This window comes from Ruegeria sp. HKCCD7296 (assembly GCF_013110775.1).
In the GTDB taxonomy this organism is placed as follows: domain Bacteria; phylum Pseudomonadota; class Alphaproteobacteria; order Rhodobacterales; family Rhodobacteraceae; genus Ruegeria.
The window spans coordinates 169,087-279,291 of the sequence record NZ_WVRF01000001.1 but is presented as its reverse complement, the minus strand read 5'-3'; the positions used below and the strand labels follow the sequence as shown (position 1 = coordinate 279,291).

Annotated in this window: 121 protein-coding genes (2 of these 121 cut by a window edge); 71 read left to right on the top strand and 50 right to left on the bottom strand. The window is 57.8% G+C overall.

Annotated features, from left to right (window positions below; translation table 11 throughout):
- The 6 genes from GS632_RS01435 to GS632_RS01410 form a co-directional block, all read left to right on the top strand.
- Positions 1 to 368 carry the final stretch of an ABC transporter substrate-binding protein gene (locus tag GS632_RS01435; RefSeq protein WP_171721657.1) on the top strand. It extends 1,120 nt beyond the left edge of the window, so 368 of the gene's 1,488 nt are visible here — the last part of the coding sequence; its start codon lies beyond the left edge, outside the window; its stop codon occupies positions 366 to 368.
- A gap of 62 nt (positions 369 to 430) precedes the next feature.
- Positions 431 to 1,501, top strand: coding sequence for a hypothetical protein (locus tag GS632_RS01430; protein WP_171721658.1), 1,071 nt, complete (start codon positions 431 to 433; stop codon positions 1,499 to 1,501).
- Between the two features lie 40 nt (positions 1,502 to 1,541).
- Positions 1,542 to 2,489, top strand: coding sequence for an ABC transporter permease (locus tag GS632_RS01425; protein ID WP_171721659.1), 948 nt, complete (start codon positions 1,542 to 1,544; stop codon positions 2,487 to 2,489).
- Entirely contained in the window at positions 2,486 to 3,301 is an 816-nt protein-coding gene (locus GS632_RS01420) for an ABC transporter permease (protein ID WP_171620243.1), read from the top strand. Before GS632_RS01425 ends, GS632_RS01420 begins: the two co-directional genes overlap by 4 nt.
- Positions 3,298 to 4,896 carry an ABC transporter ATP-binding protein gene (locus GS632_RS01415; RefSeq protein ID WP_171721660.1) on the top strand — a complete coding sequence of 533 codons (1,599 nt, stop codon included), beginning with the start codon at positions 3,298 to 3,300 and terminating at the stop codon, positions 4,894 to 4,896. Before GS632_RS01420 ends, GS632_RS01415 begins: the two co-directional genes overlap by 4 nt.
- A 34-nt stretch (positions 4,897 to 4,930) precedes the next feature.
- Positions 4,931 to 6,382 carry an aldehyde dehydrogenase family protein gene (locus GS632_RS01410; RefSeq protein ID WP_253284409.1) on the top strand — a complete coding sequence of 484 codons (1,452 nt, stop codon included), beginning with the start codon at positions 4,931 to 4,933 and terminating at the stop codon, positions 6,380 to 6,382.
- Here the strand turns inward: GS632_RS01410 and pncB are convergent.
- Complete coding sequence (gene pncB / locus GS632_RS01405; RefSeq protein ID WP_171178330.1) at positions 6,379 to 7,671, bottom strand: nicotinate phosphoribosyltransferase; 1,293 nt, start codon at positions 7,669 to 7,671, stop codon at positions 6,379 to 6,381. The genes GS632_RS01410 and pncB overlap by 4 nt on opposite strands.
- A gap of 164 nt (positions 7,672 to 7,835) precedes the next feature.
- On the opposite strand from pncB, the gene GS632_RS01400 reads away from it, so the two are divergent.
- Complete coding sequence (locus tag GS632_RS01400) at positions 7,836 to 8,369, top strand: hypothetical protein (RefSeq protein ID WP_171721662.1); 534 nt, start codon at positions 7,836 to 7,838, stop codon at positions 8,367 to 8,369.
- Here GS632_RS01400 and pncA read toward each other — a convergent pair.
- Positions 8,366 to 8,959, bottom strand: a complete 594-nt coding sequence (gene pncA, locus GS632_RS01395) for a bifunctional nicotinamidase/pyrazinamidase (protein ID WP_171178325.1) — start codon at positions 8,957 to 8,959, stop codon at positions 8,366 to 8,368. The genes GS632_RS01400 and pncA overlap by 4 nt on opposite strands.
- 96 nt (positions 8,960 to 9,055) lie before the next feature.
- Between pncA and GS632_RS01390 the strand changes: the two genes are divergently transcribed.
- On the top strand, positions 9,056 to 9,961 hold the full coding sequence (locus GS632_RS01390) for a rhodanese-related sulfurtransferase (protein ID WP_171721663.1): 906 nt from the start codon (positions 9,056 to 9,058) through the stop codon (positions 9,959 to 9,961).
- A gap of 65 nt (positions 9,962 to 10,026) precedes the next feature.
- Positions 10,027 to 10,539, top strand: a complete 513-nt coding sequence (locus GS632_RS01385; protein WP_171620235.1) for a potassium channel family protein — start codon at positions 10,027 to 10,029, stop codon at positions 10,537 to 10,539.
- Between the two features lie 3 nt (positions 10,540 to 10,542).
- Here the strand turns inward: GS632_RS01385 and GS632_RS01380 are convergent, their stop codons facing one another.
- Positions 10,543 to 10,872, bottom strand: a complete 330-nt coding sequence (locus tag GS632_RS01380; protein ID WP_171721664.1) for a hypothetical protein — start codon at positions 10,870 to 10,872, stop codon at positions 10,543 to 10,545.
- A gap of 186 nt (positions 10,873 to 11,058) precedes the next feature.
- On the opposite strand from GS632_RS01380, the gene betB reads away from it, so the two are divergent.
- On the top strand, positions 11,059 to 12,513 hold the full coding sequence (gene betB / locus GS632_RS01375; RefSeq protein ID WP_171721665.1) for a betaine-aldehyde dehydrogenase: 1,455 nt from the start codon (positions 11,059 to 11,061) through the stop codon (positions 12,511 to 12,513).
- Between the two features lie 225 nt (positions 12,514 to 12,738).
- On the opposite strand, the gene GS632_RS01370 is transcribed toward betB, so the two are convergent.
- The 5 genes from GS632_RS01370 to fliL are packed head-to-tail and all read right to left on the bottom strand — an operon-like array spanning position 12,739 to position 17,373.
- Complete coding sequence (locus GS632_RS01370; protein ID WP_171721666.1) at positions 12,739 to 14,877, bottom strand: hypothetical protein; 2,139 nt, start codon at positions 14,875 to 14,877, stop codon at positions 12,739 to 12,741.
- Positions 14,874 to 15,743 carry a flagellar motor stator protein MotA gene (gene motA, locus GS632_RS01365; RefSeq protein ID WP_171620229.1) on the bottom strand — a complete coding sequence of 290 codons (870 nt, stop codon included), beginning with the start codon at positions 15,741 to 15,743 and terminating at the stop codon, positions 14,874 to 14,876. Before motA ends, GS632_RS01370 begins: the two co-directional genes overlap by 4 nt.
- A gap of 44 nt (positions 15,744 to 15,787) precedes the next feature.
- Complete coding sequence (locus GS632_RS01360) at positions 15,788 to 16,372, bottom strand: MotE family protein (protein ID WP_171721667.1); 585 nt, start codon at positions 16,370 to 16,372, stop codon at positions 15,788 to 15,790.
- Positions 16,369 to 16,866: a hypothetical protein gene (locus GS632_RS01355; RefSeq protein WP_171237939.1), complete on the bottom strand. Its 498-nt coding sequence runs from the start codon at positions 16,864 to 16,866 to the stop codon at positions 16,369 to 16,371. Before GS632_RS01355 ends, GS632_RS01360 begins: the two co-directional genes overlap by 4 nt.
- Positions 16,867 to 16,875: 9 nt before the next feature.
- Entirely contained in the window at positions 16,876 to 17,373 is a 498-nt protein-coding gene (gene fliL / locus GS632_RS01350) for a flagellar basal body-associated protein FliL (protein ID WP_171178307.1), read from the bottom strand.
- A gap of 118 nt (positions 17,374 to 17,491) precedes the next feature.
- On the opposite strand from fliL, the gene fliF reads away from it, so the two are divergent.
- From fliF to fliP, 4 genes are read left to right on the top strand one after another with little or no spacing between them, the layout of a single operon-like run.
- Positions 17,492 to 19,075, top strand: coding sequence for a flagellar basal-body MS-ring/collar protein FliF (gene fliF / locus GS632_RS01345; RefSeq protein ID WP_171721668.1), 1,584 nt, complete (start codon positions 17,492 to 17,494; stop codon positions 19,073 to 19,075).
- The gene (locus GS632_RS01340; protein ID WP_171721669.1) at positions 19,075 to 19,671 is read left to right on the top strand and encodes an ABC transporter ATP-binding protein; all 597 of its coding nucleotides are present in this window, start codon (positions 19,075 to 19,077) and stop codon (positions 19,669 to 19,671) included. Before fliF ends, GS632_RS01340 begins: the two co-directional genes overlap by 1 nt.
- Positions 19,664 to 19,951 (top strand): FliM/FliN family flagellar motor C-terminal domain-containing protein, encoded by a 288-nt coding sequence (locus GS632_RS01335; RefSeq protein WP_171178301.1) that lies wholly within the window; start codon positions 19,664 to 19,666, stop codon positions 19,949 to 19,951. The genes GS632_RS01340 and GS632_RS01335 overlap by 8 nt, the downstream gene beginning before the upstream one ends.
- On the top strand, positions 19,951 to 20,679 hold the full coding sequence (gene fliP, locus GS632_RS01330; RefSeq protein ID WP_171721670.1) for a flagellar type III secretion system pore protein FliP: 729 nt from the start codon (positions 19,951 to 19,953) through the stop codon (positions 20,677 to 20,679). The genes GS632_RS01335 and fliP overlap by 1 nt, the downstream gene beginning before the upstream one ends.
- Positions 20,680 to 20,771: 92 nt before the next feature.
- On the opposite strand, the gene GS632_RS01325 is transcribed toward fliP, so the two are convergent.
- Complete coding sequence (locus tag GS632_RS01325; protein WP_171721671.1) at positions 20,772 to 21,371, bottom strand: phospholipid-binding protein MlaC; 600 nt, start codon at positions 21,369 to 21,371, stop codon at positions 20,772 to 20,774.
- Positions 21,361 to 22,131, bottom strand: coding sequence for a VacJ family lipoprotein (locus tag GS632_RS01320; protein ID WP_171093362.1), 771 nt, complete (start codon positions 22,129 to 22,131; stop codon positions 21,361 to 21,363). Before GS632_RS01320 ends, GS632_RS01325 begins: the two co-directional genes overlap by 11 nt.
- 335 nt (positions 22,132 to 22,466) lie before the next feature.
- On the opposite strand from GS632_RS01320, the gene GS632_RS01315 reads away from it, so the two are divergent.
- The 4 genes from GS632_RS01315 to GS632_RS01300 are packed head-to-tail and all read left to right on the top strand — an operon-like array spanning position 22,467 to position 25,209.
- A complete protein-coding gene (locus GS632_RS01315; protein WP_171721672.1) occupies positions 22,467 to 22,922 on the top strand; it encodes a RidA family protein in 456 nt (151 codons plus the stop codon).
- A complete protein-coding gene (locus tag GS632_RS01310) occupies positions 22,919 to 23,686 on the top strand; it encodes a glycerophosphodiester phosphodiesterase family protein (RefSeq protein ID WP_171178292.1) in 768 nt (255 codons plus the stop codon). Before GS632_RS01315 ends, GS632_RS01310 begins: the two co-directional genes overlap by 4 nt.
- Positions 23,687 to 23,731: 45 nt before the next feature.
- Complete coding sequence (locus tag GS632_RS01305; protein ID WP_171721673.1) at positions 23,732 to 24,919, top strand: GNAT family N-acetyltransferase; 1,188 nt, start codon at positions 23,732 to 23,734, stop codon at positions 24,917 to 24,919.
- Positions 24,916 to 25,209 (top strand): 4a-hydroxytetrahydrobiopterin dehydratase, encoded by a 294-nt coding sequence (locus GS632_RS01300; RefSeq protein ID WP_171178288.1) that lies wholly within the window; start codon positions 24,916 to 24,918, stop codon positions 25,207 to 25,209. The genes GS632_RS01305 and GS632_RS01300 overlap by 4 nt, the downstream gene beginning before the upstream one ends.
- Here the strand turns inward: GS632_RS01300 and GS632_RS01295 are convergent.
- From GS632_RS01295 to GS632_RS01280, 4 genes are all read right to left on the bottom strand, one after another.
- Positions 25,206 to 25,514, bottom strand: a complete 309-nt coding sequence (locus GS632_RS01295) for a hypothetical protein (RefSeq protein WP_171721674.1) — start codon at positions 25,512 to 25,514, stop codon at positions 25,206 to 25,208. The genes GS632_RS01300 and GS632_RS01295 overlap by 4 nt on opposite strands.
- A 23-nt stretch (positions 25,515 to 25,537) precedes the next feature.
- Complete coding sequence (locus tag GS632_RS01290) at positions 25,538 to 25,885, bottom strand: hypothetical protein (RefSeq protein WP_253284408.1); 348 nt, start codon at positions 25,883 to 25,885, stop codon at positions 25,538 to 25,540.
- 11 nt (positions 25,886 to 25,896) lie between these two features.
- Positions 25,897 to 26,142 carry a glycine zipper 2TM domain-containing protein gene (locus GS632_RS01285; protein WP_171178282.1) on the bottom strand — a complete coding sequence of 82 codons (246 nt, stop codon included), beginning with the start codon at positions 26,140 to 26,142 and terminating at the stop codon, positions 25,897 to 25,899.
- 101 nt (positions 26,143 to 26,243) lie between these two features.
- A complete protein-coding gene (locus tag GS632_RS01280) occupies positions 26,244 to 26,729 on the bottom strand; it encodes a peroxiredoxin (protein ID WP_171178280.1) in 486 nt (161 codons plus the stop codon).
- A 99-nt stretch (positions 26,730 to 26,828) separates the two neighbouring features.
- Between GS632_RS01280 and GS632_RS01275 the strand changes: the two genes are divergently transcribed.
- The 4 genes from GS632_RS01275 to GS632_RS01260 are packed head-to-tail and all read left to right on the top strand — an operon-like array spanning position 26,829 to position 29,427.
- Positions 26,829 to 28,040, top strand: coding sequence for an NAD(P)/FAD-dependent oxidoreductase (locus tag GS632_RS01275; protein WP_171721676.1), 1,212 nt, complete (start codon positions 26,829 to 26,831; stop codon positions 28,038 to 28,040).
- Positions 28,037 to 28,600, top strand: a complete 564-nt coding sequence (gene rsmD / locus GS632_RS01270) for a 16S rRNA (guanine(966)-N(2))-methyltransferase RsmD (RefSeq protein ID WP_171721677.1) — start codon at positions 28,037 to 28,039, stop codon at positions 28,598 to 28,600. The genes GS632_RS01275 and rsmD overlap by 4 nt, the downstream gene beginning before the upstream one ends.
- Positions 28,593 to 29,222 carry an HAD family phosphatase gene (locus GS632_RS01265; protein ID WP_171721678.1) on the top strand — a complete coding sequence of 210 codons (630 nt, stop codon included), beginning with the start codon at positions 28,593 to 28,595 and terminating at the stop codon, positions 29,220 to 29,222. The genes rsmD and GS632_RS01265 overlap by 8 nt, the downstream gene beginning before the upstream one ends.
- 25 nt (positions 29,223 to 29,247) lie before the next feature.
- Positions 29,248 to 29,427, top strand: a complete 180-nt coding sequence (locus tag GS632_RS01260; RefSeq protein WP_171620215.1) for a hypothetical protein — start codon at positions 29,248 to 29,250, stop codon at positions 29,425 to 29,427.
- On the opposite strand, the gene map is transcribed toward GS632_RS01260, so the two are convergent.
- From map to sfsA, 4 genes are all read right to left on the bottom strand, one after another.
- Entirely contained in the window at positions 29,415 to 30,227 is an 813-nt protein-coding gene (gene map / locus GS632_RS01255) for a type I methionyl aminopeptidase (RefSeq protein WP_171620213.1), read from the bottom strand. The two genes, GS632_RS01260 and map, sit on opposite strands and share 13 nt — an antisense overlap.
- A 165-nt stretch (positions 30,228 to 30,392) precedes the next feature.
- Complete coding sequence (locus GS632_RS01250) at positions 30,393 to 30,743, bottom strand: hypothetical protein (RefSeq protein ID WP_171620211.1); 351 nt, start codon at positions 30,741 to 30,743, stop codon at positions 30,393 to 30,395.
- 46 nt (positions 30,744 to 30,789) lie between these two features.
- Positions 30,790 to 31,164, bottom strand: a complete 375-nt coding sequence (locus tag GS632_RS01245; RefSeq protein WP_171178268.1) for a hypothetical protein — start codon at positions 31,162 to 31,164, stop codon at positions 30,790 to 30,792.
- Between the two features lie 167 nt (positions 31,165 to 31,331).
- Complete coding sequence (gene sfsA, locus GS632_RS01240) at positions 31,332 to 32,027, bottom strand: DNA/RNA nuclease SfsA (RefSeq protein WP_171178266.1); 696 nt, start codon at positions 32,025 to 32,027, stop codon at positions 31,332 to 31,334.
- 50 nt (positions 32,028 to 32,077) lie between these two features.
- Here sfsA and GS632_RS01235 point away from each other — a divergent pair, with 50 nt between their 5' ends.
- The 4 genes from GS632_RS01235 to GS632_RS01220 are packed head-to-tail and all read left to right on the top strand — an operon-like array spanning position 32,078 to position 34,994.
- A complete protein-coding gene (locus GS632_RS01235; protein WP_171721679.1) occupies positions 32,078 to 32,800 on the top strand; it encodes a molybdopterin-binding protein in 723 nt (240 codons plus the stop codon).
- Positions 32,797 to 33,507 carry a GNAT family N-acetyltransferase gene (locus GS632_RS01230; protein WP_171721680.1) on the top strand — a complete coding sequence of 237 codons (711 nt, stop codon included), beginning with the start codon at positions 32,797 to 32,799 and terminating at the stop codon, positions 33,505 to 33,507. The genes GS632_RS01235 and GS632_RS01230 overlap by 4 nt, the downstream gene beginning before the upstream one ends.
- A 30-nt stretch (positions 33,508 to 33,537) precedes the next feature.
- Positions 33,538 to 34,095 (top strand): peroxidase-related enzyme, encoded by a 558-nt coding sequence (locus GS632_RS01225; RefSeq protein WP_216601695.1) that lies wholly within the window; start codon positions 33,538 to 33,540, stop codon positions 34,093 to 34,095.
- Positions 34,092 to 34,994: an OmpA family protein gene (locus GS632_RS01220; RefSeq protein ID WP_171721682.1), complete on the top strand. Its 903-nt coding sequence runs from the start codon at positions 34,092 to 34,094 to the stop codon at positions 34,992 to 34,994. The genes GS632_RS01225 and GS632_RS01220 overlap by 4 nt, the downstream gene beginning before the upstream one ends.
- A gap of 77 nt (positions 34,995 to 35,071) precedes the next feature.
- Here the strand turns inward: GS632_RS01220 and GS632_RS01215 are convergent, their stop codons facing one another.
- Positions 35,072 to 35,977, bottom strand: coding sequence for a LysR family transcriptional regulator (locus tag GS632_RS01215; RefSeq protein ID WP_171178259.1), 906 nt, complete (start codon positions 35,975 to 35,977; stop codon positions 35,072 to 35,074).
- 227 nt (positions 35,978 to 36,204) lie between these two features.
- Here GS632_RS01215 and GS632_RS01210 point away from each other — a divergent pair, with 227 nt between their 5' ends.
- Positions 36,205 to 36,645, top strand: coding sequence for a DUF4399 domain-containing protein (locus tag GS632_RS01210; RefSeq protein ID WP_171178257.1), 441 nt, complete (start codon positions 36,205 to 36,207; stop codon positions 36,643 to 36,645).
- Positions 36,646 to 36,712: 67 nt separating this feature from the next.
- Positions 36,713 to 37,321: a LysE family translocator gene (locus tag GS632_RS01205; RefSeq protein WP_171721683.1), complete on the top strand. Its 609-nt coding sequence runs from the start codon at positions 36,713 to 36,715 to the stop codon at positions 37,319 to 37,321.
- Positions 37,322 to 37,327: 6 nt separating this feature from the next.
- On the opposite strand, the gene GS632_RS01200 is transcribed toward GS632_RS01205, so the two are convergent.
- The gene (locus GS632_RS01200) at positions 37,328 to 39,355 is read right to left on the bottom strand and encodes an NADPH-dependent 2,4-dienoyl-CoA reductase (protein WP_171620201.1); all 2,028 of its coding nucleotides are present in this window, start codon (positions 39,353 to 39,355) and stop codon (positions 37,328 to 37,330) included.
- Positions 39,356 to 39,492: 137 nt separating this feature from the next.
- Between GS632_RS01200 and GS632_RS01195 the strand changes: the two genes are divergently transcribed.
- Together GS632_RS01195 and GS632_RS01190 are read left to right on the top strand one after the other, a co-directional pair.
- Entirely contained in the window at positions 39,493 to 39,987 is a 495-nt protein-coding gene (locus GS632_RS01195) for an RNA pyrophosphohydrolase (RefSeq protein WP_171178252.1), read from the top strand.
- Positions 39,988 to 40,053: 66 nt separating this feature from the next.
- Positions 40,054 to 40,629, top strand: a complete 576-nt coding sequence (locus GS632_RS01190) for a hemolysin III family protein (protein WP_253284407.1) — start codon at positions 40,054 to 40,056, stop codon at positions 40,627 to 40,629.
- 128 nt (positions 40,630 to 40,757) lie between these two features.
- Here GS632_RS01190 and GS632_RS01185 read toward each other — a convergent pair whose 3' ends face one another.
- Both GS632_RS01185 and nth read right to left on the bottom strand, forming a co-directional pair.
- Positions 40,758 to 41,747, bottom strand: coding sequence for an adenosine kinase (locus GS632_RS01185; protein ID WP_171237946.1), 990 nt, complete (start codon positions 41,745 to 41,747; stop codon positions 40,758 to 40,760).
- Positions 41,744 to 42,388 carry an endonuclease III gene (gene nth / locus GS632_RS01180; RefSeq protein WP_171620197.1) on the bottom strand — a complete coding sequence of 215 codons (645 nt, stop codon included), beginning with the start codon at positions 42,386 to 42,388 and terminating at the stop codon, positions 41,744 to 41,746. Before nth ends, GS632_RS01185 begins: the two co-directional genes overlap by 4 nt.
- Before the next feature lie 116 nt (positions 42,389 to 42,504).
- On the opposite strand from nth, the gene GS632_RS01175 reads away from it, so the two are divergent.
- Positions 42,505 to 43,356: a bifunctional helix-turn-helix domain-containing protein/methylated-DNA--[protein]-cysteine S-methyltransferase gene (locus tag GS632_RS01175; protein ID WP_171721684.1), complete on the top strand. Its 852-nt coding sequence runs from the start codon at positions 42,505 to 42,507 to the stop codon at positions 43,354 to 43,356.
- A 56-nt stretch (positions 43,357 to 43,412) separates the two neighbouring features.
- Here GS632_RS01175 and GS632_RS01170 read toward each other — a convergent pair whose 3' ends face one another.
- On the bottom strand, positions 43,413 to 44,852 hold the full coding sequence (locus GS632_RS01170) for an aldehyde dehydrogenase family protein (protein ID WP_171721685.1): 1,440 nt from the start codon (positions 44,850 to 44,852) through the stop codon (positions 43,413 to 43,415).
- Between the two features lie 214 nt (positions 44,853 to 45,066).
- Here GS632_RS01170 and GS632_RS01165 point away from each other — a divergent pair, with 214 nt between their 5' ends.
- Positions 45,067 to 45,717: a peroxiredoxin gene (locus GS632_RS01165; RefSeq protein ID WP_171721686.1), complete on the top strand. Its 651-nt coding sequence runs from the start codon at positions 45,067 to 45,069 to the stop codon at positions 45,715 to 45,717.
- Positions 45,718 to 45,944: 227 nt separating this feature from the next.
- Here the strand turns inward: GS632_RS01165 and GS632_RS01160 are convergent, their stop codons facing one another.
- Positions 45,945 to 46,634 (bottom strand): outer membrane protein, encoded by a 690-nt coding sequence (locus GS632_RS01160; protein WP_171721687.1) that lies wholly within the window; start codon positions 46,632 to 46,634, stop codon positions 45,945 to 45,947.
- 255 nt (positions 46,635 to 46,889) lie between these two features.
- On the opposite strand from GS632_RS01160, the gene GS632_RS01155 reads away from it, so the two are divergent.
- Positions 46,890 to 47,525 (top strand): DUF1326 domain-containing protein, encoded by a 636-nt coding sequence (locus GS632_RS01155; protein WP_171178234.1) that lies wholly within the window; start codon positions 46,890 to 46,892, stop codon positions 47,523 to 47,525.
- Positions 47,526 to 47,531: 6 nt separating this feature from the next.
- Here GS632_RS01155 and GS632_RS01150 read toward each other — a convergent pair whose 3' ends face one another.
- Positions 47,532 to 48,536 carry a Hint domain-containing protein gene (locus GS632_RS01150; protein WP_171721688.1) on the bottom strand — a complete coding sequence of 335 codons (1,005 nt, stop codon included), beginning with the start codon at positions 48,534 to 48,536 and terminating at the stop codon, positions 47,532 to 47,534.
- 177 nt (positions 48,537 to 48,713) lie between these two features.
- Positions 48,714 to 50,861, bottom strand: a complete 2,148-nt coding sequence (pnp, locus tag GS632_RS01145) for a polyribonucleotide nucleotidyltransferase (protein WP_171178230.1) — start codon at positions 50,859 to 50,861, stop codon at positions 48,714 to 48,716.
- 479 nt (positions 50,862 to 51,340) lie between these two features.
- Here pnp and GS632_RS01140 point away from each other — a divergent pair, with 479 nt between their 5' ends.
- From GS632_RS01140 to GS632_RS01130, 3 genes are all read left to right on the top strand, one after another.
- The gene (locus GS632_RS01140) at positions 51,341 to 52,942 is read left to right on the top strand and encodes a BCCT family transporter (protein WP_171178228.1); all 1,602 of its coding nucleotides are present in this window, start codon (positions 51,341 to 51,343) and stop codon (positions 52,940 to 52,942) included.
- Between the two features lie 477 nt (positions 52,943 to 53,419).
- Positions 53,420 to 53,707, top strand: a complete 288-nt coding sequence (locus tag GS632_RS01135) for a hypothetical protein (protein ID WP_171237950.1) — start codon at positions 53,420 to 53,422, stop codon at positions 53,705 to 53,707.
- A 28-nt stretch (positions 53,708 to 53,735) separates the two neighbouring features.
- The gene (locus GS632_RS01130) at positions 53,736 to 54,317 is read left to right on the top strand and encodes a hypothetical protein (RefSeq protein ID WP_171178224.1); all 582 of its coding nucleotides are present in this window, start codon (positions 53,736 to 53,738) and stop codon (positions 54,315 to 54,317) included.
- Between the two features lie 267 nt (positions 54,318 to 54,584).
- Here the strand turns inward: GS632_RS01130 and rpsO are convergent, their stop codons facing one another.
- The 6 genes from rpsO to rbfA all read right to left on the bottom strand — a co-directional run bounded on the left by rpsO (position 54,585) and on the right by rbfA (position 58,724).
- Positions 54,585 to 54,854: a 30S ribosomal protein S15 gene (rpsO, locus tag GS632_RS01125; protein WP_170329634.1), complete on the bottom strand. Its 270-nt coding sequence runs from the start codon at positions 54,852 to 54,854 to the stop codon at positions 54,585 to 54,587.
- A gap of 143 nt (positions 54,855 to 54,997) precedes the next feature.
- Entirely contained in the window at positions 54,998 to 56,011 is a 1,014-nt protein-coding gene (locus tag GS632_RS01120) for a calcium-binding protein (RefSeq protein WP_171721689.1), read from the bottom strand.
- Positions 56,012 to 56,103: 92 nt separating this feature from the next.
- Positions 56,104 to 56,607 carry a DUF1643 domain-containing protein gene (locus GS632_RS01115; protein ID WP_171721690.1) on the bottom strand — a complete coding sequence of 168 codons (504 nt, stop codon included), beginning with the start codon at positions 56,605 to 56,607 and terminating at the stop codon, positions 56,104 to 56,106.
- A gap of 21 nt (positions 56,608 to 56,628) precedes the next feature.
- Entirely contained in the window at positions 56,629 to 57,534 is a 906-nt protein-coding gene (gene truB, locus GS632_RS01110) for a tRNA pseudouridine(55) synthase TruB (protein ID WP_171721691.1), read from the bottom strand.
- Between the two features lie 54 nt (positions 57,535 to 57,588).
- Positions 57,589 to 58,332: a phosphodiester glycosidase family protein gene (locus GS632_RS01105; protein WP_171721692.1), complete on the bottom strand. Its 744-nt coding sequence runs from the start codon at positions 58,330 to 58,332 to the stop codon at positions 57,589 to 57,591.
- Complete coding sequence (gene rbfA / locus GS632_RS01100) at positions 58,329 to 58,724, bottom strand: 30S ribosome-binding factor RbfA (protein WP_171093264.1); 396 nt, start codon at positions 58,722 to 58,724, stop codon at positions 58,329 to 58,331. Before rbfA ends, GS632_RS01105 begins: the two co-directional genes overlap by 4 nt.
- A gap of 91 nt (positions 58,725 to 58,815) precedes the next feature.
- Here rbfA and dapB point away from each other — a divergent pair, with 91 nt between their 5' ends.
- Positions 58,816 to 59,625, top strand: a complete 810-nt coding sequence (dapB, locus tag GS632_RS01095; protein ID WP_171721693.1) for a 4-hydroxy-tetrahydrodipicolinate reductase — start codon at positions 58,816 to 58,818, stop codon at positions 59,623 to 59,625.
- Positions 59,626 to 59,664: 39 nt separating this feature from the next.
- Complete coding sequence (locus tag GS632_RS01090) at positions 59,665 to 60,348, top strand: DUF2306 domain-containing protein (RefSeq protein ID WP_171178210.1); 684 nt, start codon at positions 59,665 to 59,667, stop codon at positions 60,346 to 60,348.
- On the opposite strand, the gene GS632_RS22325 is transcribed toward GS632_RS01090, so the two are convergent.
- The 3 genes from GS632_RS22325 to GS632_RS01075 are packed head-to-tail and all read right to left on the bottom strand — an operon-like array spanning position 60,335 to position 62,723.
- On the bottom strand, positions 60,335 to 61,003 hold the full coding sequence (locus GS632_RS22325) for an ureidoglycolate lyase (protein ID WP_171721694.1): 669 nt from the start codon (positions 61,001 to 61,003) through the stop codon (positions 60,335 to 60,337). The two genes, GS632_RS01090 and GS632_RS22325, sit on opposite strands and share 14 nt — an antisense overlap.
- Positions 61,000 to 61,590, bottom strand: coding sequence for an HD domain-containing protein (locus GS632_RS01080; protein ID WP_171721695.1), 591 nt, complete (start codon positions 61,588 to 61,590; stop codon positions 61,000 to 61,002). Before GS632_RS01080 ends, GS632_RS22325 begins: the two co-directional genes overlap by 4 nt.
- On the bottom strand, positions 61,587 to 62,723 hold the full coding sequence (locus GS632_RS01075; RefSeq protein ID WP_171178204.1) for a TauD/TfdA family dioxygenase: 1,137 nt from the start codon (positions 62,721 to 62,723) through the stop codon (positions 61,587 to 61,589). Before GS632_RS01075 ends, GS632_RS01080 begins: the two co-directional genes overlap by 4 nt.
- A 99-nt stretch (positions 62,724 to 62,822) precedes the next feature.
- On the opposite strand from GS632_RS01075, the gene GS632_RS01070 reads away from it, so the two are divergent.
- A complete protein-coding gene (locus tag GS632_RS01070) occupies positions 62,823 to 63,677 on the top strand; it encodes a LysR family transcriptional regulator (protein WP_171620183.1) in 855 nt (284 codons plus the stop codon).
- Positions 63,678 to 63,681: 4 nt separating this feature from the next.
- Here the strand turns inward: GS632_RS01070 and GS632_RS01065 are convergent, their stop codons facing one another.
- Positions 63,682 to 63,864: a DUF1674 domain-containing protein gene (locus GS632_RS01065; protein WP_171178192.1), complete on the bottom strand. Its 183-nt coding sequence runs from the start codon at positions 63,862 to 63,864 to the stop codon at positions 63,682 to 63,684.
- An 88-nt stretch (positions 63,865 to 63,952) separates the two neighbouring features.
- Here GS632_RS01065 and GS632_RS01060 point away from each other — a divergent pair, with 88 nt between their 5' ends.
- From GS632_RS01060 to GS632_RS01030, 7 genes are all read left to right on the top strand, one after another.
- On the top strand, positions 63,953 to 65,212 hold the full coding sequence (locus GS632_RS01060; protein WP_171721696.1) for an RsmB/NOP family class I SAM-dependent RNA methyltransferase: 1,260 nt from the start codon (positions 63,953 to 63,955) through the stop codon (positions 65,210 to 65,212).
- Positions 65,213 to 65,302: 90 nt separating this feature from the next.
- Positions 65,303 to 67,042 (top strand): heparinase II/III family protein, encoded by a 1,740-nt coding sequence (locus GS632_RS01055; RefSeq protein ID WP_171721697.1) that lies wholly within the window; start codon positions 65,303 to 65,305, stop codon positions 67,040 to 67,042.
- 22 nt (positions 67,043 to 67,064) lie between these two features.
- Complete coding sequence (gene purH / locus GS632_RS01050; protein ID WP_171620179.1) at positions 67,065 to 68,654, top strand: bifunctional phosphoribosylaminoimidazolecarboxamide formyltransferase/IMP cyclohydrolase; 1,590 nt, start codon at positions 67,065 to 67,067, stop codon at positions 68,652 to 68,654.
- Positions 68,654 to 69,130 (top strand): signal peptidase II, encoded by a 477-nt coding sequence (lspA, locus tag GS632_RS01045; RefSeq protein ID WP_171178183.1) that lies wholly within the window; start codon positions 68,654 to 68,656, stop codon positions 69,128 to 69,130. Before purH ends, lspA begins: the two co-directional genes overlap by 1 nt.
- Before the next feature lie 50 nt (positions 69,131 to 69,180).
- Positions 69,181 to 69,696 (top strand): DUF3035 domain-containing protein, encoded by a 516-nt coding sequence (locus tag GS632_RS01040; RefSeq protein WP_171178181.1) that lies wholly within the window; start codon positions 69,181 to 69,183, stop codon positions 69,694 to 69,696.
- Positions 69,697 to 69,777: 81 nt separating this feature from the next.
- Positions 69,778 to 71,118 carry a pitrilysin family protein gene (locus GS632_RS01035; protein ID WP_171620177.1) on the top strand — a complete coding sequence of 447 codons (1,341 nt, stop codon included), beginning with the start codon at positions 69,778 to 69,780 and terminating at the stop codon, positions 71,116 to 71,118.
- Positions 71,115 to 72,425: a pitrilysin family protein gene (locus tag GS632_RS01030; RefSeq protein WP_171178177.1), complete on the top strand. Its 1,311-nt coding sequence runs from the start codon at positions 71,115 to 71,117 to the stop codon at positions 72,423 to 72,425. The genes GS632_RS01035 and GS632_RS01030 overlap by 4 nt, the downstream gene beginning before the upstream one ends.
- Before the next feature lie 21 nt (positions 72,426 to 72,446).
- Here the strand turns inward: GS632_RS01030 and GS632_RS01025 are convergent, their stop codons facing one another.
- From GS632_RS01025 to deoC, 3 genes are read right to left on the bottom strand one after another with little or no spacing between them, the layout of a single operon-like run.
- Positions 72,447 to 73,256, bottom strand: coding sequence for an SDR family oxidoreductase (locus tag GS632_RS01025; RefSeq protein ID WP_171721698.1), 810 nt, complete (start codon positions 73,254 to 73,256; stop codon positions 72,447 to 72,449).
- Between the two features lie 27 nt (positions 73,257 to 73,283).
- Positions 73,284 to 75,617: an aldehyde dehydrogenase family protein gene (locus tag GS632_RS01020; protein ID WP_171721699.1), complete on the bottom strand. Its 2,334-nt coding sequence runs from the start codon at positions 75,615 to 75,617 to the stop codon at positions 73,284 to 73,286.
- A 10-nt stretch (positions 75,618 to 75,627) separates the two neighbouring features.
- On the bottom strand, positions 75,628 to 76,626 hold the full coding sequence (gene deoC / locus GS632_RS01015) for a deoxyribose-phosphate aldolase (protein WP_171721700.1): 999 nt from the start codon (positions 76,624 to 76,626) through the stop codon (positions 75,628 to 75,630).
- A 200-nt stretch (positions 76,627 to 76,826) separates the two neighbouring features.
- Here deoC and GS632_RS01010 point away from each other — a divergent pair, with 200 nt between their 5' ends.
- The 6 genes from GS632_RS01010 (at position 76,827) to GS632_RS00985 (ending at position 84,133) form a co-directional block, all read left to right on the top strand.
- Positions 76,827 to 77,780, top strand: a complete 954-nt coding sequence (locus GS632_RS01010; RefSeq protein WP_171721701.1) for a metal ABC transporter solute-binding protein, Zn/Mn family — start codon at positions 76,827 to 76,829, stop codon at positions 77,778 to 77,780.
- A 3-nt stretch (positions 77,781 to 77,783) separates the two neighbouring features.
- Positions 77,784 to 78,587: a metal ABC transporter ATP-binding protein gene (locus GS632_RS01005; protein ID WP_171234821.1), complete on the top strand. Its 804-nt coding sequence runs from the start codon at positions 77,784 to 77,786 to the stop codon at positions 78,585 to 78,587.
- A 3-nt stretch (positions 78,588 to 78,590) separates the two neighbouring features.
- Positions 78,591 to 79,796 carry a metal ABC transporter permease gene (locus tag GS632_RS01000; protein WP_171178155.1) on the top strand — a complete coding sequence of 402 codons (1,206 nt, stop codon included), beginning with the start codon at positions 78,591 to 78,593 and terminating at the stop codon, positions 79,794 to 79,796.
- A complete protein-coding gene (locus GS632_RS00995) occupies positions 79,793 to 80,722 on the top strand; it encodes a metal ABC transporter permease (protein ID WP_171721702.1) in 930 nt (309 codons plus the stop codon). The genes GS632_RS01000 and GS632_RS00995 overlap by 4 nt, the downstream gene beginning before the upstream one ends.
- Before the next feature lie 261 nt (positions 80,723 to 80,983).
- A complete protein-coding gene (gene mutL / locus GS632_RS00990; protein WP_171721703.1) occupies positions 80,984 to 82,846 on the top strand; it encodes a DNA mismatch repair endonuclease MutL in 1,863 nt (620 codons plus the stop codon).
- Positions 82,847 to 82,903: 57 nt separating this feature from the next.
- Positions 82,904 to 84,133, top strand: a complete 1,230-nt coding sequence (locus GS632_RS00985) for a DNA recombination protein RmuC (RefSeq protein ID WP_171721704.1) — start codon at positions 82,904 to 82,906, stop codon at positions 84,131 to 84,133.
- Positions 84,134 to 84,136: 3 nt separating this feature from the next.
- Here GS632_RS00985 and GS632_RS00980 read toward each other — a convergent pair whose 3' ends face one another.
- Genes GS632_RS00980 through GS632_RS00970 form a run of 3 tightly spaced genes read right to left on the bottom strand, consistent with a single transcriptional unit; the run spans position 84,137 to position 85,905 of the window.
- A complete protein-coding gene (locus GS632_RS00980; protein ID WP_171721705.1) occupies positions 84,137 to 84,541 on the bottom strand; it encodes a hypothetical protein in 405 nt (134 codons plus the stop codon).
- A gap of 46 nt (positions 84,542 to 84,587) precedes the next feature.
- Complete coding sequence (locus GS632_RS00975) at positions 84,588 to 85,238, bottom strand: ChrR family anti-sigma-E factor (RefSeq protein ID WP_171234825.1); 651 nt, start codon at positions 85,236 to 85,238, stop codon at positions 84,588 to 84,590.
- A gap of 10 nt (positions 85,239 to 85,248) precedes the next feature.
- Positions 85,249 to 85,905, bottom strand: a complete 657-nt coding sequence (locus tag GS632_RS00970) for a sigma-70 family RNA polymerase sigma factor (RefSeq protein WP_171093317.1) — start codon at positions 85,903 to 85,905, stop codon at positions 85,249 to 85,251.
- 146 nt (positions 85,906 to 86,051) lie between these two features.
- Between GS632_RS00970 and GS632_RS00965 the strand changes: the two genes are divergently transcribed.
- The 4 genes from GS632_RS00965 (at position 86,052) to GS632_RS00950 (ending at position 87,956) form a co-directional block, all read left to right on the top strand.
- On the top strand, positions 86,052 to 86,825 hold the full coding sequence (locus GS632_RS00965; RefSeq protein ID WP_171178143.1) for a DUF1365 domain-containing protein: 774 nt from the start codon (positions 86,052 to 86,054) through the stop codon (positions 86,823 to 86,825).
- Positions 86,826 to 86,910: 85 nt separating this feature from the next.
- A complete protein-coding gene (locus tag GS632_RS00960) occupies positions 86,911 to 87,228 on the top strand; it encodes a DUF3775 domain-containing protein (protein WP_171178141.1) in 318 nt (105 codons plus the stop codon).
- Positions 87,229 to 87,467: 239 nt separating this feature from the next.
- Positions 87,468 to 87,695, top strand: a complete 228-nt coding sequence (locus GS632_RS00955; protein ID WP_171721706.1) for a DUF1127 domain-containing protein — start codon at positions 87,468 to 87,470, stop codon at positions 87,693 to 87,695.
- Positions 87,696 to 87,752: 57 nt separating this feature from the next.
- The gene (locus GS632_RS00950; RefSeq protein WP_171178137.1) at positions 87,753 to 87,956 is read left to right on the top strand and encodes a DUF1127 domain-containing protein; all 204 of its coding nucleotides are present in this window, start codon (positions 87,753 to 87,755) and stop codon (positions 87,954 to 87,956) included.
- 84 nt (positions 87,957 to 88,040) lie between these two features.
- Here the strand turns inward: GS632_RS00950 and GS632_RS00945 are convergent, their stop codons facing one another.
- From GS632_RS00945 to GS632_RS00930, 4 genes are read right to left on the bottom strand one after another with little or no spacing between them, the layout of a single operon-like run.
- Entirely contained in the window at positions 88,041 to 89,183 is a 1,143-nt protein-coding gene (locus GS632_RS00945) for a saccharopine dehydrogenase family protein (protein ID WP_171721707.1), read from the bottom strand.
- Positions 89,184 to 89,186: 3 nt separating this feature from the next.
- On the bottom strand, positions 89,187 to 90,242 hold the full coding sequence (locus GS632_RS00940; RefSeq protein ID WP_171178133.1) for a saccharopine dehydrogenase: 1,056 nt from the start codon (positions 90,240 to 90,242) through the stop codon (positions 89,187 to 89,189).
- 14 nt (positions 90,243 to 90,256) lie between these two features.
- Positions 90,257 to 90,871: a glutathione S-transferase family protein gene (locus GS632_RS00935; RefSeq protein ID WP_171721708.1), complete on the bottom strand. Its 615-nt coding sequence runs from the start codon at positions 90,869 to 90,871 to the stop codon at positions 90,257 to 90,259.
- An 18-nt stretch (positions 90,872 to 90,889) separates the two neighbouring features.
- Positions 90,890 to 91,540, bottom strand: coding sequence for a histidine phosphatase family protein (locus GS632_RS00930; RefSeq protein WP_171239074.1), 651 nt, complete (start codon positions 91,538 to 91,540; stop codon positions 90,890 to 90,892).
- 134 nt (positions 91,541 to 91,674) lie between these two features.
- On the opposite strand from GS632_RS00930, the gene GS632_RS00925 reads away from it, so the two are divergent.
- From GS632_RS00925 to GS632_RS00875, 11 genes are all read left to right on the top strand, one after another.
- On the top strand, positions 91,675 to 92,865 hold the full coding sequence (locus tag GS632_RS00925) for a Zn-dependent hydrolase (RefSeq protein ID WP_171721709.1): 1,191 nt from the start codon (positions 91,675 to 91,677) through the stop codon (positions 92,863 to 92,865).
- A gap of 280 nt (positions 92,866 to 93,145) precedes the next feature.
- Positions 93,146 to 94,240, top strand: a complete 1,095-nt coding sequence (gcvT, locus tag GS632_RS00920) for a glycine cleavage system aminomethyltransferase GcvT (RefSeq protein ID WP_171728240.1) — start codon at positions 93,146 to 93,148, stop codon at positions 94,238 to 94,240.
- Between the two features lie 18 nt (positions 94,241 to 94,258).
- Positions 94,259 to 94,624 carry a glycine cleavage system protein GcvH gene (gcvH, locus tag GS632_RS00915; protein WP_171722503.1) on the top strand — a complete coding sequence of 122 codons (366 nt, stop codon included), beginning with the start codon at positions 94,259 to 94,261 and terminating at the stop codon, positions 94,622 to 94,624.
- Positions 94,625 to 94,773: 149 nt separating this feature from the next.
- Complete coding sequence (gcvP, locus tag GS632_RS00910; protein ID WP_171181986.1) at positions 94,774 to 97,629, top strand: aminomethyl-transferring glycine dehydrogenase; 2,856 nt, start codon at positions 94,774 to 94,776, stop codon at positions 97,627 to 97,629.
- Between the two features lie 198 nt (positions 97,630 to 97,827).
- The gene (locus GS632_RS00905; protein WP_171721991.1) at positions 97,828 to 98,982 is read left to right on the top strand and encodes a phosphoserine transaminase; all 1,155 of its coding nucleotides are present in this window, start codon (positions 97,828 to 97,830) and stop codon (positions 98,980 to 98,982) included.
- A 99-nt stretch (positions 98,983 to 99,081) separates the two neighbouring features.
- Positions 99,082 to 100,677, top strand: a complete 1,596-nt coding sequence (gene serA / locus GS632_RS00900) for a phosphoglycerate dehydrogenase (RefSeq protein WP_171180410.1) — start codon at positions 99,082 to 99,084, stop codon at positions 100,675 to 100,677.
- Between the two features lie 121 nt (positions 100,678 to 100,798).
- On the top strand, positions 100,799 to 101,527 hold the full coding sequence (locus GS632_RS00895) for a metallophosphoesterase family protein (RefSeq protein WP_171180408.1): 729 nt from the start codon (positions 100,799 to 100,801) through the stop codon (positions 101,525 to 101,527).
- A 35-nt stretch (positions 101,528 to 101,562) separates the two neighbouring features.
- Positions 101,563 to 102,441 carry a phosphoserine phosphatase SerB gene (gene serB / locus GS632_RS00890; RefSeq protein WP_171236134.1) on the top strand — a complete coding sequence of 293 codons (879 nt, stop codon included), beginning with the start codon at positions 101,563 to 101,565 and terminating at the stop codon, positions 102,439 to 102,441.
- A 42-nt stretch (positions 102,442 to 102,483) separates the two neighbouring features.
- Complete coding sequence (locus GS632_RS00885; protein ID WP_171236133.1) at positions 102,484 to 102,813, top strand: helix-turn-helix transcriptional regulator; 330 nt, start codon at positions 102,484 to 102,486, stop codon at positions 102,811 to 102,813.
- Positions 102,801 to 103,229, top strand: a complete 429-nt coding sequence (locus tag GS632_RS00880) for an SRPBCC domain-containing protein (protein WP_171721990.1) — start codon at positions 102,801 to 102,803, stop codon at positions 103,227 to 103,229. Before GS632_RS00885 ends, GS632_RS00880 begins: the two co-directional genes overlap by 13 nt.
- A 22-nt stretch (positions 103,230 to 103,251) precedes the next feature.
- Positions 103,252 to 103,572, top strand: coding sequence for a YciI family protein (locus tag GS632_RS00875; RefSeq protein ID WP_171180399.1), 321 nt, complete (start codon positions 103,252 to 103,254; stop codon positions 103,570 to 103,572).
- 5 nt (positions 103,573 to 103,577) lie between these two features.
- Here GS632_RS00875 and GS632_RS00870 read toward each other — a convergent pair whose 3' ends face one another.
- Positions 103,578 to 104,576 (bottom strand): asparaginase, encoded by a 999-nt coding sequence (locus GS632_RS00870; RefSeq protein WP_171721989.1) that lies wholly within the window; start codon positions 104,574 to 104,576, stop codon positions 103,578 to 103,580.
- A 178-nt stretch (positions 104,577 to 104,754) separates the two neighbouring features.
- Between GS632_RS00870 and GS632_RS00865 the strand changes: the two genes are divergently transcribed.
- From GS632_RS00865 to GS632_RS00850, 4 genes are all read left to right on the top strand, one after another.
- Positions 104,755 to 105,291 carry an invasion associated locus B family protein gene (locus GS632_RS00865; protein WP_171180396.1) on the top strand — a complete coding sequence of 179 codons (537 nt, stop codon included), beginning with the start codon at positions 104,755 to 104,757 and terminating at the stop codon, positions 105,289 to 105,291.
- 168 nt (positions 105,292 to 105,459) lie between these two features.
- Positions 105,460 to 105,627, top strand: a complete 168-nt coding sequence (locus GS632_RS00860; RefSeq protein ID WP_171180394.1) for a hypothetical protein — start codon at positions 105,460 to 105,462, stop codon at positions 105,625 to 105,627.
- Between the two features lie 175 nt (positions 105,628 to 105,802).
- Entirely contained in the window at positions 105,803 to 106,990 is a 1,188-nt protein-coding gene (rlmN, locus tag GS632_RS00855; RefSeq protein WP_171180392.1) for a 23S rRNA (adenine(2503)-C(2))-methyltransferase RlmN, read from the top strand.
- Positions 106,991 to 107,318: 328 nt separating this feature from the next.
- Entirely contained in the window at positions 107,319 to 107,900 is a 582-nt protein-coding gene (locus GS632_RS00850; RefSeq protein WP_253284406.1) for a cytochrome P460 family protein, read from the top strand.
- Positions 107,901 to 107,906: 6 nt separating this feature from the next.
- Here the strand turns inward: GS632_RS00850 and GS632_RS00845 are convergent, their stop codons facing one another.
- The 3 genes from GS632_RS00845 to GS632_RS00835 form a co-directional block, all read right to left on the bottom strand.
- Positions 107,907 to 109,565: a U32 family peptidase gene (locus GS632_RS00845; protein ID WP_171721987.1), complete on the bottom strand. Its 1,659-nt coding sequence runs from the start codon at positions 109,563 to 109,565 to the stop codon at positions 107,907 to 107,909.
- 63 nt (positions 109,566 to 109,628) lie between these two features.
- On the bottom strand, positions 109,629 to 109,967 hold the full coding sequence (locus GS632_RS00840; protein ID WP_171721986.1) for a hypothetical protein: 339 nt from the start codon (positions 109,965 to 109,967) through the stop codon (positions 109,629 to 109,631).
- Positions 109,964 to 110,205 carry the end of a DnaJ C-terminal domain-containing protein gene (locus GS632_RS00835; protein WP_171721985.1) on the bottom strand. 679 nt of this gene lie beyond the right edge of the window, so only the last 242 of its 921 coding nucleotides appear in the window; its start codon lies beyond the right edge, outside the window — the gene reads right to left on this strand; it ends in the stop codon at positions 109,964 to 109,966. The genes GS632_RS00840 and GS632_RS00835 overlap by 4 nt, the downstream gene beginning before the upstream one ends.

The window sequence follows — 110,205 nt, the reverse complement described above, 5'->3', positions numbered from 1 at the left end:
CGGCCGAGATCATCAATGTCGAATGGGCGCAATGGCTGGAATCGGTGTTCCGGGGCAAGGATTTTGGCCTGACGATTGTCAGCCACACCGAACCCATGGATATCGGAATTTATGCGCGGCCAGATTATTACTTTCAGTATGAAAGCACTGATTTTCAGGCGCTGATGGATACTTTGAACGCCACCACTGATCCCGATGAACGCACACGACTGCTGGGTGAGGCCCAGCGTCTGATCTCCACCGATTATGTAAACGGCTATCTGTTCCAATTGGCCAAGCTGGGCGTCGCAAAGGCCGGTGTGCAAGGATTGTGGGCAAACGCACCCACTGCGGCGATCGACCTGACACAGATCAGTTGGTCTGAATGATACCTATGCCGGGGCTGTCTAGCGCGGCCCCGGTGTTACGCTCTTTTCGGGTGTCTCTTGTTATGTTCGTGTTTCGTAGTTTTTACCTTCTGTTGCTAGCCATTGGCCTTGTGTCGAATGCGCCGAACATCGCTGCGGCGCAAAACGCGTTGGGTGGGCGGTTGGATGCCTTGACTGGCACACCGGAGAACCCGCTTGAGGTGGGCATAGGCATCCGCATCGACCAGATCACCAGCGTCGACCAAAAGGCGGAAAACTATGGCGCTGTCGTGGTTTTACGGGTCGAATGGACGGATCCCGCGATGGTTTTTGATCAAGCCGAGATCGGGCGCGAGATCCGAGTATTCAGCCCGCCGGATCTGGCGGATCATGCCGCCGACATCGGTACCGTTTTGCCCGCCTTCGTCATCCACAACCAGCAGTCCAACAAGTGGATACACGAATCTGCGGCATCCCTGCGGTATGACGGGCATGTGGTTTATGTCGAGAAATCCTCGCTGACATTACAGGCACCGCATTTTGATTTCCGTAAATACCCGTTCGATACGCAGGAGTTTCACTTCGAAGTCGTATCAATCTTTCCCTCTGACTACGTGAAATACCGCCCGCTCGAGGACTATTCGGGACTTGGCGATCTGTTGGGCGAAGAAGAGTGGATTTTGGACAATGCACGTCTGAAAGCAACCAAGGTCACAGGTTTGTCCGGCAGAGAAAGCGATCAGGTCGCGCTTGTCTTCGAAGGCAACCGGCACCTGACCTACTACGTCATTCGGGTATTCTTGCCGATGCTGGTTCTGATTTCGGTCGGCTGGGCGCTGTTCTTCCTTGATGAATACCGCCGCAGGATCGAGATTGCGGGCGGCAATCTGCTGGTCTTTGTTGCATTCAACTGGGCGATCTCGGCAGATTTGCCAAAGCTTGGATATCTAACCTTTCTGGATTTTGTTCTGCAATGCATGTTCCTGATGACCGGGGCCTTGATTGTGTTCAATGTGGCGTTGCGGAAACTCAAAGTGTCCGGGAAAGAAGGCGCGGCGCGGACGCTGGACAATTACGCGATCAAGTGGATCTATCCTTTGGGCTATGCCGCAATCGTGGCCTACGCGGTTTTCGCCTACCTTCTGGTGCCTTAGATGCTGGACCCGTGCCTGATGTGACCCTAACGTGGTGCCAATGCTCCGCTATGCCCTTAAACGCCTGATTTCGCTGTTGATCAGCCTGGCTGTCGCCTCGGTCGTCATCTTTGCGGTGATCGAGGTCGCGCCGGGCGATCCGGCCTCGTTCATGCTGGGCGTGAACGCGCAAGAGGATACACTTGCCGCGTTGCGGGCTGAACTGGGCCTGGACGGGTCAAAAGTGCACCGGTATCTCAACTGGGTCGGCGGAATGCTGGTGGGGGATTTTGGCACGTCCTACACGTACCGCACGCCGGTGTCCCAGATGATCGCAGACCGGCTATGGGTATCGCTGCCGCTGGCACTTTACGCGCTGACACTGTCAACTTTGATCGCGTTTCCCGCCGGAATCTACGCCGCCGCCCGCCGGGGCAAGCCGGGGGATCTGGCGGTAATGGGCGCCACTCAGTTGGGCATTGCCGTGCCCAATTTCTGGTTTGCGATGATGCTTGTGCTGATCTTCGCCATCAACCTGCGCTGGTTCAACGCGGGCGGGTTTGTCGGTTGGGGCAGCGGGCTATGGGCCGGATTGCATTCGCTGACCCTGCCCGCAATCGCACTGGCCTTGCCACAGGCGGCTATCCTCGCTCGCGTTATGCGGTCAGCCTTGCTGGATATTTTGGGTGAGGACTTTATGCGCACTGCCCGGGCCAAGGGATTGTCCCGCCGTCAGGCGCTTTGGCGGCACGGCGTGCGAAATGCGCTGATCCCGGTGCTGACCATCATCGGCCTGCAGTTCTCCTTTCTGCTGGCCGGGTCGATCATCATCGAACAGGTATTCTACCTGCCTGGCCTTGGTCGTTTGGTGTTTCAGGCCATCTCGGCCCGTGATCTCATCGTGGTTGAATCGGTGGTCATGTTGCTGGTCTTTGCCGTGATCACAGTGAATTTTCTGGTCGATCTGGCTTATGCCGCCGTCGATCCGAGGCTGAGGAGCAGGACATGAGCCGCAACCTGTTTCTGGGCACTTTTTTGTCTTCACTGGTGGTTTTAGCCGCGCTGATTTCGTTTGTCTGGACCCCCTATGATTATTCAGCACTGAGCATTCCAGAGAAGCTACAGCCCCCAAATGTGGAGCACTGGTTCGGTACGGATCACTTCGGGCGCGACATGTTTTCGATGATCATGGTCGGTGCGCGCACGTCCATTGCGGTGGCTTTGGTGGCTGTGGGGATCGGTATGGCGCTGGGCGTCCCCCTTGGCCTGACAGCCGCAGCCCGCAAAGGATCATGGTTGGATGAGGTCATCATGCGTGGTAACGATCTGGTTTTTGCCTTCCCCTCACTGGTCATCGCGATCCTCATCACCGCCGTGTTTGGTGCCGGAGCGATCAACGCCATCATTGCCATCGGCATTTTCAACATTCCCGTTTTTGCCCGTATCACCCGAGGTGCGGCCCTATCGCTGTGGGAGCGAGAGTTCATCCTTGCCGCTCGCGTTTCGGGAAAAGGGGCGGCGCGGATATCGGTCGAGCATATCCTGCCCAATGTCGCCAACTTGTTGATCGTGCAGGGCACCATCCAATTCAGCCTAGGTATTTTGGCTGAGGCCGGTCTTTCCTACGTCGGACTGGGGGCGCAGCCGCCCACGCCAAGTTGGGGCAGAATGCTGGCGGATGCGCAGACAATGGTCAGTTTTGCCCCGCATTTGGCTCTGATTCCAGGCGTGGCGATCATCGTCACCGTCTTGGGCCTGAACCTGTTGGGCGACGGGTTGCGGGATTGGCTGGATCCACGGATCAGGGTGGCGCGGGCATGAGTTTGTTGCGCATCGAAGACCTGTCACTGTCGATCCATGGGACATCGATCCTGAAACAGGTCGACCTGTCCATCGATTACGGTCAGATCGTCGCCGTCACGGGTGAGAGCGGTTCGGGTAAATCCATGACGGCCTTGGCAGTGATGCAATTGCTTCCGAACGGTGCAGAGGTAGACGGCACGGTCCAACTGGAGGCCGAAGATCTGCTGACCCGGTCCGAGGCCCAGATGTGCGCTTTGCGCGGCGCATCCATCGGGATGGTGTTTCAAGAGCCGATGACAGCGCTCAACCCCGTTAAAACCATTGGCGATCAGGTGATGGAAACGATCCTGATCCATAAGGCGATGCCGCCTTCCCAGGCTCGGGCGCGCGCTCATGAGGTTCTGACCCGCGTCGGTTTGCCTGCCGATCGATTCCCTTTGTCCCGCTATCCACATGAGCTGTCTGGTGGGCAACGACAGCGTGTAGTGATCGCCATGGCCATCGCCCTGCGCCCCAAGCTGTTGATCGCGGACGAGCCGACAACGGCGCTGGATGTCACCACGCAGGCGCAGATCCTCGATTTGCTCAAGGGGCTGGTGCGCGAATATGACATGGGTCTGTTGATAATCACCCATGATTTGGCTTTGGTTGCAGACATGGCTGACCAAATTACCGTCATGCGTCACGGGGAAGTGGTCGAAAGCGGCGCGACAAGTTACTTGCTACACAACATGCAGCATCCCTACACCCGTATGCTATTTGAGGCCTCCAGCCATCAGGTCACGCTGCCGGAACCGCCGCAGCCGCAGCCGTTACTGGAGGTGAGCCAGGTCGTGCGTGAGTATCGCCTGCCTCGGAAGGGCTTGTTTGACAGGCCGCGTCATCATCAGGCTGTGGATGGTGTAAGCTTTACCCTCAACCGAGGAGAACGTTTGGGGCTTGTGGGCGAGTCTGGCTGCGGAAAATCGACCCTAACGCGGGCAATTTTGGGGTTGGAAGAGGTGCAATCGGGCCAGGTTCGACTGGACGGACAACCTGTGTTCACAGGTCACAAACCCAACCTTGCGGTGCGCCGGAAGATGCAGGTGGTTTTCCAAGACCCCTTTGGCAGTTTCAACCCGCGCCACCGCGTGGCGCGTCTGATCACCGAACCCTTCCATCTGCTAGATACTCCGCCGACCGGATCGGACCGTCAGGATCGGATCGCTGAGATGCTGACAGCGGTCGGCCTCAGCCCGGATGACTCTGGTAAGTACATTCACGAATTCTCGGGCGGGCAGCGTCAGCGGATTGCCATCGCGCGGGCGCTGATCATCCGACCTGAATTGATCCTGTTTGACGAAGCTGTCTCGGCGTTGGACGTGTCGGTCCGAGCGCAAATCCTTGATCTGTTGGCCGAGCTTTGCGAAGCGTATGACCTGACTTATCTGTTCATCAGTCATGACCTGAGCGTTGTGCGCACCGTCACCGACCGAGTGTTGGTAATGCGGTCCGGTCAGATCGTTGAACAGGGCGAGACCGATAAGGTCTTTGAGGCACCACAACACCCCTACACACAAACTCTGATTGCAGCCGCACCCCGATTGCCAGAGATTGAGATGATATCGGCCTAATAACTGCTGATTAGAGCCTGAAATGGAGGCGAAATTGATCCAGAAGATATGGTTCGACCCCACGCTTTGTCTGATCGAGGGACGATGGAAACCTGCAGCCTCGGGTGGCACCCTGCCGCTCATCAACCCCTCGGACGGGACCGAAATCTGCCGGATCGCACGTGGTTCCGAACCAGATATCGACGCCGCAGTTCAAGCGGCTCAAACCGCCTTGCAGTGGGATTGGGGGCGTAAAACAGCGCTGGAGCGGGGGCGCATTCTAACGAGGCTGGGTCAGCTGGTGCTGGAGCGGGTCGACGATCTGGCGCAGCTTGAAGCTATGGATGTGGGTAAACCGCTGACGCAGGCGCGGGCTGACGCTGTCGCGCTGGCCAGATATTGCGAGTTCTATGGGGGTGCTGCGGACAAGGTGATGGGAGAGACCATCCCCTATCTTGATGGCTACACCGTTTATACACTGCGAGAACCGCATGGGGTGACGGGCCATATCGTGCCGTGGAACTACCCGATGCAGATCATTGGGCGTTCGGTTGGGGCGGCGCTAGCTATGGGCAATGCTTGCGTTCTGAAACCTGCAGAGGAAGCTTGTTTAACGGCACTGGCTTTTGCTCATCTGGCGCAACAGGCCGGTTTGCCAGCCGGCGCGTTAAACGTCGTGCCCGGTCTTGGATCCGAGGCAGGCGCGGCGCTGTCAGCACATCCGGGGGTGAACCATATTTCGTTCACCGGTTCGGTGGCCACTGGAGCCCTGGTGCAACAGGCAGCTGGCCGCAATGTGGTGCCTGTAACGCTGGAATTGGGCGGGAAATCCCCGCAACTGGTCTTTGACGATGCGGATCTGGATGCGGCGCTGCCGTTTTTGGTGAACGCGGGTATACAGAATGCAGGGCAAACCTGTTCGGCCTCGTCGCGCATTCTGGTGCAACGTGGGGTGTATGATCAGGTCAAGTCCCGCATGTCTGAGGCGTATGAACAACTGACCGTCGGGCCCGCAATTCAGGATATGCGTGTCGGGCCGTTGATCTCGGACCGGCAGAAACAGATCGTTAGCGGTTTTCTGGATAAAGGCGCGGATCTGACCATTGCCGCGCAGGGTCGTATCGTCCGTGAGGCACCTGAAACAGGTGCTTATGTCCGGCCCACCTTGTTTGCAGATGTATCGCCCGATCACGTGCTGGCCCGGGATGAGATTTTTGGCCCGGTTCAGGTTCTGATCCCGTTTGACACCGAAGAACAGGCTCTGACAATCGCAAACAATACGGAATACGGCCTTGTCGCCAGCATCTGGACGCGCGACGGGGCACGCCAGATGCGGTTGGCGAAGGCGCTGCATTCAGGGCAGGTTTTTATCAACAACTACGGCGCTGGGGGCGGAGTTGAGTTGCCCTTTGGCGGTGTTGGGAAATCCGGCCACGGTCGTGAGAAGGGGTTCGAGGCCCTTTATGGGTTTTCACAGCTGAAGACGGTCGCAGCCTATCATGGCTAGACCACGACTTCGATCGCTTGTTGCGCACCCACTCCGAAAACGCGTTTGTAGCGCTCGATCTGATCTTTCGGTCCCATCGCCTTTTCCGGGTTGTCTGACAGTTTTACCGTCGGGCGCCCGTTGGCGGATACCGCTTTGCAGACCAATGAGAACGGTGCCAGCGCGTCATTGGGAACAAGTCCGCGAAAATCGTTGGTCAGCAAAGTGCCCCAGCCAAAGGAAATATTGGCGCGGCCAGCGAATTGTGCGTGCAACTCCTGAATTTTTTCGACGTCCAGACCATCCGAGAAAATAATACGCTTTTGCGTCGGATCTTCACCGCGTGACTTCCACCACGCGATGGCGACTTCTGCCCCTGCCGCTGGATCCCCGCTGTCAATACGAATACCGGTCCACCCGGCCAGCCAATCGGGTGCATTGTCCAAAAAGCCTTTGGTGCCGTAAGTGTCGGGCAGAATGATGCGCAGGTTGCCGTCATGTTCGTCGTGCCAGTCGCTAAGGACGTCGTACGGCGCTTGGGCCAGTTCGGCGTCGGTGTCTGCCAACGCTGAATACACCATCGGCAATTCATGTGCGTTGGTACCGATGGCCTCAACCTCGCGCCGCATGGCGATCAGACAGTTCGATGTGCCGGTAAAAGACGCGCCCAAGCCTTCGATCATCGCTTGCACGCACCAATCCTGCCATAGAAAGGAATGGCGCCGTCGCGTTCCAAAATCTGCGATGGTTAAACCTTCGACCGAACTCAGCCGTTCGATCTTTTCCCACACGCGCGTCATCGCGCGGGCATAGAGCACCTGCAATGCGAACCGCCGCATATCGTTGAGAACGGCGCGCGATCGCAGCTCCATCAACACCGCCAGCGCAGGGATTTCCCACAGCATGACCTCGTGCCATTTGCCTTCGAAGGTTAGTTCATACTGATCGCCTTTGCGCTCCAGATGATAGGGAGGAAGGCGCATGTTCTCGAACCATTCCATGAAATCGGAACGAAACATTTGACGTTTGCCATAGAACATATTGCCCCGTAGCCAGGTGCTTTCGCCCCGGCTCAGGCTGAGTGATCGGATGTGATCCAGCTGTTCCCGCAACTCTCCTTCGTCGATCAATTTCGCCAAAGGTACGTGATTCGACCGGTTAATCAGCGAAAACACGACGTTTGTTTGGGGCTTGTTGCGAAACACTGACTGGCACATCAGCAGTTTGTAGAAATCTGTATCGATCAAAGATCGTACAATTGGGTCAATCTGCCATTTGTGATTGTATACTCGGGTCGCGATGTCGACCATGGGGAACTCCTGCGATTTCCGTAGTTAGATCAATCGACAACGGGAATGGCAAGAGTCGCTGATTTGGTGACAATGCCAGTTTGACGTCACAATGCCGGCATATTGTGCATTGTTTTAACCGGTTAGTGAGAAGAGGGGATGGAAATACGGAACTGAGTTTGTGAATGAGTCTCGAGTACGATTTTGATATTGTTAACGTAGCACCGGATGATTTTGACCCCGAAATGCCGGGGGCTCAGAAGGGTGGGGTACGTCAAGTGCATGCGGTTTTCCGCGACATCAGAACTGCGGACGCTTTGCGGGGTACGTCTCCGAAAATCCGCAAGATGTTTCTGGATGCTGGTTTCAGCCTCGAGTCGCGCAACAGCGGCATCGTGCCTGGTGTTTTCCCGGCAGAAGATCAAACGGATCGGGTGCGGGTTCTCAGGTCGCTTTTTGCCAACATTAAGACCGGTGGGCTCCGTGGGGAATATTGCGGCGAGTTCGACCTGATGGATTTCCTGAACTACGTGCGCACGGCGCAACCCATGGCTGGGATTGTTCGCGCGCGTCAGCCACGCACACCGCCGCCACAGAAACTCGCAGAGTCCAGCCCGAAGCGCCGGACTGTGCCCAGTCGCATCGGCTTGGCTTTGGGTTTGGCGGTTGTTTTGTTTGTGCTTATCAAGCTGCTGGCCGCAGCCGGGGGGGCGCCTTAGCCCAAGGTAACTCCTGCGTCGCGCATGGCGCGTTCCGCTGCCGCAAGTGAGCCATCCATATCAATTGCACGGCACGCATCCATTTGAACAGTGACATCGAACCCTAATTGTGCGGCATCCACGGCCGAATAGTGGACGCAGAAATCGGTTGCCAAACCAACCAGGGTCAAGCGGTTGACACCCCGGGTTTCCAAATACCCTTTTAAGCCCGTGGGTGTCTTGTGGTCGTTTTCAAAAAATGCCGAATAACTGTCTATAGCGCGCCGAAACCCTTTCCGCAGGATCAGATCGCCATCGACACGGAGATCAGGGTGAAATGCGGCCCCTTGCGATCCTTGAACGCAGTGATCGGGCCAAAGCACCTGAGGACCATAGGGCATGTCGATCAGATCGAACGGGTTTTTAGTATCATGTGAGCTGGCGAAAGAAGAATGCCCCGCCGGATGCCAATCTTGCGTCAGGATCACGGCGTCGAAATCGTCCATCATTGCATTGATCGGGGCGACGATTTCGTCCCCTCCGGCCACTGCCAGCGCTCCGCCGGGGCAGAAATCGTTCTGAACATCGATGACGAGCAGTGCATGGGTCATTGCGGCCTCCCTTGATTATCCTATCGGTAGGGATCACAGTACGAGGCGTCAATGCACTCCCTTGCGACTTTGGGTTTGCAAAGGTAAATCGCGCCTATGTACACAATCGCCGCTTTGTACCACTTTACCCGTTTCCCGGATCCCGCTGCGCTGCGTGATCCGCTGCTGAATCTGTGCCGAGAGCAATCTGTCACCGGCACTTTGCTGCTGGCGCAAGAAGGGATCAACGGCACCATCGCAGGTCCACGCGCCGGTATTGATGCGGTACTGGCGCATATCCGCGCTTTGCCAGGTTGCGCAGATCTCGAATGGAAAGAGGCGACCTCGGATCATCCGCCATTTGGCAAGATGAAGGTGCGACTGAAGAAAGAGATCGTGACCATGGGGCAGCCGGATGTCGACCCGCGCGCCCGCGTTGGCAACTATGTTGAGCCTCAAGAGTGGAACGACCTTATCCGCTCGGACGATGTTGTGGTGATTGATACGCGCAACGATTACGAAGTGGCGATTGGCACGTTTGAAGGCGCAATAGACCCTGAAACAGCCAGTTTTCGCGATTTTCCAGCGTGGTGGGCAGAAAACAAGGACCGCTTTCACAACAAACGCGTCGCCATGTTCTGTACCGGCGGTATCCGCTGCGAAAAGTCCACCAACTACTTGTTGGGGCAAGGGGTTGAGGATGTCTATCACCTTAAAGGGGGAATCCTGCGGTATCTGGAAGAGACGCCTGTTGAAGACAGCACCTGGCAGGGTGAGTGTTTTGTGTTCGACAATCGCGTATCCGTCGGTCACGGCCTTGTTGAAGGGCCGCACATGCTTTGCCACGGTTGCCGCCGACCGATCTTGCCCGAGGACATGAAACGCGCGGAATACGAACATGGCGTGTCCTGCCACCAATGCATCGATGAGACGTCCGAGGCTGATAAAATGCGCTTTCGCGAGCGGCAAAAGCAGATCCTGCTGGCGCGTGAACGGGGTGAGACGCATTTACGGCAGGATTGAATTCGGGTTGCAGGCCATTGCTTTAGGTCAGATGATCACCTGGAAATCAGCTTGAAGGGGCACTCATGCGCCGCAAACCCACAACACTGGAAGAGTGGAAGTCGACCTTTCTGGCGGCGTTGGGTTTGGTTCTGGCAAGCTTTCTCGCCTGGTATGGCCTTTCTCGACTGAGCGAAACGACCGCAGGTGACACGATCGGCACAATCGCTTCGGTTGGTCTGTTGATCTGGCTGGTGTCGCAGTCCTGGTACTACATGACCCAAGTGAAATCACCGCGAAGGCTTTTGTTCCTGATGGGGGTGTCTTTCATACAGGTGGTCCCGTTCCTGTTTGCTGCGGTATATGGCGCGTTTGGATACAACGATCATTGTGTCGTCGGTGCAAAAGGTCCGGGTGATATTCTGTATTTTTCGTATGTGACTTTTACGACGGTTGGATATGGCGACATGTCCCCAACCGGCCTGTGTCGCGGGCTTGCCGTGTCCGAAGCTGTGACAGGATACATCTTGCTGGGCATGTTTGTTGCAGCGGCAGTCGCGCTTTATGCGCGCAATCACAGTCATGAAGGCCCTAAGTAGGGTCTATTTACTGTGATCGATCCAGCGCGACATCATCTTCTTGTCGCGAAAACACTCAGAAGGGATCGGGCGGCGCTTGCTGCGTGAAATCCGCTCGGCGAAGGCAACTTGCTTGCCTGTTGGGTAATTGTCGAATTGCGACGTGCTGCGCGGTTTGTGCGTTGAAATCCAATCCGAAAGCAGCTTTCGGTCACGTTGTGCCTCGACCGGTATCTCCAATGCTGACTTTTCGGCAATTGCGCGGGCATAGCGCATCTGCCGGTCCGTCACCGGAAGCAAATGGTAGTCGTTGCTGGGCTCGTTCAGGGCAGGTTGACGTGCGTGCTGGGCCATCGGTTTATCCTCTGACTATGTAGAACATAAATAGAACATTAGCCAAAAATTTCAAGGTTTGGGGGTAAAGTCGGCACGTTCCCGCCGCTGGAATGAGTTTATTGACTGATCAATCAATAATCTTTAGGGCCGAATTCAACGAACCAATTGTCCCGTTCAGACGGGGGAAAAAGAAGAGGACTTGGTATGAAGTTTCAGCCCAAAGCCAGCCATTTCATTGATGGCGCGTATGTCGAAGATACAGATGGTGCCGCCATCGACGTGATCTACCCCGCCAGTGGAGAGGTGATCGCGCGGTTGCATTCAGCTACACCTGCAATTGTTCAGCAGGCTCTGAACAGCGCCAAAAGCGCGCAAGCGGCCTGGGCGGCTATGTCGGGAACCGAGCGGGGTCGGGTGTTGCGTCGTGCAGCTGACATCATGCGCGAACGCAACTATGATCTTTCCGTCCTTGAAACCCATGACACCGGGAAGCCCATTCAGGAAACCACTGTTGCAGACGCCACTTCGGGCGCGGACGCGCTGGAATACTTTGGTGGATTGGCTGGCAGTCTGACCGGCGAACACATTCCTCTGGGCGGGGGTGATTTTGTCTATACGATCCGCGAGGCTTTGGGCGTTTGTGTCGGGATCGGAGCATGGAACTACCCAACTCAGATCGCCTGCTGGAAAGGCGCCCCGGCGCTGGCCTGCGGCAACACGATGGTGTTCAAGCCTTCGGAGACCACACCCCTCTCGGCGTTGAAAGTGGCAGAAATCCTCATCGAGGCCGGTGCGCCAAAAGGCGTTTACAACGTGATTCAGGGGTACGGGGATGTAGGTGCTGCGCTGGTAACCGACCCGCGTGTGGCCAAAGTCTCGCTGACCGGCTCTGTTCCCACGGGCCGCAGGGTCTATGCCGCAGCAGCCGAAGGCATGAAACATGTCACCATGGAATTGGGTGGCAAATCTCCGATGATCGTGTTTGACGACGCGGATATCGAAAACGCGGTTTCGGGTGCGATCCTGGGCAACTTCTATTCCTCGGGTCAGGTCTGTTCCAACGGCACCCGCGTGTTTGTGCAAAAGGGTATCAAAGAAGCTTTCCTTAAACGCCTGTCCGAACGTCTGGCCAACGCCAAAATCGGCGACCCGATGGACGAGGATGTCAGCTTTGGTCCGATGGTCAGCGAAAATCAGATGAAAATCGCGCTGGGCTATATCGAAAAAGGCAAGGCCGAGGGTGCGCGTTTGGTCTATGGTGGAGCGCGGCTTGATGGCGACGGGTTCTACATGCAACCCACAGTCTTTGCCGACGTGACCGACGACATGACCATCGCGCGCGAAGAAATCTTTGGCCCGGTCATGTCGGTTCTGGACTTTGACACCGAAGCCGAGGTCATGGCCCGCGCCAACGATACTGAATTTGGTCTGGCCGCCGGTGTCTTCACCAGCGATCTGACACGCGCCCACCGCGTGGTGGCCGGGTTCGAAGCAGGCACCTGTTATATCAACACCTATAACCTTGCCCCGGTCGAAGCCCCGTTTGGCGGATCGAAGATGTCAGGCGTGGGGCGCGAAAACTCGAAACTGGCAATCAACCACTTCAGCGAGATGAAAACCGTCTATGTCTCGATGAACGATGTCGAGGCACCCTACTGAATAGTCGGCGTTACGCCTGTTGCGCCCAATCTGTCCCTGTTCCTGGCACCAAGCCCTAGGAACGGGGCATCATTTGAGAAAACGCTTTTCAATTCTTCGCGCCGACCAGATGTTGATGGCGTTTGCGTCGTAAGCCAATCCGAGAGCCGCGATCGCAATACTGACCCCAAAACGCAGTTTTCTCATGTTGGCACTGGATTGTCTGAAGTGCAGCAGGCGCACGTGTCATTTTAAATTGACAGCATTCAGCATCTCAATGATGCGTTCGCGCGCTGTTTCACTGTTCTCAAGCAGGCCCTCTGCGTCCATTAGGGGTTTTTCCAACTGTCGTGCCGGGGTGTCCAACAGGGCTTGCGCTGTCTGATTAAGGACCGCGTATTTCCCACCCTGTGGTTCAACGGTATCGTCCGGCAGCCCTGCCAGCCAGTATAAGCGGTTTGCTGCCTCGCCTTGCCCCGAATCTTGCATGATCTCAGCTGCTGCTGCAAAGTCACTAATTCTGCCCAGGGCCTGTACACGCAAGGCGCGCGCTTCTTCCGATTTGTCTTCGTCCAACTCCATCAGAGCCTTGTGCGGACGTCCCGACAGAAGGGCCGCTTTGGCCCGCACGCGCGCTCTTTCTGTCTTGTGCGTTTGATCTTCTGCTCGGTTTGTCAGGTCAATGGCTTGATCCGCAAAACCAAGCGCCGCCAGCCGATCACCAACGGCGATTGCACTGTCCGTTGACAGGGCTGGGGTCTTGCTCATCTGCATTACGTGGAACGCTTGGCGTAAAAAGGTTACGTTGTCGGACCGCTCTGACAGTAGGTGAAAATGTCGATTGAACGCGCGGGTTCTGTCCTGCCCGTTTGGCAAGTTCAGGATGATGTCGAATGCTGGCTCGAAATCCTGGCTCAGGCTCAAGGCGATCGCGTGCGTGCGTGCCATCATTGGGCCCAGGTTCGAGCGTCGGTATTCGACCGCAAAAGACGCCGCCAGTTCCAGTTCTTTCGAAGTGACTGCGCTGCGTTCGCCCCAGCGCTTTTCGACCAAACGGGCCAACGCCACCGGAGCATTTGTCGTGGCGTTGGGTGATGAAACAACCTCCGTCAACAACTCCTCTTCGCGCACGTCGTTCCCCTCTGCCGCAGCAACTATGGCCTTGGCATGTGCGGTACTTGCCGAAGTGCTTTGTTCGATACGGTCGACCGAGCGTATCACTCTGCGGGCGGCCTCCAACTGTTGTGCGTTGACGAGAATTTCGGACAGACGTTTTCCGAATTGGCGGCGCAAGTGGTTCGGCAAACTACCATAAGCTTGCTCGATCGCCTCAACATCCGCGTCAGGTGCCAGAGTGCCTTCGGACAATACTGCCCAAAGCGCGGCGTCACTGTCGCAACGCTGCAATCCACTGAAAGGATGGGGGGGCTTAATTGGTTTGTCGTCTACGAGCTGAGCGACAAACTCGATGCGGTCCAGTTCTTCAGATGGTGCTTCAGACAGCGCCAAAGCAGCCAGTGCTTCGGCCCCAAAGCCGTTGAACGCATACAGCTTTGCCAGTCTGAGAGCCTTGTTTTCATCAATACGGTCAAACTCCTTAAATAGACCCGTACGCAAAGCAGACACTTGCGCAGAAAAGGGTTCATCCCCAGACCAGTGTGCGAAGCCAAGCTCGGACGTCGTGATGCAGGCTCGTTTGTTATCTAACTTCTGAAACTCGGCATTCAGAACATTCTGCAAATCGTCCAGCACCGAAGTCAGTCGAATATTGCCGGACAAACCCGTTGGCAGGCGCGCTGCGTCGGGTGGGGCAGAGCTGCGAGGACCAACTGGGGTTAGGTTCAAACCCAGCAATCTGCGGTCGGCCCCTTGCAGAAAACGCGTGGACAATTGGTCCTTCAACCCGTGTTCAAGAAGCGGCAGGTCCAATGCTGCCAACTGCGCGTCTTTATACGATTCAGACGTGGCCTTTTTGGCCGTCCGCTTCACTGGGGGGGGGATGTCAACCAGCAGCGGGGGCAGAAATGCGCCCGGTGCAATATCAAGAACAATCATAGAATCCCGGTACAGGAAAGCCGAGGCTGCGCACGCGCACCCGAACTCCAATTCCAATGCCCCACCGGGTTCAGGTTGTGAGATTGACGCAAGGCGATTGGTCGTCAAGCGGCTGAACACTGCGCTTGTCTGAAAGGTCGCGGCATCCAATGCCAACATTAAGCGAGCACCGTTTTTACGCTGTTCCAGTGTCCATCCTGTGTTTGGTGGTACATTGAACACCAAACGCGTATAGCCATCATGCTCACCTGATCGCACCGTCACATTTTGTGCGGATGCCGAAGTGGCCATCATGATCAGGGCCGCAAACAGGATTCCGAACTTTTTCATGCTGCGGCCTGCTTGAGCTCTTTCAGAGCCTCTTCAAGCTCGGAGAAGCCGGGGCGGTTGTGAGTGGGTGTGTTCTGGCGCCCAACCTCAATACACATCGCGGCATTGTGGTTGTGCAGGTTTGCAACCAGAACCTCTTTGATCAATTGGTAGAAGTGATTGTCTTCTTCGACAACGGATTTCAGCTTGCCTGAAAAGGGTCCCACCAGACCATACGCCAGGAAAACCCCCAAGAACGTGCCCACCAGAGCGCCGCCGATCAGTTTGCCCAGAACCTCGGGTGGTTGGTCGATCGAGCCCATCGTTTTGATCACCCCCAAAACAGCCGCTACGATCCCTAGCGCAGGCAGGCCATCCGCCACTGTTTGCAACGCATGGCTTGAGTGCATTGCGTGATGAAAATTCGCCTCCATCCGCTTTTCCAGCACTTCTTCAACCTGGTGCGGATCATCATAGTTCATCGCGGCGGAACGCATAGTGTCACAGATCAGATCGACCGCCTCCTTGTCGGCTTGAATCTTGGGATAAGTGGAAAACAAGCTTGAGTTTTCAGGGTCTTCGATATGTTGCTCGACCTCAACCGGATTAGCACGGGCAATGCGGATCAGTGAAAACAGAAGGCAAAGAAGGTCACGATAGTCCTCGGGTTTCCATTTCGGTCCCTTGAAAACCTTCCCCATGTCTTTGATCGTGTGTTTTACACCGCCCATGTCATTGCTGATCAAAAAGGCACCAACGGCGGCGCCGCCGATCATCATCATTTCAAACGGAAGCGATTTCAGAATGATGGTCATCTTGCCGCCAGCAGCAAGATAGCCGCCGAAAACCATCACGAAAATGACAACAATTCCAACAATTCCAATCATTTGAGATCTCCGGCTTAGTGATGCGCGTGAAAATGTGGCACTGGTTATTCCAGTGGGGCCGAGGCATTACGGCCCGCCATGACAACACTGATCGTGTAGGCTGCCTCGGGGCTGAGACCAGCAAGTATCCCGGCCGCTGAATCAGGAGGCATACGAGAAAGAAACCCGGCGGCAAAAGTTGGATCCATGGTTTCAAACAACGCAGCAGCATCTTTGGGTTTCATGGTTTGATAGACATCTGTCAGACGGGTCAGATCATTCTCGGCCGCGTTGTCGGCGACAGCCAAAGTGGCACGCAGAGCCTCTTCCGCCTCTTGAAGCGCGACCAGCCGCGTCTCGATAGCCTGGCCCGCGATTTCCAATGCCGTTTCTTGATCCCGCAGCGCGTCTTCACGTTGTGTGACCTGTTTTTCTCGACGCAAAAGCTCGGTCAAAAGAGCTTGAACGTCGCGTGTTTCCAACGCTTTGGGCGTGTGTTCAACGGCCTTAGGTTCGGCTGGTTTCGCAAGCGCCGGCCCAGCCTCTAACCCGATGCGAATTGCGGCTGAACCAAGCATGAGTAAGGAGATGACAGCAAGTACACCGGCCCGCGGGCGAGCGTTTGGCCGAGTTGCGCGAGGGCGGTTCATGCCAGTGTTCCACCCTGCTTGTGATCATGACGGAAGAACATCAGACCCTCTGGCGCTTTGTTTTCTTTTGTTTTGGGTGCTTCAGTTTCAGAAGATTCTGCGTCGTCAGAGGGCTCTGTGACATCCTCTTGCCTTGCAAGAGTTGGTTCTTGTGGCTGAGCCTCTGCCGGAACAGCCTCTGGCTGCGTCTCCGTCTTGGAGGCGTCTTCGGGGATCACGTCATGCATTGACGCCATCATCAGCTCGAGCTGTTGCGCGACGCTCTCGGCTCTGTGTGTGAGGGTTGTAAGCTTGTCCCCGGACTGGTCAGAAGCGCTGCGCGCGTTGTCCAGAGATTTCTTCAGCTCTTCCGCTTGCCGTGAAAGAACCGCCACAGCACCACCAACGCCTTTTTCAAGGTCGGTAAACCGCTTGAGGCGGCGCGACAGAACAAAGCAGTAAAGACCCGCGCCCAACGCACCGGCAACCAGCAAAATATCCGCGATCAGCTCCAATTTCGCCTCCTAGTTCAAAACAAATTCCATCACCAGCACATCGCGAACGCGACCCTCGCCAACGACAATTTCAATGCGGCGCAGCAAATGGCCCCGGATGCGCATCAACGCCAACGAATCTTCAAGATCCTGCAATTCCACGGCACGCAGGTATCCGTTCAGAACATCCATGATTCGCGGCTGCATTTTTTCCACGTCAGCCATGTACGGGGCGTTAACTTCGAGTTGTGCGTGAAACTTCAAATGCCGAGAGCTGTCTGAATTCACCGATACGACGACGGGTGGCAGTGCGAGGAAGCCAACGTTTTCCAGCGCTTTGACAGAGTTTCCTTTTTCCATGTCCTGGCTTGTTTCCTGCGTAGCTTTGCCGCCCAGCGGAATCAGTCCGGATGAGGTTAGGAAATATCCGCCCGCGGCCCCTGCAATTGCCAGAATCAACCCAATAAGGATTCCCTTTTTCCCCCTTTTTTCCGGGGCTTCTGCCTGTTCTGCCGTCGCGTCGGTCATGACGTCCTCATTCATCCGTTCTGTCGTTTCATAACCGCTCAGGGACTAACCGATTGTTAAGGGCAATCGTCCAAACAGAGGGTGCGCCGGGCAGAATGTCGGCGAGTCGGAGGTGAGCGTGCAGCAGATCGGAACTGTTTGGGCAAGTTTGGACAGGCGTAAACAAATCATTGTCGCCAGTGCAGTTGTGCTGGTGTTTTTGGGAATTCTCGGAATGTCCCGCCTTGCAACCGCACCGTCTATGACGCTGCTGTATGCAGGCTTGGAAAGCGGCGCGGCAGGGGACATCGTGCGCGCGCTGGATCAGCGCGGTATCACCTATGAGATTCGCGGCGGGTCAATCTATGTACCCGGCGCGCAGCGGGACGAGTTGCGGATGACTCTGGCCAGTGAAGGCCTGCCCGCAAATGGTAACAGGGGGTATGAACTGCTGGATTCGCTGAGCGGGTTTGGCACCACCTCTCAGATGTTCGACGCCGCATACTGGCGTGCAAAAGAGGGTGAGTTGGCGCGCACCATAGTCGGCAGTCCGCATGTCAGCCAGGCGCGGGTGCACATCGCCAACGGGTCTGCGAACCCGTTCCAGCGCAGCGTTGCGCCGACAGCCTCTGTCTATCTGGTGCCGTCAGGTGCCGACATCACTGGTGATCAGGCCAAGGCGATCCGGTTCCTTGTTGCCTCCGCCGTAAGCGGCCTGGCACCTGAGGACGTGACTGTAATCGATTCGAACGGGGCTGTTATTGGTGGGCAAGACACCGCGGTGGCCGCTGACACGGCAGATGATAAATCGCGCCAACTGCGTGAACGTGTACTGCGCCTTGTGGAAGCGCGTGTCGGACCCGGCAATGCGGTGGTCGAGGTTAGCGTGGATACGGAAACCAAGACAGAATCAATCCGCGAGCGGCGCTTTGACCCCAAAGGCCGCGTGGCCATCAGTACGGATGTCGAGGAACGTTCGGACAGCGCCCGCAATCAGTCTTCTGATGTCACCGTTGCATCCAACCTGCCCGATGGAGATGGGGCTGGTGGTGACGAATCGAACTCCACCGCCACCGAAACGCGTGAGCGGGTGAATTATGAGGTCTCTGAAACAGAGCTTGAAGTTCACACAGCGCCCGGTTCGATTAAGCGCCTGACGGTTGCCGTTTTGGTGAACGGAACGCGTACTGTGGATGCCTCGGGAGCCGAAACATTTGCACCGCTGCCGCAGGCAGAACTGGACGCGCTGCAAGAACTGGTGGCTGCGGCCGTGGGGTTCGACGCCGCGCGCGGGGACGTGATCACACTTAAATCTCTGGATCTGCCTGTGACAGAACCGCAAGGCACTCTGGCTTCGTCTTCCATGTGGCAGAACATTCATCTGGACGCCATGTCCCTGATCCAAATGGCCGTGCTGGCGGTGGTATCGCTGGTGCTGGCGTTGTTCGTGATCCGACCGATTCTGATGAAGCCGACACTGACACCAGCGCTTTTGCCCGCTGTTGACGGGGCCGAGGTGGAACCTTCGGTTTTGACCGGTGAAATCGCGGCCGATGACGTGGCTGAGTTTGCAGCCTTGTCCCAAGACGGGTGCGTTCCAGCGCTGGGCGTCAACGCCGTCGAAGACCCGGTTGAACGGTTGCGGACTATGATCGGTGACAAGCAAGAGGAGACCGTCGAGATCCTTCGCAGCTGGCTTGAAGAAGGCGAGGAGCGGGTGTGATGTCGATCGCCCATCTGCTTGAGGATTTCACCTCTCAGACCAGCACCGGCACGGTTCTGCTTCTGGATGAGGAAACATTAGAAGAACAGAGGCTTGCCGCCTTTGAGGATGGTTATGGTGCTGGTTGGGAGGATGCCGCTCAGGCGCAGGAGCAAAGTCGCGGAAAGGTATCGGCAGAGCTCGCGCAATCGCTGGAGGACATGTCATTCACCTATCACGAGGCGATGACCCGGATGACTCTGTCTTTGGAGCCGATGTTTGAAAGCCTGGTGCAGACAGTCTTACCGCAGATGGTCGACCGGGGATTGGCCACCCTTCTTGTTGAACAGCTGTCGGAGATGGCGCGCATGCAGCTGGAGCAACCTATGCAGATCATGGTGCCGACGGGCCGTGCTGAAGATGTTGCAGCAATTTTGCCGCCAAGTGCACAGCTCGCGCCAGAGGTCATCGAAGATCCCGGGCTCGAGCCGGGGCAGGCCCGCCTGCAAGTCGGCATCAGCAGGCGCGAAGTGGATTGCAGCGCCTTGCTGACCACCGTTGCACAGATTTTTGACGCATACGTCTTTGAGGCAAGAGAGGCTTTGTCCAATGAATGACACTCAGACCCCGAACACCGAAAGACCCAACCCGTTTGAATCCGTCCCGATCGAGGTGACTGTCTCTGTCGGCCGCGCCCGCCCATTGATCCGGGATTTGCTAAATATGGGAGAGAATGCGGTGCTGACACTGGACAAAAGGATCGAAGATCCGGTTGACCTTTATGTCGGGGATCAGTTGGTGGCACGTGGGCTGCTTGAAGAGATGGATGGCGACCAGGCCGGTCAACTGGCCGTGCGCCTGACCGAGATTGCCGACCTTCAAAACGGGATCGGTTGATGCGCTTTGCGATCTGGCTGGCTCTGGCGATTGTGCTGACACCATCGCTCGCCACAGCTCAGGATGTGACTTTGTCCCTTGGCGAGGGAGGATCTATATCGGCACGGACCATCCAGTTGATCCTACTGATCACTGTATTGAGCATAGCGCCGGGCCTGGCAGTTATGATCACCTGTTTCCCGTTCCTGGTTACAGTATTGTCGATCCTGCGACAGGGGATTGGATTGCAGCAATCGCCGCCCAATATGCTGATTGTCAGTCTGGCGTTGTTTTTGACCTATTTCATCATGGACCCTGTCTTCACTGAAGCCTGGGAAAGCGGCATTCGCCCGATGATGGAGGAAACGATCGGGGTCGAGGCCGCACTGGAACGGGCGCTGGACCCGTTCCGTACTTTCATGGCAGCCCGGTTGGGCGCGGATACATTTTACGCCATGGCGGCCCTACGTCCCGGTGGGGATGAGATGGAACTGTCAGCACAAGCGCCGCTGTCCGTCCTGATGCCATCTTTCATGCTATCTGAAATCGCGCGGGCCTTTCAGATTGGCTTTCTGATTTTTCTGCCGTTTCTGATCATCGATCTTGTTGTTGCAGCGGTGTTGATGTCGATGGGCATGATGATGGTACCTCCGGCAATCGTATCCTTGCCATTCAAACTTGCGTTCTTTGTCATCGCAGACGGCTGGGCGTTGATTGCAGGCGCTTTGGTGCGTAGCTATGCGCCCTGAAATCGAAACAAAAAAGGGTCAGAAGAACCTGACCCTTTTTTGTTTACTTGCAATAACTTTGATCTGGCGCGTTACCACACCCGGCCGCAAGGTTAGCCTGTTTTGTTCAAATCTCTGATCAGTTGATCCAGATTGCCTTTCCGGGCATCCAGCATAGCGCCGATTTCGGTGCGTTCGGTCAGCAGAAGGTTCACGCCTTCAATGAACATATTATAGAACTTGTCCCGGCCCGACTTGTCGGACACCAGGAACGTCACGTCAAACGGGGCGGAGCCGCGCAGTTTGACCATCGTCCGAACTTCGTACCCGGCCTTGATTTTTCGCGCATTGCGTACGTCAACCTCGCCACCAATAAACTCTCGGAACCGGCGGCCGTATTTACGCGAGATATAGCCCTGGAACGCTTGGGTGAATTTTTTCAGCTGGGCGGGGCTTGCCGTGCGGGCATCCGCCCCCAGGGCATAGCGAGCCATGATCGGGACATCACCATATTGCACAAAGATTTTTTCGAAGTCGCGCAGCATTGCCTTTTCAGACTTGCCCGAATCGATCACCCGATTGATGTCAGCAACCACGCTGTTGACCAGCGCTTTGGCTGCAGCTTCGGTCTGCGCCAAGGCAGGCATGGGCAGCAAGGCCAGCGCGAGGCTCGAGGCGATGAAGTGACGGCGGTTCAACTCGTTATTCGGCATAGGGGTCCTCGTAGGGGTCTAAAAAGGGGTCCCTGACCGGGTCTGTCCCGGTTTCGGCATAGGGGTCAGAATATAGATCCAGATAGGCGTCTTCGTCATCTCTTGCCAGTTCAAAGCGGCGATTTTGCAAAAAGATCAGGCGTGCTTGCGCGTAACTGTCTGCACTTTCGTAAAGAATCGAGTCGACTGTATCCGAGAACCGGCCGCGATCTCCCATGCGGCGCACGATCTCGGCGTAGACGCCAATATTGTCGACCGGTCGCACCGGAGAAAAATTGATTGGGTTCGAGAACAAGTTGATCACAACCCCGATCGCATCTCGTTGGGTGGATGGGCCGTAGAAGGGAAGCTCAACATATGCGCCTTCGCCCACACCCCAGACATGCAGCGTCTCGCCGAAATCGGTATCCACTGGTGGCAAATTCAATTCATCCGCAGGTGCAGAAAGACCAAAGCCACCCACAGTCATGTTGATCACGAAGCGCAGCAACGCGTTGCCCATCTGTTTCGGATTGCCCTGTAACAGGTAATCAACGGCCTGCCCCGGCAGCGAGATGTTTTCGGCGAAGGTGCTGAAACTGGTCACCATCGGATCAGGAACGATCTTCACATAGCCTTTCGAGGCGGGGCGGAACAAAAATCGGTCCACACCAAGGTTGAACTTGTGGATTGCCCGGTTGTTGTTTTCATACGGATCAAAAACATCGCTACGCGAGGCCCCCTCGGGCGGGGTAGTAGCGCAAGCAGACAGAATGGCCATGCATGACAGGACAATAAAATGTTTCAGGCGCAATCTGCTTGTCACGGTTTGCTTCTCCCAAAATGGTCCGACACATGGTCCGCCGGACGTTCAATCAAAATCCACGTGCTGGGGTGGCACAAGTTCTGTCACTAGTCGTTTCGGGTCTTAAATGAAACACCTTGCGTGTAACCTGTCATTTGGGGGCGGGTAAAGTGACCCAGGATCAACAGCTCGTAATAAGTAAAGAAACGCTCAGATCGCAGGCAGACAGGAAATTGCCGGTTTCCGTCTTTCCCAATCCAAGCTTCCCGGTTAGCGTCCGGCAGAGTCGAATTTAGGGAAGGACCCTCTCAATGAGCATCGCCGCAAAACTGGAAACCCTGGGTGTCACGCTGGATGACGCACCTGCACCCGCTGCCAACTATGTGCCGTTCGTGCGCGTGGGCAATATCGTTTATGTCTCGGGCCAGATCTCGAAAGCTGATGAACTGATCACCGGCAAACTTGGCGACGATATGGACGTTGAGGCCGGGGCCGCTGCGGCCCGGGTTTGCGCGATCAACCTACTGGCGCAGGTCAAGGCAGCCTGCGGCGGCGATATCGAGAAACTGGTGCGTGTGATCAAGCTGACTGGTTTTGTAAACTCGACACCAGAGTTCACAGCACAGCCACAGGTGATCAACGGTGCCTCCGATTTCATGGTCGAAGCGCTGGGCGACGCGGGCCGTCATTCGCGTTCCGCTGTCAGCGCGGCGTCCCTGCCGTTGGGCGTGGCGGTTGAAATCGAAGGTATTTTCGAAGTCGAATGATACCACCTTTGCCAAACGCGTTTTTGCAGGTCCCTATTGCTCATCGGGCTCTGCATGACATATCGGACAACCGCCCGGAAAACAGCCGGGCGGCTATTCAGGCAGCGATTGACGCGGGTTACGGGATCGAGATCGATCTTCAACTGACATCGGATGACCGGGCCATGGTTTTCCATGACTATGATATGGCGCGTCTAACCGGTCAGCCCGGGCCGATCCGTCAGGTCTCGGCGGCTGCAGCTTCTGGCGCGACCCTTTTGTACGGGGATGATGGCATTCCAACGCTGGATGAGGTCCTAGAGATGGTGGCAGGTCGGGTACCGCTGCTGATCGAACTGAAAGATCAGGACGGTGAAATGGGTGCCAATGTGGGCGCGTTGGAGCGGGATACCGTCCGCGCATTGCAGGGTTACGACGGTCCTGTGGCCCTGATGTCCTTCAATCCCAACTCGGTCGCTGAACTGGCACGGCTTGCCCCGCATCTGCCGCGCGGCATCACCACTTGCGCCTATGAACCCAGCGTCGAACTTTTGCCCCAAGGCGTTTGCGACAATCTGCGTGGTATTCCGGATTTTGATCGTGTCGGAGCAAGTTTCATTAGTCACGAGGCCGCTGACCTGTCGCGCCCCCGCGTGGCTGAATTGAAGGCGCGCGGGGTGCCAATCCTGTGCTGGACTGTCCGATCGCCTGAACAAGAGGCAGAGGCTCGCAAAGTTGCCGACAATGTGACTTTCGAAGGGTATCTGGCTGCGCATTCGGCTTGAACCTCCTTCAGGCTGTCACAGATAAAGGGCAGGCGCGGAGGACATATGGATCAGGCACAGATCGAAATTCAGGTATTGGGTGCTCTGTCGCAGATTTCTGCGGCAGAGTGGGATGCCTGCGCTTGCCCCGAAGCCGTTGATGGCGGGCGGCCTCTTGATCCCTTTACAACCCATCGGTTTTTACTAGCGCTGGAAGAAAGCGGCTCGGTTGGTCGCGGCACAGGCTGGCAGCCGCAATATTTGACTGCTTATCTTGATGGTATGCTGATCGCAGCGGCCCCGATGTATGCCAAATCGCACAGTCAGGGCGAATATATCTTCGATCATAGCTGGGCCCATGCTTATGAAAGCGCAGGTGGACGTTATTACCCCAAGCTTCAGATCGCAGTGCCGTTCACCCCGGCAACCGGACGACGTTTCCTGGTGCGCCCGGGATACGAGAGGATCGGCATGTCAGCTCTGGTGCAGGGCGCTGTACAACTGGCGGCGGATAATCAGGTTTCGTCGGTTCATGCGACCTTCTGTACCGAGGACGAAGCGTTGGCCGGTGAACAGATGGGCCTGATGTTGCGCGGCTCGCAGCAGTTTCACTGGTTGAATGAGGGCTATTCAGACTTCGACGCTTTCCTGGCTGCCCTGTCATCGCGCAAACGCAAGAACATCCGCAAGGAGCGGGCGCAGGCCAATGACTTTGGCGGTGACATCCGCACCCTGACCGGCGAAGCGTTGCGCCCGGAACATTGGGATGCGTTCTGGCGATTCTATCAGGATACCGGCGCGCGTAAGTGGGGCTCGCCGTACCTGACGCTCCAATTCTTTGATATTGCACAGGAAACCATGTCGGATGACATGGCCTTGGTGCTGGCGGAACGGAACGGCTTTGCCATCGCGGGTGCGTTGAACTTCATAGGCCGCGAAACGCTTTTTGGCCGGTATTGGGGCTGCGTTGAACATCATGCCTGTCTGCATTTCGAACTGTGCTATTATAGGGCGATAGACTTTGCCATTGCCCATGGTCTGGCCCGGGTCGAGGCGGGCGCTCAGGGTGAACACAAGTTGGCGCGGGGCTATTTGCCAACGCGCACGCATAGCTTGCACTGGGTTGGCGATCCGGGTTTTGCTGATGCCGTCAAAAAATATCTGGACGCCGAAGGCCGTGCAGTGGGAGAAGAGATCGAGATCCTAACGGACTACGGTCCGTTCAGGAAATCGAACCCGGAGGAACAGCAATGACCGAACTCTTGTCGACAGAAACCCGCGGCCCGCTGCTGGATCCGCTGTTCAAGAACGGTTGGACGATGGTCGAAGGCCGAGATGCGATTACAAAAACGTTTATCTTCGACAATTTCGTTTCCGCTTTTGGCTGGATGACCCAGGTGGCGATTTGGTCCGAGAAATGGAACCACCATCCCGAATGGTTCAACGTGTACCGCACGGTCGAGGTTGTTTTGTCCACACATGACGTAGGTGGTCTGTCCTCATTGGATGCCAAACTGGCACGCAAGATGGACAGTCTGTGCTAGCGATCATTTCCCGAGCCTTGGCCTCCGGCAAGTGAGGCCGTGGTCGCCATCTGCCTGAACTCGGCCGGCGTGACATAGCCGTCGCTGACATCTATGGATGCAGGAATCCTGGTGGTCCTGTTTCCAATCTGGCGCACGCTCCGCGCTGCTGGGTTTATGTCCAGACAGCGGTTTTGATAGCAGGTCAGCCCGGAAAGGTTGATTTCAATGCGAGACTGCCCATCCGGTCCCGTCACCACAGTAGCCTGCGGAACATCACAGGCCGCGACCAGTGCCAATGCGCCCAAACCAATCCATTTGTTCATACCAAGCTCCTGTCGTGACAGGCTTAATCCAGTTGGCCATTGCCATCCTGATCCGCCGTGTTGAAGTCCTCATCCATCTGAGCATCATATTCCGCTCTTGAGATAAAGCTGTCTTTGTCGCGGTCAACATTCTGAAACTGCTTGATGTCCAGAAACGGTTTGGCCTCTTCCAGGCCCAGGGTGCCGTTTTTGTCTTCATCCATGGCCTGAAATGCATAGTCCGAGAATGCGTCGAACTCGTCTTTTGATAAGAACCCGTCATTATTCGCATCAATGGCGTTCAGTTCTTTTTCATGCAGCTCTGCAACGGTTTCGGCGGCGGCTGCCGAGGTCAGAAATGTGATCATGAGTATGATAATTCCGCGTGTCATGGTTGACCCTTTCAGCATGCAAATCTCTGGCCTTCAAAGCCACCAGCCGCGGCACCCGCAGCGGTAAGGATTGTCTTGCCCGACCCGCCACCAAATTGATTGCCGATGGCGCCACCGATCAACGCACCGCCCAAAGTTCCGCCCAGGCACGCGATCTCGTGTTGGCGCGCGGCTTGTTGCTGTGGGGTGGGTGCCGGTCCGCAGGATGCTAGAATGGCGGAGCCGGTCAGGATAAGTGAAAATGTCTTAAGTGTCATAAAGAACTCCCCAAACGCCTGGATCAAGTATTCGCGCATTGGGGAAGAGCATCAAGTTAATTTGGGTTTTGATGGCCCCGAAAAACCGGGGCCGAACTCTATCAGATGACGTCCAGCAGGCCTTCACCGGCAGAGATTTCGCATGCGCCCGGGTTTTCTTCCAGGTTCAAGGCAGTGACTTTGCCGTCCTCAACCAGCATGGCATAGCGTTTGGACCGGGCAATCAGACCGGCGGGCGGGGCGTCGAAATCCATGCCGATGGCTTTGGTGAATTCTGATGCGGCATCTGCCAGCATGGTCAGACCGGCGTCAGACGCGCCGGTGGCTTCGCCCCAAGCTTTCATGACAAAGGGGTCGTTGACCGAAATGCAGATGATTTCGTCTACGCCTTTGGCGTCGAACTGATCTTTCGTCCGCATGAAGCTGGGTACATGCGCGGAATGGCATGTCGGTGTAAACGCCCCAGGAACAGCAAAGATCACCACTTTGCGGCCCTTGGTCTTTTCTGAAATCCGAACCTCTTCCGGCCCGTCCGCGCCCATCTGGGTCAGTGTCGCTTCGGGAAGGGCGTCTCCTGTTGAAATCATTTTTCAGCTCCTGTTGTTTGGATTTGCAGAATTGGGCTTAGCCGCAATATAGGTGGTCCAAACACGGAGACCACGGGAAAACTGCAGGGTGGGCAAAACATGAGCCATATTGTCGTGATCGGTGCCGGTCAGGCGGGTGCATCTTTGGTGGCGCGTTTGCGCAAGGATGGGTTCGACGGGGACATCACCCTTGTCGGCGCTGAACCGCATTTGCCCTATCAGCGCCCGCCTTTGTCCAAAGCATACCTGCTGGGCGAGATGGAGCTGGAGCGCCTGTTCCTGCGGCCCGAGAGTTTCTATGCCGAGAACAACATCACCCTGCGTCTGGGTCAGCGCGTCACGGGCATCGATCCGCAAGCCAAGACTGTGACGTTGGGGGACGAGGTCATTTCCTACAACGAACTGGCGCTGACCACCGGGTCCGATCCGCGCCGTCTGCCCGCGGCAATTGGTGGTGACCTGGAAGGTGTGCATGTGGTGCGTGATCTGGCGCATATCGACGATATGGAGCCCAAGGTCACTGAAGGTGCTCGTGCGTTGATCGTGGGTGGTGGCTATATCGGGCTTGAGGCCGCAGCCGTCTGCGCTAAGCGAGGCGTCAAGGTGACTCTGGTCGAGATGGCAGACCGTATTCTACAACGGGTTGCAGCACCCGAGACCAGCGACTATTTCCGTGCATTGCACAGCGAGTATGGTGCGGACATTCGCGAAGGCGTCGGGTTGGATCGGTTGATTGGCGAAAACGGCAAGGTCACAGGCGCCCTTCTGACCGACGGCACCGAGCTGGAGGTTGATTTCGTTGTGGTTGGTGTCGGCATCGCGCCCGCAACCCAATTGGCTGAGATGGCGGGGCTTGAGTTGGACAATGGTATCAAGACCGATGCCCATGGCCGCACTTCGGATCCGTCAATCTGGGCGGCAGGCGATTGTGCCTCGTTTCCACACGGTGAAGGCCGGATCAGGCTAGAGAGTGTGCCTAACGCCATCGATCAGGCCGAGATCGTCGCGCAGAACATGCTGGGCGCGGCCCGGGATTATGTGGCGACCCCATGGTTCTGGTCGGACCAGTATGACGTCAAACTGCAGATCGCCGGTCTGAACACCGGATACGACCGCGTTGTGACCCGCAAGGGCGAAGGGCAGACCGTGTCCTTCTGGTATTACAAGGGCGATCAGTTGATAGCTGTGGACGCAATGAACGATCCCCGCGCGTATATGGTCGGCAAACGCTTGATCGACGCAGGCAAGACGGCCGATCCGGCCATCGTGGCGGATCCGGACGCGGACCTGAAGCCGCTGCTTAAAGCGTGAGAATCATCGCCGGAGAGTTCCGGGGCCGCGCCTTGGCCTCGGTCGGCAAAGGGGATGCGGGGGCACATCTGCGCCCCACCACTGACCGTGTGCGCGAAAGTCTTTTCAACGTCCTGACCCACCAGATCGATTTTGACGGCCTGCGCGTGCTGGATCTGTTCGCAGGAACCGGGGCGCTGGGGCTTGAGGCGCTGTCGCGTGGTGCGTCTCATGTCACCTTTGTTGATGACGGACGTGTGGCCCAAGGGCTAATCCGCAAGAATATCGACCTGACCCACAGCGCCGAGCGTACCGATCTGGTCCGCCGCGATGCCACCCGGCTGGGCGACAACCCGAAGGCCCCATATGATCTGATCTTGCTGGACCCCCCCTACGGCAAAGCGTTGGGCCAAAAGGCAGTGACCGCAATAACCGCCGGTGGATGGGTCGCTGATGACGCCTTACTGGTTTGGGAAGAAAATGCTCCGATGCAGCCACCTGCCGGGTTCACGTTGCAGGGCAGTCGGAAATATGGCGACACGTATATCTCTTTGATATGGAAAGACGAACCGGATGCATGATCTGGTGATTTTTGATTGCGATGGCGTTCTGGTAGACAGCGAAGTGATCTCGAACCAGGTGCTGGTTGAAAATCTAGCTGGCTATGACCTGCACCTGACATTGCCTGGATGCATGTCGCTGTTTGTGGGCGGAACCATGGTCGGGGTGCGCGACAAGGCGCGTGCAATGGGTGCTGATCTGCCCGAGGGCTGGATCGATCAGGTTTATGCCGAAACCTATGATCGCTTGCGTGCGGGTGTCCCTTTGGTGCCCGGAGTCTCGGAGCTTTTGGTAGCATTGGATCAAAACAGCATCCCGTTCTGCGTCGCGTCAAACGGCAGCCCGGACAAGATGAAGATCACCCTGGGTCAGAATGGGCTCCGGGACCGGTTCAAGGACGTTATGTTCTCGGCTCATGTTCTGGGAACTGGCAAACCGGACCCAAGGATGTTCAAGCTGGCCGCTCAGCACTTCGAAGCAAACGCCCCGGTGGTTATTGAAGACAGCGAGAACGGCGTCACTGCGGCCACCCGGGCGGGTATGCGCTGTTTGGCCTACGCACCGCATGGCGGCAGGCTGGCAGATCTGGGTGCCGAAGTAATCACGCACATGTCACAAGCGCACCAGTTGTTGGGACTCTGACCCTTTGTTGTGCTAAGGTGCAGGCATGGACCGCGCCCTGACACCCTTTAGTTGGACGTTTTCCCACGACGCCGAAGCCTCGACCGGCCCCGAGCGCAAACCCATGCGCGCGCCTGTTTTCATCCACGACGCGGTGACGCCGTGGGGGGCAGAGACGATGCTGCTGAAAGTGATGCGCGAACAGGCGGTCGATCAGGAGGAATAGGTCGGGTGGAACTTGTCGCCCGGCGAGAGTGTAAAAATCTCGACCCCATCCGCTGTGACACCCACCGAATGCTCGAACTGTGCCGACAGTGACTTGTCGCGGGTCACGGCGGTCCAGTCGTCGGCCAGTGTCTTGGTTTCAGGACGGCCCAAGTTGACCATCGGTTCGATGGTAAAGAACATACCCTCTTCCAGAATCGCGCCAGTGCCCGGACGGCCATAGTGCAGAACGTTGGGCGGCGCGTGGAACACGCGGCCCAGACCGTGGCCACAAAAATCACGCACAACGCTCATCCGGTGCGCTTCTACATAAGCCTGAATGGCGTGGCCAATATCACCGAAAGTGTTGCCGGGCTTGACCATCTCGATGCCCTTGAACAGCGCGTCATGGGTCACTTGGATCAGCCGTTCCGCCTTGCGGGGCAATTTACCGGCCACATACATACGCGAGGTGTCGCCGAACCAGCCATCGACGATCACAGTCACGTCGATGTTCAGGATGTCGCCATCCTTCAGCTTTTTTTCACCCGGAATGCCATGGCAAACGACGTGATTGACGCTGATGCAGCTGGCGTGCTGATAGCCTTTGTAGCCAATCGTGGCCGAAGTTGCGCCTGCGTCTTCGACCATCTGCGTGATCAGCCCGTCAATCGCGCCAGTGGTCTGGCCGGGAAAGACGTGTTCTGCAATATCATCCAGAATGCGTGCCGCCAAAGCCCCTGCCGCGTGCATTCCGGCAAAGTCGCTTTGTTCATAGATGCGGATGCCGTCTTTGGTCAGGCGGCCACGATGTTCTTTCATCGACGCTAAGCTCCAAATGTTTCGCGCAGCATTCCTTTTACGCTGCTTGCGCAGAAAGTACCAGAGGGCGCAGGGTCACACTCTTTCAGCGAAGTAGTTCGACGGCTTATCAGTTTCAACAGCCGCTCTCTCATGCCATTACTACGACCCTATGTCGCGACAGGCTCAATCCCACGCTATTTTCGGGGGTGGAGTGCCGCAAACTTCCAAACGAGCGGACAGTGCGATCAATTTGCCCTTGGTCGCGGCTATTTCGCCCTCCAAATCATCCCCAGATAAACTGGATACAGGAACGCCGATTAACAGCACGCCGACAGCGTCACCAGCAACCGCTTGTTTTTGTGCGGAAACCAAGGCAGGCACTCTGGCAACCTCTTGTTGGTAGAGTTGTCGTGCCTTTGCGCAAGATACGTCGTTATAGACGTCTCCGATTGGAACCGGTGCAATCGAACTTGGTTGTTCCGCGCACGCGGTGACGGCGAGAAGGACGGCCAATGTGACTAAATTTTTTTGCATGCTGAACTCCGTGATTTCTGACATAAGGCGACAGTTTCGCGAAGGCTCAGCAGGTATAGGTGAACTCCCACTGAGGGTCGATGACCAGTTGGGCAGAACGGATGTCACATGTTCTGCCGGTTGACTTCAGGTACTCTGCCGCCGCCGATTGAAAGACCAACTGCGTAGGGTCCATACTGCCAGCCAAGCCGAATGTTGCCCCTTCGGCGGCACCTGCCAATGCCGCATCTCCCAAGCTGGGCGTCAGCATAATCAAGCCGCTTTCAGGCTTGTCGAAGACGCGCCAGGTTCTGCCAAAGGCTTCGAAGTTTATTGGGTCGACGTCGCCATATGTCTTCATCGCGTAACTCATGCCCGAGCAAGAGGCCGTGTATAGGAGTGCGGCGCACAGAACGGTCATACCAATGGCTTTGTATCGCATGACAAATCTCCCCTCGAAATTGTCGTGCTGAATAGCAAAGCTTTTTGTATGCTCATTAACCTTGATATGAATCAACAAATAGCGTTTTAAGAATGTTTATAGTGAGCTTTAGGTTTGACCCGAGACGCTAGGTTATCTTGTTTCTGGCGGGTGCTGCTGAATGGCCTCTAGATCGGTTTGGGTAAGACTGCGACGCCCAAGGGTGAAATCTCTGTCCCATACACCAATCGTTCCACCCCCTGCGCCTGTGCTGTTTCAAACGCCGCCGCATAGGCCGGGTCAATATCAGCCGCCAGCGCAAACCTGTCGCAATCGGTACGCTGGACCAGATACAGCATGATCGCGCGGTGTCCTTGCGCGGCCATGGCTGCCAGCTCGCCCAGATGCTTTGTGCCGCGTGCCGTGACACTGTCGGGAAACTCGGCCAGGCCGGGCTGGCGCGAGAGGGTCACGCTTTTGACCTCGACATAAGCGTCGGGCAGGCCCGGCCCGGTCAGCAGGAAATCGATGCGGCTGTTTTCGCCGTATTTCACTTCGGGCCGGACGGTGTCATAGGCGGCCAGTTCTGCAATCTCACCGGCTTCAAGCGCTGCCCTTAAGGCGCGATTGGGAACCGAGGTGTCAACGCCGGTGAAATGCCCGTTTTCGTGATCCACCAAACGCCAGCCGTATTTCAGCTTTTTCTTGGGGTCGTCATTGGGTTCCAGCCAGATTTTCTCGCCCGGTTCAGCCAGCCCCATCATCGATCCCGGATTGGCGCAATGGGCCGTAACCTCTTGCCCGTCTTCCAGCGTGCAATCAGCCAGAAAGCGTTTGTAGCGGCGGATCAGGCGGGCGGGGACAAGAGGGGTTTCAAATCGCATGGTTCAGGGCCTATACCTGCCCCTGAGAACGATCAAGAGGGGAGAGCGCCATGGCCAATCCAACTGCAGCAATGCTGGTGATCGGGGATGAAATCCTGTCCGGCCGCACCCGTGATGCCAACATGCACTTTCTGGCGCAGGAGCTGACCAAACACGGCATCGACCTGAAAGAAGTGCGCATTGTCAGCGATGACGCCCCCGCCATCGAAGCGGCGGTCAAAGCACTGTCTGATGCCTATGACACCGTCTTTACCAGTGGCGGCATCGGTCCGACACATGACGATATCACCGCCGATTGCATCGCGCGGGCATTCGACACGCCGATTGATGTTCGGGATGACGCGCGGGCGCTGTTGCAGGCGCATTACGACAAATCGGGGTTGGAGCTGAATGCCGCCCGACTGCGCATGGCCCGCATTCCCGATGGTGCGGCGCTGATCGACAATCCGGTCTCGACTGCACCGGGCTTTATCCTTGCGAACGTGCATGTGATGGCCGGTGTGCCTTCGGTGTTTCAGGCCATGGTGGCCAGTGTTCTGCCAACGTTAACCGGAGGCAGTCCCTTGCTGTCGCAAACTCTGCGCGTGGATCGGGGCGAGGGCGATATTGCCGCAAACCTGTCCGCCTTGGCCGAAGAGTTCAGCGACCTGTCCATTGGCTGTTATCCGTTCCAGATCAACGGGGCCTTCGGTGCCAACGTTGTGATACGGGGCACTGACGGAAGGCAGATCGATGCGGCGATGACCCGTCTGGCGAAAGAGTTGGAGCTTTGAGCACCAACTGGGCGGATATTGTCGACGGCACTTGGCCCGCCGCAGGCTACAAGGCGCTTGGCCCGTTCCAACTGCGCGAAGGGCAGGGTGGTGGGTCACGCGTGTCTGCCGCCAACGCGCTGGGTCCTGCCAGGGACGCGGATATTGACGCCGCCGAGGCCGCAATGCTGGCCATGGGGCAAAAACGCATTTTCTGTCTGCGTCCGGGTGATGAGGCTCTGGACGCGAAACTGGCTGATCGGGGGTACAGCGTTCTGGACCCGGTCAACATCTATGCCTGTCCGGTCGACCTGCTGACAGATCAACCGATCCCTCCGATCATGGTCTTCTCGGTCTGGGAGCCGCTTGAGATCATGCGCGAAATCTGGGCTTCGGCCGAGATTGGGCCAGAACGCCAAGCGGTGATGGCGCGCGCGAAGGGCCCCAAAACCAGTCTGTTGTTGCGCCACAACGACAAGCCCAGTGGCGTAGCATTTGTCGCGATGCACGGGGATGTTGCGATGGTCCACGCACTTGAAATCCTGCCCGATCATCGCCGCCAAGGTCTGGGCCACTGGACCATGCGCGCGGCGGCAATCTGGGCGCGGGACAATGGCGCGCAGACCCTCAGCGTGATCTGCACCAAGGCCAACGTGGGAGCCAATGGTCTTTATCGCGCACTCGGGATGGAGCTTGCGGGCGAATACCATTACCGTCTGCTAGAGTGAATTGAAGAGGCTGACGTGACACAGAAAGACATGCCCACCGCGCTGAACCTGCCCATGGTCGATCCGCTGCCGCCGGAAACGCAGAAATACTTTGGTATCTGTGTCGAAAAGCTGGGAATGGTGCCGAACGTATTGAAAGCCAACGCATTCGACATCGACAAGCTGAACGCCTTCACAGCGATGTACAATGACCTGATGCTGGCCGACAGCGGCTTGTCCAAGCTGGAGCGCGAGATGATTGCGGTGGTGGTATCGTCGATCAACAAGTGCTTCTACTGTCTGGTCGCACATGGCGCGGCGGTGCGTCAGCTGTCGGGTAATCCGCAACTGGGTGAGATGCTGGTGATGAATTACCGCGTCGCGCCGCTGGAGCCGCGTCAACGTGCGATGTTGGATTTTGCCGCCAAGATGACCACTGCCAGTGCCGAGATTGAAGAACCTGACCGCCAGAAACTGCGCGATGCCGGGTTCACCGACCGGGATATCTGGGACATTGCCAATGTCACCGGGTTCTTCAACATGTCCAACCGGGTGGCCAGCGCGACCGCAATGGTACCCAACGAAGAATATCACGCACAGTTTCGATGATCCGCGCCGCCGCCCTTGTTTCAATGCTTCTGACAGGTCCGGTTCTGGCACAGGACCTGACACTGCCCAGCAGTGCGCGTCAGATCAGCGACCGGACCTCTCCGCTGGATAGCTATGACCTACCGACGGGGCCTTATGCCGATGGTGCAGTGCCAGCAAAGACCGTTGAGGGGCAGGTCGAACGGTTCACATGGCGGCTTCAGGCCGGGTCCAGTACGACCCTGCAACTTCTGGCCCCGCTGCGCGACCAGATCGAGGCGCAGGGATACAAAATCCTGTTCGAATGCGAGGTTCAAAACTGTGGCGGCTTCGATTTTCGATTTGGTACCGAAGTTGTGCCGACACCGGACATGTATGTCGCCATTCAGGATTACCGCTTCCTGTCGGCCACCAAAGGGCCTGTTGTGTTGAGCCTGTTGGTCAGTCGCAACCCGCCGGATGGCTATGTTCAGCTTATCCGTGTGACGCCGCAGGATGCTCCTGACCCTGATCCGGTGGTGATCGAACAGGCCGTCGAAGGTTCGGGCGGATTGCTCGAGGCTCTGACTAGCACTGGGCATGTGATCCTGGATGATTTGCATTTCCCTACGGGCGAGGTGGCGTTAGGAGAAGGGCCATTTGGCTCACTGGCCCTGCTGGCCGGATATCTGGCCGACAACCCGGAGACGCGGTTGGCGCTGGTGGGGCATACCGACGACACCGGCGCGCTGTCGGCCAATATCTCTGTCAGCAAAAGCCGGGCCGAGGCCGTACGCACCCGATTGATCGAGGCGCATGGCGTGGCCCCCGAGCGGATTGAGGCGCAAGGCGTGGGCTATCTGGCTCCGATAACGTCCAATGCAGCGCCTGAGGGGCGCGACCTGAACCGCCGGGTCGAGGCGGTTTTATTGGTCAACTGAAACTGTGCCGCCGAGTCTGAAGGCAAAAAAAGACCCGCACTTTGACATGCGGGTCATAGGTTGGTCTTCAGGGAGAATTACCAGTCCATCGGGCCTTTGTCGTGGTAGGAATTGACCAGGAAGTCGATGAAGGCCCGAACTTTGGGTTGTGTGAAGCGGCCGGGTGGGTAGACGGCATAGATGCCCTGAACCTCATCCGGCAGTGATGGCATGGCGTCGACCACCTGCCCTGATTTCAGCGCATCGGCATAAAGATAGCTGGGCAGATACGCGATCCCCAGCCCCGAGATGGCCGCGTTCAGCAGCGACTGCCCGTCATTCACGCTCAGCCAGCCCGCAGTGCGCACCTGACGCTTTTCACCCGAAGGTGCCGTCAGTTTCCAGACATTGCCCGAGGACTGGCTGGAATAGTGCAGCAGCTTGTGTTCGTTTAGATCATCAATCTTCTGCGGGCGACCGAAGCGCTCTATGTAGCTGGGCGCAACCACCATGCGCTTCACGGTTTCAGTCAGTTTACGGGCGCGCAACGTGCTGTCTTCCAGCTCTCCAATGCGGACGGCCACGTCAAAACCTTCGGAAATCAGTTCGACATAACGGTTGTTCAGAACCATGTTCACGGTGATGTCGGGATAGGCGGCCAGGAACTCGGACAGAACGGGGGACAGGTGATTCACGCCGAAATCCGTGGCAACGCTGATGCGCAACAGGCCAGATGGGGCCGATTGCATTGAGGTGACCAGCGAATCTGCCTCGCCCGCGTCATTCAGAACGCGCCGTGCGCGGTCATAATAGGCAAGGCCGATTTCTGTCGGCGACACCCGACGCGTGGTGCGGTTCAGCAACCGGGCCCCCAGACGCGCTTCGAGGCTCGAGACATGTTTGGACACGGCGGATTTGGAGATGCCCATCTTTTTGGCCGCATCGGTGAAGCCACCTTGGTCCACCACATTGGCGAAGGCTTCCATTTCAGTCAGTCGGTCCATACTTGTTCCCCAGATCTTGATTTCCTCCCTGACTATGGCGCTGAATCTGGGCGGAAACGGGGCATACATGGGATAATATCAGGGATTTGAATCGGATCGTTTGCGTATGGGAAACGCAGAAACAGTGGTTTCCAAATGCGCCGCAGCCCCTGTGTGGCTGTGTTTTTTGGCCAATTGGACTAATCTATTAGTTTGAGAATGGCATTTTTGTGACAAGGGAGGAGACCATGAAGACCGTTTTCACCATCGCTGCCTTTTGCCTTTTTGCGGGTTTCGCACACGCCGGGGGTGAAACGCCTTCGAATCCCGAAGCAAAGGTCTATTTCGTCAATTTGTCAGACGGTGACGCAGTGCAATCGCCGGTTACGGTTGTCTTTGGCCTCAGCGGAATGGGTGTCGCTCCGGCAGGGACCGAGAAGGAAAACACCGGCCACCACCACTTGCTGCTTAACCGCCCACCAATTGGTGAGGGTGATGACGGCGCAGATGAGCTGGCCTATGGCCTGCCCGCCGACGACAACCACATGCACTTCGGAGGCGGTCAGACCGAGGTGACACTGGACCTGCCCCCTGGTCAGCACACGTTGCAACTGGTGCTGGGGGACGCGGGCCATGTGCCGCATAACCCGCCGATTGTGTCCGAGGTGATTACGATTACCGTCGAATAAGCAACCACGGGCCTGTTTACTTTCGCGTTGATGTGGGGAACTCTCCGGCGCGTGTTCGGGGGGTTTCATGTCGCTTGAGTTTCTTCTTACGTCCTTGATCGTTGTTCTGTTGCCGGGTACCGGCGTCATCTACACGCTGGCCATTGGGCTTGGCCGAGGATTTCGCGCCAGCGTCGCGGCAGCAGCAGGCTGTATACTTGGCATCGTGCCCGCCGCTGTAGCCAGCATTATCGGCCTGGCCGCTTTGCTGCATACAAGCGCGCTGGCCTTTCAGGTGCTCAAATACCTTGGCGTGCTCTACCTGTTCTATATGGCGTGGGGAATCGTACGTGAGGGCGGTGCGATGGAAGTGAGCGCCGAAAAATCCGGTAAAGGCTACCTAAAGATTGCGACGACCGGCACGCTTATCAACGTTTTGAACCCTAAGTTGTCTTTGTTCTTCCTTGCGTTCCTGCCGCAATTCCTGCCCGCCGACACAAGCGATGCGGGGCTGGCTTTGGTGCAACTGGCGCTTGCGTTCATGGCGATGACCTTTGTTGTATTCATCGCCTACGGGGCCTGCGCGGCCTTGGCGCGGGACTACATAATCCACCGCCCGTCAGTGATGGCCTGGATCAAACGTTGTTTTGCAACAGCCTTCGGCGCGCTTGGGGTAAAACTTGCGCTGTCCGACTGACCAAGCTTAAAGCTCGGCCGCCAATCGTGTTCCTTGATTGATCGCCCGTTTGGCGTCCAGTTCGGCCGCTACATCCGCACCGCCGATTACGTGCGGGGTAACGCCGCGTTCGATCAGTGCGTCCGCGAGCGACCGGTCTGAAACCTGCCCGGCACACAAAACGATCGTATCCGCCGAGATCACTGTGGGGTCTGCACGGTCTTCGCCAAAGCTGACATGCAGGCCGTCGTCATCAATGCGCTCATAGTTCACGCCGCCCACGAAGTTGACGTTTTTCATCTTCAACGCTGCACGGTGAATCCAGCCAGTGGTTTTGCCCAATCCCTTGCCGTGTGCCTGTTTCTTGCGCTGTAGCAATGTGACCTGACGCGCTGGCGCGCTGGGTTGAGGCCCTTCTGGCGCAAGGCCCGAGCGGTGCTCGGCCGGGTCTGTCACGCCCCATTCCTTCATCCAAAGCGGCAAGTCGGTGGTTGCGCTGTGCCCGTCCTCCAAAAGAAATTCGGAGACGTCAAAGCCGATGCCACCTGCACCGATCACGGCGACAGATTCGCCGACTTCGGCCTTGCCACGCAGCACGTCGATATAGCTGAGGACATTTTTCCGATCCTGCCCGGGAATCTGTGGATCACGCGGGGTGACGCCGGTTGCGATGATCACTTCGTCAAAGCCGGCCAGGTCGTCGGCGCTGACCTCACGGTTCAATTCCACCTTCACGCCCAGATCGGCCATCATTGTGCGATACCAGTCGACCAGCCCCCAGAACTCTTCCTTGCCCGGCACCTGTTTGGCCATGTTCAACTGTCCGCCAATCTCTGCGGCGCGGTCAAACAAAGTCACGTCGTGACCACGCTGGGCGGCTGTCATGGCCGTGGACAGACCGGCGGGGCCCGCACCGACAATGGCAACGTTTTTCTGCGTTGTGGCGGGCTCAATCACCAGCTCAGTCTCATGACAGGCGCGGGGATTGACCAGGCATGTCGTCAGTTTGCCGCTGAATGTATGGTCCAAACAGGCCTGGTTGCAGGCGATGCAAGGCGCGATCTGCGCAGATTGTCCTGCGATTGCTTTGTTGACAAAATCCGCGTCCGCCAGCATCGGGCGGGCCATCGAAACCATATCGGCACAGCCGGTGGCCAAGACCTCTTCGGCGACCTCGGGCGTGTTGATCCGGTTTGAGGTGATCACAGGTATCGAAACCTTGCCCATCAACTTTTTCGTCACCCAAGCAAAGGCTGCACGCGGGACGCTGGTGGCGATGGTCGGAATCCGCGCCTCGTGCCAACCAATGCCAGTATTGATGATTGTGGCACCGGCCTTTTCTACTTCTTGCGCCAGTTGCACCACTTCTTCATGGGTTGAACCATTGGGGACCAGATCAATCATCGAAAGGCGGTAGATGATGATGAAATCGCGGCCAACGGCCTCGCGCGTGCGGCGCACGACCTCAATCGGCAGGCGCATTCTGTTTTCGTAGGACCCGCCCCAGCGGTCTGTGCGTTTGTTGGTATGGGTCACAAGGAACTGGTTCAGGAAATACCCTTCAGACCCCATGATCTCGACCCCGTCATAGCCCGCCTGTTGGGCCAGAACGGCGGCGTTCACGATGTCGCTGATCTGTTTTTCGATGCCGTCTTCATCCAGCTCATTTGGCGGAAAGGGTGAGATAGGGGATTTCACCGGGCTTGGGGCTACGCATTTCGGGCCATAGGCATAGCGGCCTGCGTGCAGGATCTGCATCGCAATCTTGCCGCCTGCTTCGTGCACCCGCTGGGTCACGATGGAATGGCTCGCCACCTCTTTTTCATTGGTCATCATCGACGCGCCAGGCAGAACCGAGCCCTCAAGATTCGGACCAATGCCACCTGTCACCATAAGCGCCACGCCGCCGCGCGCCCGGTCCGCATAGAATTCTGCCACCCGGTTCCAGTCACCGGTTTCCTCAAGCCCCGTATGCATCGAGCCCATCAGCACGCGGTTCTTCAAGGTGGTAAAGCCCAGATCCAGCGGGGCCAGCATGTTTGGGTACGCAGTCATGGCGAAACTCTCCCTCCCGAATATGCGAGTTAGATTGACCTTCGCGTCAACTTTGTCACGCGAAACCCCACGTCACCCTCTTTGCTGTTGCCCCTGTGGTTGTTAGAGGTTGGCGGAACAATCCGATGAGGCCCCCTATGACCCCCGAAGACATCGCCAAGCTACCCTATCGCCCATGTGTGGGGCTAATGCTGATAAATGCGGACGGCAGGATTTTTGTGGGTCAGCGCAATGATCGCCACAAAGACGCGTGGCAGATGCCGCAGGGCGGCGTGGACAAAGGCGAAGACCCGCGCGATGCGGCCCTGCGCGAGTTGTGGGAGGAAACCGGGGTAACCTCGGACCTGGTGGAGATCGTGGCCGAAACCGACGGTTGGCTGCTCTACGATCTGCCGCAGGACATCGTGCCCAGGATCTGGAAAGGGCGCTATCGCGGGCAAGAGCAGAAATGGTTCCTACTGCGCTTTGTCGGTAAGGATGACCAGATCAACATCGAAACCGACCACCCAGAGTTTTCACAATGGAAATGGCAAGCGCCTGATCGGTTGATCGACGAGATCGTACCGTTCAAACGGGACGTGTACGAGCAAGTGCTGGCGGCTTTTGAAGACCACCTCGGCTCGTATAAGTGACGCTTGGGAAAGTTGGACATCCTTTTGGCGGGACTTTAGCGCAGAGCTGTTTTTAACTGGCCAGTCATGATGCAAACAACCTATCCCAGCCCAATACGCGCGCATCGCACCGCAGACATGGTTGTCCATGTGATCGGGTTGTCCTTGATCCTGACGGCTGGGGGTTTGCTGATCGTGAACGCCTATCAGCGTCTGGATGTCGCGCTGCTTTTTGCAGTCATCGTTTATGTTCTTTGCGCGCTAGCGTCGAACCTTGCGTCTTGTGCCTATCATTTCGCGCCCTGGCATGACCGTCGCAAGTTGTTGCGCCGTATCGACCACGCCGCGATTTATCCCAGTATCTGCGGGACGTTCACACCATTCTTCGTTCAGGCGGGCACGGCGTGGACCATGACCTTGCTTTGGGTGTGCTGGGGGCTGACCATCGCAGCCGTCTGGAACAAGATCGCGAAAGAGACGGTTAAGTCGCGATGGTCGACGGCGTCATACCTTGGTTTGGGTGGTATCGGTTTAGGCGCAATCCCAGACATGACCACCGTTCCCGCAGCCACCCTTTGGTGCATTGCGGGCGGTGCAGTCAGCTATGTCGTTGGAACGATGTTTTACGCCCAAAAGACACTGCCGTTTCGTTATGCGATTTGACACGTCTGGGTGAACCTGGGTGGGGTTCTGATGTTCGTCGGAATCTGGCTGGCGCTGTTTTCTAACTAAAGGGTAGGGTTGGGGCGCTGACGCCCCAATCCATTTTGTGAAAAGGATTCGATCCGAGGTCAGAGCAACCCTTCGGCGCGCAGCAATTCCTGCATGTTTGCCTCGGGGCGCGGACCGATATGGCTGATGACTTCGCGGGCACAGACATTGCCGATCTTTGCACAAGTCTCGTAATCTCGACCTGTGGCCATGCCAAACAGGAAGCCCGCAGCAAACTGATCGCCAGCACCTGTTGCATCCACGGGCACAATCTTTTCAACCGGCACGTCAATGCGGTTGTCACCACTCAGAACAGTGACACCGTCGCCTGACCGGGTGCAGACCACCAGCGGACAGATTGCGGCTGTTTTGGCCAGCGCTTCCTCCAAGTCGTCGGTTTCGAACAGAGATTTGATCTCGGCCTCGTTGCCGATCACGAAATCCAGCTCATTCTCGATCAGCAACAGGAAATCGACCCGGTGACGTTCCACGCAGAACGGGTCGGAAATGGCGATACCGGCCTTGCCACCACCCTTATGACAGGCACGTGCAGCTTCAAGAAACGCGGCTTTGCCTTTTTCTTTGTCGAACAGATAACCTTCGAGGAACATGATCTGGCTGTTGCCTGCAACATCATCCGAAACGTCCTGCGAAGACAGCTCGGACGAAATCCCCAGATAAGTGTTCATCGACCGCTCGCCATCGGGCGACACAAAGATCATCGAACGCGAGGTCGGCAGCTCTCCTCCCGGGACCGGGGGGTTCACGAAATCGACGCCGTCCTCGTTCATCGCATCCGCATAGAACCGCCCCAGCGCGTCGTCATGCACGCGCCCGATAAAGGCAGCGTCCAGTCCAAGGGCACCTGCACCTGCAATCGTGTTGGCGACGGACCCGCCCGGCGTCTGCACGCGGCCTTCCATCGAGGCGTACAGCACCTCGCCACGCTCCTGCTCGATCAGCTGCATGATGCCTTTCTCGATACCCATCAGTTCCAGGAAACTGTCATCGGCCTGGGAAATCACGTCTACAACGGCATTCCCTATGCCGGTCAGCTGGTAAGTTTTCATTGGGTTTTGTCCTCGAATTGACAGAGATCACGGATGATGCAGGTCGGGCATTGCGGTTTGCGCGCTTTGCAATGGTACCGGCCATGCAGGATCAACCAGTGATGCGCATGGAGTTGGAAGTCGGCCGGAATATTGTCCTCGATGGCGCGCTCGACCGCGTCTACGTCTTTGCCGGGGCAGATGCCGGTTCGGTTGCCCACGCGAAAGATGTGCGTATCAACCGCCTGCGCGGGTTGCCGCCACCACATGTTCAGCACCACATTGGCCGTCTTGCGTCCTACACCGGGTAGGGATTGCAACGCGGCGCGTGAGTTGGGCACCTCGCCATCATAGTCTTCGACCAGAATTCGGCTGAGTTTGATGACATTCTTCGCCTTTTGGCGGAACAGGCCTATGGTCTTGATATGTTCGATCAGACCCTGTTCGCCCAGGTCCAGCATCTTTTGTGGTGTGTCGGCGATCTTGAACAGCTCGCGCGTGGCTTTGTTGACGCCAGCGTCGGTCGCTTGCGCCGACAGCGCCACGGCCACGACCAGGGTATAGACGTTCACATGCTCCAGCTCGCCCTTGGGTTCGCGGTCGGCGTCCTGAAAGCGCGTAAAGATCTCGCGGATCGTATGATAATCGAGTTGCTTTGCCATCCGGGCCTTAATGCCGCCCAAGGTCCCGTGACACAAGCCCAAAGCCAATGCGCAAGTTCCGGGTCGCTTGGGCGTGGCCTGCGCGCTATGGTTTTGTCAGGAAATGAGGTGGAACCATGAATGTCCAGACCCCGGAAAGCGGATACCACTACAACGTCATGCGCCGCGCGATCGATCTGATCGATCAGGGCGGCGAGGGCCTTAGCCTTGATGAGCTGGCCCACCAGATGGATATGAGCCCGGCCCATTTCCAACGTCTGTTCTCGCGTTGGACTGGGGTGTCACCGAAGAGATACCAGCAGTACCTGACACTAGGCCATGCAAAGGCATTACTGCGGGAACGATTCACCACGCTGGAAACGGCACATAACGTTGGCCTCTCGGGCAGCGGACGCCTGCATGATTTGTTCCTGAAATGGGAATCCATGAGTCCCGGCGAATACGCCCGCAAGGGTGAAGGTCTCACGATCTATTGGGGTTGGTTCGAATGCCCCTTTGGTCCTGCGCTTGTCATGGGAACAGACAAAGGTATCTGCGGCATGGCCTTTGGGGCAGAGACCGGGGAAGAGGCCGCGATGGAGGACATGATTTCGCGCTGGCCCAAAGCGGATTTCGTCGAGGATCCGATGCGTTTGCGTCCTTGGGTGCTCAGCGCTTTTGGGGCTGCCAGCAACCGGCTGGAACCAACGCCGCTTTACCTGATCGGATCGCCCCTGCAGATCAAAGTGTGGGAAGCGTTGATGCATATCCCATCAGGACAAGTCACCACCTATTCCGAGATCGCGCAGCGCGTAGGCTCGCCACAAGCCGTGCGTGCGGTGGGAACGGCAGTTGGGCGTAACCCGGTTAGTTGGTTGATCCCCTGTCACCGCGCGCTGCGCAAATCGGGTGGCCTTGGCGGCTATCACTGGGGCCTACCGGTAAAGCGGGCCATGCTGGCGTACGAAGCTGCTCAGGCGGATGCCTGAGACATAGAGTGAGGCATCCTAAGGTGCCTCACGCTTGGTTCACGTTGCAATCTGGCTTATTCTGCAGCCCAGCCGCCGACGGCTTTGATTTCCAGAAAGTCTTCCAGACCAAAGACACCGCCTTCGCGCCCGTTGCCAGATTGCTTCATGCCGCCGAACGGAGAGCCCGCGCTGCGTGATTGACCATTCATTTCAACCATGCCCGAGCGTAAGACCCGCGCCATGCGATTGGCTCGCGCGCCGTCTTGGGTCTGAACATAGTTGGTCAGGCCATAGGGCGTGTCGTTGGCTATCTCGATGGCTTCTTCTTCGGTGTCGAAGGGGATCATGGTCAGAACCGGACCAAAGATCTCTTCGCGTGCGATGGTCATCTGGTTGTTGGCGTCGGCAAAAACCGTCGGGCGGATATAGTAGCCCTTGTTCAGCCCCTCGGGCCGTCCGGTGCCACCGGCGACCAAACGCGCGCCTTCGTCAATGCCCTTTTGAATCAGATCCTGAATCTTGGTCCACTGAACCTCATTCACCACCGGACCGATATGGCGGCCCTCTTCCATTGCGGGGCCAACCTTGACCATGTTGGCAACCTCGGCCGCCGTTTCCACTGCCTTGTCGTAGATCGGGCGTTGAACAAGCATCCGGCTGGGGGCGTTACAGCTTTGGCCGGTGTTTTGCATCATGTGCAGCACGCCGCGTTTGACCGCCTTCTCGTCGGCGTCCTCAAAGACCACATTGGCACCTTTGCCGCCCAATTCCAGATGCACTTTTTTGAGCGTTTCGGCTGCGTTCTTCGAAATCGCCGTGCCAGCACGGGTTGAGCCGGTAAAGCTGACCATATCGACATCCTTATGGCCCGATAGCTGAGAGCCAACGCCCACCCCGTCACCGTTGACCAGATTGAACACACCGGGTGGGAAGCCTGCCTCGTCCATCATCTCGGCAAAGATCATCGCGTTCAACGGGCTTTGCTCTGACGGTTTCAAAACCATCGTACAGCCCGCAATTGCCGCCGCGCCAACCTTGAGCGTGATCTGGTTCATCGGCCAGTTCCAGGGTGTGATCAGCGCGGCAACGCCAACAGCCTCGTAAATGATCCGGTCATTTGGTGCGTGATCTCCAAGCGGGCGCTCAAACTCGAATGCTTTGGCAGCGCGAATGAAGTTCTTCAGATGGTAGATGCCCGCCCCAGCCTGCGCCGAACGGGCCAGATCGATGGGCGCCCCCATCTCAAGCGACATGGCTTGCGCCAGATCCTCGGACCGCGCCGCATAAAGATCCACCAGTTTTTCAACCAGCGCTATGCGGGTTTCCACCGGGGTTTCCATCCAGCCGGGAAGGGCGGCCTTGGCCGCCGCGACGGCTGCATTTGTGTCGGCTTCCGCGCCAAGCGAAATCACTGCGCAGGGTTCTTCGGTCGAGGGGTTTATGACCTCGAAATCATTGGGCTGCGACGGCGCGACCCAATGACCGTTAATATAGAAATCCCGTTTTTCGATCATCGTGCGCCCTCCTGAAGGTTCAGCCTTAAATCGGTGTTTCGGACACACTCTGTCACCCATACTTAGACTGGGCAATAGTGAATTTGATCAAATTATTTTCTTGGGAGGTCTGTAAATTCCTTATCCCTAGACGCATAGGATGGTTTAACCTGCGCGCAAAGTGATTAGGTTCCAAGCAACCGACTCAGGTTTTTAACAGGAAAGGAGATGCCCCATGGGTTTGCGCATCAACGATACCGTCCCAAATTTCATAGCAGAAACGGATCAGGGTACCGTTCAGTTTCACGACTGGATCGGCGACAGCTGGGCCATTCTGTTCTCGCACCCAAAGGATTTCACGCCTGTTTGCACCACCGAGTTTTCTGCCGTTGCGCAACTGAATGACGAATGGGCTGCGCGCAACACCAAGGTGATCGGTGTTTCGGTCGACGGGGTCGAGGACCACAAGAAGTGGAAAAAAGACATCGAAGAATACGGCAAAGCCAATCCTGGTTTCCCGATCATCGCCGATGACGGACTGGCTGTGTCCAAAGCCTTCGATATGCTGCCCGCTGAAGCGTATCTGCCGGACGGTCGCACTCCTGCAGACAGCGCCACTGTGCGTTCAGTCTTCATCATCGGCCCGGACAAGCAACTGAAGCTGTCGATGACCTATCCGATGACCGTGGGCCGGAACTTTGCCGAGATCCTGCGTGCGCTGGACGGGCTGCAGATGTCAGCCAAGGGTGTTGCGACACCGGCCAATTGGGTTCCGGGCGAGGACGTAATTATCCCGCCGACCGTTTCCAACGAAGATGCCAAGGCCAAGTTTGGCGAGTTTGAGACGATCTTCCCATATCTGCGCAAGACCAAAGCACCGTCCTAAGGCGGGCTGAAAGTTGGGGGGCCGTTGGCTCCCCAATCGCGTCTATAGGAATTTTTCCCAAAATGTGTTTAGCGTCGGATGCAACTGGCGGTTGCTGATCGCATGGCAATCCGCAGAATGTTTGATCTGCGCTTTATTTTGTCGATTTTTTCAGAATGCCCCCGCACCAGAGGCGCGAGGGCATAACGGGGAAGGGAAACCGGAGAGAAACCTAACCCCCGATTTTATCAAAACTTGTAACGAAGCCCGAAGTTGACGCTGAATGTATCCAGGTCGTCTTCAACCGTTCCCGTCAAAGCGCCGTTCGGGGCCAACCGCTGCGACGACACATCAAAGGCGCGGGCATAGCGGGCGTCTACGGTAAAGGCGGTTGACGGGTTGATGTCATAAGCCACGCCAGCGATCACCTGAGCCGCAAAAGCAGTGTCGCTGTCATCCAGCGCCACACCGGGGCCGTAAGCAAAATCCAGATCCGAATAAGTCGCGCCCAGACCAAAGCCAGCAAACGGGGTCAGCGCACCGGATTGTTTGAAGTCGAACAGCACGTTGGCAAAGAGCGAAGTTTGCGACACGTCGCCGGAAATATTGCCTTCCGGTGCCGGACCGTTGCCCGAGAAATTTACACCATCCACGTCGCTTTCGCGGTATGATAATTCCAGTTCAATACGCGTTCCGACCGTGTCGTTGGACCACTGCGGGATCTCTTTACCGATAGCCACACCCAGGCCAAAACCTGCATCAAAATCCGTATCGACAGATTGGGTCGCGCCGCCAATCGCGCCAGAGAAATTGCTGTCCTGCAACTGACTGTAGCCAATGAAGCCTTGAACATAGGTGCCGTCACCCAGGCTTTGCGCGGTTGCTGCAGTTGAGCCCAGCATCAGGGCGGCGGAGGTCAGGATGAAACGACTAACCATGATCATGTCCTTTGTTCCAAAACGTTTCCACACGTAAATCGTGTGTCTGGCGTTGCATGGAAAGGGCTTGGGCTGTCACATCGGATCACTCTAAATTGGGTCCGTGTGATAGAATAATTCGCTTTATCAAATTGTTGTCGCTCGACAGCAGCAGGTTGGTTTCTGATCTGCGCAGGGATGTGCTAGTATGGCTGAAGGGGGCTGTTCCACAGGCGAAGGCCATCGGGATTTCACTGTACTTTGCAGGAGAGAACCATGGCGTTTACAGATTGGTATGTTGAAGGAGAAAGCTTCGGTAACTGCAATTGCGGTTATGCTTGTCCCTGCCAATTCGAAGAACTGCCCACGCATGGGGATTGCCGGGGCTTCGAGGTGCTTGAGATTGGCAAGGGGCATTTTGGCGACACTGATCTTTGCGGTGCCAAAGCTGCTCTGATTTATGCCTGGCCAGGGCCGATTTTCGAAGGTGGCGGGGAAATGCAGGTGATTGTTGATCCTGCGGCGAGCCCTGCGCAGCGCGCTGCGCTGGAAAAGGTCTTTCATGGAGAAGAAACAGAAGAGATGGCGACGCATTGGTACGTGTTCCGTGCCATGTGCGATAAGGTGCACGAGACTCTCTATTTGCCGATTGAGTTCGAGATGGACATGGAAGAGCGTACTGCCCACGTGTCCATCGGAGATGTGCTGAGCTCGACGGGTCGTCCCATAGAAGCCCCACATGGCGGGGGCGCGCATCGCGTACGCATCGAAATTCCCGGGGGCATCGAATTCTCTGTGGCCGAGATCGGCAGCGCCACAACACGCGCAGATGCGGCGATCAAGCTGGATTTGAAAGACAGTTATGGCCAATGGCACGTCCTGAAACATGGGCCGAGTGGCGTCTTTCACTAGATGATGTCAGGCGGCCCTCTTCTGCAGGTTTGGACTTGTCTGCCAATTTGGAACCATCAGCTCTGATTTCAGAATTTCGGCCTCAAAGGGTTTTAGAACCGGCGGTACCGTTGGCCCGTAATCTTGCGCGCCGCGCGACAGGTCTGGGAACAGGTCGAACAACCTGCGCAGGGTGGCAGGTTCCATCGCACTGAGGGTCGTGTCGCCGGGATAGAAGGATTCGGACCAGATCCCTTCGACATTCACCAGCTCATGCTGATCTAAAAGGATGTGAACATATTCGACCCCCTGCGCAGGCAGGTCCTGTACAATGCTTTGCCCGTTGATCAACGCCTTTGCCGGGGTCAGCATCACGGTCTCGCCATGCATCAGCTCCATCATCGCTGATGTCACGGCGACCCGATGTTGCGGCGACACCAGCAGATCGCGCGTGGGGGCGTTTTGCCCGAAACAGCCCGCCTTCAAGCGCACTGGGCACAGATGCGGAGACGAACGCAGCTCTTGCGTCGACAAATGCCGTCGCCCGATCCAGCGCACTGGCCGGATGCGCCCATCTGTGGTCAGGACAGGATCCCCCGGTACCAGTTCTTCCACCTGGCGCTGCCCGGAGGGCGTCAGGATCAGCGACCCCGTGGTGAAACACACGAAAGAGGGTAGGCTCTGATACGGGGTAGAAGTTGCGGTGCCGCCAAAGCTGGTGTCTTCGATGGTGTCATTCAGCGCAGCCTGCCCCGAAGTGACGATGATATAGCGCGGGTTGCTGAACTGGATCAGGGTGAAACTGACAGGCGCGCCGTTGATCGTTCCGGAATATGTCTCGAACGTACTGAAATTCTGAGACGAGGCGGTAAAGCCCGGCAGCCCGGAAAGATCCAATTGGGTGCTGTCGGGGTCCGGGTCATCCAGGATCGCGTCGTTATCAGTTACTTCAACAGAATACGCGGCCGTGATATCGACGTTGCGCGTGCTGAACGGGTCTGCACTGATTTCATAGACGGTAATCGTGGCCACGGTCGCACAACATCCCTAAGAGCAACAAAATTACCCTTAAGGTTGTGCTAATACGTTTAAGAATCGTTAATGGTTGATTTACCAAGGCCAGAGTATGGGGGCGTGATTGATGACATCTCCAAACAAAAAAGACCCCGGACAGTGCCGGGGCCTTTCGAGCTTGAAGAAAGTTACAGATTACTCTGCGTCTTCTTTCTTTTCTTTCTTCTCGGGAACGACCTCTTCGCCGGTTTCCTGATCGACGACTTTCATCGACAGGCGGACCTTGCCGCGATCGTCAAAGCCCAGCAGCTTGACCTTCACTTCCTGACCTTCCTTCAGAACGTCTGACGGATGGTTCAGGCGGCGATTTTCGATCTGGGACACGTGGACCAGACCGTCGCGCTTGCCAAAGAAGTTCACGAAGGCGCCGAAATCGACGATCTTGACCACTTTACCGGTGTAGATCTGACCTTCTTCCGGTTCGGCCACGATCGAATAGATCATGTCATAAGCCTTCTGGATCGATTCACCGTCGGGCGATGCGATCTTGATGACACCGTCGTCGTTGATGTCGACCTTAGCACCCGAGGTTTCCACGATCTCGCGGATGACCTTACCGCCCGAGCCGATCACTTCGCGGATCTTATCGGTCGGGATGTTCATGGTTTCGATGCGCGGGGCGTGGACCGAGAATTCGTTGGTCTCGGACAGGGCTTTGCCCATCTCGCCCAGAATGTGCATCCGGCCCTCTTTGGCCTGTGCCAGAGCGGTTTCCATGATCTGCGGGGTGATACCTGCGACCTTGATGTCCATCTGCAGCGAGGTGATGCCGTTTTCGGTACCTGCCACTTTGAAGTCCATGTCGCCCAGGTGGTCTTCATCACCCAGAATGTCGGTCAGAACAGCATAGTCGCCATCATCTTCCAGGATCAGACCCATGGCCACACCGGCAACCGGTGCTTTCAGCGGAACACCTGCGTCCATCATCGACAGCGAACCACCGCAGACAGAAGCCATCGAGGAGGAACCGTTGGATTCCGTGATCTCCGACACCACGCGAACGGTATAGGGGAAGTCGGTTGGCGCAGGCAGAACCGCTTGCAGCGCGCGCCATGCCAGCTTGCCGTGGCCGATTTCACGACGGCCGGGCGAACCAACGCGGCCAACTTCACCCACCGAATATGGAGGGAAGTTGTAGTGCAGCAGGAAGTTCGATTTGAAGTTGCCATGCAGCGCGTCGATGAACTGTTCGTCGTCACCGGTGCCCAGCGTGGTTACAGCCAGCGCCTGTGTCTCACCACGGGTGAACAGGGCGGAACCGTGGGTCCGGGGCAGCAGCGAGGTTTCGGCTTCGATGGCGCGCACATCGGTGGTCGAACGACCGTCGATGCGCTTGCCGCCTTTGACGACGTCACCGCGCAGAATACCGGCTTCCAGCTTTTTCATCGCCGAGCCAAGATTGGCGTCTTCCAGCTGTTCCTCGGTCAGCGCTTCTTTGATCGCTTCACGGGCAGCGGCAACAGCGGCGGTGCGCTCTTGCTTGTCGGTGATCGCGAAGGCGGCGCGCATCTGTTCTTCACCGGCAGCGGAAACAGCGGCGTACAGCTCCGAGTAATCGGGAGCGACGAACTCAAACGGCTCTTTCGCGGTTTCTTCGGCCAACGAGATGATCAGGTCGATGACCGGCTGGATTTGCTCATGCGCAAAGGTCACGGCGCCCAGCATTTCGGCTTCGGACAGTTCATAAGCTTCCGACTCCACCATCATCACGGCGTCTTTGGTACCGGCCACAACCAGGTCCAGACGCTGTTCGGGGTTCAGGCGCAGGTCTTGCATATCGTCCACGGTCGGGTTCAGGACGTATTCGCCATCCACGAAACCAACACGGGCACCAGCGATCGGGCCCATGAACGGGGCACCCGAAATGGTCAGGGCAGCCGAAGCAGCGATCATTGCAACGATGTCGGGGTCATTGACCAGATCGTGGGACAGCACGGTGCACATCACCAGAACTTCGTTCTTGAAGCCGTCAACGAACAGCGGGCGGATCGGACGGTCGATTAGACGCGCGGTCAGCGTCTCTTTTTCGGTCGGGCGCGCTTCGCGCTTGAAGAAGCCACCCGGAACCTTACCGGCGGCATAGTATTTTTCTTGGTAGTGTACGGTCAGCGGGAAAAAGTCCTGACCGGGCTTTTGTTGCTTGGCAAAGGTCACGTTGGCCATGACGCTGGTTTCGCCCAGCGTGGCAATCACGGTGCCGTCGGCCTGACGGGCAACCTTGCCGGTTTCCAGTGTCAGCGTCTCTTCGCCCCACTGAATCGATTTCTTCGTTACATCAAACATATGCGTATCCTAGAACGGAGCACTCCCGCCCCTGCGGGTCTCCGGTTTGCATGGCGGCCCCATTGCCGCCGACCCCACTTTATCTTCCATTCGAGTGCCAGGGTCAGGGCACAACGTCTCAGATAACGCGCGCATACATGAGAATGCGTTGGAAGGAAAGAGAAACCGCATCCGGCGGCCGGATCATGCTGAGACAGATCGAAGCTTTCCTTTTGTACGTAATTTTCAGGTCAGGGCATGAAACTGAACGTCGTGAAACAGGGCGTTTTTTCCGGGCAGGGGATAATAAATCGCAAAAAAATTTTATCGCTAACATAGGTGAGATCGAATGCAATTGAAAAAATAGCAAGGCTGTATAAGCTCTTACGAACCAGCCTGCGGTCGAAATGACGGAAACGCGCCAAGGGGGTAACTATCTCATAACCGTCCGCCGACCGAATACCTTGGCGTTTGCAAAAAGCGAACAGAAGGGCAATCGAATGGCACAAACAAAGAAGATGCTGGATCCGGACCCCCGGATTTACGACTTCGAAACGGAATATGAGCTGGGTCAGGATAACGTCCGGCCATTTGGTCTGGATATTCACAACCCGGTCTTTCTGATCTCGAGTATTTTGATCTTTGCGTTCGTTCTGATCGCATTGGCCAACCAAGAGGCTGCGGCTTCTTTCTTCGGCTGGCTCCGGCCCTGGCTGACCAGCACGTTTGACTGGTTCCTGGTTCTTTCGGTCGACGCAATTACCCTGTTTTGTCTGGTTCTGATCATTCTGCCGGTCGGCAGTGTTCGGATCGGCGGCAAGGATGCCAAGCCTGACTATTCCTATGCCGGATGGATCGCGATGATGTTCGCCGCCGGTATTGGTATCGGTCTGCTGTTCTTTGGCGTGATGGAGCCGGTCTATTATAACTTTGCCGAAAGCGGGAATGCGCGGCCCTTGGGCATTGATATTGCCGTTCCGGGCAATGAATACATCGGCATCGTCGGCACAATCCATCATTGGGGGCTGGAAGGCTGGGCAGTCTATGCCGCTGTGGGTCTGAGCCTTGCGATTTTTGCCTATAACCTGAATCTGCCACTGACCCTGCGCTCGGCCTTTTATCCAATCCTGGGCGAGCGTGTCTGGGGCTGGTGGGGCCATATCATCGACACGCTTGCGGTGTTTGCGACGTTGTTCGGCCTGACGACCTCTTTGGGTCTTGGGGCGCAGCAAGTTGCGGCGGGGCTGAACGAGGTGTTCGGCATCGAACCCAGTCCGACCGTGACCGTGCTGCTGATCATCGGCATCACCATGATCGCGCTGGGATCAGTCCTTATGGGCATGGATGCAGGCGTGAAACGGCTGAGTGAGATCAACATGATCATGGCTGTGGGCCTGTTCCTTTTCGTCATTGTTGTCACCGGCGTTGGCACAGCCATCGCGCGGTATTTCAACGTCATGGTGGATTACGTGACGCACCTTCCGGCGCTGTCGAACCCGTTCGGGCGAGAAGACACCAGCTATTTCCATGGCTGGACGACCTTCTACTGGGCCTGGTGGATCGCATGGTCGCCGTTTGTAGGCATGTTCATCGCCCGCATCTCCAAGGGACGCACGGTGCGAGAGTTCATCCTCTGCGCGCTGCTGGCCCCGACGGCAGTCTGTGCCCTGTGGATGTCGACCTTCGGCGGAGCCGCCATCGACATGCTGAACGCAGGCGGAGCGGAAGGTGTCCGCGCCACCGTGATCGACAGCTACGCCCCCGAAGGCGCGCTGTTCGGCTTCCTGAAAGAGCTGCCGCTTTATGGCATCGTCGCGCCCATCGCGTTGATCCTGATCGTGGTGTTCTTTGTCACCTCGTCCGACTCGGGTTCGCTGGTAATCGATACGATTACGGCAGGCGGCAAGATGGATGCGCCGGTTGTTCAGCGTGTGTTCTGGTGCACGCTCGAAGGCCTGGTGGCCATCGCCTTGCTGCTTGGGGGTGGCCTATCCGCCCTGCAGGGTGCTGCGGTTTCAACAGGGATACCGTTCACGCTGGTGGTCCTGATAATGTGCTACTGCCTGTGGCTGGCGCTGAAGTCGGAGAAGGCGAAGATGTAAGTTCTACGCGCGAAAACAACGAAACGCCCGCCATTTGGCGGGCGTTTTGAGTCCCTTATCGGACCTTCACCGAACATTGAGGATTTGACTGTGAGGCAAGTTGCAAACTGCAGGTTCCGGACGTTCAAAATCAGGTATCGGTTGGCTGGCGAGCGAACAAAACCCCAAACCTAAAGTCGGCTTCCGTCATGATGCTCGTGTGACCCGAGACAGCATTAACATTATTGAAATAACTGATAGCCGCAGTCTAATGTGTAAGACAGGTTTTAGGGACCAAAAACCAAGACGATTCAGGTTGGGTATTGTGATGACGTTAAAGTTCTTTTGGACTGGCTTGCTCTTTTTTCTTATCCCTTTGTCTGCTGAAGCGGACACTGCATTCTTCAAGATTTGTCAAAACTACGATCAGGTCAGTTCCGGTCTTGCACCCCATTGGACAAAATCGAATTCACTGCTTTGGGTACGGAAGTTCTTCACGTGTATTCGGATTTGACATGGGCTCCAGATGGTGCTCGCCAGCACCCAGACATCTATCTTCGATGGCTACATGTCTCGCCGGATGGCACGGAGACGCTGGTTGCATCTTACCCGGATGTGCCAGCTTATCGCTGGCGACCGTCCCAGACCGTTCCTGTTACACGCTGGCATATTGAAGTCACAGTTTGGAAGGACCTCGAAGGTAGTTTTGTCTTTCAGGCCTATACGCAGCCCGCGGCAATCGAGGACAGCCTGATCGAACAACTTTCGGTGCCTGTGATCAAGTAACTAAGGGAGAAGCCCGTTGAGATATTTGATGAAATTTTCAGCAATTATTCTAGTTGCTCTGTCTATGTTTGCGCCGTTCGCCAGTGCGCAAGAAACTACCTTTAGTGGCGAAGCTCTACGCACTTTATTTACATCGTTAAATGGGCGCATAGATGAAATCGCAAACGGTAGCCGAGCATCGCATGCCGAGTTGGCAGAAGAACTCAATAGGCTTGAATCTTCAATGAATGAATTTCGTTTGCTGGAAGATCGCATTTCCGAGCTCGAAACTGCTGTGGAAGCCACGGGTGTTTTGCGTGATGAATTGCTAGAAGCGATTGAGGTTTCATCTGCATTAAACGATGCGTTGGAAGATGTTAAAAATAATTCTTCTGCTGCACTGCAAAGTGCCGAAGATGCTCAAACCAGCGCTAGTTCAACAGCGTGGATTCTAACTGTTGTTTCCAGCATTGTATCGGTTTTGGTTATCGTAATTGGGCTGTTCTTTTCGTCTCGTTTCATGCATTTGCACGCCGAAAATCAAGTTTCCAAAGCGCTACTGGAACGGATTGAGAAAGAACTAGAAAAGAAAAACACACCGGTCGAAACGGACGCAAGATTAGCAACTTGAAGTGTCGATCCGTCAGGTTAGCCTTCGCTTATTCAGCTATAGCTTTTTTGAGCGACAGCAAAAAACAGCGTTCCGGTCAGCAACAAAACCGACCAAAAGTTGATATGAGCTATCCGTAGGCGATGAATGTTTGTTGTTTGCACATAGCTACCATTTTTTAAGACCCATGCCGCAAATGCAGCGAACGGCAGCTTGGCGGCCCTAGAAAAAGAAAAACGCCCGCCAAAGTGGCGGGCGTCTGAAATCTCAAAGCGGTGCGGTCCGACTTTAGCGGCGGATGCCCAGCTTTTTGATCAGGTCCTGGTAACGCGCTTCTTCTTTGCCCTTCAGGTAGTCCAGCAGTTTACGGCGCTGGGCGACCATTTTCAGCAGACCGCGACGACCGTGGTTGTCTTTTTTGTGGGTCTTGAAGTGCTCGGTCAGGGTGTTGATGCGCGAGGTCAGGATGGCAACCTGTACTTCAGGCGAACCGGTGTCGCCTTCTTTGGTTGCGAATTCTTGCATGACGCGTGCTTTTTCAGCGGCAGTGATCGACATCGGGGTCTCCTTCAAAGGTTAGAGTTGATGGCGCAGGCCGGGATGTCGTCCAGCACAGGCCCATGGAGAAAACCGCACCGATTCCGATGCGGATGGGCGCGTATAAGCGGAATTTTGTCAAATGGCAAAGGGAATCTGCGGCCTCAGATCATCTGACCATACTGTGCCAGTTGCGCTTCTGAAATCAGTTGAATATCGGCGACAGTCAATTCTTCTGCCCCGTATACCTGCGCCACCTCCTGACCGTTGATGATCACATGCGTCAGGTTGGTGTTGTCACTGTCGCGTTCTACCGAAATTTCGGGTTCAGTCTCTTCTTCCCAGGTGACAAGCAGTTTGTCCTCGCCGGGCTGGAAGCCCATGACGGTAACATCGTCTTCTCCCGGGCTCAGCACGATGTCATCCGCGCCCTGGCCGCCTGTCACAACATCCCCGTCCCCTGCAATAATAGTGTCATCACCATCCCCGCCGTTCAGAAAATCCTGTTCGGCCGCACCCTCTTCGATGCCGAACACAAAGTCGTCCCCATCGCCACCAAAGATTGCATCTTCGCCCGCCGCTCCGACCAGAACGTCATCCCCGAAGCCGCCTTGCAATGCGTCGTCACCGACCCCGCCGTCCAAAGTATCGTCACCCTGACCGCCATAAAGCTCATCTTCCCCGTCACCACCGTCCAGAGTGTCGTCGCCGAAATGCCCGTACAGAGCGTCATCGCCGACGTCGCCAAACAGCAGGTCATCATCCGCTTCGCCATGGAGGACATCGTTGTCCGGCCCGCCATAGATGGTATCTATCCCGTCGCTGCCATGCAGGACGTCATCCCCCTGGCCCCCGTGGATCGTATCGTCACCGCCATAGCCGTTGATCTGATCCACGCCGTCCCCTCCTGTGATGATGTCCGGGCCGTCTTCTCCGGCAATGACCAGATCGCCTTCGAATTCGGAAAGGACGATACCGGTGGACAGGGGTTCGACTTCGGTTTCGACGGGGTCTTCGACATTTTCGCCGATATCCAGGAATTCCCCGGTTTCGGCTTCGGATTGCGGCTCATCTTCGGGAATGTCATCTGGCACGTCCTCGTCTTCGATCAGCATGTCGCTCATCGCGTAAGCTGCACCGCCGATGGCGGCCAGTCCAATTAATCCGGCCAGAAACATGGCACCCTCCGATGGCAGAAAACTCCGAGGGGATTGTCTCATTCTGCAGGCAGCAGCGTCAAAGATAAGTTGTTGAAAGGGTTAATACTTTATCACCACTGCTCAGGCTGTTGAGTGTAGGCGATGTAAAGGGGGTGCTTGGGGTGGCCGTCTTTGGTCAGACCCAAATGGAACAGGGGTTGACCCGTCTGACGCAACAACTGTTCAACTGCCGGGCCACGGTCCAGATGTGCGCCGTGGGTGCCCCAGGCGGCAATGACCCGATCGGCCCAGTCCACGCCATCCAGAATCGCCCTGTCATTTTCTGGTCCCACTGGATCAGTGGCAGCGCGCATCTTGCGCGGGTCAGTGTCGCGCCAGGCAAAGATGTTGGTCACCTGAAACGCGCCAAACCCCAAGGCCCGCGCGCGGCGCTCGCAGCGTTCTACCGTAGGGTCATTCTGCACCTCAGTCGCGGTCGAGGGGTTCAGCATCACAAACAATGCCTTCTGCCCCTTTGGATCCCAGACGCGGGTCAGGCTATAGCGATATTTCTCGCAATCGGAATAGATGGCGGTCGAGGGCGCATCGCCCTTGGTATGTGTTCGGGTGATCATGCCAACCGCCTAACACGTGAGTTAGGCGACGAACACCCGGCTCGGATGCAGCTCGCCTGATTTGTAGATGCCCACAGCCACCGCCTTGCCGTCCAACGAGGCCCAGGCTTCATCGCCGTATTCGACGTCTGATGCCATCACCATGCCGGGATTGCCGTTGCGCAGGCGGGTGGCGCCCTCCGGGGTGCATTTCAATTCGGGCAGGTCCGACAGGCCGGTTTCCAGCGGGTGCAGATACGCGTCCAGCGCGGTTGTCTTGGCCATATCGTCGATCTGTTCGATGGTCAGGCCATCTTCGGCCTCAAACGGGCCGGACCAGATGCGGCGCAGTTCCTTGACATGTCCGTGGCATCCCAGTGCCTCACCCAGATCGCGCGCGATTGAGCGCACATAGCCACCTTTGCCGCAGGTCATTTCCAACACCACGTGGTCTTCATCGGGGCGGTCGACAAGGATCAGTTCCTCGACCCAAAGGGGCCGAGCGGTCAGTTCCACATCCTCGCCATCGCGCGCCAGTTTATAGGCGCGCTGGCCGTCGATCTTCACGGCAGAAAACTTAGGCGGAACCTGCATGATATCGCCCAGAAACGGGGTCAGCGCCTGTTTGATGTCCTCATCCGATGGGCGCGCATCGCTGCTTGCGATCACTTCGCCCTCGGCATCGTCGGTATTGGTGGCTTGACCCAAACGCACGGTGAACGTGTAAGCCTTCAGCGCATCGGTGATATAGGGAACGGTCTTTGTTGCCTCGCCCAAAGCCACGGCCAGAACGCCGGTTGCTTCGGGGTCCAGTGTGCCCGCATGGCCCGCCTTTTTGGCATCCATCGCCCAACGCACCTTGTTGACCACAGCGGTCGAGGTCATGCCCGCAGGCTTGTCCACAACCAGCCAACCGGAAATGTCGCGACCCTTGCGTTTGCGTCCCATCTTGCACCTTGCCCTTTGCTGAGGCGCGCGGGTTAACGGATCACACCCGCCCTGTCAATTTGCAGGCATGTCCTCAACTACACCCACAATCGGTCCCAACGAGAATCCCAGATCCGAACGGTTGCCTGCGCGGTCATACATTCGTGAGATATTGCCGTCCAGAAACAGCGCGTTTGGGGTGTTCAGAACATCGCGAAACAGTCTGCCGAATTCGTGGAAGGTGACATAATCTTCTGAGATCGCAAAAACGGCCCGCGCGCCATCGGCACTGGTGCCAACACCGTTGCGGATATAGCGCGAGGTCGAATCGGGCAGAAAGCGCGGGTGCAGTCCGCCGTCGATCACCAGCATCGGGCCGGATTGGGTGGCAAAGCGGCAGTCCGGTGTCTGATCCACGAAATCCAGCGTCTCGAACACATCGGCGCGCCCGTTGCGGATGCAGAAAACGCCATTGGGCAGCAGGCCGAAATTGCCGGGGCCGGGGTTCGCGATTACCCGCATCTGCTCCTGCCCATCTTCGACATAATGGCCGACGGGCGAGCGGTCGTCGTGATACATGCCGGCGTTCATCGCAAAGGCCAGCCGTTTGCCCTCGGGTTCAAGCGTCTCGTTAACCGATGAGAAATGCCCCAAAACTTCGCCGTCTTCACCATTCAGAAAAAGGCGCAGATCCGCTGCAGTCGCATCGACCTCGCAGACGGTGTAGCGCAGATCCTCGTGAGTCACGTTTTCGCAGGTCACCGCAGAGGCTTGCGCGGCCCATAAAGCCGCGCCCAAAATGGTCAGTGCCCGGATCACTCGTCCAGATCGCGGCGTACCGCGTCCTGCTGGAACATGCGGCGGGTGTCGTCCAGACGGTCAAACGTGTCATCCAGGCGGAACCTCAGATCAGGCGAGAACTTCAGGTTCAGTTTCTTGCCGATCACGCGCCGTAATTCGCCTTTATTGCGGGCCAGCAGGTCGATCACGTCCTCTTGCCCTTTGCCGCCCAGAGGCAGCACATAGGCCGTGGCGATTTTGAGATCGGGCGAGGTACGGACCTCACCCACGGTGATTGACATGCGGTTCAGGTCGGGATCGTGGACATCTCCGCGCGCCAGAACTTCGGACAGGGTGCGACGGATCAGTTCGCCGACACGCAGCTGTCGTTGGGACGGGCCGGGGCCATCGTGGAATTTGTTCTTTGCCATATTTCCGATCTAAGCCCAAAGCGGGGCTTTGCCAAGCGGGCGCGAACGGGGTAGGAGGCTTTGAGCCGACTTAGCGAAAAGGACCAGCGCAATGACCCATATTCCGGGGATCGTCATCACAGGGGCTTCGGGCCGTATGGGGCAGATGCTGATCAAGACTGTCACCGACAGCGATCAGGCGCGTTTGGTTGGTGTGGTAGAGCGCAAGGGTCACGATTGGATCGGTCAGGATGTGGGCACGGCCATGGGTGGTCAGGCGCTGGGCGTCACCGTCACCGATGATCCGCTGGAGGCGTTTGCGCAAGCGCAGGCGGTGATCGATTTCACCGCGCCCGAAGCGACTTTGGAGTTTGCCGCTCTGGCTGCGCAGGCACGCTGTGTTCATGTCATCGGCACCACGGGCATGTCCGACGAACAGATCGCGGCACTTGAACCGGCATCACGCCACGCCGTGATCGTGCGGGCGGGCAATATGAGCCTTGGTGTGAACCTGCTGGTGCAACTGACCAAGAAAGTCGCTGCCGCATTGGATGAAGATTTCGATATCGAGATCATCGAAGGCCACCACCACCACAAGGTCGACGCGCCCTCGGGCACAGCGCTGATGCTGGGTGAGGCCGCTGCCGAGGGGCGCGGCGTCAGATTGGCGGATGTGTCTGATCGAGGCCGTGATGGCATCACCGGTGCGCGCAAGCGGGGTGATATCGGCTTCCACGCCATTCGCGGCGGCGATATCGTTGGTGAACATGATGTGCTGTTCGCTGCCCCCGGAGAACGCATCGTCCTGCGCCATTTGGCCAGTGATCGTGCAATCTTTGCCCGTGGTGCCCTCAAGGCCGCACTATGGGGTCAAGGCAAGACACCCGGGCAGTATGACATGGTGGACGTACTGGGGTTGTAAGCCATAGACGCCCGAATTGTTGGCGCTAAGCTCTGATCTATGCGATTACGTCGTTCCGGTCTGGCAACTGGTGTCCTGCTGGCACTATTTTATCTGACGCTGCTGCCGTTTGTGGCGCACGGGTTTGGTATGATCGGCGTCGGCCTGTCGCATGATGCGCCTGCGCAAAGCTATTTGTTTGCGGACGGTCAGAGCGTCGGCAACGCGGCGATGATTCTACATATCTTTGCCGGAACGGTGTTGGTAACGCTGGTGCCGCTGCAACTGGTCCGCGCCCTTCGGCAGCGCTTCAACTGGTTTCACCGCGCCTTGGGTGCTGTGCTGGTCGCGCTGGCTCTTGTGACCGGGATGGCGGGGATGACTTATATCCCTTTGCGAGGCACGATTGGTGGGCCGGTGATGTCTGCCGCGTTTTTCCTATATGGGATTTGCCTGTTCACCGCAGCCTTGATGGTGGCGCGCATGGCGCTTTGCAATGACCGCGCGGGGCACTGGGCCTGGGGGCTGCGGCTGTTCTGGCTGGCGCTGGGATCATGGCTCTACCGGGTGCATTACACGCTGTGGTATCTGCTGACCGGCGGGCTGGGGTCAGAGCCCGACTTCTCGGGCCCTTTCGATCTGGTTCAGAACTTTGCGTTCTACGTGCCCTATTTGCTGGCTGTGCAGATTTGGATCGTGCGCAAAGGGTCAGGGCATCAAGGGGCTTTGGTTAAAAGCCCTTGATCCTGTCTTCGCGCAATGGGCAGGCCAGGTACACACCGAACTCTTTCCCGATATCCGCGCTGACCCGTGCGTGAACTGCACCCTGCCGGTCGAGGAATCGTTGGTCATCTTCGACCGGGAATATCCCCTCGTGCCAGATGCCCGGGTGGATATAGAGGCCACGCGAGCCGTCGCACCAGAACGCCACCACCTTGTCGGGCGTCAGGTTGTCACCGGGCAGGGCCGCGGGGACGATGAAGGGTTTTTTGTCCAAAGGCCAAAACATCTGACCGCCGTCGGGGTGATAGTTCATGTGCCAGAGCAACACCTGATCACGGGGCGCGGTTTGCCGATCCGTCTGCGCGGTTTGCGGATCCGTGGACCAGCCAAGAACGTAATGCCCTTTGACGGCTTCGTTCTCGCCATACAGCACGTCGCCTCGCCAGTCACATTTGAACGTGCCTTCGACCCAGCCGCCTTCGTCGCCGGTGCCTTCGTCGATGGGGCGCCAACCTTGTTGCGGCCAGCGGACTATCTCGATTTCAAAGGTCTCGGGGTCATCGACCAGACAGCCATAGCCTTTGACCGTCTGATCTGTTGCGCGGATCAGAGGAACTTCGTGCCAGGGTAGCGAGGGCTTGGAACTGGCGTCGAAGATGTATTCAGGTGCAGTCACGACGTGCCCAGATGTTTGTCGACCATGCGCTGCACCATGGGTGCAAAATAGGGGAAATCGGGGGTCTCCATATCCGCGCGTTTACCGGCCTCATCCAGATAGCGAACCTGAATGATCTCTTTCAGGTTTGGGTTGGATTCGAATGCGACAACCTCTTCCGCGCTCATCGGGCCGCCCTGCAGTTCCAGCGTGTGGACCGAGGCAGTCGACAGGCGTTGAAAGTACTCGGGCTTGGTGGCGCAAAGATACCGTTTGGCCGCCACGTGATAGCGGCAGCAATCGGTGATGACCGAGGGGAAGAACTGTTCCAGTACCTCAGCGCCTGCGTCTTCGTGATGGCGGTCTTCGGTATCGTCGGGGTGATAAGTGCCGAATTCGGACGTAAAATGCCCGATGTCGTGCAGAAGTGCACCGACGATGATTTCCTCTGGCTGGCCGTTCTGCTCGGCGATGGTGGCCCCTTGCAGCATATGTTGGGCCATGGTGACGGGTTCGCCTAAGTACTCCTCGCCGCCGCGACGTTCGAAGATGTCACCGATGAAGGCCACGATATTGTCCCTGTTCAGGGTCGAGAAATCGGGTTTCATTCAGCCGCCTCCGGTTGTGTTATTTCCATCGCGGCGAGTGTGGACAGCAATCCATCCTTGTCAGCATAGCATCCCTGCAACCAGCGTGAGCCTGCACCGGAATAGCCCAGACGCGCGTGCAGCACGCGTGTGTTGTCGACGATAAAGCTTTCGCCCGGTTCCAGCTTGAACGACACGCCCATCGCCGGGTCGTCGATGATTCCACCCAATTGGCGGTAGGCAGCGTAATAGGCTTCCATCTTCTCAAAGGGGATATCGACGAACGGCGCGGAGGAGCGGTTGTTGAAACGGATTCCGATCAGTTCGCCATCTGGCGACAGTTCGATCATTGGGCGCCGCGACCGCAGGCAGACGCCGTCCGAGCCCTTGTATTCGAACCGCGCCGGGAAGCCGGCCAACAGGGCAAAACCCTCGGGGTTCTGATCGCGCAGCTTCTCGGCGGCGCGGAAGCCGTCGACCACGATGCTGTCACCGCCTTCGGCTGAATTCTCCAGACAATACAGAATTTGCAGCGTCGGCACCGGGTCGCGGTAGGGGTTATCGGTATGGGCCTGCAACCCAAGCCCGGTATAGGCGAGGTTGGTGGGGTTCACCTCGGTCCGCACTTCGAAATAGGGGCCATAATTGGTCTCGCGGACATAGCCAAACAGATCGGCCACCTTCAGCAGCGATTCCGGTTCGGTTGGGCCGCCTGTCAGCTTGGCAAACCCTAACTCGGCCACCGCCGCTAGCCAATTGCGCTTAGCAACCGGGCTGGCGTGGACCTCGTTCCAATCTCCGCTGGGGGCGTCGATGCCACGTTCCCAGGTGGTGATACCGGTGGCGATGCGGCCGAACTCGGCGGCTTGTGCGCTGTCATAACTGTGATCGGCCAGCCAGTCGGCAGGGAAGGTCACTGTCTTGCCCTCGGGCTGGAAGGTGATCACGAGGTCGCCGTTCAACACATCGGCAGCGCTGACCGAAATGTTGGCGGGGATGTCCCCGATAGTGATCAGGCGCTGACCGTTGCCGGGCGCGCGGGTGTCCGGGTCCAGCGCGTTGTCACGCAGCCAGATGGCGTGAAAGCGGGCTTGGCTATCGTCGGTGAAAGTCACGGTCACGACGTTGGTGTCATGAGTAGCGGTGCGCAGCATTGGGGATCTCCTGTTCGGCGCGAGCTTTGGTTGAGCAGATACGCCGTTCATGGCATTACGACAATTAATCCTTATTTCGTCTGAGGCTTGGAAAATCTTATGGCTAAGAAAAAGGTGGGATTACCGCCGCTGGACTGGCTGCGCGTGTTCGAGGCCGCAGGGCGTTTGGGCGGGTTCTCGGCTGCGGCCAAAGAGTTTGGTTTGACGCAGGCCGCTGTCAGCCAGCGGATCGGAAACCTTGAGGCTTGGTTGGGCCGATCCCTGTTCGTGCGCGAAGCGCGGGGTGTGTCGCTGACGGTAGAAGGCGAGAGCTATTTGCCTTTGGTGCAAGACAGCCTGCAGGCGTTGGAGCGCAACACAGAGGATCTGTTCGGCAAGTCCCCGCGTGAGTTGCGGGTGGCCGGGTTGTCATCCAATATTCATGCGCTGGTACTGCCTGCTCTACCTGTCTTTCACCAGTTGAGACCCAAAGTGCAGGTGATGACCGACTCGGTCGCACGTCGGTCTTCGTTGGATGAAGAACGGACCTGGCTGCAAATCCGATATGGCCGCGGTATGTGGGCCGGGCGCGATGCGGCCTTGATCGCGCGCGAGGTTCTTGTGCCCATGGCGGCCCCCGACGTTGAATGGGGTGCGCCTTTGATCGATCTGCGTGGTGAGCGCCCGGGGTGGCGGGAATGGTGTCAGAAATGCGATAAGAAGGATGTACCGACTTCCCAAATCAGTTTTGATTCAATGGAGCACGCAATCTCGGCGGCGCGGCGCGGCCTTGGTGTGGTGTTGGGGTCAGTTCCGCTGGCTTCTGCCGATCTTCAAGAGCGGCGGCTGCGCAGACTGGACCAACCTGAGCTGCAAACAAAAGACGGGTACTGGCTGACATGGCCCGAAGATCGGGCGACATCCCAGAAACAGCGCGCTTTGATAGGCGACTTCCTCAAGGCACTGCGCGGCTGAGCGCCTAGAAATCAATGGCGATGCCCTTCTTTTCCCAATCACCATAGCGGGCGGGGTCAGGTCCGTCGCGCCCGCCCAGTTCTTTGGGCAACGCCTTGGCTTCGGCTTCGGACTTGCGTCGGCGTTCTTCCGCTTCGGCCAGCGCGCGCCGGGCGGCGGGGGGCAAATCTTTGCGGTCGTCACTCATGACATCGGGTTCCTTTCCGTGCTGTGTCTTGATATACGCCCGCGTCCGCCATTGGCAATGCGGGCGCAAGTCACAGTAAGGCGGTACCATGGCAAACAGCGCAACAGCAGCACGGCGCAGCGCAATCTATCTGCTCGATCAGGTTCTGGGTGAGGGTCGCCTGTTGTCCGAATGTCTCGCAGCGGGTGCATTGGACCGGCTGGGTCCCGAAGATCGCGCGCGGGCTCAACGGTTGGCGTCAGAGACCTTGCGCGGCCTGGAACGCGCCGACAGGTTGTTGGACAATCACTTGAACCGCACACCCGCCCTAACAGTCCATAACGCGCTTAGGCTGGGCACAGTCGAGCTTTGTAACGGAGAAGCCGCGCATGGTGTGGTGAATTCTATGGTTGAGATCATCAGCCGCTCGCGCAAGCACGGGCGTCTTAAGGGCCTGGTGAATGCGGTTCTGCGCAAAGTGGCAGCCGAAGGCCCTGAAGCCTGGCCCAAAATGCGAGTCCCGCGCTTGCCGGAATGGCTTCGCAATCCCCTGACTATGGCGTGGGGCGCGGATGCCGTGGCCGGGATGGAGCAGGCGCATTTCGCAGGTGCACCGCTTGATCTTACCGTGAAGCGGGGGGGTATAGGTCCCTCGGGCGATGTGCTGCCGACAGGCTCAATTCGTCTGCAGGATGCCGGTCAGGTTTCGACCCTACCGGGATACAAAGCCGGGGACTGGTGGGTGCAGGATGCGGCGGCGGCTTTGCCCGTTCGCGTTCTGGCACCCAAAGCGGGCGAGACGGTTTTGGACCTTTGCGCTGCTCCCGGTGGCAAAACGATGCAATTGGCTGCGGCAGGAGCGGACGTTACGGCGTTGGATGTTTCAGAAGCTCGGATGGAGCGGGTGCGCGAAAACCTGCAAAGGACGGGTCTGACGGCGAAGGTCATTGTCGGGGATGCGCTGGAACATGAAGGTCAGTATGACGCGATCCTGCTGGACGCGCCGTGTTCGGCCACAGGTACGATCCGGCGGCACCCGGATTTGCCCTTTGCCAAGGATGGGTCCGAATTCGGCGGTTTGATCGAGCTTCAGACGCAGATGTTGGCCCATGCATGGGGTTTGCTGAAACCCGGTGGGCGTTTGGTTTATTGCACGTGTTCATTGTTGCCGGACGAAGGCGAAGTGCAGATTGAAGAGGCGCTTGAGATGTATCCGGACATGAGCGTGGATCGCGACGCAGTGAACATAGCGGGTGTTGATACGGATTGGATGACGGAAGAAGGCGGTCTGCGGCTGCGGCCCGATTATTGGGCGGATCAGGGTGGTATGGACGGGTTCTATATCGCCTGTCTGAACAAATCCGCCTAAGCGCACGCTTTTCGATGACTTGACGATCGACGCGGTCTATCGTTGGGTCTCAAGCGCCAGCAGAGCGCAAGGGGCAGAGTAACGCGAGACATGTCGAACTCGGACACCATGACCAGTCGATGGATGCGGTTTCAGAACCGTTTCTACGCGCGCCTGAGCCAGCGGCAAAAGGCGGTCACGGGATTTGTCGCACAGCCCGATCCGCGCACTGTCGGGTCGTTCGCACGTGGACGGCAATTGGTTGCCGGAAACCTCTTGTTTGCCGGATATCTGGTCGAGGCCGAAGATACCGGGCTCTGGGACGTCGTCGCCCCCAGCGCAGGTTTCGATGATGAACGCCACGGCTTTGCGTGGCTGGATGATCTGGCCGCAGTCGGAGACATGCGCGCGCGGGAAAAGGCGCAACGCTGGGTCTGGGGCTGGATCGAAGCGCATGGTCGCGGGCAGGGCCCCGGTTGGGTGCCTGACCTGACTGGTCGGCGGGTCATGCGCTGGATCAACCACGCGATCTTTCTGCTGCGTGGGGTGGATGAAAAGCAAAGCAGGCTGTTCTTCCGCTCGCTGGCACAACAGACATGGTTCCTGTCCAAACGCTGGCCGGCGGCGACGCCGGGCCTACCCCGATTCGAGGCTCTGGCCGGATTGGTACAAGCCGGTTTGGCGTTGGAAGGGTTGGAGCAGATGGCCGATCCTGCCCTGCGGGCTCTTGCCAGCGAATGCGATCGTCAGGTGGACGCGCAGGGGGGGATCCCCACGCGCAACCCGGAGGAGTTGCTGGAAGTTTTCACACTGCTCAGTTGGACAACCGCGGCGCTGAACGATCTGGGGCGCGGTGCGCCCGTCGCGCAGGTCAATGCGATCAAGCGGATTGCACCGACCTTGCGCAGCCTCCGCCATGCGGATGGCGCTTTGGCACGATTCCACGGTGGTGGACGCGGAGTCGAGGGGCGTCTGGAACAGGCCTTGGCACAAAGTGGCGTCAAGCATAAGGCAGCGACCGAATTGCCTATGGGCTACGCGCGCTTGTCTGCTGCACGCACCACTGTGATTGTAGATGCCAGTGCGCCGCCCAAAGGTGCCGCTTCGTTCAACGCGCACGCGTCCACATTGGCATTCGAACTGACCTCGGGCCGGCGGCCGTTGATCGTGAATTGCGGATCAGGGGCCAGTTTTGGCCTGGAATGGCGCCGCGCAGGGCGGGCGACGCCGTCGCATTCAACCTTGTGCCTGGATGGGTTTTCCAGCGCGCGGCTGGCAAATCCATTGCCGGGCCGCGAAAGTCAGGCGTTGGTGGATGCGCCGCAGGATGTGCCTGTCGATTTCGAAGACGCGTTTGAGGGTATCCGCTTCATGGCTGGTCATGACGGGTATGCCAAAGTGTTCGGCCTGACTCATGCGCGGACCTTTGAGTTGCGATTTGATGGGCGCGAACTTGCAGTCGAGGATATTCTGCTGACTGCGACCGACAAGGCAAAGCGCCAGTTCGACAAGGCTATGGACGCTTCAGGGCTCAAGGGGATCGGGTATGATATCCGTTTTCACCTGCATCCGGATGTGGATGCGGCGCTGGATTTGGGCGGGGCGGCGGTGTCCATGGCCCTTAAAAGCGGCGAAATCTGGGTTTTCCGCCATGATGGCATTGGAAAATTGTCCGTTGAGCCAAGCGTTTACCTTGAAAAGGGGCGTTTAAAGCCGCGCGCGACAAAACAGATCGTTCTATCTGGCCGCGCAATGGAGTATGCGACCCGCATCCGGTGGACTCTAAGCAAGGCACAGGACACAGCCTATGCCGTGCGCGATACGCACCGGGACGAGCCAGAATTCGACTGACGCCAAAAGGACCTTTGGACCCATGACCGATCTTCACCCCGTGCGCCGCGCGCTGCTTTCCGTATCCGACAAAACCGGGCTGATTGAGCTGGGCAAGGCGTTGGCCGAGCGCGGGGTCGAGCTGCTGTCGACCGGCGGAACGGCCAAGACGCTGCGCGATGCTGGGCTTGAAGTGAAGGACGTCAGCGAGATCACCGGTTTTCCCGAAATGATGGACGGCCGAGTCAAGACCCTGCACCCGGTGGTGCATGGTGGGCTGTTGGCGCTGCGTGACAACGACACCCATGTCGCTGCGATGAATGAGCATGGTATTGGCGCGATCGATCTGCTGGTGGTGAACCTCTACCCGTTCGAAGCCACAGTCGCCAAAGGTGCGGGCTATGATGAATGCATCGAGAATATCGATATCGGTGGCCCGGCGATGATCCGTGCGGCGTCCAAGAACCACGCCTTTGTAAACGTAGTGGTGGATGTTGAAGATTACTCCTCATTGCTGGACCAGTTGGAAGAGAACTACGGCAAGACGTCGTATGGTTTCCGCCAGTGGCTTGCCCAAAAGGCGTATGCCCGCACGGCGGCCTACGACACGGCAGTCTCGAACTGGATGGCCGACGCTCTGCAGCTGGAGGCCCCTAAGCGTCGCGCCTTTGCAGGAGAGTTGAAACAGACTCTGCGTTATGGCGAGAACAGCCATCAACAGGCTGCGTTCTATACCGATGGCACCAACCGCCCGGGTGTGGCCACTGCCGTGCAGCATCAGGGCAAGGAACTGAGCTACAACAACATCAACGACACCGACGCCGCGTTTGAGCTGGTCGCTGAGTTCGACCCCACTCAGGGCGCGGCTTGCGCGATCATCAAACATGCCAACCCTTGCGGTGTGGCCACGGGCGGGACGTTGCTTGAGGCTTACAAGGCGGCGTTTGACTGCGACCGCACCTCGGCCTTTGGTGGGATCGTGGCATTGAACCAGCCGTTGGATGCGGAAACTGCGCAAGAGATCACCGGGATTTTCACCGAGGTCGTGATTGCCCCCGGAGCATCTGACGAAGCCAAGGCGATCTTTGCGGCCAAAAAGAATTTGCGCTTGCTGACGACCGACGGTCTGCCAGATGTAACGGCCGGTGGCAAAACAGTACGTCAGGTGGCCGGTGGTTTGCTGGTTCAAGACAAGGACAACGGTTTTGTCGGCATGGACGACCTGAAGGTCGTCACCAAAAAAGCCCCGACTGATGAGCAGATGCGTGATCTGCTGTTTGCATGGAAAGTGGCGAAGCACGTCAAATCCAACGCCATCGTCTACGTCAAAGACGGTTCAACCGTGGGCGTGGGTGCGGGTCAGATGAGCCGCGTGGACTCGGCCCTGATCGCCGCCAAGAAAGCTGAACGCATGGCAGATGTGCTGGGACTGCCGCAGCCGCTGACCATTGGATCGGCTGTCGCCTCGGATGCCTTCTTCCCTTTCCCCGACGGTCTTATGGAAGCGGCTGAGGCCGGTGCAACCTGCGTCATCCAACCCGGTGGATCCATGCGCGATGACGAAGTGATTGCCGCAGCGGATGAGGCCGGTTTGGCCATGGTCTTTACCGGCATGCGGCACTTCCGTCACTGATGCAGTCACGCCTGCTTCTCTGGGCGGCGCTGGCCGCCTTTGCGATCGACCAGATCAGCAAGTATCTGGTCGTCCATGTCATGCGCGTGGCCGAGAAACCAGGTGGCATTGATGTTCTGCCACCGCTGCTGGTTTTCAAATACGGTGAGAATCGCGGTATCAATTTCGGTCTGTTTCAGGGGAATTCCGACTCCGCGCGTTGGGTGCTGATCGGTATTTCGATTGCGATTTGTGTCGGCGTTCTTATCTGGCTCAGCCGTATAGCCGCATCAAAACTCATGCTCTTCTGCGCAGGTCTGTTGATAGGCGGCGCGCTTGGAAACGTGGTGGATCGGCTGTTATACGGCTATGTTCTGGATTTCCTGAACATGTCATGTTGCGGCATCAACAACCCGTTTGTGTTCAACCTTGCGGATGTGTTCATATTTGCAGGCGCTTTGGGGCTGGTTCTGTTCGACAGCAAAAAGCCCTCGTGACGCGCCGAATTATATGAGATAAAAGCGCCAGAAACAGGCTGGAGACACCTATGCGGATGCCGCGCGCCATATTTGTTCTGACTGTTGTCGCAGCGGTTGCGGCATGTTCGAATCCCGGTCTGCGGGATCTGGCGCCTCCGGGGCAGGGTCCGGATGAATTTTCTGTTCTTCCGGTCAAACCACTGACGGAACCTCAGGATTACGCCTTTTTGCCTGCTCCGACGCCGGGCGGTGCCAACTTGACCGATCCGAACCCGAACGCTGACGCCGTGGCAGCGCTGGGTGGCAATGCGGCTGCACTGAACCCGAATACAGCGGTGCCGTCGTCAGATGCGGCGCTGGTCACGGCCTCAAGCCGTTATGGTGTGCCACCTGATGCGCGTCAGGTGGTCGAGGCCGAGGATGCCGCGTTCCGCAAGCGCCGCGGTCGCTGGACCGGTTTGCGTCTGTTCCCTGTCGATCGTTATGGTCAGGTCTATGAACGGCAATCCATCAATCCCTATGCGGAAACAAACGCCGCGCGTAACGCTGGGATTGAAACGCCATCATCGCCTCCTGATGAATAATTCTTAACTTTCCGTCATCGGTCTTGAACCCGGGCCGCACCACCGTAGTTTGAATACCAGAAACGAAACGGAGGATGCCCCATGGTTCGGGCCCTGGCTTTGTCGGCTGCCCTGATCGCTGCCACCCCGGTTTTCGCCGAGGACGGGAAAGAAGCGGTCACTACATTCACTTTGGACAACGGCATGGATGTCGTGGTGGTTGAAGATCACCGCGCGCCGGTGGTGCAACACATGGTCTGGTATCGCGCTGGATCTGCGGACGAGCCGATAGGGGCCTCCGGTGTCGCGCATTTCCTGGAACATCTGCTGTTCAAAGGTACAGACACGCTGGCTCCGGGTGAGTTTTCGGCCACCGTCGCCGCCAATGGCGGCAATGACAACGCATTCACATCCTATGACTACACCGCGTATTTTCAACGCGTCGCAGCCGACCGGCTTGAGTTGATGATGCGGATGGAATCCGATCGGATGCGGAACCTGCGGCTAAGCGAAGAGGATATTCTGACCGAGCGTGACGTGATCCTTGAGGAACGCAATCAGCGCACGGAAAACAACCCACGCGCTCTGTTCGGTGAACAGATGAACGCTGCGCAGTATCTCAACCATCGCTACGGCGTGCCGATCATTGGCTGGAAGCACGAGATGGAAGAGCTGGATATGGAGGATGCCCTGTCGTTCTACCAGACCCATTATGCACCCAATAATGCCATTCTGGTGGTTACTGGCGACGTTGAGCCTGAAGAGGTCCGAGCCCTTGCCGAGCAATACTACGGCGTGATCCCGGCCAACCCGGATTTGCCCGAGCGGGTTCGGTCGCAGGAGCCACCGCATACGGCAGAACGGCGCCTGACCTACAAGGACCCGCGCGTGGCGCAGCCCTATGTGCAACGCAGCTATCTGGCCCCCGAACGCAATCCGGGTGAGCAGGAAAAGGCAGCAGCCCTGTTTCTTCTGGCTGAGCTGTTGGGTGGCAGCACCACATCATACCTGAACGAAAAGCTTCAGTTCGATCAGCAAAAAGTCGTCTATGCGGGCGCATTTTATCGCGGCGTCTCGCTGGATGACACGACCTTTGACCTGCTGGTAGTTCCGGCACAGGGCGTGTCACTGCAAGAGGCAGAAGACGCCATGGATCAGGCTGTGGCCGACTTTATTGCCCAAGGCGTGAACGAAGACGATCTGAACCGCATCAAGATGCAGCTGCGCGCTGCTCAGACCTATGCGCGCGACAATGTGGACGGCATCGGCAACCGGTACGGCCGCGCCCTGACCAGCGGCTTGACGGTCGAAGATGTACAGGCTTGGCCCGACATTCTTCAGGCCGTGACGGGTGATGAGATCATCGCCGCTGCCCGCGAAGTGCTGCAACCCGAGGCATCTGTCACAGGTTGGCTGATGCGAGATGATGAGGTGACGCAATGAAACGGTTCCTTGCAACTCTGATTGCCTGTCTGGTTGCCCTGCCTGCCCTGGCCGAGATCGAGATCGAAGAAGTGACCTCACCCGGCGGCATCAAGGCCTGGCTGGTCGAAGATCATTCGATCCCCTTTACCGCGCTGGAGCTACGGTTTCGGGGCGGCACTTCTCTGGACGACCCGGATAAGCGCGGTGCTGTCTATTTGATGAGCGGTCTGATTGAAGAAGGCGCGGGCGACATGGACGCTCAGACATATGCCCGTGAGCTTGAAGCACTGGCCGCATCATTCAGGTATAATGCAGGCGACGACACCGTATCGATCTCGGCGCAATTTCTGACCGAGAACCGGGATGAGGTGGTCGAACTATTGCGCACCACCTTGCACGAGCCGCGTTTCGATCAGGATGCCATTGATCGCGTGCGCGCCCAGATACTGTCGGGATTGCGCTCGGATCAGACCGACCCGAATGAAATCGCAGGCTTGAACTTTGCAAGGATGGCCTATGGCGACCACCCCTACGGATCAGAAGGGAAGGGCTCGATCGAAAGCGTTTCGGTTCTGACGCGGGACGATGTAGTGGCTGCATATGACAGCGTGTTCGCCAAAGACCGCCTTTATGTTGGAGCCGTGGGCGACATCACTGCAGAGGAACTGGGCGCGTTGCTTGATGCGTTGCTGGCCGATTTGCCTGAGACCGCCAGACCCATCCCGGAAAAGGCTGACGTGACAATTCCCGGAGGTATCAGCGTTGTCGAGTTCGATACGCCGCAATCGGTGGCCCTGTTCGGTCAGGCCGGGATTGATCGGGACGACCCGGATTTCTTTGCTGCGTTTGTCTTGAATCACATCCTGGGTGGTGGTGGCTTTGAAAGCCGCCTGATGCAGGAAGTGCGGGAAAAACGCGGGCTGACTTACGGTGTGGCAACGTATCTTGTGCCCAAGGATCTGGCGTCTGTCTATCTGGGGTCAGTTTCGTCAGCCAACGACCGCATTGCCGAGGCAGTTGAGGTGATCCGTGACGAATGGGCCAAGGCCGCTTCGGAAGGTGTCACCCAGAAAGAGCTGGACGATGCCAAGACCTATCTGACCGGTGCGTATCCGCTGCGGTTTGATGGAAACGGGCAGATTGCCGGTATCATGGTTGGGATGCAGATGGAAAACCTGCCCATCGACTATATCGCGACACGCAATGACAAGGTAAACGCCGTGACGTTGGAAGACGTGAACCGGGTTGCCTCGGAATTGCTGGATCCGGACGGGCTGCATTTTACCGTAGTGGGCAAACCCGTCGGCCTTGAGACCACGAACTGAGCATGAGGGGGTGAGCGCGTCTCACCCCTTTTTCATGCTGCGCAGCATCTCACCCATCATCTGGCCGAACTTACCCGAGCCGCGTTGATACAGCGCGCCGTCGACGGCCAATACAGTACCGCTGATATAGCTGGCCAGATCCGAGCTGAGGAACAGGCAGGCATTGGCCACGTCCTGCGGCTGACCCCAGCGGCCCAACGGTACATCGCGGCGCAGCGCTTCACCGGCATCCGGGGTAGGGGCCAGGCGTTTTGCGCCTTCGGTGCCTTCGATGAACCCCGGCACGACCGAGTTCACGCGGATCCCTTCAACACCCCATTCCATCGACAGCGTCCGGGTGATCTGATCAACCCCTGCCTTCGCGGCACAGACATGAGCTTGACCCTCATAAGGCAGGTAAGATTGCGGAGCCGAGATGTTGATGATGCTGGCACCGGGGCGTTTCAAGAAAGGATACGCCCCTTTTATCACGTGGATCGTGCCCATCAGGTCAATGTCGATCACGGTCTTGAACGCGTTGACCGACATCTCGGATGCCAGCGCCGGGAAGTTTCCTGCCGCGCCAGACACCAGCACGTCGAAATCACCATAGGCGTCGTGAAACTGTTTCAGACCAGCGGCCACAGCATCCGGATCACGCACGTCAAAGGCCGCCCCGATTGCGTCCTGTGCGCCTGCGGCTTTCAGCGCGGCCACGGTGTCGTCCACCTTTTCCTGTGAACGGCTGGCGACGGCCAGTTTGGCACCCGAGGCCGCAAAGGCCTCGGCAATACCGCGATTGATACCGCTGGTGCCGCCGATGACGATGACGGTTTGTCCTGCAAAGTTCATATGGGCCTCCCGTGATGCGCGGGTGCCCTACTCGCCGTAGGGCACCCAGATGTTCTTCACTTCGGTCGCAGCCTGCAGGAAGCGGCGTGAATGGTCCATGCTCCAGTCAAATGCCGTCGCGTTATTAACCCAGGTCCGTTTCAGGTTCCCGGCCGAGACTGTCTCGATCTCTTTCGAAAGGTCAGTTGACGAGAAGGACCAGACCGCGTCCACGTTCAGATGCGAGGCTAGAGGTTTCGCCAGTTCCGCGTGGCTGCCTGTCAAGATGTTGACCACGCCTGCGGGTACGTCCGAGGTCTCCAGAATCTGGTAGAAATCCGTTGCTGCCAGCGGGTAGGGCTCGGATGCCGCCAGAACCACCCGGTTGCCCATAGCAATCGCAGGCGCCATCGCCGAGATCAGACCCAACAGAGGCGCTTCGTCCGCGCAGAGCGCACCGATGACGCCCACGGGTTCCTTCATGGCAATAGCCACGCCCCGGATCGGAACGCCATGCACCTGACCGTCATATTTGTCGGCCCAGGCAGCTGCGGTGAACAGGCGTTGGATCGAGGTTTCGACCTCTTTCGCGCCATCCTTCTTGCCGGTCATGCTGTCGATGCGCGCGGCGAATTCACTCGCACGGGCCGAGAGGTTCTCGCCGATGTAATACAGAATCTGTGCCCGCAGATGGCCGGTGGTCTTGGACCAGCCTTTGGCACCCGCTGCGGCCTCAACGGCGTTGCGCACGTCTTTGCGGTTGGCCAGACCCACGTGGCCCAGCAGGCCGGACTTGCCCCAGACGGGTTTCGAATAGCCGCCATCGGGTCGCGCCTGCTTGCCGCCGACATACATCTTGGCGGTGCGGTCGATGGGATCGACCGGAGCACCTTCGCCCAGGGCCGCCTCGACCTTGGTCAACGGCTTGGCCTTGCCCTTGGGTTTGGTATAGGCCGCCAGCCCTTCCCAGCCGCCTTCGCGGCCAAAGCCGCTTTCGCGCACTCCGCCGAAACCGGCGGCAGCGTCAAACAGGTTGGTGGCATTCACCCAAACCACGCCTGCAACCAGCTTGGGCGCGATGTCCAGCGCAAGGTTCACATTCTCAGTCCAGACTGTCGCGGCCAGCCCGTAACGGGTGTTGTTGGCCAGTTCGACCGCTTCAGCCGGGGTGCGGAAAGTCGAGGATACAAGAACCGGGCCAAAGATCTCTTCCTGCATTAGCGGGTCAGAAGTCTCAAGCCCCGAGATCAGCGTCGGTGGGTAATAACAGCCGTTCGCGGGCAGTTCGCATGCGGCCTGATGCACGTGGCCAGCCGTGTTGCTTTCAACCATGCCCTTGATGGTCTGCAGCTGCACAGGGTCCACGACAGCGCCAACGTCGATGCATTTGTCCAGCGGATTACCCACCCGCAAGCCATCCATCCGCGCGCGTAGTTTCTCATGGAACCGATCCGCGATGCCTTCCTGCACCAGCAGGCGGGACCCAGCGCAGCAAACCTGACCCTGATTGAACCAGATCGCATCGACCAGACCCTCGATAGCACTGTCGATATCGGCGTCATCGAACACGATGTACGCGGACTTACCGCCCAGTTCCAACGTCAGTTCCTTGCCCGATCCAGCCGTCGCCTCTCGGATGCGCCGACCCACAACGGTCGAGCCGGTAAAGGCGATCTTGTCCACGTCGGCGTTCACGATCATCTCGCCCACCGTGCCATCGCCGGTCACGATGTTGACGACACCTTTCGGCAGCCCGGCTTGCGAGCAGATGTCGGCAAACAACAACGCAGTCAGCGAGGTGTACTCGGCCGGTTTTAGAACCACCGTATTCCCCATCGCCAGCGCAGGCGCGATTTTCCAGGCCAGCATCAGCAGTGGGAAATTCCAGGGGATGATCTGACCACAAACGCCCAAAGCCTGCGCATCGGGCAACTCGCTCTCCATCAGCTGCGCCATGCCTGCGTGATAGTAGAAATGCCTCTGCGCCAGAGGGATGTCGATGTCGCGCGATTCACGGATCGGCTTGCCGTTGTCCATGCTTTCCAGCACCGCAAACAGGCGCGCGTGTTTCTGCAATAGCCGCGCAATGGCATAGAGGTATCGCGCACGCCCTGCGCCACCCAGCTTTTCCCATTTCGGCTGCGCTTTGCGGGCAGCGGCCACGGCGGCGTCCACATCGGCCTGTTTCGCCTGTGTCAGCTTAGCCAACACCTCGCCAGTTGCCGGATTGCGGCTGTCGAAGCCTTTTCCCGGTTTGGTGAAGCCGCCATCGATATAGTGACCGAACTTGTCACCTTGATCGACCAGCCACGCCAATGCTTCGGCAGCGCTTTCAGGGGCAGGGCCGTATTCCATGGTCTCGAAGATTTCTTTGACTGTCATAGTTCTTTCCTCAGCCCATGGAGTGACGGTAGCCAGCCGAGTAGGACCCGGTGGCAAAATGTTCCAACTGCCGCTCGATGTCGCCCAGCAGGGAAGAGGCACCGAAGCGGAACAGGTCGGGCTCCAACCAGCGGTCGCCCAGCTCATCCTTGATCAGCGACAGGTAAACCAGCGCGTCTTTGGCTTTCGAAATGCCACCGGCAGGCTTGTACCCAACGCGATACCCGGTGCGATCATAGAAATCCCGAATGGCGCGGATCATGACCAGCGATACGGGCAGGGTGGCGTTGACGCTTTCCTTGCCAGTTGAGGTCTTGATGAAATCCGCCCCGGCCATCATGCAGACCAGCGAGGCGCGGGCGACGTTACGCAGGCTGCCCAACTCTCCGGTCGCCAGAATGGCTTTGACATGGGCATCGCCGCAGGTCACGCGGAAGGCTTTCATTTCATCATACAACGCCTGCCAGTCCCCTGACAGCACATGACGGCGCGAAATGACGATGTCGATCTCCTCGGCTCTGGCTTTCACGCTCTCCTCAATCTCGGCCACACGCAGGTGGAACGGCGACAGGCCGGCCGGGAAGCCAGTAGATACCGCAGCAACCGGAATGCCGGTGCCTTTCAGGGCGTCCACCGCGGTTTCTATCATGTCGTGATAGACGCAAACAGCACCCGTGGTGATCTGCGGCATATCCAGCGCCTGCAAGACGGAAGTCGCAACTGGCTGCCGCGCCTTCGCGCAAAGGCGGCGTACGCGGCCTACGGTGTCGTCGCCTGACAGTGTGGTCAGGTCGATCATGGTAACCGCCTTGAGCAGCCACGCCGCCTGATAATCCTTCTTGACCGAACGCCGCCCGGGCAGGGTTGCCGCCCGACGTTCAATCGCGGAAGTGTTGGCCTGAACTGCGCGGACCCAATCCAGATCCAGTTCCATACCAGGATTCCGAGGTTCGGTCACTTGTGGCAGATGCGCGGTGCGCACGGGGCTTTCTGAGCTCTGCGTATCCATAGTCACGTCCTTTGGGAGGTTTGCGACAAATTCGCACGGCAGACCGGGGAATGGAAGGTGCTGCATGTAATTGAACGGCAATTTTTTGACCATTTGGACAAAAAGAGAGGGCTTTCTTGCGAATAATTCGCATTAGCGTTGACTTAGTTGCGAATGGTTCTCATATTCAGTCTCAACAGGACGCAAAACTGAGGTCGAAGATGATTCGTCGGAGTTTTCTTGCAGCGTTGGCGCTGACCTTCTCGATGCCAGTCGCCGCTTGGGCTGAAGCGCCACTCAAAGTGGTCGCGACAACAGGCATGATCGCGGATGCAGCGCGCCAGGTGGGCGGTGATCAGGTCGAGGTCACAGGCCTGATGGGGCCGGGCGTTGACCCTCATGCCTATCGACAGACCCGCAGCGACATCGTTGCCATGACCCGCGCTGACCTGATCCTTTGGCACGGTCTGTATCTCGAAGCGCAAATGGAAGATTTCTTCCACGATCTCGAACGCAAACGCTCTGTAGTCGCGGTTGCCGAGGGGGTCGATAAGTCCAAACTGCGTGCTCATGATGATTACGCCGACAAATACGACCCACATGTGTGGATGTCGCCCGTGCTTTGGCGCGAAGTTGTGCTAGAGGTTCAGGATGCCTTGACCGACGTTCGTCCCGAAGCGGCAGGCGTGTTTGCAGCCAATGCACAGGCGCATCTTGCCGATATTGACCGTTTGGCGGCTTATGCCGAGAATGTCCTGTCTTCGGTGCCCGAGAACAGCAGAGTTCTGCTTACCGCCCACGACGCATTTGGCTATTTCGGTCAAAGCTATGGGTTCGAGGTTCTGGGCATTCAGGGCATTTCAACCCAGTCCGAGGCGGGTTTGAACCGGATCAGCGAATTGGTTGATCTGCTGGTTGACCGCCAAATCACGGCTGTCTTTGTCGAAAGCTCGGTCTCGGATCGCTCAATTCGCGCATTGATCGAAGGGGCTGCGGCCAAAGGGCACAAAGTAACGATCGGTGGTGAGCTTTTTTCGGATGCGATGGGCGCAGAAGGCACCTATGAGGGTACCTATATCGGGATGCTGGATCACAACATCACAGTCATTGGAAGTGCGTTGAACGGCGACGCCCCCGGTCGAGGCATGGACGGCAAACTGTCTGCGGGGTTTTGAACAATGCTGGGTCTGGTCAGCAATGATGGTGTGACGCTTGAGGATAGCGGGCTGGGTGAAAGCCCGCTAGCGGTGCGTGGCCTGACCGTTTCTTACGGCCAAAAGCCTGCTGTGTTTTCGGTTGATATGACAGTGCAGCCTGGTGCCATGACCGCCATCATTGGCCCAAACGGTGCGGGCAAGTCCACGCTTCTCAAGGCGGCTTTGGGAATCGTCAATCCCCTGTCCGGTCAGGTGACGGTGTTTGGACAGCCGCTGGAGGCGCAGCGCGCGCGTATTGCCTATGTCCCCCAACGGGCCAGCGTGGATTGGGATTTCCCAACACGCGTGATCGACGTTGTGCTGATGGGGCTGTCGCGCGAGCTTGGGCTTCTGGGGCGCGTACGTGCCCGTCACAAAGCCTGCGCGATGGATTGCCTGAATCGCGTCGGGATGCGGGACTTCGCGGATCGTCAGATCGGCCAGTTGTCCGGGGGCCAGCAGCAGCGCGTGTTTCTCGCTCGTGCTTTGGCGCAAGGCGCGGATCTGTACTTGCTGGATGAACCTTTCGCTGGGGTGGATGCCGCCACCGAGAAGGCCATTATCGCGGTGCTGAAATCTCTGAAAGAGGCGGGCAAGACGGTAGTCGTGGTGCATCACGATCTGGCGACAGTGACCGATTATTTCGACCACGTTTTCCTGATCAATACCCGCAAAGTGGCCGAAGGGCCGGTGTCCGAAGCTTTCACTGCAGAAACGTTGCAAGCGGCCTATGGCGGGCGTTTGGCAACTGCGCAGATCGATCAGATATCGCGCGCGCTGGGATAACACATGATTTGGGACGCTCTGACCCTGCAGCTTGGCTATAACGCCACGCTGGTCGCCATTGGTGCGACGTTGCTGGGTGTTTCGGCCGGAGTGACAGGAACGTTCCTGTTTCTGCGTAAACGCGCGTTGGTCAGCGACGCCATCAGCCACGCGACATTGCCGGGCGTCTGTCTGGCCTTCATGGTCTTGGTCGCGCTGGGCGGGGATGGGCGAAACCTGCTGGGCTTGCTTGCGGGGTCTGCAATTTCGGCCTGGGTTGGGCTTCTTTGCATGAACTGGCTGACACGGCGCACCCGACTTGCTGAAGATGCAGCAATCGGCGCGGTTCTGTCTGTCTTTTTTGGCTTTGGGATCGTTTTACTGACGATCATTCAAACCATGGGCGTTGGGCGTCAAGCGGGGTTGGAGGGTTTCCTGTTGGGTTCGACCGCCGGAATGCTGTGGGCGGATGCGATGATCATCGCCATCGGTGGCTCGGCTACGCTACTGCTGGTTCTGATCCTACGCCGTCCCATGACTCTTGTCGCCTTTGACCCGGAATATGCTGCCGCCCGTGGCTTGCCGATCCATCGCATCGACCTTGCGATGATGGGGCTGGTCATGGCTGTCACAGTGGTCGGTCTGAAAATTGTGGGCTTGATCCTGATTGTGGCCTTGCTGATCATTCCGGCGGTTACGGCGCGGTTCTGGTCAGAGCGTTCCGAGCACGTTGTCCTGCTTGCCGGGCTTGCCGGAGGTCTGGCGGGTTACATCGGTGCTGCTATTTCCGCTTCTGCCCCCAACTTGCCGACGGGACCTATCATCGTTCTGGTCAGCTTTGCCTTTTTCGTCCTGTCTCTGTTCTGCGCCCCAAAGCGCGGGGTGCTGGCGGCGGTGTTGCGGCATCTGCGCTTCCAGCGCCGGGTGCATATCCGCCAGGGTCTGTTGGCGCTGGCGCAGGGGCAGAAAATTTATGAACCTCTTACGCTGCGTTTGTTGCGCCGTGCGGGGTTGGTCCGGCCAGACGGGGTTGCCACGGACTCTGGCAAGGCGCGGGCGGCCAAGGCGCTGCGCGATGAAAAACGCTGGGAAATCGTCCGCGCGGATCAGGCGCATGAGGCGACGGCTGCGCTCTATGACGGGCTACGGGATATCGAAACGGTCCTGACGCATGACCAGATCGCTGAAATCGACCGTCAAATCGGCGGGCCGCAAGGAGTGCCGGTATGAGTGGCGAGGAGTTTGTCCCACTGTCGTTGACGCCGCTGCTGATTGGCACATTTGCGGCCATTGCCTGTACCTTGCCCGGCAACTTTCTGGTGCTGCGCAAACAGGCGCTGATTGGGGACGCGATCAGCCATGTGGTGCTGCCGGGTATCGTGGTGGCGTTCCTGGTGACCGGGGCGATATCGACATGGCCAATGATGCTGGGCGCTGCTGGGGCGGCGATTGTGGCCGTGGTTCTGATCGAAGCCATTCGCCGACTGGGTCAGATCGAACCCGGTGCCGCCATGGGTGTTGTCTTTACCACGATGTTTGCAGCGGGTGTTTTGCTACTTGAGCAAACAGACACCTCTACCGTGCATCTGGACGTAGAACATGCGCTTTACGGCAATCTCGAAAGCCTGATCTGGCTGGACGCAACCGGTTGGGGATCATTGCTGGATGTCGAAGCTCTTGCGGGCCTGCCACCTGAACTGCCTCGGATTGCTCTGACTCTGGTGGGTGTGTCTGTGTTCACTTGGCTGTTCTGGCGGCCGTTGAAAATCTCGACTTTCGATGAAGGCTTTGCGCGCACGATCGGTATTCGCACGGGTGCCCTTGGCATGGCATTGGTCATAACAGCGGCCATCGCGGCGGTGGCTGCATTTGATGCGGTGGGATCGATCATCGTGATCGCCATGTTCATCTGCCCTCCGGCGGCGGCACGGATGCTGACAAACCGGCTTGAGGCACAGATTGCCTGGAGCATTGTGTTCGCCACGGCCTCGGCAGTGTCGGGCTATGTATTGGCGGGATACGGCCCCTTGTGGTTGGGCGGGTCGGATGCAGTCAGCGCGGCTGGCATGATTGCCACGATGTCTGGTCTGATACTTGCCGCAGCCGCCATGTTCGGACCGTGCCGCGCGCATATCGGGGCGCACACATCTACGTGACCCGGCACGTTCCCGCTGCACCTTCCCATGCGTCATCGGCCAAACTCTGCCCAGATGCCCAAAAGATGAATCTTAAGCAGATTATTGGGCAGGCCCATGTTACACGCAGCCATTCATTAGCTGACTCACACCACTCACTTGGTGCGTCCGGGTGGACCCGAAGGCCAAACCGTTCAGGGCCACCCGGACGCCTTTTCTCTGATCAGAAAACCTGTGCAAAGCTGTGGCAGAATCGTGCGCGGCTGTGCTAGGTCTAGGGGTATGGCGCAAGCAAACCCCAATATCGGCGAAGATCGCCCGGTGATCCGACAATTGGATGACGCTGCAATCAACAGGATTGCTGCTGGTGAGGTGGTGGAACGTCCGGCCTCTGCCGTGAAGGAACTGGTCGAGAACGCAATCGATGCAGGGGCCACGCGGATTGCCATCGATATTGCGGATGGAGGCAAGACCCTGATTCGTGTCACGGATGACGGGTGCGGTATTTCGGCAGGTGATCTGCCACTGGCGTTGTCCCGCCATGCCACGTCAAAGATTGATGGGTCGGACCTGCTGAACATCCATACCTTTGGGTTTCGGGGAGAGGCGCTGCCTTCTTTGGGTGCGGTCGGGCGTCTGACCATTACCAGCCGCGTTCCGGGTGCGGATGCGGCGCAGATCAACGTTGCGGGCGGCAAGATGGGCGCGGTCAAACCCGCGGCCTTGCGGGCAGGCACAGTCGTCGAGCTGCGCGATCTGTTCTTTGCCACGCCTGCACGGCTGAAGTTCATGCGCACCGACCGGGCCGAGGCGCAGGCCATTGCAGATACGGTGAAACGGCTGGCCATGGCTGAGCCATCCGTGACCTTCACCCTGCGTGATGTGTCCGGTGGCGGAGAGGGTCGTGTGACCTTCCGCGCGGATCGCGAGAACGGAGATCTGTTTGACGCGCTCCACGCCCGTCTGGCCCGCGTGATCGGGCGCGAGTTTGCCGAGAATGCGCTGCAAATCGATGCTACGCGCGAGGGCATCCGTCTGTACGGTTATGCCGCCTTGCCGACCTATTCGCGCGGTGCGGCGGTGGCGCAGTACCTGTTCGTCAATGGCCGCCCCGTCCGTGACAAGATGCCGACCGGCGCGCTGCGTGCGGCCTATTTCGACTTCCTCAGCCGTGACCGTCACCCGGCGGCGGCTTTGTTCATCGATTGTGATCCGACGCTGGTGGACGTGAACGTTCATCCCGCCAAATCCGAGGTGCGGTTCCGCGACCCCGGCGTTGCGCGGGGCTTGATTGTGTCCAGCCTGCGCCATGCATTGGCCGAGGCCGGGCATCGGGCGTCCTCGACCGTGGCCAATGCGACCTTGGGCGCGATGCGGCCCGAACCTGCGCAATCTGCCACGGCGCGGGTGTACCAGATGGATCGACCTTCGCCAGCAGCGCGACAGGCCGCTTACCGGGCGCAATCTCCGGGCTTTGCTGAACTGGCCCAGGACTACAGTGGCAGCATTGTCGAGCCTACCCCGGTTGCGCCGATTGCCGAGGCAGAAGAATCTCAACCGCAGGATCTTCCCCTGGGGGCTGCGCGGGGACAGGTGCACGAGAATTACATTATCGCGCAAACCGCCGACGGTATGGTGATCGTGGATCAACACGCCGCACATGAACGGCTGGTTTATGAAAAGCTGAAAACGCAGATGGCGGAAAACGGCGTTGCGGCGCAGGCGCTTCTGATCCCGGAAATCGTGGAGCTGTCTGAAGGCGATTGTGCGCGTCTGATGGCCGTTGCTGATAAGTTGACGCGCTTTGGTCTGACCATCGAACCCTTCGGTGGCGGGGCCATCGCCGTGCGTGAAACCCCAGCCATCTTGGGCGAGGTCAATGCCCGCGCGATGATCCTGGATATCCTTGATGAGTTGGCCGATCAGGGTGAAAGCCAGATGGTGCAGGCAAAGATCGAGGCGATCCTCAGCCGAGTGGCCTGCCACGGCTCTGTCCGCTCTGGTCGCCGTATGCGCGCCGAAGAGATGAACGCTTTGCTGCGCGAGATGGAGGCGACGCCGCATTCCGGTCAGTGCAACCACGGTCGCCCGACCTATGTGGAGCTGAAACTCAGCGATATCGAAAGGTTGTTCGGACGCAGTTGATCCGTCGTTCGGAACCAATTAAGAAGACAGAAACAAAACGAGAACATAAAGACTGATATGATCCAGATTGCAGGCACCCAGATCCCAGTAGATGACCCGGTCTTTTTGACCGGTGGCGGGGTTGTCCTGCTGATCCTTTTGCTTTTGTTCCTGTCGCTGCGGGCGGCCAATCGCTCGGCCCGGATGGCGGAACCTCTGGCGCGGCAGATGGCGCATCTGGGACAGCATGTGCAGCAACTGGGTCAAGGGCAGGAACAATTGCGCGGCGGTCTTCAGCATGTCTCGGACACGCAAGCCAATGCGCAAGTGCAGGTGATCCAAACAGTCGAGGCGCGCCTGTCCTCCGTTCAGCAGCAGATGAATGACCGGCTGGCGGACAACGCGATGAAGTCTGCACGCGCGCTGGCCGAAATGCAGGAGCGGATGAAAGAATCGCTGCATGGGTCATCGAAACAGACCGCGACATCCCTGACCCAATTGCAGGAACGTCTGGCCGCGATCGACAAAGCGCAGGACAAAATCACCAAACTGTCTGGTGACGTTCTCAGCCTGCAGGATATCCTGTCGAACAAGCAGACGCGCGGGGCGTTTGGCGAAATCCAGCTGACAGACATTGTGTCAAAGGCACTGCCAAGGGACAGTTTCCAGTTGCAGGCCACCCTGTCGAATGGGCGTCGTGCGGACTGCCTGATCCATCTGCCGAACCCGCCCGGCCCCATCGTGATTGACAGCAAGTTCCCGCTGGAGGCGTATGAAGCATTGATCGGTGCGACTAATGACACTGAGCTGAAAGCGGCGTTGCAGATGTTCCGCAGCACGGTGCGTAAGCACATCAACGACATTGCCGAGAAATACATACTGGATGGTGAAACCGCTGATGGTGCGCTGATGTTCCTGCCGTCCGAGGCCGTCTATGCCGAGCTTCACGCAAAGTTCCCTGAGCTGGTTCAGGAAAGCTTCGGCAAGCGCGTCTGGATCGTTTCGCCGACCACCTGCATGGCGACGCTGAACACGATGCGCGCGATCCTGAAAGATGCCCGGATGCGCGAACAGGCAGGTGCGATCCGCAAAGAATTGGGACTGCTGCACAAGGATGTGGAGCGTCTGGGTGATCGTGTGACCAATCTGGATCGTCATTTTGGTCAGGCGGCAAAGGATATCTCGGAAATTAAGATCAGCGCCGAAAAAGCTGGCCGACGGGCGCAGCGTCTGGACAATTTCGATTTTGAAGAAATCGCACCTGATGCCGCGTCAGAGGTTGTGCCTTTGGCGCGTCACGAAGGTTGAGACTTACTGGATCGACAGGTCCAGGTTGTACCCGACGGTTTTGCCGGTATCTCGGTCATTTCCCATCAGATAAACACGGATCGTATAGTCTCCGTCCTCTGGCAGGTTGATCCGGGCGGTGTTGCCGTCAATCGACCCATTGTAAATCGCGACCCCATCACTGCCCGGGGGCAGGATGTTGAAATAGACCACGCCGTTTCCATTGGTGTCACTGACCTGAAGGTCGGCGAACATCTCCTGACCGGCTTTTGCGCCCAACACATAGTCGAAGTATTCGTCGCCAGTGACAGCCCCGCTGACCATGGTGCCATAATTGCCGGACTGAAATTGCACCTCTGAGGTCATCTGGGCTAACGCCGCAGGCGCGAAACCAAGCAGAAGGGCCGACAAAAGAAGTTTTCTTGTCATGTCTGTTTCCTTTCAAGCTTCGCTTTAGCCGGAAATCACCAGCAGGTCAGATGCGCAGGAAGGGCTGGAATAATCGCGGCATAAGCTTGTTGAATTTCAACGGTGCATCTGTGACTGCAAGACAAATGCAGTCTTCCGAGATATCCGCGACAGGTGTGTGTTCCAAATCCTCGTCAGCGATCTCAACGTCGCCGCGGGCAAAGTGATCCACCTCGTCCGAAAACGCGCCCTGCAATACCATAGTCAGTTCCATGCCCTGATGACCGTGATCCGGGACCGCAGCACCGGCCGGGATGAACAACAACCTTGCCGTGGCCTCTTTGGTGGTCGGCAGAATGGCCTGCTTCACGCCCATACCGATGGATTTCCAGCGGATGTCCGCGACAGTTCCGCCCACATAGTCCTGCAAGGGGGTAGGCAGCACGGCGCAGCCCGGTCGCGCGGGCTTGGGGCTCGGTGCGCCCTGCGCAATCAAGGCCATGGTCGCCGCGAGGGACGCATCAGACATGGCAACCGAGCCTGCCTGATCATCCAGAACCTGCCCGCCAACGGCGTCAAAGCTCTCGGCCCGTGCGCGGCAATGGTCACACAGGGAAAGATGGGTTGCGACCATAAGATCGAACGCCTCGGGCAGAGTTCCTGCGGCATATGCCATCAGCAGGTCATCTGTCAGGTGATGTTTAATCGACTTGCTCATCTTACTCATCTCAGTTCATCGCGTGGCGCAAGCGGTCCAGCGCCAGCCTAATACGTGATTTGATCGTTCCCAGGGGCAACCCGGTCTGAGACGCAATTTCGCGGTGACTCAGGTCGCCGAAATACGCCTTCTCGATCAGCTCTCTCTGCGCTTCAGGCAACGCCAGCATGGCGGTGCGCAGCTGCGCGGTTTCCTGTTGCAGCGCGATTACGTCGTCCTGGTCAGGCTCGGCCTCGGGTCCCCATCCCAGTTCCTCGGGTTCGGGGCGGCGTTGCTTGCGCAGAACGTCGATGCGCTTGTTCCGAGCAATCGTGAAAACCCACGTGGCCACAGTGGCCCGTGTTGGATCGAACAGATGGGCCTTATGCCACAAGGTCGCCATCACCTCTTGCGCGCATTCTTCGGCCATGGTGGCATCAGACCCTGATTTCATCAGGAACGCCTTGATGCGTGGCGCGAAGTGTTGGAACAGCTCGGCAAAGGCCGACTGGTCCTGCGCATCCCGGATGCGTTTGACGTGTTCCACCCACTCGGTTCTGGTGTCGCAACTTGCTTTCGTTCCGTTCACCTGTCTACCCTTGATGCGTTTCTTCCCGCGCCAAGGCTGAGGGGCGGCTGTGTCAGCCGCAGGTTCGTCCAAGGTCGCAGTATTGATCTCGGTAAACATAACCACATTACGGGCTGCGCCCCAAGCCGGATCACTTTATCGGGACATTTTGATCCAAAGCGCGCTATTTTCCGTAACACTACTATACAAATACGGCGGAAAACGATGCTGTTTTAAGCGGTTATGGGCAGGTCTGAAAACACACGATGGCAAAAGAAATTGATCATATCGCGGGCCACACCTATCACGGGCGCAAGGGCGGGATCGAAAACGCGTTTCGGTATTCGGTCGATTACATCCTGTTCGACCCCGAGGCCAAGTTGTCCACACCCCTGTTGTTTTCACGTGACCGCGCAAACCTCGCCAATTGGCGTACGCGTGATCATGGCGGGGCGCCCGGTCAGGGCGAAGGTGCCGCGTGGGTGCGTACCCGCTTTGACGAGATGGCCGTGCCGCAACCGGCGCGGATAATATTGCTGACCCAGCCACGGGTTCTGGGGCATGTCTTCAACCCCGTCAGCTTCTGGTTCTGCTTTGACGGCAACGACCAACTCTATACGGTGGTGGCCGAGGTGACGAACACCTTTGGGACGCGTCACAGTTATCTGTGCCACAAGCCAGACTTTGCATCCATCGAACCATCGGATCGGGTGGTGGCGGACAAGCTGATGCATGTTTCGCCATTCCAGAAGATCGAAGGCAGTTATACGTTTCGATTTGATTTCCGTCCTGACAGGGTTGGTGTTTGGATCGACTATACTCGACCCGACGGTGGGTTGATCGCCACCTTGACAGGACCCCGTCAGCCGTTGACCAATCGGGTGATCCTGTGGTCCTTGCTGCGGCGTCCGTTTGGGGCCCGGCGGACATTTACTCTGATTGTTTGGCAAGCGTTCAAACTGTGGCTTAAAAAGGCAACCTTTCGCCCGTTTCGATCCCAGCCTGTACCAGACCAGCCAATGTCGCGTGTGCGTGACTGACCCCCAGTTTGCGTAAGATCAAAGACTCAGGCCCCTGTCGATGATTGTGATGGTTTGACAACCGCGAACAACAGGAGCTGAAGACATGTTGGAAATTTCGGCAAGGAAAGTTGCCCAGGTGGCCATGATGGGCCGCGAACTGAACCGGGCCGAGGGCGAGCTGCGGGCGTTCATCGACCGCATGGGCGAAGACGAACAGGCCGAGCTGGTCGCCATCATGTGGATCGGCCGCGAAAGCTTTTTCGCCGAGGATTTGGCCGAAGCCATCGCCACCGCCAAGTCCGAAGCTTCGACCCCCTGTGCCGACTATCTGATTGGAACCCCACACTTGTCGGATCACTTGGAGAACGGGTTGGATGCTTTGGGCATTTCGGCTGAGGATATTGAGAACGACCTGATGTAGTTCGTTTTCCACACCAAATACGAGGATGGCGGTTTGGCCGCCATCTGGGCTTTATCTATTACTGAGATACACTTTGCTGGCGTAAATTGCGGACACGCCTCGGCATAACTCATCCTCCACGTGCTTTCTCTGACCCAGACTTAAACAAACCTTAATGATGCGCTTTGATAACGTTAAGGCGGCGTCCCCAAGTTTGATTTCACCAAGACAACGCAAATCAAGTTTAGGAGGACAAAGACATGGTACATACCCAAGCAGTAAACACCCAGAACGGCCTTCTTGATGGTCTGTTTTCGAAGTACGCCGACAAAAAGGTCGAGCACTTCCGTCGCCGAATTCTTGCAAAAACTGTGCGCGATCTTGAGAAGCTGGATGATCAACAACTTGCCGATATCGGCGTCCAGCGGGACCAGATCAATCGATACGCGTATGAGAGTGTTTACCACAACAAACCCTACCGCCAGTGATGGTGCGTTTGCCGTGAATTAACACATCCCCAGGTCTATGTTTGTGAGGTTATCCGTATGTTTGACGTTATCCCGCCCACCAATCAACCGGCGCCGGCTGCTAGTGCGTTGCTGCTATTCGACCGTGCCATGCGCATCCGTGCCATCAGCCCGGACATTGTCCGGGCGGCCCAGCATCTGAACGCTTTGAGCGATCAACAATTGTCCGAGCTCGGCATCAATCGAAGCGACATCGAAGACACGATTGAGCGGTACATCTGAAAGCCCGAAAGGGAACGCAAGTCATGCTTAGCCAAGAACTATGAAAGCCATTCCAGCAAAACTGGGATGGCTTTCACTTTTCAATCAGGCCAAGTGATCAACGATCTGCAAATGTTGTGCCAGCGTATCGATCTCACTCATCCAATCCTGCACAAGTTTCGGATCGCTGGGCGCTGCGTGAACCCCTGCCGGGATTGCTCGGTTCAGGACCGCCTCGATTGCCAGTGAGACCGGGATCGACACCAGACGCGCCATCGCGGTGCCGCGCGCATCGCCCCAGGCATCCATGACATAGGTCTTGTTCCAGACCTCAATACCGTCCTTCTCGGCCTTTAGGCCAACGCACAGCACAACGCGGTCTGGTTCGCCCTCATCATAGGCGTTTTCGTCCCAGAACTGATCCGACATCTCTTTCAGGCGAGCGTCACCTTCGGGCCCGGAAAGAGTTTCGATCTCGGTGAACACATCCGACCATGCGTCGGCCCAGCCGTTCAGGCGCAGGGTGCCGCGGACGAATTCCTTGACCGGCCAGTGATCCTCGAAATGGTATTGCGCCATGAAGGGGATCGAGTCGCGGTTGGGGTAAACTTCGAAGCTCTCCGGTGTGGGCAGCGGCGCGATATAGCTGCTGATGGCATCCCATGGGCGTGCAACATCCAGCGGGGCATAGTCGCGGATCGACTTCGAGGGCGACCGCAGTGCCTTGAGCACGCCCAGAGGCGACCAGCTGAACTTGTATCGGAACGGGTTGGGCGTTTTCGGGATGCCCCCGCAATAAGAAATAAAGCTCAGGTGGTTTTCAGGATCGAACACATCTGAGGCGCGATAGTCGTCGACCAACGCATGAGCCATCAGGTGGTCGATGCCCGGGTCCAGCCCGACTTCGTTTACCAGAATCACACCGGCCTCGCGCGCCTTGTCGTCCAGCGCACGCATCTCGGGCGCGATGTACGAAGATGAGACGAAGTTGGCCTGTTTCGAGATCGCCAATTCTGCCAGCGGAACATGCCAGTCGCCCGGCAGCATCGAGACGATCACATCGCCTTTGCCCAGCACCTTGGCAAGTGCTTCGATGTCGAACGCCCGGATATCGTCGGTCAGGTCGCCGACCTCGGCTTGGGCCTTTTCGATGGTTCGGTTCCAGACAGTGACCTTGTGCCCGCCCGCGATCAGGCGGCGCAGGCCGGGGATGGCCGACAGGCCGGTGCCACACCAGTGAATCGTCATCGTTCAGAGTCCTTCAATATGCGTTTTGTAGGTTGCTTCTGCCCGACCCCAGACGCCGCTGTCCAGATCGGTCAGTGTCAGCAGAGACGGCAGCAGTTGCGCGGCGTAGTCTTCCGAGCTTTCGACCGGCAGCATCGACGGCAGGTTGTCGATGGCCATGACGTCCATCACCGGATCATCGGCCACGCGCAGCACTGGAGCCTCCCATGTGGTTGCGCGGTCGTAGACCGGCACCGGGTTGTAATCGCTGTCCGGGTCGCAGGCGACGTCGCCAATGGCAGTCAGCTTGCGTGATGCGGTCAGCGCGTCACGCGGAACAAAGACCGGCGTACCCGGCCGCGCGAAGATGCAATTCAGGAACAGGTCATGGTCCAGGATTTCCGGGAAAGGACCACCGCTGGCAGTTTCGGCCATATCCCATTTGGTGACAGTGATACCCATCGCTTCGCACAGATCGGCAGCACCAGTGCCGACGCGGCCCAAGGCCCCGACGACAATGGCGCTTGGTCGTTCGGCCCCTGTGGCGTCCAGTTCGGCCAGCAAATCGGCATTAAGCTTGTCCTTACCGGCATAAACCCCAACAGGCGGACATTGGTCGCCCCGATGCTGCGCGGCCCATGCTTTGAGCGTCACTGCCGCACCCGCATAGCCGGCCCAATAGCCAAAGGCCGCAACCCGACGACCGTCTTCATCCACCAGATACTCAAGATCATACAGCGTGCCGCCCCCGGCCTTGAACCGTTCCAGCAAAGCGCGGCCGGAATGCTGGCCCTTGTAGGCATGTCCGAACATGATGTGTCGGTGGGGCAGGGGCGTGCCATCTTCGGGCAACTCTTTGAGGCCGAAAATGATCGCGTCCGCCGGAGCGTCAGGCCATGAGTTTTCAGGTGCGATCTCGCAGCCTGCGTCCTTGTAGCCGTCGATTGGAATGGCACGAACATGGCTTTCCTCGACCGTCACGCGGATGCCAGCCGCGATCAACGCCGCGGCACCTTCGGGGGTCAGCCCAACCCGTTCCTCGTTCGGGCGCTGTTCTGCCCGGACCCAGAGATGTGTCATCGTATTTCCTTTTGTCAGAGCATTCCGGCGGCATGTACCGCCTGAACTGAAGGCCGCGCCTCCATCGCCTCGCGGAAGGCGAGAATTTTGGGGAAGGCCGTGACATCGACGCCGTCGCCTTCCAGCCAGCTGCAAACCACATAAAGATAGGCATCTGCCAGCGAAAATGCCTCACCCAGAACAAACGGCCCACGCAGGCCGTTTGAACAGATGTATTCACAGGATGCTGTCATTGTTTGTGGGACCTTATCCTTCATGTCTTTCCAGCTTGGCATCTTGTCTGCCCATCGCGCTCCGCGCATCTTGTGCGCGTGGTTCACGTGCATGGTCGACGCAAGATAGAACATCACCTCACGCATGCGCGCGGCCATGACCGGATCAGCAGGAACCAAGCCTGCGGCAGGTGCTTGGGCAGCGACATACTCCAGCAGCGCTCCGGTTTCGGTCAGGATACCACCATCAACAACCAGCGCCGGCACCCGACCTTTGGGGTTGATCTGCCGGTAAGCCGGTTTCGTCTGCTCGCCCCCGGCAAAGTCCAGTTTGATCACCTCATATTCTAAGCCGGCCTCTTCCAGAGCAATCGCAACAGCGACCGAGATCGTGCGAGGGGCATAATAAAGCTGCATGGGGTATCTCCGATCTGGTTACAGGTGGGTCTGCGCGAACTGCCGGTCGGGTGCCTCAAGATGCGGAACGGCATTGAAAAGAACCGGGCTCAGTTGCGCCCCAATCGGATGCAGACGATGCATTGACGTGTTCATGATGGCAAGGGCCACACGTGCCATCGACGGGATGTCCAACCCCATCGCCTGCCGCACCACCATCGAGATCAACCCGCCCGAGGTGACAACAATGGCGGGTCCGCCTTCGGTTCCGATTTCACTCAGCGCATCACGAACACGCGTTTCGAACGCTTCGAAGGTTTCGGGTGCGTTCCTGATGTCGCCATTGGCCCAAGCGGCAAAGGTTTGGGGCAGATGTTCGACAAAACCCTCGCGGTCCGTGGGGATCGCAACCCCGTGCTGTTCTTCGAGCAGTTGTGCCAGGGTGAAATATTCAATCTCGTTCAATCGTGCATCACGGATCGGGTCAGACAGCCCCATGCTTTGGGCGGTTTCTGCATGGCGAGTCAGAGTGCCGCAATAAACGCGGGTATAGTGGCTGCGTGTGTCGCGCAGATGCGCGCCCAGCCAACGGGCTTGCTGATGCCCCAACTCGCTGAGCTTGTCATAGCTTACTTCGTCGCGCGCTGCGGTATTGGCCTGCCCGTGACGCACCAATGTGATATGTGACATGTCGGTCCCTCTTGCGCAGACGTCTTAGGGCAGGTTCTACCCCGGGACCAGAGGGGTTTCATGTGCGGTTGAAAAATTCCTGGCTGTGTTCCGGTTTGTGGCTATGGTCTGCCCAAGGAAAACTTGGAGGTGTCATGTCGGTCAATCACGAACGGTTCTTGGCGGATTTGCACAAGCTGCGTGAATTCGGGGCCTCGGGTGTAGGCAAGGGTGTGATCCGACCGGCCTATTCCCAAGCAGACATCCAAGCGCGCAAATGGCTTGCCGAACGCATGTCTGACGCGGGGCTGACACCGCATTTCGATCCGGTCGGAAACTTGTTTGGGTTGGCCGAAGGTCCGTCGCTGTTGATGGGATCGCATTCCGACAGTCAGCCCGAGGGCGGTTGGCTGGACGGAGCGCTTGGCGTCATTGCAGCACTGGAAATCGCGCGTTCAAGTGATCGGCCCATCTCGGTCGTCAGCTTTCAGGACGAAGAAGGTCGGTTCGGCGTGACCACAGGCTCAGCCGTATGGTCCGGTGGCCTGCCATTGGAACGGGCGGATGGGTTGACGGATGGCAGGGGTGTCAGTTTTGGTGCCGCGCGGTCTTCGATGTCCGAACTTTCTGGTGAATTTGTCGACCCGGTCCGGTTCAACGGATTTATCGAGATGCACATTGAACAGGGCCCATCCCTGGACGCGGCCAAAGATCAGATCGGTGTCGTCACCGATATTGTCGGCATCCGCGACATGTCGATCTCGTATGCGGGTCAGCAGAACCACGCAGGCACCACACCGATGCACCTGCGCCGCGACGCGTTTCAGGCGTTGTCCCTTTTCAACACGCGTCTCAATGAACGTTTCCGAAATGTGGTGACGCCTCAGACCGTCTGGACCATCGGACGTGTTGACGTGTACCCCAATGCCTCATCCATAGTTCCGGGTCGGGTTCGGTTTTCGATGCAATGGCGGGATGGCGATGCGGAGCGCCTCGTCCGGATGGAAGAGATCATTCGCGCGACAGCACAAGAGGTAGCCGATGAACAGGCGATGGCGCTGGAGTATGGCCCGATGCTGGGGCTTGAACCTGTGGCCATGGACAAGGCATTGCAGGATGCGTTGGAAGGTGGCGCGCAACAGGTTGCTCCTGGGAAATGGCGCCGGATGCCCTCGGGCGCGTTGCATGACGCAACAAACGTGTCGCGCCTAATGCCGGTTGCCATGCTGTTTGTGCCGTCGATCAACGGAATCAGTCACGATTTCGCTGAAGACACCGCCGAAAGCGACCTGCTTGCTGGCCTGAGCGTGCTTGACGCCGCTGTTCAGTCACTTGCGGGGCAATAGCAAAAAGTGAGGGTAAAATACTGTTTTTTCTGTTTCTTGCGGTCAAGTAGACTGGAAAAATTCCGGCAGAAAACGTTTCGAGCCTCTGAGTTTCAAACAAGGCGTGTTGCTTAAGGGAAAAAAGTTTCCTATAGGAACATTTATGTGCATACATCCGTATGCAGAACGTTCCCAGGAACGGTGCGTCGGGCGTAGGCTGTCTGGAATCGTTGCAATCCTCACTGCTTGTTGCAGACTGTTGGGATGCGCACCGACCCATAGGTAGGAAAAGGTATCCGCAATGACTTCACCGAAACGCACTCCCTTGTATTCGTTGCATGTTGAGTTGGGAGGTAAGTTGGTTGATTTTGCTGGCTGGGAGATGCCTGTTCAGTATCCTTTGGGGATTATGGGGGAGCATAAGCAGTGTCGTGAGAAGGCGGCGTTGTTTGATGTGTCTCACATGGGTCAGGTGATTTTGCGCGGCGAGAATGTGGGTGAGAAGCTGGAAGCTTTGTGCCCTCAGGCTTATGCGACGCTGAAGGAAGGCAAGGCGCGGTACGGGTTCTTTACGAATGCGGATGGCGGGATCATGGATGACCTGATCGTGTCGAATGCGGGCGATCATTTCTTTGTGGTTGTGAACGCGGCGCTGCGGCATCAGGACATTCCGCATATGCGCGCGCACCTCGAAGGCGTCGAAGTGACCGAGATCTTCGACCGGGCGCTGGTGGCGGTGCAGGGTCCCAAGGCCGAGGATGTGGTGGGGGAACTTTGCCCTGCTGCCCGCGATCTGAAGTTCATGGAAACCACAGTGGCCGATATCAACGGCGTTGAATGCCGCATCTCGCGCCTGGGCTATACCGGCGAGGATGGTTACGAGATTTCGATCCCCGAGGACAAGGCGATCGAGATCAGCAAGGCCTTCCTGGCGCATGAAGATTGCGAACCTGCGGGTCTGGGCGCGCGCGATAGCCTGCGGCTGGAGGCGGGTCTGTGCCTGTATGGCAACGACATCGACCAGAGCACCTCGCCGATCGAGGCCAGCCTGGGCTGGGCCATTCAAAAGCGCCGCAAGGAAGAAGGCGGCTTTCCGGGCGCGGATCGCGTGCAAAAGGAACTGGCCGAGGGCGCGGCGCGCAAGCTGGTGGGCATCAAGCCCGACGGCCGGGCACCGGCGCGTCAGGGCGTTGAGGTGCAATGCCTTGAGGGCAACACGATTGGTCAGATTACCTCGGGCAGCTTTGGCCCCACGGTGGGTGGTCCGGTTGCGATGGGCTACGTGTCGAAGGGCCATGGTGAGCCCGGCGAGAAGGTGAACCTGATCATTCGGGGCAAGGCGCAACCGGCGCAGATCGTGGCGCTGCCCTTTGTCACACAGAATTACAAGCGTTGAAGTCAGGAGAGAGACAAGATGGCAACCTATTATTCCGAAGAGCATGAATGGCTGACCGTTGAGGGCGATACCGCCACGCTTGGCATCACCAAGCACGCGGCTGAACAGCTGGGTGAGGTGGTGTTTGTCGAGCAGCAGGAAGCGGGCGACGAGTTCGAGAAAGACGGCGAGATCGGCGTGATCGAATCCGTCAAGGCCGCGTCCGAGCTTTATGCTCCGGTGGATGGCGAGATCGTTGAAGTGAACGAAGCGCTGGCCGACAACCCCGGCGCGCTGAACGAAGACCCCGAAGGCGAAGCCTGGATCTACAAGATCAAGATTGCGGACGCATCGCAGCTTGAGGACCTGATGGACGAGGCCGGATACAAAGCCTTCCTCGGCTAAACCAAACCGGGGCCCCGCGCCTGGGGTTCCACCGCTTTATCCGGAGCTTCTGCTTTTGGGGCTCCGCCCGCTCGGGCCGGACTGGCCCGCCTTCCACCGGAGATCTGCGCGGTCTCTGCCGGACCTGACTTATTCATAGGAGCGCTGCAATGGCCTTCAAACTGACCGACTACGAAGCCTATGACTTTGCCAACCGCCGCCACATTGGCCCGTCGCCCACCGAGATGCGCGACATGCTCAAGGTGATCGGCTTCAAGACATTGGACGAACTGATCGACGTCACCGTCCCGCCCGCGATCCGGCAGAAAGAGCCGCTGGACTGGGGTCCGGCGATGACGGAACGTGATGCTCTGTTCCACATGAAAGAGGTGGCGAGCAAGAACACCGTTCTGACCTCGCTGATCGGTCAGGGCTATTACGGCACCACCACACCTGCACCGATCCTGCGCAACATTCTGGAAAACCCGGCCTGGTACACGGCCTACACGCCCTATCAGCCCGAGATCAGCCAGGGTCGTCTTGAGGCGCTGCTGAACTTCCAGACCATGGTCAGCGACCTGACCGGGCTGGACGTGGCCAACGCGTCCTTGCTGGACGAAGCCACGGCGGCTGCCGAAGCCATGGCCATGGCCAAGCGCGGCGGGCGGTCCAAGGCGAACAATGCAGCCTTCTTTGTCGACAAGAACTGCCACCCGCAGACCATCGCGGTCATTAAGACGCGTGCCGAGCCTTTGGGCATCGACGTGCAGGTGGGTGATCCCGACAGCCTGGATGCGGGCGCGGTCTTTGGCGCGATCTTCCAATACCCCGGCACCCATGGCCATGTGCGCGACTTCACCGCCGAGATCGCGGCACTGCATGAACACAAAGCCATCGCCATTGTTGCCGCCGACATCCTGTCGCTGGCGCTGCTGAAGTCACCGGGCGAGATGGGCGCGGATATCGCCATCGGCTCGACCCAGCGCTTTGGCGTGCCGATGGGCTATGGCGGCCCGCACGCCGCTTACATGGCAACCACCGACAAGCTGAAGCGCTCGATGCCGGGCCGGATCATCGGTGTGTCCATCGACAGCCGTGGCAACAAGGCCTACCGCCTGTCGCTGCAAACCCGCGAACAGCACATTCGTCGCGAGAAAGCCAACTCGAACGTTTGCACCGCGCAGGCGCTGCTGGCGGTCATTGCCTCGATGTATGCGGTCTATCACGGCCCCGACGGCATCAAGGCCATCGCGCAATCGGTGCACCGCAAGACCTCGCGCCTGGCCGCTGGCCTGGAAGAGGCGGGTTTTGCCGTTGAGCCGGAAGTGTTCTTCGACACCATCACGGTCGAGGTCGGCCATCTGCAGAAGACCGTCATGGAAGCTGCCGTGGCCCGTGGCGTCAACCTGCGCAAGGTCGGCGATACGAAAGTGGGCATCAGTCTGGACGAACAGACCCGGCCTGAGACCATCGAGGCCGTCTGGGGTGCTTTCGGCATCGACCGCACCGATGACAGCTCGAACAAGCAGTACCGCCTGCCGGACTATGCGCTGCGCGAAAGTGCCTATCTGACCCACCCGATCTTCCACCAGAACCGGGCCGAGGCCGAGATCACCCGCTATATGCGCCGTCTGGCCGACCGCGATCTGGCGCTGGACCGGGCGATGATCCCGCTGGGCTCCTGCACCATGAAGCTGAACGCCACGATCGAGATGATCCCGGTCACCTGGCCCGAGTTTGGCAATCTGCACCCGTTCTGCCCCGAAGATCAGGCGCAGGGCTATCACGAGATGATCGCCGATCTGAACGACAAGCTGTGCCAGATCACCGGTTATGACGCGATCTCCCAGCAGCCCAACTCGGGCGCGCAGGGCGAGTACGCGGGCCTTCTGACCATCCGCAACTACCACTTCGCCCGCGGCGAAGGGCAGCGCAATGTCTGCCTGATCCCAACCTCGGCGCACGGGACCAACCCGGCCTCGGCCCAGATGGTGGGCTGGCAGGTTGTGCCGGTGCTGGCGGATGAGAATGGCAACATTGATCTGAACGACTTCCGCGCCAAAGCTGAGAAGCACAGCGATCATCTGGCCGCCTGCATGATCACCTATCCCTCGACCCATGGCGTGTTCGAGACCACCGTGCAGGAGGTCTGCCAGATCACCCATGACCATGGAGGTCAGGTCTATATCGACGGGGCCAACATGAACGCCATGGTGGGTCTGTCGCGTCCGGGGGATATTGGCGGTGACGTCAGCCACCTGAACCTGCACAAGACCTTCTGCATCCCGCATGGTGGCGGCGGCCCCGGCATGGGTCCGATTGGCGTCAAGGCGCATCTGGAAGAGCACCTGCCCGGTCACCCGGAATACGGCACCGCCGTGGGCCCGGTCTCGGCAGCGCCCTTCGGCTCGCCTTCGATCCTGCCGGTCAGCTGGGCTTATGTGCTGCTGATGGGCGGCGCGGGTCTGACGCAGGCCACGAAAGTGGCGATCCTGAACGCCAACTACATCGCGGCGCGGCTCAAGGATGCCTATCCGATCCTCTACACCTCGGAAACGGGCCGGGTGGCGCATGAATGCATCCTCGACACCCGTCCGCTGGATGCCGAGGCGCATGTCACCGTCGACGACGTGGCCAAGCGCCTGGTCGATTCAGGCTTCCACGCGCCGACCATGAGCTGGCCGGTGGCCGGAACCCTGATGGTGGAGCCGACCGAGTCTGAGCCCATGGCCGAGCTGGATCGTTTCTGCGACGCCATGCTGTCCATCCGCTCGGAAGCGCAGGACATCATCGACGGCAAGATCGACGCGGACAACAACCCGCTGAAAAACGCCCCCCACACCGTGCGCGATCTGGTCGGCGAATGGGACCGCCCCTACACCCGTGAACAGGCCTGCTTCCCTCCGGGCTCCATGGGCGTCGACAAATACTGGTCCCCCGTCAACCGCGTCGACAACGCATATGGCGACAGAAACCTCGTCTGCACATGCCCCCCAATGGACGCATACGCAGACGCCGCAGAATAATCCCATAACAAAACCCCGCCAAAACATAGGCGGGGTTTTCGCCAATCGGAAACTCGCGTTCCGATTTGTAGCCTTTTCAGATGTCGTTTTCGCCTGACGAAGTGTCTTTTCCGCTTGCTGCAGGTGCAAAGGCCTCATAGCTCTGTGCGTGGGACACCCCTCCCCAACGAGGGGCGTGTATCTGAAAGGGTAATACAGATGACGATTGAACGACCGGCAGCGCGGCCGGCAAATCCGCGTTTTTCCTCGGGCCCCTGTGCCAAACCCCCTACATTTGATCTGACTAAATTGGCCGATGCCGCGTTGGGTCGTTCCCACCGGGCCGCTGTTGGCAAGGATAAGCTGAAAGCGGCCATTGAAGGCACGCGTGAGCTGCTGGGCATTCCAGCGGATTACAAAATCGGCATCGTTCCCGCCTCGGACACCGGCGCGGTTGAGATGGCGCTGTGGTCGCTGCTGGGTGAGCGCAAGGTTGAGATGCTGGCTTGGGAAAGCTTTGGGTCCGGTTGGGTCACAGATGTGGTCAAACAGCTGAAGATCGATGCCGAGGTGAAAACGGCGGATTACGGGCAGATCGTGGATCTGGCTTCGGTCAATTTCGCCAATGACGTGGTGTTCACTTGGAATGGAACAACCTCGGGCGTGCGGGTTCCCACTGGCGACTGGATCGCCGACGACCGTCAGGGCCTGACAATTTGTGATGCGACCAGCGCCGCTTTTGCGATGGACCTACCGTGGGACAAACTGGATGTCACCACCTTTAGCTGGCAAAAGGTTCTGGGTGGCGAAGCGGCCCACGGCATGTTGATCCTGAGCCCACGTGCGGTTGAACGGCTGGAGAGCTACACGCCCGCATGGCCGCTGCCCAAGATTTTCCGTCTGACCAAAGGCGGCAAGCTGATCGAAGGTATCTTTACCGGAGCCACCATCAACACGCCCTCGATGCTGGCGGTTGAGGATTATCTGTTCGCGCTGGACTGGGCGCGCTCGGTCGGTGGGTTGCAAGGGCTGATCGCCCGTGCTGATGCGAATGCCAATGCGGTTCATACGTTCTGTGCGAAGAATGATTGGATCGCCAATCTGGCCGAGGATGCGGCGACGCAATCGAACACATCTGTGTGCTTGAAGTTTACCGATGCACGCATTCAGGACGGTGCGACTTTTGCCAAGGCTGTGGCCAAACGGTTGGAGGTCGAGAATATCGCATTGGATATCGGTGCCTATCGCGACGCGCCTGCGGGTCTGCGTATCTGGTGCGGCGGTACGGTTGAGACCTCGGATATCGAGGCGATGTTGCCTTGGTTGGCCTGGGCCTTCGAGGCCGAGATCGCAGCGCAAACCGAAGCTGCCTGATGAGCCGGTGCCGGGTTGAAGCCCGGCCTACTCACATTTGAAATCGTAGGGCGGGCTTCAGCCCGCCAACCCCCAGAATTCTTCAAAGGACCAGAGAAAATGGCCCCCAAAGTACTCGTATCTGACAAGCTCAGCGAAACCGCCGTGCAGATTTTCCGTGATCGTGGCATCGACGTGGATTTCATGCCTGATCTGGGCAAGGACAAAGACAAGCTGGCCGAAGTGATCGGTCAGTATGACGGTCTTGCCATCCGCTCGGCCACCAAGGTCACACCGACCATCCTGGAGAAAGCCGACAAGCTGAAGGTCATTGGCCGCGCTGGTATCGGCACGGACAATATCGACAAGGATGCGGCTTCGAAGAAAGGTGTGATCGTAATGAACACGCCGTTCGGCAACATGATTACGACCGCTGAACACGCGATTGCGATGATGTTTGCCGTGGCGCGGCAAATCCCCGAGGCCTCTACCTCGACCCATGCAGGCAAGTGGGAGAAGTCCAAGTTTATGGGGATCGAGCTGACCAACAAGACCCTAGGTGTTATTGGTGCAGGGAACATTGGTGGCATAGTTTGTGAACGCGCCCTTGGACTGAAGATGAAGGTCGTCGCCTATGATCCCTATTTGGGCGAAGAGAAAGCCGCGCAAATGGGCGTGGAAAAAGTTGAACTGGACGAGTTGCTGTCGCGCGCCGACTTTATCACGCTGCACGTACCGCTGACTGACCAGACCCGCAACATCCTGAGCCGCGAGAACCTTGCCAAAACCAAGAAAGGGGTTCGTATCATCAACTGTGCACGTGGTGGACTGGTAGACGAAGACGCTCTGGCCGAAGCTCTGCAATCCGGACACGTCGCCGGGGCAGCCTTTGACGTGTTCAGCGAAGAGCCGGCGAAGGAAAATGCGCTGTTCAACCTGCCCAACGTGGTCTGTACACCACACCTTGGTGCGGCAACGACCGAGGCGCAGGAGAACGTGGCGTTGCAGGTGGCCGAACAGATCTCGAACTATTTGCTGACAGGCGCGGTCGAGAATGCGCTGAACATGCCCAGCGTGACGGCGGAAGAGGCCAAGGTCATGGGGCCTTGGATCAAGCTGGCCGGGCATCTTGGCGGCTTTATTGGTCAGATGACGGATGAGCCTGTTAAGGCGATCAACATCCTTTATGATGGTGTGGCCGCTGAAATGAACCTTGCCGCGCTAAACTGCGCAGTGGTCGCGGGGATCATGAAAAAGTTCAACCCCGAGGTGAACATGGTTTCGGCCCCGGTTGTCGCGAAAGAGCGTGGGATCAAAATCTCGACCACCAATCAGGACAAATCGGGCGCGTTTGAGGGCTATATCAAAGTCACCGTTGTGACCGACAAGCGCGAGCGTTCGATCGGGGGCACTGTGTTCAGCGACGGCAAGCCGCGCTTTATCCAGATCAAGGGCATCAATATCGATGCCGAGATCGGCGCCCATATGCTGTACACGACCAACGAAGACGTGCCGGGCATCATCGGTGCATTGGGTCAGACCATGGGTGAGAACAACGTCAACATCGCCAACTTTACCCTTGGTCGCTCCGAGGCAGGCGGTGAAGCCATTGCGCTGCTTTACGTAGACGAACCGGTTCCAGCCGAGGCCCGCGCCAAGCTGGCGGAAACGGGTCTGTTCACGCAAATCAAGCCATTGGTGTTTGATGTCGCCTGACGCGGCCTGTTGAGTTTGAGAAACAGTTCAGGGCCCGGTTTTGAAAAGACCCGGGTCCTTTGTTCTCTGGAACCGCAATCTGGGGCACAAGCGTGCTGAGCGCTACCGGCGGAGGATGTCTATGACACAGCCTGTCTATGTAATCGGTGATCTGCACGGACAGGTGGCTGAACTGGAGCGCGCACTGTCTTTGATCCAAAGTGACGGCGGACCTGATGCTCAGGTTGTGTTTCTGGGTGATTACGTGGATCGCGGTCCCGATAGCCGGGACTTGATCGATCACCTGATCGCCGGGCGTTATGCAGGTCGGAACTGGATCACCCTGCTGGGCAATCACGACCGGATGTTTGCCTGGTTCATGGAAGACACCCCACGCCACGATCCGCATCTGCTCGTGGGGTACCACTGGCTGCATGATCGGTTAGGCGGGATTGAGACTTTGCGCAGTTACGGGGTGGAGTTTGAAGGTCAAATCCGGCTGGAAGACTTGCACCGGATGGCGAAGGGGGCGGTGCCAAAGTCTCACCTGACCTTCCTGCGCGATTTGGCGTTGATGCACCAGACGCCCGAGCTTGCCTTTGTTCACGCCGGTATCCGCCCGAACGTGCCGCTCAATGAACAACGCGCAAGTGATCTGGTCTGGATCAGGCAGGTTTTTCACAACCATCGAGGTCCGCATCCCAAGCTGATCGTGCATGGTCACACGCCAGTGGATAAGGCCACGCATTATGGAAATCGCGTCAACCTGGATACAGGTGCGGGCTATGGGCGTCAGGTGGGTGTGGCCGTATTCGAAGGGCAGACTTGTTGGGAATTGACGGCACGGGGCCGTATCCCATTGACGCCTTAAACCACCTGACGCAGGCACGACATTGGAGATTGAATATGTATGTCGCAACTTTGCTGACCAATCCTGCAGCGCCTTCGCTGGACCGCGCCCTGCCCGAGTCGCTGCGCAACGCGTGGGGCGGTGGGGATGTCATCTGGCTCAGCCCTGATGAGGCGCTAGAGTTTGAATTGAGCGACATGCCCGACAATCGCTGGGATGTCTGGGCGGACTTGCAGGGCATGGGTGTCGACCTGATCGTGCAACCTGCGGATGGGCGGCGCAAAAAGATGCTGCTGGCTGATATGGACAGCACGATGATTCAGCAAGAATGCATCGATGAACTGGCGGATGAAGCCGGTGTTGGAGACAGGGTCAAGGACATCACTGCCCGTGCCATGAACGGAGAGCTGGACTTTGAGGGGGCGTTGATCGAACGGGTCGGATTGCTCAAGGATTTGGATGAAAGCGTCATTGGCAAAGTTCTGAACGAACGGATCACCCTCATGCCGGGTGGCAGGGCATTGCTGGCCACGATGCGGGCGAACGGTGCCCATGCGGCGTTGGTATCCGGCGGGTTCACAGCCTTTACGGCACGGGTGGCAGAGTTGCTGGGGTTTGATGAAAACCGGGCCAATACGCTGTTGGCTAAAAACGGGAAACTGACGGGCGATGTTGCGCGCCCCATTTTGGGACGGCAGGCCAAGATCGAAGCACTGGAACAGATCTCTGCCCGGCTTGAGCTGTCTGAAAATGACGTAATGGCTGTTGGCGACGGAGCAAATGACCTTGGAATGCTGGGCCGGGCCGGAACCGGAGTTGCCCTTCATGCCAAGCCTTCAGTTGCCGCCCAATGCGACGTGCGTGTGAATCACGGTGACCTGACGGCGCTGCTTTACCTGCAAGGGTACAGCCGCGCTGACTTTGCCGAGGAATAACCGAGGCTATCTTTTATTTAACATTTGTGTTAAATAGTGATCATGAGCACGCTTCTGACCGCCTTTTCAGCACTGTCTGACGCCACCCGATTCTCGATTGTTGAACAATTGATGGAACAGGGTGAACTGCCCGCCGGTGACCTGATCGAAGGTCGCGGCGTATCGGGTGCTGCGATTTCGCGCCACCTAAAGGTCTTGCGAGAGGCAGGGCTGGTGCAACAGCGCGTCCAAGGCACGCAGCGGATGTATTCTGTCCGACCCGAGGGGCTGCGGCTGATTGCCGATTGGACCATTTCCAAGCGCCAATTCTGGGAAAGCAGCCTCGATCGTTTGAGCGAAATTATCGAAAGGGAGAATTCATGGCCGACCTGAAACTGGAACGGGACTTTCCCGTTAGCCCTGAAGACTTGTTCGCATGGATCAGTGACGGCAGCAGGTTGCTGCAATGGTGGGGGCCCGAAGGGATGCACGTGCCCGAACACAATCTGGATTTTTCGCGAACAGGCCCATGGTATTCGGTGATGGAGAATGGCGAGGGCCAACGATACAAGGTTTCAGGCCATGTGACCCATGTCGATCCACCTAAATCAGTGGGTTTCACATGGGGCTGGCATGATGATCAGGACCAGCGCGGCAACGAAAGCCACGTGACTTTGTCGGTTGCGGCGACGAGCACCGGATCGCGACTGACACTGGATCACAAAGAACTGGCTGATGCCGAAGCGGCAGCGAACCACAATCAGGGTTGGACATCTTCGCTGCGTAAACTCGAAGCACTTTGCAAATAGGTTTTCATCAGGGAGGAGCGACATGCCCCAATTTTTGTTTGTATATCATGGGGGCCACACCCCAACCGACCCCGCCGAGATTGAGGCGACTATGGCCGCCTGGGGTGCCTGGTTTCAGGACATGGGTGAGGCGCTGGAAATCCCCGGCAACCCGGTGGGCCAGTCCTATACCGTCACCAACAGCGGGGTCGTTGACAACGGCGGTGCGAACCCGGCCTCGGGCTTTACGGTGATCAAGGCCGACAGCATCGACGCAGCGACCGCCATGGCCAAGGGTTGTCCGATGGTCGTCAACGGTTCAGGCTCGGTCGAAGTGGCCGAGGTGCATGAGATCGAGATGTGAGGACCTTAGCCGGGGAAGCCCGGCGCAGGTTTGATCACGCCGCATTCCAGCCCGCGCCGGCTGTATTGTGTGGCGTTCATGAATTTGCGGGTGGCCGGGTGATCGGCCTCCAGCACGCCAAGGCTGACCAGTATCGCGGCAATCGCACATTCGCTGGCGCGGGTGGTGCCGTCGGTGATCTTCAACGCAACGCCCATGCGTTTTTCGGGTATGATGGCCACAAACACGGCCTCGGCCCCGGTTTTGATGGCGACGCGGCCATTCATGGCGCGCATCAGCTCGGTGCAGGCACGGGTCTCACCGGCCACCAGCTCGGGGTGCTTGACCATTGCCGCAACCAGTTGTGCCGCAGCATCAGAGGAGCGATCCGAGCGGTCTGCGGCACTGGCAAACCACGCCATCGAACGTGCCAATCCCGCCAGCGAGATCGCGAAATTTGGAGCGGAACAGCCGTCGATGCCATATCCCGGGCTGGTCTCTCCGGTGGTTTCTTCAATGACTGACAGACAGGCTTGTTGCACCGGGTGGTCGATTTCAAGGTATTCCGGGCCTGCGCCCATGTGCTGAGCCAATGTCAGAAATCCACAGTGTTTGCCCGAGCAATTGTTGTGGATCTGGCAAGGCGTGTCGTCAGCTAAAATCAGCCGATCGCGAGCTGCTGTATCTGCTGGTTCCTGTGGGCCGCAGCGCAGATCATGCTCGGTCAGCCCCAGGTGATCCAGCCATGCTGTTACCCGATCGGTGTGGATCGCGGCACCGTTATGTGAGGCGCAGGCCAGCGCAAGATGTTCGCTGTTCAAGCCGTATTTCGCCGCGGCACCCGACGTGACCAGTGGAAGTGCCTGAATCATTTTGGCTGAGGACCTTGGGTAGATCACCGCTTGCGGATCGCCCCAGCTGCGGACGATTTGGCCGCTGTCATCGCAGATCACCGCGTGGCCCAGATGCAAACTCTCAAGCAAAGCACCACGCCACAGTTCTGTCATGGGTATGGGCTGCGTCATCTGGACCTCCGAAATTATGCGCAAAATTCTGCCAATCGCCCTTTCGCCTGTGGCGAAACCTGCGTTAGTGTGTGTATGTCGGCAATCATCGGAATGCGCAACGGAATAGACGGGCCGGAAGGGTTCGCAGCCATGTCCGATGGGTTTGAGGTATGGGTCGAGCTAGGAGGCTGGACAAATGGGATCAATGCTCGTTCGTGTGATCGCGGGCCTGTCTGTGGCAGGTACCGTCGCGACATCTGCAATCGCTCAGCAGGCCAGCAGCACCAACCGTGTTGCGGTCAAGACAGATTGGAGCGTCTTTGTTGAAGAAGACCCCACTGAATGCTGGAGCGTCGCAACCCCGGACGAAACGGTTAACACCCGCGGTGGTCGCGTGGTTTCTGTGCGGCGTAGCGACATTTTGCTGTTTGTGGTGTTTCGACCAGGCGATGACGTGAACGGAACAGTGTCGTTCACCGGCGGCTATCCCTTTGCGGCGGGTTCGACCGTCAACGTCAAGATCGACGACGCCGAATTCGAATTCATTACTGATGGCGAATGGGCCTGGCCTTCGACTCAAGGGCAGGAACCCAAAGTGATCGAAGCGATGAAGCGCGGGAACGAGGCTGTTCTGACGGCCCGCTCGGAACGCGGGACGCAGACGAAAGACACCTTCTCGTTACTGGGCTTTACCGCAGCAATTGACGACGCGAAGCAACGCTGCACTAATTAAGTCAGCGTATTTCGGTGCAGGCCCCGTCGGTATGGCGGGGCTTTTGTTTTTGATGCTGTCCGGCGCGCCAGCATTACGCGACGTCCGCGCCCGCACTTGATCCGTATCAAAGTAAGCCCTCGCACTTTCTGAACTAAATAGTTCAGAGGAAGCGAAGGAGTTGCCCCGATGCTGAACAAATTTCTTGCTGCGCTGATGATGATCTCGGCCATGGTGCTAAGCGCTTGTGAAAACACAGGTGAGACATATCCGGTGACTGGCGAACAGTGCGGCCCGGAAGACCCGGTTAAGACTCTGGACGCCGAAGATTGCTACATTCCGCCGGCAGGTGTCTAAGCGGACTTTGATCCGTACGGATTAAAACAAGACAATGGCCGCAGTGACTGTGTTACTGTGGCTTTTCCATGCATACCCGCCAATTGTGACGAATCCTTTTGATCTTTGCGCAGGTTCCTATATAGAGGCGCATCCCAAGCCAGAATCTTTCGAGATACGCCTCAGAGAGCCCAAAATGTCGCCCAAAGCGCCGATCACTCAAGATGTCCTGACCCTCCCTCGCAAACTGCCCGAGGGAAAGATCAACCTTGTCGGGCTAACCCGCGACCAGCTGCGCGCTGTTCTGATCGAACACGGCACGCCGGAAAAGCAGGCCAAGATGCGCACCGGTCAGATCTGGCAGTGGATCTATCAATGGGGTGTGCGAGACTTTGCCGAGATGACCAACCTGGCCAAAGCCTACCGCGCACAATTGGCCGAGAATTTCGTGATCGAAATCCCCGAGGTTGTGACCCGCCAGGTTTCTGAGGATGGCACCCGCAAGTATCTGTGCCGTATCGCAGGCGGGCATGAGGTTGAGGTCGTCTATATCCCCGAAGAGGATCGCGGCACGCTTTGCATCTCGTCTCAGGTCGGGTGCACGCTGACTTGTTCATTCTGTCATACCGGCACCCAGAAACTGGTGCGCAACCTGACTGCGGCCGAGATCGTTGGTCAGATCATGATGGCCCGCGATGATCTTGACGAATGGCCCACCCCCGGTGCGCCCAAGGATGAAACGCGCCTGCTGTCGAACATCGTTCTGATGGGCATGGGCGAACCGCTTTACAATTTCGAAAACGTCCGTGATGCGATGAAAATCGCCATGGATCCCGAAGGGATTTCCCTGTCGCGCCGCCGTATCACGCTGTCGACCTCTGGCGTCGTGCCCGAAATCGCGCGCACGGCTGAGGAAATCGGCTGTTTGCTGGCGATCTCATTCCATGCCACCACGGATGAGACCCGCGACGTGCTGGTGCCGATTAACAAGCGTTGGAACATCGAAGAATTGCTACAGGCGCTGGCCAGCTATCCCAATGCGTCGAACTCCGAACGGATCACCTTTGAATATGTGATGCTGGATGGCGTGAACGACAGTGATGAGGATGCACACCGCCTGATCGACCACATCAAGCGTTACAACATCCCGGCCAAGATCAACCTGATTCCGTTCAATGAATGGCCCGGCGCGCCGTATAAGCGCAGCTCGAACAACCGTATCCGGGCTTTTGCGAATATCATCTACCACGCGGGCTATGCATCGCCCATTCGCAAGACGCGCGGTGAGGATATCATGGCGGCCTGTGGTCAGTTGAAATCGGCAACCGAACGCGCCCGCAAATCGCGCAAACAGATCGAGGCCGAAACAGGGTTGAGCCGATAGAGTTTCCGCCGGCGTCCGACCGGGTCGGTTGTATCGCGCATCAAGTGTTTTCGGTCGCCACCTGCACGCCATAAGTGTACTTGTAAACTTAATGTTTCAGGTGCTGAAACAATATGCATAATTTGCTATGTTTCCCGTGTTCATCGCTAGCATGGCCCTTTTCAAATCCATGCACAAGGTGGTGAGCGGACCGGGCCAGAGCTGGCAAGTTATTGCGAGGTCGCTAGACTAAACCGGTGCTGTCAGGCGGTGCTCAGGCGAACTGATTTTCAGGTGGGCCAATATTATGAACACAAGCTTTACTAACACTAACCTTTTCGGAGCAATCTTGTTTGCCTTTGCGTTTGCGGCAAGTTCAAGTTTGGTTTTTGCCGACAGCGAAAATGCTCATATCGCGATCGAAAACCCTGCTGAGCTGAGCAAGAACGAGGCTTTGAAGCACTACCGTTCGCTGAACCGTCGCATGGCGCGCGGGTATGCAGCGGCGCAACTGGACCTGATCCTCAACTACCAAAGCTGGCCGTTATTCAACGATGCGCCATATATTTCGGCAACCCATGGCCAGCGTTTTGTGAACAGTTATGCCAATCGCATGGCTCATAACTATGCGACTTTGCAGAAAGGCGAGGAACTACCAATGGGTTCGGTCCTTGCCAAGGACAGCATGACGGTGACGGATGAAGGGCGCATACATCCAGGTGCCATGTTCATAATGGAGAAACTGGCAAACGGGGCGAACCCGGATACAGCGGATTGGCGTTATATCATGGTCCTGCCAGACGGTTCGGTGTTTGGCGATACCTTGGGTGACCGCGCCGGTGAAGTCGCGTATTGCCATGTCTGCCACGAACAGGTGGCGGATCGAGACTACACGTTTTATGTGCCGGAAGAGTATCGCAAGAGCGAATGAACCGGATCAGGCCGGTTCGCCCGGCAGCTTCAGTTCCGTCGCCTCGCGGCGGCTGAGTTGTTCGCCTTGTTTGCGTTTTGACAGAACTTCTCGAGCCAGCGCGTATTTCTCATCCTGCCAGAAGATCAGACACCCGTTACACCCCTTGCCACAGCAGCCTTCGGTGCCGATACGGTTGGTCTTGAACCGGCGTTCATTGCCATCCTCGCCGATCTTTTCGACCAGTTCGTCGCGACGACGGGCATAAGCCGTCGGGTTGTCACGGCCAGTGGTTTCCAGCCCTTGCACCAGTTTGTCGAAACGAATGCGGCTCCAGTGTTCATCGGTCAGGGCGCGTTCCTTGCGCAGAACCGAGTAAACCGGGAAGCGCGCGCGCAGATCGTCAATGTCTTCGTGATCGAACAGGGTGAAAGGCAGCCGGATGGCTGTCTTCGTGCTGCCATGCACCACATCCAGCCGCTTGCCGTCAGACGCGCGTTCGAAATCGTAGACCCGCAGCAGAACCGTATCGCGTGAGATAGGTGAGACAAAATCCAACACGTCGCCCGGTTCCAGCTTGTTCTTCACCTCGACCAGAAAGGCGTCTTCAGTCACTTCGGTGACAATCCCCGCATACTCCCACTGCGCGATCGAAGCGGTGTGTTCATAGTCATGCGCGTAGTTGGTCAGACGTCCTTCGTGGAAGGCGAGCGTGTAGCCGCGGTTTCCTACGGTTTCCAGTTCGCGCATATATGGTCTGGGATCCCAGTTCTCAGGATCGGCATTGTAGTCGTCGATCGCCATCCGATACGCCCGCGCAACGATGGCGGCGTAATACTCCGACTTACCGCGCCCTTCGACCTTGAGGCTGTCGACACCGATCTTCAGGTATTCATCCAGCTTGGGCATGATGCACAGATCGCGGGAGTTCAGGATGTATGACCCGCGATCATCTTCTTCGATTGGCATCAAATCACCGGGGCGGCAGCCTTCTTCCAGCAGGAATTCATACAGGTCCGCGTTTTCGTCGGTGATGCGCAGTTCCTGATGCGTGCCGTCCTTCAGGCGCAGTTTCAGGCCATAGTTCCAGCGGCAGGAATTGGCGCAATTGCCCTGGTTCGCCCCGCGTTCGGCCATAAAGTTCGAAAGCAGGCAACGACCTGAATAGGTCATGCACATCGCACCGTGGACGAAAGCCTCAAGCTTGATGTCAGGGCACTTCTCGCGGATTTCCACAAGCTCGGGGTACGAGACTTCGCGTGCCAGAACCACCAGTTCAGCGCCCTGATCCTGCCAGAACTTCACCGATAGCCACGAACAGATATTGGCCTGGGTCGAGATATGCAGCGGCAGTTCGGGTGCGCGTTCGCGGACATATTGGAACACACCCGGATCAGCAATGATCAGCCCGTCGGGCTGCACCTTGCGCACCGTGTCGATGTACTCATCCAGTTTCGGGATGTCTTTATTATGCGAAAACAGGTTCAGCGTCAGATAGGCGCGTCGGCCATGGCTGTGGCAGAACTCAACCCCTTCGATCACCTCTTCCAGCGAGAACTCGGATTTCGTGCGCAACGACATGTCGGGCGTGCCCAGATACACTGCGTCTGCGCCGTAAAGGATGGCGAGTTTCAACTTGCGCAGATTGCCCGCGGGCATCAGCAATTCGGATCGGGACTGGGTCATAGAGCCACCTGGCAAAGGATCAAGGCGGCCTTCTACGCCAAATGGGTCGAGTCCAAAACCCCGTTATCTGCGACGGAACCGCGCTGTGCCGATCACTTCAACCAGTTGCTGACGCACCGGTTCGGGTTGAGCCTCGACCGCGTTCAGAACCTCGCGCAGTTCGGCCCGTAGCCCGTGCATCTGATCAATCAGCGAGATCATCATCGACAGCGCATCTGCCTCCATGTCGTACTGTTCGTGCAACTCGCAGGCCAGTTCCAGACGGGCGACGTCGATGCTGTGATAGATCAGCCCTTGGTCTGATTGTTCGGGGATCACAATCTCGGCCGCCAGATATTCGGTCAGCCGATCCGAGGTCAGTCGGGTGACGGTTTCGATCAGTTCCTTCTCGGTCAGGGTCATGACGGCATTCCTTTCCGCGGGTCGTAGCTGTGCGTCTCGCGCCAGGTCTCCATGAACTGTTTCAGATCGTCATCGATTTTCTCGGGCATCGAGACGGTCAGTTCGATCAACTGATCCCCACGCTCGGACGAGCCGCGTTTTTTGACACCCTTGCCCCGCAATCGCAGGGTTTTGCCGCTGCTAGTGCCCGCCGGTACGCTGACATTCACGCCACCGTCGATGGTCGGAGCTGGGACTT

Bases quoted from the DNA above. Each gene is read 5' to 3' on its own strand.
- GS632_RS01430 (WP_171721658.1), top strand. From the start codon at position 431: ATGTTCGTGTTTCGTAGTTTTTACCTTCTGTTGCTAGCCATTGGCCTT.
- GS632_RS01425 (WP_171721659.1), top strand. From the start codon at position 1,542: ATGCTCCGCTATGCCCTTAAACGCCTGATTTCGCTGTTGATCAGCCTG.
- GS632_RS01420 (WP_171620243.1), top strand. From the start codon at position 2,486: ATGAGCCGCAACCTGTTTCTGGGCACTTTTTTGTCTTCACTGGTGGTT.
- GS632_RS01415 (WP_171721660.1), top strand. From the start codon at position 3,298: ATGAGTTTGTTGCGCATCGAAGACCTGTCACTGTCGATCCATGGGACA.
- pncB (WP_171178330.1), bottom strand. From the start codon at position 7,671: ATGGTCGACATCGCGACCCGAGTATACAATCACAAATGGCAGATTGAC.
- GS632_RS01400 (WP_171721662.1), top strand. From the start codon at position 7,836: ATGAGTCTCGAGTACGATTTTGATATTGTTAACGTAGCACCGGATGAT.
- pncA (WP_171178325.1), bottom strand. From the start codon at position 8,959: ATGACCCATGCACTGCTCGTCATCGATGTTCAGAACGATTTCTGCCCC.
- GS632_RS01390 (WP_171721663.1), top strand. From the start codon at position 9,056: ATGTACACAATCGCCGCTTTGTACCACTTTACCCGTTTCCCGGATCCC.
- GS632_RS01385 (WP_171620235.1), top strand. From the start codon at position 10,027: ATGCGCCGCAAACCCACAACACTGGAAGAGTGGAAGTCGACCTTTCTG.
- GS632_RS01380 (WP_171721664.1), bottom strand. From the start codon at position 10,872: ATGGCCCAGCACGCACGTCAACCTGCCCTGAACGAGCCCAGCAACGAC.
- betB (WP_171721665.1), top strand. From the start codon at position 11,059: ATGAAGTTTCAGCCCAAAGCCAGCCATTTCATTGATGGCGCGTATGTC.
- GS632_RS01370 (WP_171721666.1), bottom strand. From the start codon at position 14,877: ATGAAAAAGTTCGGAATCCTGTTTGCGGCCCTGATCATGATGGCCACT.
- motA (WP_171620229.1), bottom strand. From the start codon at position 15,743: ATGATTGGAATTGTTGGAATTGTTGTCATTTTCGTGATGGTTTTCGGC.
- GS632_RS01360 (WP_171721667.1), bottom strand. From the start codon at position 16,372: ATGAACCGCCCTCGCGCAACTCGGCCAAACGCTCGCCCGCGGGCCGGT.
- fliL (WP_171178307.1), bottom strand. From the start codon at position 17,373: ATGACCGACGCGACGGCAGAACAGGCAGAAGCCCCGGAAAAAAGGGGG.
- GS632_RS01340 (WP_171721669.1), top strand. From the start codon at position 19,075: ATGTCGATCGCCCATCTGCTTGAGGATTTCACCTCTCAGACCAGCACC.
- GS632_RS01335 (WP_171178301.1), top strand. From the start codon at position 19,664: ATGAATGACACTCAGACCCCGAACACCGAAAGACCCAACCCGTTTGAA.
- fliP (WP_171721670.1), top strand. From the start codon at position 19,951: ATGCGCTTTGCGATCTGGCTGGCTCTGGCGATTGTGCTGACACCATCG.
- GS632_RS01325 (WP_171721671.1), bottom strand. From the start codon at position 21,371: ATGCCGAATAACGAGTTGAACCGCCGTCACTTCATCGCCTCGAGCCTC.
- GS632_RS01320 (WP_171093362.1), bottom strand. From the start codon at position 22,131: ATGGCCATTCTGTCTGCTTGCGCTACTACCCCGCCCGAGGGGGCCTCG.
- GS632_RS01315 (WP_171721672.1), top strand. From the start codon at position 22,467: ATGAGCATCGCCGCAAAACTGGAAACCCTGGGTGTCACGCTGGATGAC.
- GS632_RS01310 (WP_171178292.1), top strand. From the start codon at position 22,919: ATGATACCACCTTTGCCAAACGCGTTTTTGCAGGTCCCTATTGCTCAT.
- GS632_RS01305 (WP_171721673.1), top strand. From the start codon at position 23,732: ATGGATCAGGCACAGATCGAAATTCAGGTATTGGGTGCTCTGTCGCAG.
- GS632_RS01300 (WP_171178288.1), top strand. From the start codon at position 24,916: ATGACCGAACTCTTGTCGACAGAAACCCGCGGCCCGCTGCTGGATCCG.
- GS632_RS01295 (WP_171721674.1), bottom strand. From the start codon at position 25,514: ATGAACAAATGGATTGGTTTGGGCGCATTGGCACTGGTCGCGGCCTGT.
- GS632_RS01290 (WP_253284408.1), bottom strand. From the start codon at position 25,885: ATGACACGCGGAATTATCATACTCATGATCACATTTCTGACCTCGGCA.
- GS632_RS01285 (WP_171178282.1), bottom strand. From the start codon at position 26,142: ATGACACTTAAGACATTTTCACTTATCCTGACCGGCTCCGCCATTCTA.
- GS632_RS01280 (WP_171178280.1), bottom strand. From the start codon at position 26,729: ATGATTTCAACAGGAGACGCCCTTCCCGAAGCGACACTGACCCAGATG.
- GS632_RS01275 (WP_171721676.1), top strand. From the start codon at position 26,829: ATGAGCCATATTGTCGTGATCGGTGCCGGTCAGGCGGGTGCATCTTTG.
- GS632_RS01265 (WP_171721678.1), top strand. From the start codon at position 28,593: ATGCATGATCTGGTGATTTTTGATTGCGATGGCGTTCTGGTAGACAGC.
- GS632_RS01260 (WP_171620215.1), top strand. From the start codon at position 29,248: ATGGACCGCGCCCTGACACCCTTTAGTTGGACGTTTTCCCACGACGCC.
- map (WP_171620213.1), bottom strand. From the start codon at position 30,227: ATGAAAGAACATCGTGGCCGCCTGACCAAAGACGGCATCCGCATCTAT.
- GS632_RS01250 (WP_171620211.1), bottom strand. From the start codon at position 30,743: ATGCAAAAAAATTTAGTCACATTGGCCGTCCTTCTCGCCGTCACCGCG.
- GS632_RS01245 (WP_171178268.1), bottom strand. From the start codon at position 31,164: ATGCGATACAAAGCCATTGGTATGACCGTTCTGTGCGCCGCACTCCTA.
- sfsA (WP_171178266.1), bottom strand. From the start codon at position 32,027: ATGCGATTTGAAACCCCTCTTGTCCCCGCCCGCCTGATCCGCCGCTAC.
- GS632_RS01235 (WP_171721679.1), top strand. From the start codon at position 32,078: ATGGCCAATCCAACTGCAGCAATGCTGGTGATCGGGGATGAAATCCTG.
- GS632_RS01225 (WP_216601695.1), top strand. From the start codon at position 33,538: ATGCCCACCGCGCTGAACCTGCCCATGGTCGATCCGCTGCCGCCGGAA.
- GS632_RS01220 (WP_171721682.1), top strand. From the start codon at position 34,092: ATGATCCGCGCCGCCGCCCTTGTTTCAATGCTTCTGACAGGTCCGGTT.
- GS632_RS01215 (WP_171178259.1), bottom strand. From the start codon at position 35,977: ATGGACCGACTGACTGAAATGGAAGCCTTCGCCAATGTGGTGGACCAA.
- GS632_RS01210 (WP_171178257.1), top strand. From the start codon at position 36,205: ATGAAGACCGTTTTCACCATCGCTGCCTTTTGCCTTTTTGCGGGTTTC.
- GS632_RS01205 (WP_171721683.1), top strand. From the start codon at position 36,713: ATGTCGCTTGAGTTTCTTCTTACGTCCTTGATCGTTGTTCTGTTGCCG.
- GS632_RS01200 (WP_171620201.1), bottom strand. From the start codon at position 39,355: ATGACTGCGTACCCAAACATGCTGGCCCCGCTGGATCTGGGCTTTACC.
- GS632_RS01195 (WP_171178252.1), top strand. From the start codon at position 39,493: ATGACCCCCGAAGACATCGCCAAGCTACCCTATCGCCCATGTGTGGGG.
- GS632_RS01190 (WP_253284407.1), top strand. From the start codon at position 40,054: ATGATGCAAACAACCTATCCCAGCCCAATACGCGCGCATCGCACCGCA.
- GS632_RS01185 (WP_171237946.1), bottom strand. From the start codon at position 41,747: ATGAAAACTTACCAGCTGACCGGCATAGGGAATGCCGTTGTAGACGTG.
- nth (WP_171620197.1), bottom strand. From the start codon at position 42,388: ATGGCAAAGCAACTCGATTATCATACGATCCGCGAGATCTTTACGCGC.
- GS632_RS01175 (WP_171721684.1), top strand. From the start codon at position 42,505: ATGAATGTCCAGACCCCGGAAAGCGGATACCACTACAACGTCATGCGC.
- GS632_RS01170 (WP_171721685.1), bottom strand. From the start codon at position 44,852: ATGATCGAAAAACGGGATTTCTATATTAACGGTCATTGGGTCGCGCCG.
- GS632_RS01165 (WP_171721686.1), top strand. From the start codon at position 45,067: ATGGGTTTGCGCATCAACGATACCGTCCCAAATTTCATAGCAGAAACG.
- GS632_RS01160 (WP_171721687.1), bottom strand. From the start codon at position 46,634: ATGGTTAGTCGTTTCATCCTGACCTCCGCCGCCCTGATGCTGGGCTCA.
- GS632_RS01155 (WP_171178234.1), top strand. From the start codon at position 46,890: ATGGCGTTTACAGATTGGTATGTTGAAGGAGAAAGCTTCGGTAACTGC.
- pnp (WP_171178230.1), bottom strand. From the start codon at position 50,861: ATGTTTGATGTAACGAAGAAATCGATTCAGTGGGGCGAAGAGACGCTG.
- GS632_RS01140 (WP_171178228.1), top strand. From the start codon at position 51,341: ATGGCACAAACAAAGAAGATGCTGGATCCGGACCCCCGGATTTACGAC.
- GS632_RS01130 (WP_171178224.1), top strand. From the start codon at position 53,736: ATGAAATTTTCAGCAATTATTCTAGTTGCTCTGTCTATGTTTGCGCCG.
- rpsO (WP_170329634.1), bottom strand. From the start codon at position 54,854: ATGTCGATCACTGCCGCTGAAAAAGCACGCGTCATGCAAGAATTCGCA.
- GS632_RS01120 (WP_171721689.1), bottom strand. From the start codon at position 56,011: ATGTTTCTGGCCGGATTAATTGGACTGGCCGCCATCGGCGGTGCAGCT.
- GS632_RS01115 (WP_171721690.1), bottom strand. From the start codon at position 56,607: ATGATCACCCGAACACATACCAAGGGCGATGCGCCCTCGACCGCCATC.
- truB (WP_171721691.1), bottom strand. From the start codon at position 57,534: ATGGGACGCAAACGCAAGGGTCGCGACATTTCCGGTTGGCTGGTTGTG.
- rbfA (WP_171093264.1), bottom strand. From the start codon at position 58,724: ATGGCAAAGAACAAATTCCACGATGGCCCCGGCCCGTCCCAACGACAG.
- dapB (WP_171721693.1), top strand. From the start codon at position 58,816: ATGACCCATATTCCGGGGATCGTCATCACAGGGGCTTCGGGCCGTATG.
- GS632_RS01090 (WP_171178210.1), top strand. From the start codon at position 59,665: ATGCGATTACGTCGTTCCGGTCTGGCAACTGGTGTCCTGCTGGCACTA.
- GS632_RS01080 (WP_171721695.1), bottom strand. From the start codon at position 61,590: ATGAAACCCGATTTCTCGACCCTGAACAGGGACAATATCGTGGCCTTC.
- GS632_RS01075 (WP_171178204.1), bottom strand. From the start codon at position 62,723: ATGCTGCGCACCGCTACTCATGACACCAACGTCGTGACCGTGACTTTC.
- GS632_RS01070 (WP_171620183.1), top strand. From the start codon at position 62,823: ATGGCTAAGAAAAAGGTGGGATTACCGCCGCTGGACTGGCTGCGCGTG.
- GS632_RS01065 (WP_171178192.1), bottom strand. From the start codon at position 63,864: ATGAGTGACGACCGCAAAGATTTGCCCCCCGCCGCCCGGCGCGCGCTG.
- GS632_RS01060 (WP_171721696.1), top strand. From the start codon at position 63,953: ATGGCAAACAGCGCAACAGCAGCACGGCGCAGCGCAATCTATCTGCTC.
- GS632_RS01055 (WP_171721697.1), top strand. From the start codon at position 65,303: ATGTCGAACTCGGACACCATGACCAGTCGATGGATGCGGTTTCAGAAC.
- purH (WP_171620179.1), top strand. From the start codon at position 67,065: ATGACCGATCTTCACCCCGTGCGCCGCGCGCTGCTTTCCGTATCCGAC.
- lspA (WP_171178183.1), top strand. From the start codon at position 68,654: ATGCAGTCACGCCTGCTTCTCTGGGCGGCGCTGGCCGCCTTTGCGATC.
- GS632_RS01040 (WP_171178181.1), top strand. From the start codon at position 69,181: ATGCGGATGCCGCGCGCCATATTTGTTCTGACTGTTGTCGCAGCGGTT.
- GS632_RS01035 (WP_171620177.1), top strand. From the start codon at position 69,778: ATGGTTCGGGCCCTGGCTTTGTCGGCTGCCCTGATCGCTGCCACCCCG.
- GS632_RS01030 (WP_171178177.1), top strand. From the start codon at position 71,115: ATGAAACGGTTCCTTGCAACTCTGATTGCCTGTCTGGTTGCCCTGCCT.
- GS632_RS01025 (WP_171721698.1), bottom strand. From the start codon at position 73,256: ATGAACTTTGCAGGACAAACCGTCATCGTCATCGGCGGCACCAGCGGT.
- GS632_RS01020 (WP_171721699.1), bottom strand. From the start codon at position 75,617: ATGACAGTCAAAGAAATCTTCGAGACCATGGAATACGGCCCTGCCCCT.
- deoC (WP_171721700.1), bottom strand. From the start codon at position 76,626: ATGGATACGCAGAGCTCAGAAAGCCCCGTGCGCACCGCGCATCTGCCA.
- GS632_RS01010 (WP_171721701.1), top strand. From the start codon at position 76,827: ATGATTCGTCGGAGTTTTCTTGCAGCGTTGGCGCTGACCTTCTCGATG.
- GS632_RS01005 (WP_171234821.1), top strand. From the start codon at position 77,784: ATGCTGGGTCTGGTCAGCAATGATGGTGTGACGCTTGAGGATAGCGGG.
- GS632_RS01000 (WP_171178155.1), top strand. From the start codon at position 78,591: ATGATTTGGGACGCTCTGACCCTGCAGCTTGGCTATAACGCCACGCTG.
- GS632_RS00995 (WP_171721702.1), top strand. From the start codon at position 79,793: ATGAGTGGCGAGGAGTTTGTCCCACTGTCGTTGACGCCGCTGCTGATT.
- mutL (WP_171721703.1), top strand. From the start codon at position 80,984: ATGGCGCAAGCAAACCCCAATATCGGCGAAGATCGCCCGGTGATCCGA.
- GS632_RS00985 (WP_171721704.1), top strand. From the start codon at position 82,904: ATGATCCAGATTGCAGGCACCCAGATCCCAGTAGATGACCCGGTCTTT.
- GS632_RS00980 (WP_171721705.1), bottom strand. From the start codon at position 84,541: ATGACAAGAAAACTTCTTTTGTCGGCCCTTCTGCTTGGTTTCGCGCCT.
- GS632_RS00975 (WP_171234825.1), bottom strand. From the start codon at position 85,238: ATGAGCAAGTCGATTAAACATCACCTGACAGATGACCTGCTGATGGCA.
- GS632_RS00970 (WP_171093317.1), bottom strand. From the start codon at position 85,905: ATGTTTACCGAGATCAATACTGCGACCTTGGACGAACCTGCGGCTGAC.
- GS632_RS00965 (WP_171178143.1), top strand. From the start codon at position 86,052: ATGGCAAAAGAAATTGATCATATCGCGGGCCACACCTATCACGGGCGC.
- GS632_RS00960 (WP_171178141.1), top strand. From the start codon at position 86,911: ATGTTGGAAATTTCGGCAAGGAAAGTTGCCCAGGTGGCCATGATGGGC.
- GS632_RS00955 (WP_171721706.1), top strand. From the start codon at position 87,468: ATGGTACATACCCAAGCAGTAAACACCCAGAACGGCCTTCTTGATGGT.
- GS632_RS00950 (WP_171178137.1), top strand. From the start codon at position 87,753: ATGTTTGACGTTATCCCGCCCACCAATCAACCGGCGCCGGCTGCTAGT.
- GS632_RS00945 (WP_171721707.1), bottom strand. From the start codon at position 89,183: ATGACGATTCACTGGTGTGGCACCGGCCTGTCGGCCATCCCCGGCCTG.
- GS632_RS00940 (WP_171178133.1), bottom strand. From the start codon at position 90,242: ATGACACATCTCTGGGTCCGGGCAGAACAGCGCCCGAACGAGGAACGG.
- GS632_RS00935 (WP_171721708.1), bottom strand. From the start codon at position 90,871: ATGCAGCTTTATTATGCCCCTCGCACGATCTCGGTCGCTGTTGCGATT.
- GS632_RS00930 (WP_171239074.1), bottom strand. From the start codon at position 91,540: ATGTCACATATCACATTGGTGCGTCACGGGCAGGCCAATACCGCAGCG.
- GS632_RS00925 (WP_171721709.1), top strand. From the start codon at position 91,675: ATGTCGGTCAATCACGAACGGTTCTTGGCGGATTTGCACAAGCTGCGT.
- gcvT (WP_171728240.1), top strand. From the start codon at position 93,146: ATGACTTCACCGAAACGCACTCCCTTGTATTCGTTGCATGTTGAGTTG.
- gcvH (WP_171722503.1), top strand. From the start codon at position 94,259: ATGGCAACCTATTATTCCGAAGAGCATGAATGGCTGACCGTTGAGGGC.
- gcvP (WP_171181986.1), top strand. From the start codon at position 94,774: ATGGCCTTCAAACTGACCGACTACGAAGCCTATGACTTTGCCAACCGC.
- GS632_RS00905 (WP_171721991.1), top strand. From the start codon at position 97,828: ATGACGATTGAACGACCGGCAGCGCGGCCGGCAAATCCGCGTTTTTCC.
- serA (WP_171180410.1), top strand. From the start codon at position 99,082: ATGGCCCCCAAAGTACTCGTATCTGACAAGCTCAGCGAAACCGCCGTG.
- GS632_RS00895 (WP_171180408.1), top strand. From the start codon at position 100,799: ATGACACAGCCTGTCTATGTAATCGGTGATCTGCACGGACAGGTGGCT.
- serB (WP_171236134.1), top strand. From the start codon at position 101,563: ATGTATGTCGCAACTTTGCTGACCAATCCTGCAGCGCCTTCGCTGGAC.
- GS632_RS00885 (WP_171236133.1), top strand. From the start codon at position 102,484: ATGAGCACGCTTCTGACCGCCTTTTCAGCACTGTCTGACGCCACCCGA.
- GS632_RS00880 (WP_171721990.1), top strand. From the start codon at position 102,801: ATGGCCGACCTGAAACTGGAACGGGACTTTCCCGTTAGCCCTGAAGAC.
- GS632_RS00875 (WP_171180399.1), top strand. From the start codon at position 103,252: ATGCCCCAATTTTTGTTTGTATATCATGGGGGCCACACCCCAACCGAC.
- GS632_RS00870 (WP_171721989.1), bottom strand. From the start codon at position 104,576: ATGACGCAGCCCATACCCATGACAGAACTGTGGCGTGGTGCTTTGCTT.
- GS632_RS00865 (WP_171180396.1), top strand. From the start codon at position 104,755: ATGGGATCAATGCTCGTTCGTGTGATCGCGGGCCTGTCTGTGGCAGGT.
- GS632_RS00860 (WP_171180394.1), top strand. From the start codon at position 105,460: ATGCTGAACAAATTTCTTGCTGCGCTGATGATGATCTCGGCCATGGTG.
- rlmN (WP_171180392.1), top strand. From the start codon at position 105,803: ATGTCGCCCAAAGCGCCGATCACTCAAGATGTCCTGACCCTCCCTCGC.
- GS632_RS00845 (WP_171721987.1), bottom strand. From the start codon at position 109,565: ATGACCCAGTCCCGATCCGAATTGCTGATGCCCGCGGGCAATCTGCGC.
- GS632_RS00840 (WP_171721986.1), bottom strand. From the start codon at position 109,967: ATGACCCTGACCGAGAAGGAACTGATCGAAACCGTCACCCGACTGACC.